Here is a 115,343-nt window from a genome sequence, read left to right as displayed (position 1 = left end):
CGCCCTCCGGCGCGTCCGCGCCTGGTACGACCGCTGGCTGTGAGCCCGTACCCGGGAGGGCATCGAGTCGTGATCGACGAGTGGCGGAACCCGAGCAGGATCAGCGGTGCTTGAACTCCTCGATGGCCTCCCGGACGGTGTTCTTCATCTCCTCGCTGCCGATGTGCCCCGAGTCCTCGGAGATGTGCAGCCGCGCGCCCGGCCACGCCTTCGCCAGCTCCCAGGCCGTCTGCACCGGGCAGCCCATGTCGTGCCGGCCGTGCACCAGCACCGCCGGGATCCCGGCCAGCCTGTGGGCGTTGCGCAGCAGTTGGTCCTCCTCAAGCCAGGCGCCGTTGCTGAAGAAATGGGCGCAGATCCGGACGAACGCGATCTGCTCGTCGACCTCCCGGGCGCTGTACATGCCGGGAGAGCCGTTGGGCTCGTTCGAGATGACCGCGTCCTCCCAGGCGAGCCAGCCGGCGGCGGCCTTCGCCCGGACCGCCCGGTCGGGGTTCTCCATCAGCCGCGCGTAGGCGGCGAGCAGGTCGCCGTCCCGCTCGTCCTCGGGCACGCCCTCGCGGAACCGGTCCCACGCCTCGGGGTAGAAGGACCCGGCGCCCCGGTAGAGCCAGTCGGTCTCGGCCCGGCGGGTCGTCGTCACCGCCTGGATGATGATCTCGCTGACCCGCTCGGGGTGCTGCTGCGCGTAGGCCAGCAGGAGGGTCGAACCCCAGGAGGCGCCGTTCAGCAACCACCGCTCGATGCCGAGGTGTTGGCGCAGCCGCTCCATGTCGTCGATCAGGTGCTGCGTGGTGTTCAGGCTCATGTCCGCCGCCGGGTCGCCGGCGTGCGGGGTGCTGCGGCCGCAGTTGCGCTGGTCGTAGCGGATCACGCGGTAGCACTCCGGATCCCACGCCCGGGTGGGCCGGTCCGGCGTCCCCGCGCCGGGGCCGCCGTGGACGTACAGGACGGGCTTGCCCTCGGGGTTGCCGAGCTGCTCGTAGTAGACCCGGTTGCCGTCTCCGGTGTCGAGGAAACCGTGGCCGTAGGGACTCGTCGGAGGATAGAGATCAACCATGACCGTCGATCCTAGGGCGCGGGCGCGCTCGGGGCCCGCGCTTTTCCGCCCAACCCGCTTCGCGGGAACGGCCGTTCGGCCGGCCTCAGGGCGTTTCAGTCCAGCGGGAGGGCCATCTCCAGGATGCGGGCCTGCGGGTCGAGCCCGTACGGGGTCTCCCCGCCGGTGTAGGTGAAGCCCCGGCGCAGGTAGAAGGCGGCGGCGCGGGCGTTCGCCTCGTGCACGCCGAGCAGCATCCGCTTGGCGCCGCCCTCGGTGCGGGCCCAGTCGGTGGCGGCGTCCAACAGGGCGTCCGTCACGCCGCGTTCGCGGCCGCGGTGTTCCGGGGCCACCCAGACGCCGATCAGGACGGCGGTCGCGGCCTGGTCCCGGTCGGGGACGGAGAGCATCGTGCCGACCCATTCGCCGTCCGGGTCGACGGCCACCAGGCCGACGCTGCCCGGCTCGTTCACCCGCGCCGTCCGGGCCCGCCAGTCGGCCTCGCCCAGGGCCTGCGCCGCGGCGTGGGTCTCGCCGAAGGCTATCGGGAAGTCGAGGAGCTGGGCCAGCCGCACCTTCCGCAGGCGCTGCCAGTCCTCGGCCCCCATCCGCTCGATCCGGTACCGCATGCTCTCCGACCCCCACTGCCGCAGCCGCCTTCGCCGGCGGTGGTCACCTCCGGCGAAGGCAGCATAGCCGCAGGTCAGGGCCTGATGCAGACCGGTCACGGCTTGACGCTCAGGGCTTGATGCGGACCGGTCAGGGCTTGACGCTCAGGGCTTGATGCGGACCACCTGCGGGTCGTGGTCGCTGGCCTGCTGGGCGAACTCGGCGTTGATGTGCACCACGTCGTACTTGGCGTAGCCGACCTCGGGGCTGACCAGGATGTGGTCCAGCACCTGCGAGTTGCCCTGGTAGACGTACGAGTACTGCTCGGTCTCCGGCAGTTCGTTCACCAGGTCGCGCAGCACGCCGTCCTTGGTGAGCGCGGCCAGCGCGGGCGAGAACTGGTAGTCGTTGAAGTCGCCGAGCGAGACGACGCGCGCCTCCTTGTCGGCGGCCAGCAGCTTGGCGACGAAGGCCTGCTCGATGGTGGCCTGCTTGACCCGCTGCACCTCGGAGCTGCGGGTGGGGGCCTGGAAGCGGCTGTCGATGCCCTGGTCGCCGCCCTTGCTGTTGAAGTGGTTGGCGATGACGAAGACCTTCTTGCCGCGGAAGGAGAACTGTCCGACCAGCGGCTTGCGGCTGTTGGTCCACGCGTCGTCGGTCGGGGCGATCCGGCCGGGCGAGGCGGTCAGCGCGGTGGTGGCGCCGCTGCCGGCGACGTCCACGGCGCTGGTGGCGGCGCCGCCGGGGATGTCGGTGAAGGAGACCTGCTGCGGGTTGAACAGGAACACCTGCCGGATGTTGCCGCCCGGCTCGCCGCCGTCCTTGCCGTCCTGCGGGTCGATCGAGCGCCAGTCGTACGCCGGGCCGCCGGCCGCCTTGATCGCGGCGATGAACTTGGCCACGGTCTGGCTCGCGTCGACCGTGCCGTCGTTCTTGGCGCCGTTGTTGTCCTGGATCTCCTCCAGGGCGACGATGTCGGGCGAGCGCAGGTTGGTGACGATGCCCTGGGCCAGCTCGGCGAACTTGGCGTCCGGGTTGCCGGGGGCCAGGTTCTCCACGTTGTACGTGGCGATGGCGAGTTCGCGGTCGGCCGCCTTGGCGGTGACCTCGCGCTGGAGGTGGTTGTCCTGGAGCGTGCCGAGGGTGCCGGCGACGAGGGTGTAGCCGCCGAACTGGTTGTAGTCCAGCGGGCCGGTGGTGGTGCCGGTCAGCACGTCGCCCACGTTGGCCGCCGGGAACGGCTGCTGCGGGGTGACCGCCGCCTGCTGCTGCACCATCAGGCGGCCCACGTTGGGCTCCGCGTACGACTCGTACAGCACGCCGCCGCGCTTGCTGCGCTGGTCCTGCCGGTCGGCGGCGACCCACAGCTCGTTGTACTTGTCCGTCGCCTGTATCACCCGGACGTCCTTGACCTGGACGAGCATGCCCTCCAGCGACTCGTAGAAGTCCAGGGCGTACTTCTCCGGGTCGAGCGGCAGCGCGTCGATGCTGCCGCCCGCGGGCGCCGGCGGGGCGTAGGTGCCGGGGATGTTGCGGGTGTCGACGACCACCGGGGCCGGCAGCGGGTTGCCGGAGGACAGCACGGTGACGGCGGGGCCGGTGAGCTCGGTGACGGACTGCGAGCCGCCCGCGAAGTTCGGGTAGTACTCGGTGACCTTGCCGCTGACCAGGACCGAGTCGCCGGCCTTCACGGTCGGGTTGCCGCCGGTGTAGACGAAGATGCCCTCGCTGGTGGCCGGGTCGGCGTCGGGGTTCGGGTCCTGCATCCAGAAGCCCTTGGCGCTGCCGTAGGCGCGCACGCCGGTGACGACGCCGGGCACGCCGGTGACGGGCTTCCCGGCCTGCGGGGAGATCCGGGTGGTGCCCTGGATGTCGTGGATGCGCAGCGGTCCGGCCTCGGTCGGCCCGGCCGGGGCGGCGGCGTTCGCGGCGGTGGGCGCGGCGTTCGCGGCCGGCAGCGGGACGAGCACCAGCGAGGCGGCCAGTCCGGCCGGGAGGATCGCGGCGCGCAGCAGGGCCCGGCGGGGGCGGGGAGCGGGGGCGGTGGTCACCGGGGCATGACTCCTAGCTCCGCCGTGCGGCACGGTCGTGGCACGGCGGTCGAGGGTGGAGCGGGGCACAGGGCGCGTCGTCCACCCGGCGGGTCTGCGGCCGCCGGGCCGTGACGCATGGTCAGGCGGCGTGCCCATGGCACGCGCTACCCGCGTAGATGAAGCGGAAGCCGGTCACCCGTCCCCCGCAGCGACCCCAAGATACGCGCGTAGAAAATGACGCGACAAGACCCCGTCAGTGAACTTCTGGTTCCGCTTCGGCGTCCGCCCCGGCCCCTGCTCCTACCCCCGCTCCTATCCCCGTCCCTTCAGCCCGTCCCTTCAGCCCGCTCCTTCAACCTGCCTCGACGGCCCCTCAGCCCGCCTCGATCCGCTCCACGATCAGCTCGCACAGCTCGTGGGTGCGCAGGGCGTCGTGCGCGTCCAGGGTCTTGCCGGCCCGGACGGCGTCCAGGAAGGACAGCACGCACTGCTCGATGCCGCGCTGGCGGGCGACGGACACCCAGTCACCACGCCGGCGGACGGTGGGCTGGCCGCGGTGGTCGATCACCTCGGCGAGGTTGTGCACCGCCCGCTTGGAGTCGGCGCCGGAGACCTCCAGGATCTCCTCCGTCGAGCCGGAGAGCCGGTTCATGATGCCGAGCGCCGTGAAGCCGTCCCCGCCGAGGGTCAGGACGACGTGCTCGACCAGCCCGTCCCGGACGCGGGCGCGGACGTCGACGTGCTCGATCTCGCCGGGGGCCAGGAAGCGCAGGGTGTCGACGACGTGGATGAAGTCGTCGAACACCAGGGAGCGGGCGGCCTCGGCGAGGCCCTCGCGGTTCTTCTGCAGGACGATCAGGTCGCGGGGGCGCTCCTTGGCCTGGGCGTAGCCGGGCGCGTGCCGGCGGTTGAAGCCGACCATCAGCGAGCGGCCCGTCCGGTCGGCGAGGTCGACGAGCCGGCGGGCACCGTCGACGGTGTAGTCGAGCGGCTTGTCGACGTAGACGTCGACACCGGCCGTCAGCAGCTGCTCCACGATCGGAACGTGCTGGCTGGTCGCGGCGTGCACGAACGCCGCCCGGATCCCGCTCCCGATCAACTCCCCGAGATCGGTGAAGCGATTCTCCGGCGCAATCCGGTGCGCGTCACCGATCCGGTCCAGCTTCGCCCCGTCCCTGGTCATCAACCGCAGGTCCAGCGCCGGCAACCCGCCCAGGACCGGCAGATACGCCTTCTGCGCAATGTCACCGAGGCCGATCACCCCGACCGGGAGCAGGCCGTCAGGAACAGAGGTCGAGCTCATACGAATCTCCATACTCATGCGCCGAAAACCATCCGCCCCACCCTATTCGCCCGCTCCCGCGCAACGGCGCCGGGCCGGCGAGCGACCGGCCCGGCGGCTCAGGGGATGAGGGCGCCGACCCCTTCGACCACCAGCATCCAGGTGGGCTGCCCGCCCGTGCCGAAGGCGGAGGCGAGGACGTACCCGATCGCGGCGTCGGCGGGGCGGGCGGGGGCGCCGTCCCGCCACTCCACGATGACGATCTGGTCGCCGTCGCAGGAGAAGTCGCCGAGGCGCTTGCCGTCGCGCATGAGCCGGCTGCTGGGGATGGAGTCCGGGACGAGGACGTAGACGGCGCCGTCGTACGTGGTCTCGACCCGGTAGGACTTCCGGCGGAGCTTGCCCCGGCCCGGCCGCAGCGGCACCGGCGCGCCGTCGACGGTCAGCGTCAGGTGGGCGGTGTCGCGGGTGCCGATGGCGATCTGCGGGTCCGGCTCGCTGCCCGGGTCGCGCTCCAGGACGGCGGTGGGGATCCGATCCCCGGAGACGGTCACCCGGTGCTGGCCTTCGATGCGGACGGTGATCTCGCCGAACAGGGTGTCCTCGGTGGTGAAGGGAGCGGGCGCCGGCAGGTCGGTCATCTGCGATTCCTTTGGTGGGTCGTAACTCCGGCCGCATGGAATGGAATTCGCGGGCCGGAATTCGCGGGCCGGGGTGATTCTCTCATTCGACGAGACGGACTCACCCGGTGGTGGGCGCCAGTTGACCTCCCGCCGGCTCGCGGTGGAAGCACGGCGGTCGAACGGTTTCCGGTGGGCACGACGGTCCCGGCAGGCCTGCGCCGCACACCCCAACAGCCACGGCCGGATCTTCCAACCCTCCTTCACCACTTAATAGTTGTCCCATTCGATGGCAATGGAATCACCTAGGCTTCGATCCATCCGGTGCCCGGCGCGGCGCACCGGCCGACAAGGGGAGGACATGATGAGGACCCCGGCAAGCGCGTTACGGCGCGGATCCCGCTGGGCCGTCTCGGCGGCGACGGCGGTGGCGCCGTCTGCGTCCGCCTCTTCGTGATGGCCGGCGGCTCCGGGCCGCCGGACTGCTTCCCGTCCGGCGGCGCCCCGGCCGGCTCCTCGCCCCCGGCCAGGGTGACCAGCGTGCCCGCGGGGACTCCGCACCCGCCCGAGCCCACCGGGCCCGCCGACCGGACGGTCATCGAGCTCGGCCAGTCGGTCACGCTCAGCTGGGGCCACGCCGCCGCGATGTCGCGCGTCTTCACCGGGCTGGGCGACGACGCCCCCGCTGCACCGCCTGGCTGAGCTCCGCCGCCTGCACGTTCACTCCCACCGCCGCCGGGCTGTACCGGTGGGAGGCGAGCACCGCGAACGCCGCCGAAGGACGGGCCGGCAGCGCGTGGTCCGAGGACCGGTTCCTGTTCGTCAGGGCGAAGGGCTCCTCGACGCCCGACCCCGGGCACGACACCCCGGCCGTCCCCCGCCTGCCGGCCCCGGCGGACCAGACCGTGGCCAAGGCCGGCCGGCCGGTCTCGCTGAGCTGGACGGCGAGCGGCTTCTCCTCCCACGCCTCGGTGCTGTCGCCCGACGGGACCCGACAGAACATGCCCTGGCAGGACGCGTCGACCTACCTGTACACCCCGCCCTCGCCCGGGATCTACGTCTGGAACGCGTTCACCGAGGCCAAGGGCGGCTGCGACGGCGGGACCTGCGCCAGCGGGGCGAGCGCGCAGCGGTACCTGATCGTGGAGTGAGGTCCCCACAGCCTTCGGCCACTACTTGAGGAACGCCGCCCCGGCGAAGAGCCGGGCGGAGTTGGTGCGGTCGATGGCGGCGCGGGTGGTGTCGGGGAGCGGGTGGTCGGCGACGTACGCGGGCACGCCGGGGACGCCGGGGCCGGGCAGTTGCGAGGGGTGGACCAGGGCGACGGCCTCCCGTCAGCTGGTTCTCCGGCACCGAGTCTGCCCGCCTCGTCTCGCGGCGCGCCAGTGATCCCGCCATCTCCGGATCATGAAGTTCTCACACTCCCGTCCGGTGGGATCCCGGGTTGTCCGGTAGGCCGCTCCTGGAGGCGAACTTGTTCGTTACGAACATGTTCGTTACTGTGAAGGAACGGGAGGCGAACCCACGCCGACCGACACGGACCGACACCGACCCGAGGAGTGGCCATGACCGTCCAGCACGTTCCCGTCGCCGTCATCGGAGCCGGGCTCGGGGGCCTCGTGCTCGCCCGGGTCCTGCACGTCCACGGCATCCGGGCCGCCGTCTTCGACCTGGAGCCCTCGCCCGAGGCCCGCGCCCAGGGCGGCCTGCTCGACATCCACCACGACTCCGGCCAGCAGGCCCTGCACGACGCCGGGCTGCACGACCGGTTCCTGGCCCTGGTCCACGCGGGCGGCGAGGCCCTGCGGGTGGTCGGACCGGACGGCGCCGTCCGGCTGGAGCAGGAGGACGACGGCACCGGCGGCCGCCCCGAGGTCGACCGGGGCCGCCTGCGCGACCTGCTGCTGGACTCCCTGCCCGCCGGCACCGTCCGCTGGGGCCGGAAGGTGGTCCGCGCCCACGCGCTGGGCGACGGCCGCCACCAGGTCGCCTTCGCCGACGGCACGGCCGTCACCACGGACCTGCTGGTCGGGGCGGACGGCGCGTGGTCCCGGATCCGGCCACTGCTGTCCGACGCCCGGCCCACCTACACCGGGATCTCCTTCGTCGAGGCCGACCTGCACGACGCGGACACCCGGCACCCCGAGGCGGCCGCCCTGGTCGGCGGCGGGTTCTTCCTCTCCGTGGCCGAGGGCCGCGGCTTCCTCGCCCACCGCGAGGGCGACGGCAGCATCCACGTCTACACCGCCGTCCGGGCCGGCGAGGACTGGCTGGACGGCATCGACACCACCGCCCCCGACACCGCCAAGGCGGCCGTGCTGGCCGGCTTCGACGGCTGGGCCGACGGCCTGCGGGCCCTGCTCGCCGACGCCGACGGCGACCTGGTCCCGCGCCGGATCCACGCCCTGCCCGTCGGCCACCGCTGGGACCGCACCCCCGGCGTCACCCTGCTCGGCGACGCCGCCCACCTGATGTCCCCGTTCGCCGGCGAGGGCGCCAACCTCGCCATGCTCGACGGCGCCGAACTCGGCAAGGCCCTCGCCCACCACCCCGGCGACCCCGAGGCCGCCCTGACCACCTACGAGCACGCCCTCTTCCCCCGCAGCGAGGCCTCGGCCGCCGCCTCCGCCGCCAGCCTGGAGCTGATGTTCGGCCCCGACGGCCTCCAGGGCCTGCTCGACCAGTTCGCTGCCCCGAACCAGCCCGCCCCGCCGCCCGGCCGGTAGCGGCGGCGCCGTTTCGGCGAACCAGTTCGTCACGAACACGGTCGCTAGGCTGGCCGGTATGACGAGCTCCCCCTCCCGACCCCGCAGCCGCCGCGAGCGGCCGGCGAAGCCCGCGCTGAGCCACGAGGCGATCGTCGCCGCCGCCGTACGGGTGCTGGAGGCGGAGGGCCTGCCACGGGTGACCATGCGGCGGCTGGCCCAGGAGCTGGACACCGGGCCGGCCTCGCTGTACGTGTACGTGGCCAACGCCGCGGAACTGCACGCCGCGATCCTGGAGGAGTACCTCGGGGAGGTGGACCTGAGCCCGGTGACGGCGGCCGGGGACTGGCGCGAGCGGTTGGCCGCCGTCCTCGACTCCTGCACCGGGGTGCTGCTCCGGCACCCGGCGCTCGCCCACGCCGCACTGGTGGCGAGGCCGTCCGGGCCGCACTACCTGGCCCTGGTGGAGGCGGTCCTGGCACTGCTGCACGAGGGCGGGGTGCCGGACGGGCAGGCGGCCTGGGGCGTGGACGTGCTGCTCCAGGTGGCCACCGCCACCGCCGCCGAGCAGTCCGCCCGGCAGGGCGAGCAGGCGGAGCGGGAACAGGCCGCGCTCACCGACGCGCTCCGCGCGGCGCCCGCCGCCACCTACCCGAGGATCGCCGCGCTCGGGGACGACCTGGTGTCCGGGGCGCCGGAGGAGCGGCTGTCCTGGATGTTCCGGGCGGTCGTCAACGGCACGCGCACGACGCCCCGACCCGCCTGACCCCAGCCGCCCGCCGCGCCCCGCCCGAGCTCGGACCCACCCGACCTCGGACCCTCAGGCGCCCGCCGCGGCCGCCTCGGCGAGGGCGTCCAGCACCGGGCGGATCAGCGGGTGCCCGTCGGCGCCGGCCCGGACGGCGGCGAAGACCCGGCGGGTGGCGAGTTCGCTGTCGACCGGCCGGACGGCGATCCGGCCGAGGTCGACGCCGCGCAGCGCCGAGCGCGGCACGAGGGCGACGCCGGCGCCCGCCGAGGCGAGGGCGACGACGGCCCGGAAGTCGTCGGAGGAGTGCACCAGGCGCGGCTGGAAGCCGGCGTGCTCGCAGGCGAGCAGGACGACGTCGTGGCAGGGGTTGCCCGGGTAGGGGCCGATCCACCGTTCGTCGGCCAGGGCCGCGACGGCGAGCGGAGCGCCGTCGGCGGCCAGCGGGTGGCCGAGCGGCAGCACCGCCTCGAACGGCTCGGCGTACAACGGGACGCGGGTGAGCCGGGCGTCGTCGGCGCGCGGGGCGCCCCGGTACTCGACGGCCACCGCGAGGTCGGCCCGGCCGTCGAGGACCATCGGCAGGCTGGCGTCGCCCTCCGCGTCCAGCACCTTGAGCCGCACCCCGGGCGCCTGCGCGGCCAGCAGCCCGATCGCCGGGGCGAGGACGAGCGCGATGCCGGTGGCGAAGGAGGCGACGGTCACCTCGCCGGAGACGCCCGCGCTGTAGGCGGCGAGGTCGGCCTCGGCGCGCTCCAGCTGGGCGAGCACGGCGTCGGCGTGGCCGAGCAGGATCTCCCCGGCGGCGGTCAGCCGCACCCCCCGGCCCTCGCGGGCGAGCAGGTCGTGGCCGGTCTCCTGTTCCAGGGCGGCCAGCTGCTGGGAGACGGCGGAAGGGGTCAGGTAGAGGGCAGCCGCCGCGGCGGTCACGGTGCGGTGGTCCGCCACGGCCCGCAGGGTCCGCAGCCGTCGGGCGTCGATCACAGGCCAATTCTGCCAGCGCGCCGGGGTCAGCCGGACCGGGCCCGGAGCCGGGGCGGGGTCCGGGCCCGCTTCCGCGTAAGGGGCGATACGACCGGTGGCGTATTTCCGGACGAGATCGCTTCGCCCGGTTGACCACCCGGCCCGGGCGACGATTGGCTCTTCCCGAGCCGGGCCGCGGGGGTGACGAGGGCCCGGTGCCGTCATCAGGGGAGGATGTCCATGACCACCGCACGAACCCGCCGTTGGCTGGCCCGCACCGCCGGCGTCCTGGTGGCCGCCGCCGTGGCCGGGGCCGCGATGCCAGCCGCCGAGGCCCGGCCGCTCAAGGGCGACACCTCCCGGGTGAGCGAGGGGCCCAAGGGCGAGCAGCTCGACGGCACCTCGTCCGCGCTCGGGCTGAGCGCCGACGGCCGCTCCGCGCTGTTCACCTCGACCGCGACCAACCTGCTGCCCGGGGCCGGCACCCCGAACTCGGACGAGGTCTACGTGCGGGACCTGCGCAACGGGCACGTCGAGCGGGTCAGCGTCGCCGCCGACGGCTCCAAGCTGGACGCCGCCACCAACCAGGCCGCGATCAGCGGCGACGGCCGGTACGTGGCGTTCAGCACCGCCGCCACCAACGTGCTGCCCGGCCAGCCGAAGCACGGCAGCGACGTCTTCGTCCGCGACCGCTGGACCGGCCGCACCGAGCTGATCACCACCGCCGGCCCGGCGAGCACCGACGACCAGAGCATCCGCACCGCCGACAGCCCCACCCTCAGCTGGGACGGCCGCTTCGTCGCCTACGCCTCCAGCCGCACCGACCTCGCCCCGGGCGTGAAGCGCGGCAAGAACAACATCTACGTCACCGACCGCTGGACGCACACCACCCGGCTGGTCACCTCCGGCACGGAGGGCGAGGGCGCCGACAACAACTCCTTCAGTCCGACGATCAGTGCGGACGGCTCGACCGTCGGCTTCGGCTCCCGGGCCGGGAACCTGCTCCCGGGCACTCCGGCCCCGGCCACCGACCCGGCCACCGACGCCGATTCCGCCCCCGGCGCCGGGTCACCCCAGCTGGCCGGGCCCAAGTTCTACCCGTACTACGTCTGGAAGGCCGGCACCGGCAAGATCGCCGGCGCCAGCCTGGACGACACCGGGGCGCTGAGCGACGGCGGCCGCGACGGCCGGGTCAGCCCGGACGGCCGCTACGCGATCTACAGCCTCCCGGTCTTCATCGGCGGGGCGCCCGCCCCGGCCCACGGCATCCGGATGGACGTGTACGTCCACGAGCTGGCCACCGGCAAGATCACCAAGGTCAACACCGACCTGCCGGGCACCACCGCCAAGTGGTCCTCGTCCGGTGGCGTCATGACGCTCGACGACCGCTGGGTCTACTTCGACTCCGCCGCCGAGAACCTCGTCCCCGACGACACCAACTCCGCCAGCGACGTCTTCCGCCGCGACCTGTGGACCGGGCGGATCGAGCGGATCAGCCTCACCCGGAGCGGCGGGCAGAGCACCGCCTCCTCCTACGGCCCGTACGTGGACGCCACCGGCGACACGGTGATCTTCGACGCCTCGGACGGTGACCTGGTGCCGGGTGACACCAACACCTTCCTGGACGTCTTCCTGCGCCGCCTGTGACGTCCTGACTCCCCTGCTGCATACGTCCGTTGACGTATTTTCGGCCGAGATCACCCGTGGGCGTTGACCACCGGCCCTCCCGACGATTGGCTCTCCCGAAAGCCCGTCGCCGGGAGGGAGCCCGGCCGGGCGACCCCCGGGGAGGCAGACGTCATGACACGCAGCACCCGTACCACCCGCAACCGGTGGCTGGCCGGCGGCGGCAGCATTCTCGCGGCCACCGCCGTACTCGCCGTGACCGCCGCACCCGCCCAGGCCGACCGGGCCGACCGGGCGCGGCGCGGCACCGTCCAGGTCAGCGTCGGGGTGAACGGCGCCGCGCCGGACAACCAGTCGTGGAGCCAGGCGATCAGCGCCGACGGCCGCTACGCCCTGTTCACCTCCTGGGCCACGAACCTGGTGTCCCAGCCCGCGAAGAGCGCCCGCGACGCCTACGTCCGCGACCTGAGGACCGGCCGCACCGAGCGGATCAACCTGGCCGCCGACGGCAGCGCGCTGAACGGCTTCACCGACAACGTCGCGATCAACGCCGACGGCCGCTACGTCGCCTTCGACAGCGACGCCGAGAACGTGGTGCCCGGCATGCAGGTCCAGGGGCGCACCGAGGTGTACGTCCGCGACCGGAAGACCGGCCGCACCGAGCTGATCAGCGGCGGGCTCACCGGCACCGACACCGACAAGTTCCACGCCTCCTACGCGCCCTCGATCAGCGCGAACGGCCGCTACGTGGTCTTCGGCTCCAGCCGGAAGGACCTCGTCCCCGACCTCCAGGGCGACGCCCCCTCGCTGGCCAGGCCCTACACCTGGGACTACAACATCTACGTCACCGACCGCTGGACGGGGAAGACCAGGCTGGTGACCCGCGGCGTGGACGGCAAGCCGGGCGACGGCATGTCCCTCCACCCGACGATCAGCGCGGACGGCCGCACCATCGGCTTCACCTCCATGGCCGACAACCTGCTGCCCGCCGACCAGACCCCCGCCCCGGCCGCCGGGGGCGCAGCGGCGCCCGCCGACCTGGAGCTGGCCCCGGGCATCGCCCCGGCCCTGCCCCACAGCGCGCAGAAGGGCCTGGCCCAGCCGAACCTGGCCCGGCCGGTGACCGCCCCCTACTACACCTACGACGTGGAGTCCGGCCGGATCTCCGCCGCCAGCCTCGACCTCGACGGCAAGCTCGGCGCCCCGAGCTTCGGCGCGACGATCAGCCCCGACGGGCGGCGCGCGATCTACGCCCTGCCCGAGCCCGGCGGGTCGACCGGCGGCCACCGGTTCCACACCGTGCTGTACGTCCGGGACCTCGGGAAGGGCACCGTGACGAAGATCAGCGGCGGCCTGCCCGGCACCACCTCGGTCGGCTCCTCCGACCACGCCCGGATCACCGCCGACAACCGCTGGGTCTACTTCGCCTCCGCCGCCGACAACCTGGTGGCGGGCCCGCAGCACCCGGGCTGGGACGTCTACCGCCACGACCTGCGCACCGGCCGCACCGAGCGGGTCGCCACCGCTGCGGACGGCTCGCTCGGCAACGGCTCCTCGACCGACCCGGTCGTGGACGCCCGCGGCCGCACGGTGGTGTTCAGCTCGACCAGCGGCAACCTGCTCGCCGGCACCGGCGGCCCGGCGAGCACCGACTCCCTGGTCTTCGCCCGCGCCACCGCGCACCACGGCCACGGCGACGACCAGGGCGACGACCAGGACCAGGACCAAGGCCAGGACCAGGACAGCGACGACTGACCGTCAACCGCCGCTCGCACCGTGAACCGCGTACGGGGGCGGGACGTCGGCCGGGCCGGCGTCCCGCCCCCGAAGCGGGAGGGTGGGGCAGATGGTTGGTGGGCCGTGCGGTGGGGGCGGATCGATGCGCCCCCACCGCACGACGGTGGTGAGCCCGCGGGCCGGTCCGGTTCCGAGCGGACCGGCCCGCGGGCAGCTCATGGGGCTGCCGGGCCACCGACCGCCGGGCTACTCGCCCAGCGCGGCGCGCGCGTCGACGAAGGCGGCGACGGCGCGCTCGACGTCCTCGGTGGAGTGCGCGGCGGACAGCTGCACCCGAATCCGGGCCTGGCCGTGCGGGACCACCGGGAACGAGAAGCCGATCACGTACACGCCGCGCTCCAGCAGCAGTTCGGCGAGCCGGCCGGCCTTGGCCGCGTCGCCGATCATCACCGGGGCGATCGGGTGGTCGCCCGGCAGGATCTCGAAGCCGGCCTCGGTCATCCTGCCGCGGAACAGCGCCGTGTTGGCCGCCAGCCGCTCGCGCAGTTCGTTGGACTGCTCGACCAGGTCGAGCACCTTCAGCGAGGCCGCCGCGATCACCGGGGCGAGCGAGTTGGAGAACAGGTACGGGCGGGAGCGCTGGCGCAGCAGGGCGACGATCTCCCGGCGGGCGGCGACGTAGCCGCCGGAGGCGCCGCCGAGCGCCTTGCCGAGGGTGCCGGTGATGATGTCCACGCGGTCCATCACGCCGTGCAGTTCGGGGGTGCCGCGGCCGCCGGGGCCGACGAAGCCGACGGCGTGCGAGTCGTCGACCATGACCATGGCGTCGTAGCGGTCGGCCAGGTCGCAGATCTCGCGCAGCGGCGCGACGTAGCCGTCCATCGAGAACACGCCGTCGGTGACGATCAGGCGGCGGCGGGCGTCCTGGGTCTCCTTGAGCTGCTGCTCCAGGTCGGCCAGGTCGCGGTTGGCGTAGCGGTGGCGGCGGGCCTTGCTGAGCCGGATGCCGTCGATGATGCTCGCGTGGTTGAGCGCGTCGGAGATGACGGCGTCGCGGTCGTCGAGCAGGGTCTCGAAGACGCCGCCGTTGGCGTCGAAGCAGGAGGAGTACAGGATGGTGTCCTCCTGGCCCAGGAAGGCCGAGAGGCGCTCCTCCAGCGCCTTGTGGACGTCCTGGGTGCCGCAGATGAAGCGCACCGAGGCCATGCCGTAGCCCCAGCGGTCCAGCGCGTCCTTGGCGGCGGCGAGCACCTCGGGGTGGTCGGCCAGGCCGAGGTAGTTGTTGGCGCAGAAGTTCAGCACCTCACCGGGGCGGCCGCCGCCGGTGACGGTGACCGCGGCGCTCTGCGGGGTGCCGATGACCCGCTCGGGCTTGAAGAGCCCGGCCTCGCGGATCTCGTCGAGGGTGGTGGCGATGTCGGCGCGCACGTTGTCGAACACTGCGGACTCCTAACGAGGACGAACGGGGGGGCTCAGGCGGTCCAGTCGAGGATGATCTTGCCGCAGCGGCCGCCGGCGGCCTCGTCGAAGGCGGCCGCGAAGTCGTCGGCGGCGTACCGGCCGGTGATCACCGGGGCGAGGTCCAGCCCGCCCTCCAGCAGCACGGACATCGCGTACCAGGTCTCGAACATCTCGCGGCCGTAGATGCCCTTGATGGTGATCATCGAGGTGACGACCGAGGCCCAGTCGACCGGGAACTGCTCGGCGGGCAGGCCGAGCACGGCGATCTTCCCGCCGTGGGTCATGTTGGCGATCATCGACTGCATCGCCTCGGGGCGGCCGGACATCTCCAGGCCGACGTCGAAGCCCTCGCGCAGGCCGAGCTTCTGCTGGCCCTCCTCGATGGTGTGCTCGGCGACGTTCAGCGCCAGCGTGACGCCGACCTTCCGGGCCAGGTCGAGGCGGTACGGGGAGACGTCGGTGATCATCACGTTGCGGGCGCCGGCGTGCTTGGCGACGGCGGCGGCCATGATGCCGATCGGGCCCGCGCCGGTGATCAGCACGTCCTCGCCGACCAGCGGGAAGGAGAGCGCGGTGTGGACGGCGTTGCCGAACGGGTCGAAGATCGCGGCCACGTCCAGGTCGACCGGCACCCGGTGCACCCAGACGTTGGAGGCGGGCAGGGCCACGTACTCGGCGAAGGCGCCGTCCCGGCCGACGCCGAGGCCGACCGTGTTGCGGCACAGGTGGCGGCGGCCGGCCTGGCAGTTGCGGCACTTGCCGCAGACCAGGTGGCCCTCGCCGCTGACCAGGTCGCCGACCGCGATGTCCGCGACGCCGGCGCCGATCTCGGCGACCTCGCCGACGAACTCGTGGCCGAGCACCAGCGGGGTCGTGATGGTCTGCTGCGCCCAGCCGTCCCAGTTGCGAATGTGCAGGTCGGTGCCGCAGATGCCGGTCCGCAGCACCTTGATCAGCACCTCGCCGGGGCCGATCTCCGGCTTCGGGACGTCCACCAGCCAGAGCCCGGGCTCGGCCTTCTGCTTGACGAGTGCCTTCACGGGCGTCGGCTCCTGACGTGCGAGTGGGGCGGCCTTCGCGGGTGGGCAGGCCGAGTGGCCCCGGTGTGGCCGTTCCTGGCGGACGCGATCCGGGCAGGCAGAAATCTGCCTGGTGAGGGTGGGTTCGGTCCATCGAGGAATTCTTAAGGGCGGCCACAGCTGGGCTAAACGATCGTGCCCGAGCCGGGGCCGGGGGCGGGTGCGGCGTGCCGGTGCTCACCTGTTCGGCCGAGCGCGAGCCCGCTTTCGCGACACCAACCCCCCAGTGGGCAGTGGTCCTTGACAGCACGGGAGGCGATGTGCGCCAGCCGGCTGGGGCAGTCGGCTGACCGCCGGTCCGTTCGGGTCAGCCCTGCGGCGGTCGACGAGCGGGGCCGCACCGGCGGTGCTTACGGTGGCGGCGCTCCCCCGTCGGCCTCGTGGAGCAGCGCTCCGGGGCCGTCCGCCGCAGAGAGGCGCCTCGACCTATGACCACGCTCCGACGGCCGCATCCGGCCGCGTCCCGTTCCACCCGCCGAGCGGCCTGCGCCGCCCTGGCGCTGACCGGCCTGCTCGCGACCGCGGCCTGCTCCGGCGGGTCACCGCCGAAGCAGGCCGGCGGCGCGGCCCTCACCGCCGAGCCCGCCGCGCTCAGCCCGTCCGCGTCGGGCTCCAGCGCCGGTTCGGGCGCCGCGAGCGGCTCGGCGAGCGGCTCGGCCGGCGCGGTGGTGCCGCTGACCCCCGACGTCGCCAACCAGCTGGACGCCGCGATCAAGCAGGTGCTGAACCAGACCTCCACCCCCGGCGTGATCGTCGGGATCACCACCCCCGACGGCAGCTACCAGCGGGCCTTCGGCCAGGCCGACAAGTCCGCCGGCACCCCGATGTCGCCCGACCTGAACATGCGGATCGGCAGCGAGACCAAGACCTTCACGGCGACCGGCGTGCTGCGGCTGGTCGACCAGGGCAAGGTGGGCCTGGACGACCCGGTCTCCAAGTACGTGGACGGCGTGCCCGGCGGCGACAAGATCACCATCCGCCAGCTCGCCGGGATGCGCAGCGGCCTGTTCCCGTACACCTCCGACCCGAACTTCGTGAACGCGCTGATCAGCGACCCGAACCGGGTGTTCACGCCCGACGAGCTGCTCGCCTACGGGTACAAGCACCCGGCGAACTTCCCGCCGGGCAGCAAGTTCCAGTACAGCAACAGCAACTACATCCTGCTCGGCAAGGTCATCGAGAAGGCCGGCGGGGAGCCCGTGGACCAGTTCCTCAAGGACCAGGTGTTCAGCCAGGCCGGACTGAACGGGACGGTCTTCCCGACCGACGCGACCTTCCCCGACCCGCACGCCCGCGGCTACACCGACCAGACGCCCAACGGCCAGACCACGGACGCCACCGACTGGAACCCGTCCTGGGCCTGGTCGGCCGGGGCGGTCATCTCCAACCTCACCGACCTGCAGAACTGGTCGAAGTCCCTGGCCACCGGCTCCCTGCTGAAGCAGGACACCCAGTCCCAGCGGTTGAAGACCCAGCCGACCGGGGACCCCGGCGTCGGCTACGGCCTCGGGCTGTTCAACAACAACGGGTGGATCGGGCACAACGGCTCGCTGCCCGGTTACGAGACCGTGGCGGTGTACCTGCCGCAGTCCCAGGCCACCCTGGTGGTGCTGCTCAACACCGATGTGCCGTACCGGGGTTCGGAGCCGTCCTCGCTGTTCGCGAAGGCGATCACGCAGATCGTCTCGCCGAAGAACGTCTACTCGATCCCGCCGGTGAACAACACGGCCTCGCCGTCGGCCTCGTCCTCGGGGTCCGCGTCGCCGTCACCCTCGCTCTCGCCCTCGGGGTCGGCCTCGTCCCCGGCCTCGCCCGGCGCCCCGGGGTCCCCCTCCGGCGCGCCGTCCACGGTCAACGCCTGAGCTCCGGACCGACCGGGCGCCCTGAACGCCAGACCGCTTGAGGCCCGGCCCGGATCACCGGGCCGGGCCTCCGAGGCGCCGTCACCTGCCCAGCACGCGGGCCAGATCGTAGGAGACCGGCTCCTCCAGCTGCGCGTAGGTGCAGCTCTCCGGCGTGCGGTCCGGCCGCCAGCGGCGGAACTGCGCGGTGTGCCGGAAGCGGGTGCCCTCCATGTGGTCGTAGGCGACCTCGACCACCCGCTCGGGGCGCAGCGCGACCCAGGAGAGGTCCTTGCCGCCGGTCCACCGGCTGACCGCGCCCGGCAGCCGGCCCTCGGCGTGCGCCGCCTCGTCCGCCCAGCCGCCCCACGGGTGGCGGGAGAGGTCGGTCATCCGCAACGGGGCCAGTTCCTCGGCGAGTTCGCGGCGGCGGGCCATCGAGAACGCGGCGCAGACGCCGACGTGCTGGAGCCGGCCCTCGGCGTCGTTGATGCCCAGCAGCAGCGAGCCGACCACCGGGCCGCTCTTGTGCTCGCGGTAGCCGGCCACCACGCAGTCGGCGGTGCGCTCGTGCTTGATCTTGAACATGGTCCGCTCGCCCGGCCGGTACGGCTGGTCCAGCGGCTTGGCGACCACGCCGTCCAGCCCGGCGCCCTCGTACTCGGCGAACCAGGTCTGCGCCACGTCCCGGTCGGTGGAGGCGGGGGCGGTGAACACCGGGTCGCGGGCGGCGCCGAGCGCCGTCTCCAGGGCCGCGCGGCGCACCGACAGCGGCTCGTCCAGCAGCGCGACGTCACCGAGCGCGAGCAGGTCGAAGGCGATGAAGGAGGCGGGCGTCCGCTCCGCCAGCAGCCGCACCCGGCTCGCCGCCGGGTGGATGCGCTCCAGCAGTTCCTCGAACCGCAGCCGGCCGTCCCGGGCGATCACCACCTCGCCGTCCAGCACGCAGCGCGGTGGCAGCTCCCGCCGCAGCGCGGCGACCAGCTCGGGGAAGTACCTGGTCAGCGGTTTGCCGGTGCGGCTGCCGAGCTCCACCTCGTCGCCGTCGCGGAACACGATCGTCCGGAAGCCGTCCCACTTGGCCTCGTACTGCATCCCCGGCGGGATCTTCGCCACCGACTTGGCGAGCATCGGCGCCACCGGCGGCATCACGGGCAGGTCCATGGCTCCGATCCTCGCGCGCACGGCCGGAAGGCGCGCGACGAGAGGGCGCAGGGCGAAGAGGGCGCACCGCGGAAAGGGCCCACGGCGAAAAGACGCGCGCGGGGCACGGCGCCCTTAGCGTGAGGGGCATGGGCTCAGCCGTGGAACTGGATGTCGCCGGGCGCAGCGTCCGGCTGTCGAACCCGGACAAGGTGTACTACCCCGAGCGCGGCTTCACCAAGCTGGACGTCGCGCGGTACTACCTGGCCGTCGCCGACGGGGTGCTGCGCGGACTGCGCGACCGGCCCACCACCCTGCAGCGCTTCCCGGACGGCGTGGACGGCGAGTTCTTCTACCAGAAACGCGCCCCCAAGGGCCTGCCGGACTGGCTGCCCACCGCCCGGATCCACTTCCCCAGCGGCCGCTCCGCCGACGAGATCTGCCCCACCGAGCCGGCCACCGTGCTGTGGGCCGCCAACCTGGGCTGCCTCACCTTCCACCCCTGGCCGGTCCGCCGCTCCGACACCGAGCACGTCGACGAGCTGCGCATCGACCTCGACCCGCAGCCCGGCACCGACTTCCACGACGCCGTCCGCGCCGCTCACGAACTGCGCGCCCTGCTGGAGGAGTACGGGCTGCGCGGTTGGCCCAAGTCCTCCGGCGGGCGCGGCCTGCACGTGTACGTGCCGCTGGTGCCCGAGTGGACCTTCACCGACGGACGGCACGCGGTGATCGCCCTCGGCCGGGTGCTGGAGCAGCGGATGCCCGGGCAGGTCACCACCGTCTGGTGGAAGGAGGAGCGCGGCGAGCGGATCTTCGTCGACTACAACCAGATGGCCCGCGACCGCACCATCGCCTCCGCCTACTCCCTGCGCGCCCGCCCGCGCGCCACCGCCTCGACCCCGCTGCGCTGGGAGGAGCTCGACGACGCCTCCCCCGAGGACTTCGACCTGCGCACCGTCCCCGCCCGCTTCGCCGAACTCGGCGACCTGAACGCCGAGATGGACGATCGGGCGTACCGCCTGGACGGCCTGCTGGAGCTGTACGACAAGCAGCTGCGCGACGAGGGCCTCGGAGAGCTCCCGTACCCGCCCGACCACCCCAAGGCGGCCGGCGAGCCGACCAGGGTGCAGCCCAGCCGGGCCCGCAAGACGTAGGCACTGTCCGGCCGATCTCGCCGGGCTCACACCCCCGTCATGGCCAGCACGAACCAGAAGACGCCGCCCAGCACCATCAGGGTGAACAGCAGGACGCCCACGACCGCGCCGGAGAGCAGCAGCCCCCGGCCGACGCGCCGCGCGCGCAGGCCGACGCCGGTCAGCAGCACGCCCGCCACAACCGGTGCCAGGGCCAGCGCCAGCAGCATCACCGTCCGCGCCACCTCGGCGTCCGACACCAGGTGGCACTCGTCGCCCTCGCACACCGCCCAGACGTCCTCGCCGACCGGCGCGCCCGCCCGCATCCTGGCGTGCTCGTGCGCCGGGCCGCCGCCGCCCGGGCGGAACACGCCCCGGCAGTCCGAAGGAGGCGGGCCGTCCTCGTTCGCCGGGATCAGACACCGCTCCGCGCGGAACGTCCCGGGCGCCCCCACCAGCCCGGCCGCCTGCCCGAACTGCCGCACCGGCCCGCCCACCAGCCATCCGGCCAGCAGCACCAACAGCACCCCGGCCGCCACCGGCCCCCACCGCCGCACCGCCACCCCCATCGACTCACCCCCGCTGGGGTGACGCCACCGACGGCCGGACGGTTGCACGGGCGGCCGGGCGGGCGGCCCTCCCGGCCCAGGTGTCAGCCGACCCGGGCGCCCTCCGGCGCCAGCTCGGCGATGATCCGGACCGCCTCCGCGAGCTGCGCGTCCGTCAGGTCCCCGCGCGCGGTGAGCCGCAGCCGGGACACCCCGTCCGGGACGGACGGCGGGCGGAAGCAGCCGACGGCGAGCCCGGCCCGCCGGCAGTCGGCGGCCCAGGCGACGGCGGCCTCCGCGCCCGGGGCGCGCACCGACACCACGGCCGCGTCCGGCTCGCAGGCCCGGAGCCCGGCGGCGGTCAGCCGGGCCGCGAGGCCGCGGGCCACCTCGCGGGTGCGGTCGGCGCGGTGCGGCTCGGCGCGCAGCAGGCGCAGGGCGGCGAGGGCGGCGGCGACGGCGGCCGGGGCGAGGCCGGTGTCGAAGATGAAGGTGCGGGCGGTCTCGGTGAGGTGGCGGATCACCCGGCGCGGCCCGAGCACGGCGCCGCCCTGCGAGCCGAGCGACTTGGAGAGCGTGACGGTGGCGACGGTGTCCGGCTGCCCGGCGAGCCCGGCCGCCGCGAGCGCCCCGGCGCCGCCGGGGCCGAGGACGCCCAGCCCGTGCGCGTCGTCGACCAGCAGCGCGGCGCCGTGCGCCCGGGCGGCGGCGGACAGCCCGGCCAGCGGGGCGGCGTCGCCGTCCACCGAGAACACCGAGTCGCTGACCACCAGCGCCCGCCGCTGCGTCCGGCGCTCCAGCGCCTCCCGGACGGCCTGCGGGTCGCTGTGCGGGGCCCGGTGGACGTCCGCGCGGGCGAGCCGGCAGCCGTCGATCAGCGAGGCGTGGTTGTAGGCGTCCGACACGATCAGCGTGTCCGGGTCGGTGAGCGCGGTCAGCGCGGCCAGGTTGGCGGTGTAGCCGGAGGAGAACACCAGCGCCGCCTCCACCCCGCAGAACGCGGCGAGCTCCTCCTCCAGTTCGGTGTGCAGCGCGGTCGTCCCGGTCACCAGCCGCGACCCGGTCGACCCCCCGCCCCACCGCAGCGCCGCCTCGGCGGCCGCCTGCGTCACCGCCGGGTGCCTGGTCAGCCCCAGGTAGTCGTTCCCGGCCAGGTCGAGCACCGGGTCCTGCGCCGCGCGGCTGCGCAGCCGGCGCGTCAGCCCGGCCTCGGCCCGCAGCTCGGCGGCCTCGTCGAGCCAGTCGAAGACGGCCGCCGGGGCGAGGTCGGTGGTGTGCGTTGCGGACGCGAGCGGTTGGACCATGCCCGGCACTCTGGCACGGCGCCGCCGCCGCGATCAATGTGCGGCCGCGCACAGCTTCGCGGCCGCCGGTGCGGCGATCCGGACAGTCCCGGGGCGGGTGCCGGCGGAGGGCGGGCTTTGCCCGGGGTGGCGGCGAGCAGGCAAGATAGCCGGGTGACCCTCCTTGATCTGATGCCGAAGCCCGCCACGCCCGATGCGCTGTACGAGACCTTCGCCGCGTGGGCGGAGGAGCGCGGGATCACGCTGTACCCGGCGCAGGAGGAGGCGCTGATCGAGCTGGTGTCGGGGAACAACGTCATCCTGGCGACGCCGACCGGGTCGGGCAAGAGCCTGGTGGCGGCCGGGGCGCACTTCGCGGCGCTGGCGGAGGGGAAGCGGACGTTCTACACGGCGCCGATCAAGGCGCTGGTGTCGGAGAAGTTCTTCGACCTGGTCAAGATGTTCGGCACCGAGCAGGTCGGCATGATGACCGGCGACGCGAGCGTGAACCCGACCGCGCCGATCATCTGCTGCACGGCCGAGGTGCTGGCGCAGATCGCGCTGCGCGACGGGCTCCGGGCGGACGTCGGCCAGGTGGTCATGGACGAGTTCCACTTCTACGCGGAGCCGGACCGCGGCTGGGCCTGGCAGATCCCGCTGCTGGAGCTGCCGCAGGCGCAGTTCCTGCTGATGTCGGCGACGCTCGGCGACGTGCGCCGCTTCGAGGAGGACCTGACCCGCCGGACGGGCCGCCCGACGACGGTGGTGCGCAACACGACCCGCCCGGTGCCGCTGTTCTACGAGTACCGCCGCACCACGATGCACGACACCCTGGAGGAGCTGCTGCAGACCGGCCAGGCGCCGGTCTACGTGGTGCACTTCACGCAGAAGGAGGCGGTGGACCGGGCGCAGTCGCTGATGAGCATCAACATGTGCTCGAAGGCGGAGAAGGACGCCATCGCCGACCTGATCGGCGGTTTCCGCTTCACCACCAAGTTCGGCCGCAACCTGTCCCGTTTCGTGCGCCACGGCATCGGCGTGCACCACGCGGGCATGCTGCCGAAGTACCGCCGGCTGGTCGAACGCCTGGCCCAGGCAGGCCTGTTGAAGGTGATCTGCGGGACGGACACGCTGGGCGTCGGGGTGAACGTGCCGATCCGTACGGTGCTGTTCACGGCGCTGTCCAAGTACGACGGCAACCGGGTGCGGATCCTGCGCGCCCGGGAGTTCCACCAGATCGCAGGCCGGGCCGGCCGGGCCGGGTTCGACACCGTCGGACAGGTGGTGGCGCAGGCGCCCGAGCACGTGATCGAGAACGACAAGGCGATCGCCAAGGCCGGGGACGACCCGAAGAAGAAGCGCAAGGTGGTGCGCAAGAAGGCGCCGGAGGGCTTCGTCGGCTGGACCGAGGAGACCTTCGACAAGCTGATCGGCGCCGACCCGGAGCCGCTGGTCTCCCGGTTCAAGGTGAGCCACGCGATGCTGCTGTCGGTCATCGGCCGCCCCGGCAACGCCTTCGAGGCGATGCGCAAGCTCCTCACCGACAACCACGAGGACCGCGCCGCGCAGCGCCGGCACATCCGCACCGCGATCGCGATCTACCGCTCCCTGCTGCAGGGCGGCGTGGTCGAGCGGCTGCCGGAGCCGGACGCCGAGGGCCGGATCGTGCGCCTCACCCTCGACCTCCAGGAGAACTTCGCGCTCAACCAGCCGCTCTCCACCTTCGCCCTGGCCTCCTTCGAGCTCCTCGACCCGACCTCGCCCTCGTACGCGCTGGACGTGATCTCGGTGGTCGAGGCGACCCTCGACGACCCGCGCCAGATCCTCGCCGCGCAGCAGAACAAGGCGCGCGGCGAGGCCGTCGGCGAGATGAAGCGCGACGGGATCGAGTACGAGGAGCGGATGGAGCGGCTCCAGGAGATCACCTACCCGAAGCCGCTGGAGGAGCTGCTCACCCACGCGTACGAGGTGTACCGCCGGGCGCACCCGTGGATCGGCGACCACGAGCTGAGGCCGAAGTCGGTGGTCCGCGACCTGTACGAGCGGGCGATGACCTTCTCGGACTACGTCGGCTTCTACGAACTGGCGCGCACCGAGGGCATCGTGCTGCGCTACCTGGCGAGCGCGTACAAGGCGCTGGAGCAGACCGTCCCCGAGGACGTGAAGACCGACGACCTGAAGGACGTCATCGCCTGGCTCGGCGAGCTGGTCCGCCAGGTCGACTCCAGCCTGCTGGACGAGTGGGAGCAGCTGGCCAACCCGACGGACCCGCAGGCCCCCGAGGTGACGCTGGACGACAAGCCGGCGCCGGTGACGGCGAACGCGCGGGCGTTCCGGGTGCTGGTGCGCAACGAGCTGTTCCGCCGGGTCGAGCTGTGCGCCCTGGAGCACTACGAGGAGCTCGCCGAGCTGGACGGCTCGTACGGCTGGGACGCGGACCGCTGGGCGGACGCCATGGACGGGTACTGGGAGGAGTACGACGACCTCGGCACCGGCCCGAACGCGCGCGGCCCCAAGATGCTGATCATCGAGGAGGAGGACTCCGCCTGGAAGGTCCGGCAGATCTTCGACGACCCGGAGGGCGACCACGACTGGGGCATCAGCGCCGAGGTCGACCTGTACGGTTCGGACGAGGAGGGCCGGGCGGTGCTGCGGGTCACCGCGGTGGACCGGCTGGGCGGCTGACGAACCGTCGACCCCCGCTTTCGGAGTCGCCGGCCCCCCGGAGCGGGGGGGCCGGCGCGGCGTCACATCCAGACGAACGGCGCGCCCGCCGCGTAGGAGAGCGCGCGGGTCGCCTCCTCCAGGGTCTGCTCGGTGGTGAGCGCCGGGCCCGACGATGTCGCGGCCGGGGTGGACGCGGTGCCGGGGCCGGGCGTGCGGGCCTCGCTGAGCCGGGAGCTCGCCACCGTCACGTAGTGCCCGACCGCCTCGACCCGCGGCTCCGCCGACTTGGGCCCGCCGGACGACGGCGCGGGGGCGGCGTTGGTGTCCGGAAGGATGAAGGCGAGCGCGCCGGGCTTGCCGCGCAGGGTGTCGGCGGCCCGGGTGGCGGCGGCCTGGTCGCCGAAGCGCAGGACGGTGACGCTGCTGAGCACCGGGCGGTCCTGGCCGGTGAAGCTGACGGTCAGGTAGGCCTGGCAGCCGGTGTCCTTGAGCAGTTCCTGGGTGCGGTCCTGCAGCACCTCGGTGCAGTTGCCGCCCTGCCGGATGCCGTTGCGCCGGGCCTTGTAGGCGCCGACCTCGACCGGGCGCTGAGGCGGGAAGAAGGTGTCCGCGTTGAGCCCCTCGGGGTCGGTGCGCGGCGGCGGGGTGCCGACCACCGGGGGCGTCCTGGCCGCATCCTTGGTGGACGGGCCGAGCCCGGGTATGTAGTCGCCGGGCATCGGGCGGGTGATGATCCATCCGCCGGCGGCCACCACTCCCACCACGACGACCCAGCCCACCGCCCGGCGGGCCGTCAACCGCCTGCCCCTGCCGCCGCCCCGACTACCGATCAGGTCCGTGCCCGCGCCGGCGGGGGCCCCGCCGGTCCGCCGCACTGCCTGGCCGTTCTGGCCCTCTCCCGGAGTCGGGGTGCGCTCCCCCTGCGTGGTCATGGCGCAGATTCTAAGCAACCGTCGGGTGGCGTGGATCACTGGGTGGGCGGTTGCCGGTCACCGCCGCGCGCGGGCGTCCGCGACCGTCCGGCACGCGTACCGGCGACCGCCCTGCGCCGGCCTCCCCGGCCCTTCGCCGCGACCACCGCCTACCGGCCGGTAACCTCCGATTCGTACCGGCGTCAAGCTCGTGACCAGCGGCGACACCGTGAGCTTCGACACTGTGGCAAGTGGCACATCCTTCCGCCGATCTTCTGGCGGGTTTCCTCTGGCGCCATTCAAGCGCCACCAGGCAGGATCGGCCCCATGGATCTGCTCGATACCCTCACCGCCAAGGGCCTGCGCGGCGAAGTCCCGACCCGCGAGGAGGCGCTGGCCGTCCTCGCCACCACCGACGACGAGCTGCTGGACGTCGTCGCCGCGGCCGGCAAGGTCCGCCGGAGGTGGTTCGGCCGGCGCGTGAAGCTCAACTACCTGGTGAACCTCAAGAGCGGGCTCTGCCCGGAGGACTGCAACTACTGCTCGCAGCGGCTGGGCTCCAAGGCCGAGATCCTCAAGTACACCTGGCTCAAGCCCGACCAGGCCGCCGAGGCGGCCCGGGCCGGGGTGGCCGGCGGCGCCAAGCGCGTGTGCCTGGTCGCCAGCGGCCGCGGCCCGACGGACCGTGACATCGACCGGGTCACCGACACCATGGCCGCCATCCAGGAGGCCGACCCCGAGGTCGAGATCTGCGTCTGCCTCGGCCTGCTCTCCGACAACCAGGCGGAGCGGCTGAAGGCGGCCGGCGCCGACGCCTACAACCACAACCTCAACACCTCCGAGAAGACCTACGGCGACATCACCACCACCCACACCTACGCGGACCGGGTGGACACCGTGAAGAAGGCGCACGGCGCGGGCCTGTCCGCCTGCTCCGGCCTGATCGCCGGCATGGGCGAGAGCGACGAGGACCTGGTCGACGTGGTGTTCGCGCTGCGCGAGCTCGGCTCGGACTCCGTCCCGGTCAACTTCCTGATCCCGTTCGAGGGCACGCCGCTCGCCAAGGAATGGAACCTCACCCCGCAGCGCTGCCTGCGCATCCTGGCGATGGTCCGCTTCGTCAACCCGGACACCGAGGTGCGGATCGCCGGCGGCCGCGAGGTGCACCTGCGCTCGATGCAGCCGCTCGGCCTGCACCTCGCCAACTCCATCTTCCTCGGTGACTACCTGACCAGCGAAGGCCAGGCCGGGCAGACCGACCTCGACATGATCAAGGACGCCGGGTTCGAGGTCGAGGGCGCCGGCGAGGCCACCCTGCCCCGCCACCGCGCGGACGTCGCGGCGGCCTCCTCCGCCGCGTCGGCCTGCGGCAGCGGCGGCGGCTGCGGCCCGTGCGGCGGGCACGCGCACGCCCCGGCCTCGGAGGACACCCCTGCGTCGGCCGCGGAGGACACCGACGCCTCGGACGGGGAGCTGCGCAGCGACCTCGTCAAGGTCCGGCTGCGCGGCGCCGGCACCGAACTCGCGCCCAATGCCTGATAGTTCTGGAGACTGACGCATCATGCCCCAGCTGTCCGCGGACACGCTGCTCGCCCTCGACCGCGCCCACGTCTGGCACCCGTACGGGCCGATGCCCGGCACCGCCACCCCGTACGTGGTCGAATCCGCCTCGGGGGTCCGGCTGCGCCTCGCCGAGCCCGTCGCGGGCGGGCGGCGCGAGCTCGTCGACGGGATGTCGTCCTGGTGGGCGGCCATCCACGGCTACCGGCACCCGGTGCTGGACGAGGCCGTGCGCGAGCAGCTGGGGCGGATGAGCCACGTCATGTTCGGCGGGCTCACCCACGAGCCCGCCGTCCGGCTGGCGGCGACGCTGGTCGAGATCACGCCCGAGCCGCTGCAACACGTCTTCCTCGCCGACTCGGGCTCGGTGGCCGTCGAGGTCGCGATGAAGATGTGCCTCCAGTACTGGCAGTCCACCGGCCGCCCGGCCAAGCGCCGGCTGCTGACCTGGCGCGGCGGGTACCACGGCGACACCTTCCACCCGATGTCCGTCTGCGATCCGGACGGCGGCATGCACCACCTGTGGGGCGGGGTGCTGCCCGGGCAACTGTTCGCCCCGCAGCCGCCGGCCGGGTTCGACGCCCCGCTCGACGCCGGGTACGCGGCCGAGTTCGAGGAGTTGATGGCCCGGCACGCCGACGAGCTGGCCGCCGTCATCGTCGAACCGGTGGTGCAGGGCGCCGGCGGGATGCAGTTCCACTCCCCCGCCTACCTGCGGATGCTGCGCGAACTCTGCGACCGGTACGGGGTGCTGCTCGTCTTCGACGAGATCGCCACCGGATTCGGCCGCAGCGGCGCGCTGTTCGCCGCCGACCACGCGGGCGTCTCGCCGGACGTGATGTGCCTGGGCAAGGCGCTCACCGGCGGCTACCTGACCCTCGCCGCCGCGCTGTGCACCGGCGAGATCGCCGACGGCATCAGCCGCGGCGAGATGCCGGTGCTCGCGCACGGGCCGACCTTCATGGGCAACCCGCTGGCCTGCGCGGCCGCCAACGCCTCGCTGGAGCTGCTGCTGGGCCAGGACTGGACGGTCGGGGTCAAGCGCATCGAGGCCGGGCTGGCCGACGGGCTCGCGGCCGCCGCCGGCCTCCCGGGCGTCCGGGACGTCCGGGTCCAGGGCGCCATCGGCGTCGTCCAGTTGGACCACCCGGTGAACGTCCCGGCGGCCACCGAGGCGGCCGCCCGGGCCGGCGTCTGGCTGCGGCCCTTCCGGGACCTGATCTACACCATGCCCCCCTACGTGACGGAGGACGAGGACGTGGCACGCATCGCCGCCGCCGTGACCGCTGCGGCGGTGGCCGGATGAGCGCCCGCATCCTGTTCGTGACGGGCACCAACACGGACGTCGGCAAGACCGTCGCCACCGCAGCCCTCGCCTCGGCGGCGCTGCGCGGCGGGCAGAAGGTCGCCGTGCTCAAGCCCGGGCAGACCGGCGTCGCGCCGGGCGAGCCCGGGGACGCGGCCGAAGTCCGGCGCTTGGCAGGCGATCTGACGATCCGTGAACTCGTCCGCTACCCGGAGCCGCTGGCGCCCGACACCGCCGCCCGGCGGGCCGGGATGCCCTTCCTCTCCCCCGCCGAGGTGGCCACCGCCGTCGCCGAACTGGCCGCCGCGCACGACCTGGTCCTGGTCGAGGGCGCGGGCGGGCTGCTCGTCCGCTACGACGACGAGGGCCGCACCCTCGCCGACCAGGCCCGGGCCGTCCTGGACGCCGGGTTGCCGGCCGAGGTCCTGCTCGTCGCCTCCGCCGGGCTGGGCACGCTGAACATCGTCGCGCTCTCGGCGGAGGCCCTGACTTTGCGTCAACTCCCCCTCGCGGGCGTGGTCGTCGGCTCCTGGCCCTCCTCCCCCGGGCTCGCCGAACGGTGCAACCTCGCCGACCTGCCGCGCTCGGCCGGCGCCCCGCTGCTCGGCGCCCTGCCGGAACGCGCCGCAGCCGCCGCGGACTTCGCCGCCCTCGCGCTCGCCTCGCTGGCCCCGGAGCTGGGCGGCAGCTGGGACGCGAAGCACTTCGCGCACACCCATCGGCCCGAACAGGCCCCGCTTCGCTCGAAGGGGTGATTCCGGCGCCCGAACCCTGGGTTCGGACGCTACGGGCTCAATACCGTTCCTCCCATGACAGACGGGATGACGGTAGACGAGTCTCTTCGGGCCCTGGCCGCCCTGGAGGCTGCGTGGAAGGACGACGACGAGGCGCTGTCCGCCCTCGCCGCGGGCGGTGCGGACGAGCGGTCGCTCCCGGCGCTGGTCGCCGCGTACGGCGAGCACGCGATGGACACCCTGATGGCCCTGGCCTTCGGCCTGCGGTCCACCATGAGCGACGAGGAGATCGCCGAACTCTCCGACGCGGTGAGCTCCAACATCGGCGCCCGGATGAGCGCCCTGCTCACCCAGGCCCTGAAGACCTGGGGCGCCCTCGCGCCCCCGGACGACCTGGCGGTGACCAAGGCCATCGCCCGCGCGGTGATCGACTCCATGCGCGCCGTGACCGAGGACCCGAGCCAGACCGAGGTCCTCCCCCTGCTGGCCACCTTCCGCACCTACGCCCTCAACGGCGCCTGACACCGGAACCTCGGCGCGGGCTTCGAGACCTCTCGAAGCCCGCGCCGTCATGTCTGCACCCTCATCCAGCCTGCGGCGAGCGCGAATCCACCCGTCGAGGAGGCGAAGAGGATAAGGACGAACACCAAGGCACTCGCCGCGGTGGGAACACGCTCAGGAATCGCGAGGAAAACCACACCCGCGAGCGCGAAACTCCCGATGGCGATGGCGCCGGAGGCGATTACGGTCGCATTCCCCTGCGGAGGACGACGACCAGCCGCTCGATGACGTCCTACCAGCCGGGTCCGGTCGGGGTGGTGTACTTGATCCAGGCCGCCGGGTGGCGTTGTCGTTGCGCAGGTGGAAGGCCTGGCCGCCAGGCAGGTCGGCCGGTTCCGCGAGGCGTCTACCCCTTCTCTTCGAACTCTGCACGATATACCGTACATAACGCTTGTTACGTACCGGGCAGGTCAGCGTAGCGAAGCACCTCGCATCCACCACCCTCACCTGGAGAGTCTGCTGTGACCGAACCCGCCGAGACCATCAAGTACCGGAAGAACGGCCTCACCCGCGGCGTCACGGACGAGCTCGCCGAGCACATGAAGCAGGGCTGGGCCGACACCGAGCGCAGCGCCCTGGAGCCGATCCCGCAGGCCGCGCACACGGCCCGCCGCCGCGCCGAGCTGTCCGCGGCCTTCCCCGGCGAGCTGCTGGTGATCCCGTCCGGCAACCCGAAGGTGCGGGCCAACGACACCGACTACCCGTTCCGCCCGTCCTCCGACTACGTCTACCTGACCGGCGACCAGTCCCAGGACGCCGTGCTGGTCCTGGAACCGACCGGCGACACCGGCCACCGGGCCACCGTCTACCTGCGCGACCGTTCCCGGACCGACAACGGCGAGTTCTGGCTGGACAACCACGGCGAGCTGTGGGACGGCCGCCGCAACAGCCTGACCGAGAACGAGCAGCTGCTCGGCCTGCCCTGCCGGGACGTCCGCACCGTCCACGCCGATCTGCGCGCGGCCACCGGCCCGGTGCGCGTGCTGCGCCGCCACGACGCGGGCGTGGAGCAGTCCCTCCAGGGCCTGGCCGTCGCCGAGCGGGACGCGGAGTTCGAGGTCTTCCTGTCCGGACTGCGCCTGGTCAAGGACGAGTTCGAGATCGCCGAGCTGCGCTTCGCCTGCGAGGCCACCGCCCGCGGCTTCGAGGACGTGGTGCGCATCCTCGGCACCGACACCGAGACCCCCGAGCGGCTGATCGAGGGCACCTTCTTCGTCCGGGCCCGGATCGAGGGCAACGACATCGGCTACGGCACCATCGCCGCTGCCGGTCCGCACGCCACCACCCTGCACTGGGTGCGCAACAACGGCCACGCCAAGCCCGGCGACCTCCTGCTGCTCGACGCCGGCGTGGAGACCAACCGCCTGTACACCGCCGACGTCACCCGCACCCTCCCGGTCAGCGGCCGCTTCACCGACCTGCAACGCAAGGTCTACGACGCGGTGTTCGCGGCACAGGAAGCCGGCATCGCCGCGGTGAAGCCCGGCGCCGACTTCCGCGACTTCCACCACGCCGCCCAGCGCGAGCTGGCCGAACACCTCACCTCCTGGGGCCTGTTCGGCGACCTCACCGCCGACAAGGTGTACGAGCTGGGCCTGCACCGCCGCTTCACCCTGGCCGGCACCGGCCACATGCTCGGCCTCGACGTCCACGACTGCGCCCACTCGCGCACCGAGGAGCACGTCGACGGCCCGCTGAAGCCGGGCATGGTGCTCACCGTCGAGCCGGGCATCTACTTCCAGCAGAACGACCTGACGGTGCCCGAGGAGTACCGCGGCACCGGCGTCCGGATCGAGGACGACATCCTGGTCACGGAGGACGGCAACGAGAACCTGTCGGCCGGCCTCCCCCGCACCTCCACCGAGGTCGAGGCCTGGCTCGCCGAACTGCGCGGCTGAGCCCCGGAACGACAGCTGCGGCACCCGGGAACGCCCGGGTGCCGCACGTCGCGGTGCCGCGTGCAGAGCGTGAGGCGTCAGAGTGTCGGCAGCGGTTCGTCGAGCCCCGGCTCGCGCCCCTCGGTCAACCAGAAGACGTAGCCCCGCAGGTAGTCCTCCAACCCGTCGTCCAGGTACGCCGCGTACCCGCGCAACGCCTCGGGGTCGTTGCGCCCGTCGGTGTCGGCCAGTTCGGCGGCGATCCACTCCCGGACGGCGTCCCGCCCGTGCCACCACGCCGGACGGTCTCCGGCGTCCAGTAGTCGTCGCCGTCGCAGTTGAAGCCGCCGATCGGCTCCATCTGGGCGACCCCGACGAGGGCCGCCAACTCCCGGAGTCCGCCCGGCTGGCGGTAGACGAACTCGCAGTGCTCCTCGCCGGAGAGGACGTGCGCGGGCAGGTAGAACGGCCCGTTGAGGCCGGTGTCCGTCATCCCGGCGTAGAACGGTCCGGGCACGCCCAGCCGGCTCCGGTCCTCCCAGCGCCCGTCACCGACCCCGCCGCCGGAGAGCCGGACGGCCGACAGCGGGTCCCAGTAGGCGACTTCGTCCCAGGGCCCGTCGGCGGGGTAGTTCAGCAGATCGCCGTGGAACCGCTCCAGCGACCGCTGGAGCCCGTCCTCGAAGGCCTCATCGTCGAAGTCCGGCCGACGGAACCACCGCCTCGGCATTCGCATACGTCCCACGGTATCGACCGTCGCGCGCCCTCCTCCCGCCGCCAGGGCAGGTCCCGGCGGGCTGCGGCTACTTCAGCTTCCCCAGCGCCGTCCCCACCCGCTGGACGGCGTCCACGGACGGGGGCGGGATCAGGCGGTCAGCGGCTTGACCCAGCGGCTCCACTGCGGCTCGGGGCGGTAACCGGCGGCCTCCCAGGTGCGGTGGCCGAGGGCGTTGTCGTCCAGCACCATGGCGTCCGCGCGTCGGCCGCCGAGCGCGGCGAAGCGCTCCTCGGCGGCGGCGAGCAGGGCGGCGCCGATGCCCCGGCGGCGGTGGTCGGGGTCGACGGCGAGCCGGTAGAGGTGGCAGCGCCAGCCGTCCCAGCCGGCGATCACGGTGCCGAGGACGGCGGCCGGGTCGCCCGCCGGGGTGGCGACGATCAGGCACTCCGGGTCCCGCGCGAGCAGCGCGGCCACACCTGGGGCGTCGTCCGTGATACTGGCGCCCTTCGCCGCCCGGGCCCAGAGGGCGAGGAGGGCGGGGATGTCGTCAGGGGTGGCGGTGCGCAGGGCGATCTCGTCGGGGGCAGCGGCGCACGGGGCGGTCTCGTCGGTCATGGCGGCCTGTCTAGCAGGCGGTTCCGCCCGGCGGCCGGGAATTCCGCAGCGTGGACGGACGGGCCGTCAGCCCAGCCGCCACACCGTGGTGGTCTTGACGGCGGTGTCCTCCAGGTCGGCGACGACCGGCACCTGGTAGGCGGCGAGCGCGGTGAACCGCTCCCGGGGCAGGTAGGCCCGGCCGGGGTCGCCGACGATGACGGTGGCGCCGCGCGCGGCGGCCCGTTCCAGGAAGGGCAGGAAGCGGGCGGCCATGGCCCGTTCGTAGAAGACGTCGCCGGCGAGCACCACGTCGGCCGGGGCGCCGTCGCCGTCCACCAGGTCCACCAGGGCGGCCTCCACGCGCACGCCGTTGGCCTCGGCGTTGAGGCCGATGGCGGCCACCGCGTAGGCGTCGATCTCGGCGGCGCGCACGGACGCGGCGCCGCTCAGCGCGGCCGCGACGGCGACCACCCCGCCCCCGGCGGCCACGTCGAGCACCGCCCGCCCGGCCACCAGCTCGGGGTGGTCCAGCACGTGGCGGGCGACGGCCACCCCGCCCGCCCAGGCGAACGCCCAGAACGGCGGCGGCAGTCCGACCTCCCCCCGCGCCCGCTCGGTGGTCTCCCACAGGGTGATCGCGTCCTCGGCCATGTGCAGGCCGACCTCGGGGACGAACGGGACGGGCTTCAGCTCGGTCTCGCGCCGGATGAAGGCGAGGTCGGCCTCCGACTGATCGGCCTCCGACTGGTGGGGATCCGGCTGATCGGTCTCCGGCTGATCGGTCTCCGGCTTGAGAGTGCGCAGCTCACTCGGCATCTCCGCAGCATAGGGCCCGCGCGGGGGTGCTCACGCCCGCCGCAGCTACTGGAGGCCGGCCGCGGAACAGGCGGCGGCGTAGTCCGGCGTGCAGATCTGGGCGACGGTGAAGAGGCCGTCGGCGACCACGGTGGCCTTGATGTTGTCCTTGGTGAGCGCGACCGGGGCGATCAGGCCGGCCGGCACCTTGTCGCTGCTGCCGCTGGTCACCGTGGTCGGCACGAGGGCGCCACCGAATTCCTGGCCGTAGGCCAGGTCGACGGCCAGTTGCGCGGCCACGTCGGCCTCCGACTTGAAGGGCTTGTAGACCGACATGGCCTGGGTGCCCGCCAGGATCCTTCGCACGCCGTCGAGTTGGAAGTCCTGGCCGGTCAGCGGGACACTCAGGCCGGACGCCTCGGAATCGGACGCGCTGGGGGCGGCAGCGTTGGGGTCGACCGCGTTGGGATCGGCAGCGCTGGGGTCGGCAGCGCTGGGGGCGGCAGCGCTGGGGTCGGCAGCGTTGGAATCGGCGGGCGAGCCGCTGGTCGTGATCGTCTCGCCGCCGTCCGCCGTGCCGTCCACCGCCGCCGCGGCCTGGCCCCGCAGTTCGACGACCTTGCGGTTGTCGAAGGACACGTAGGCGTCGACCGGCCCCTGGGCGAGGCGGTCGTAGGCGACCACCTTGACGCCCGCGTCGTGCGCCTTCTGGATCGACGCCTGGATCGACTTGGCGTCCACCGCGTCCAGGATCAGCACCTTGGCGCCCTTCTTCACGGCGGCGTCGATCTGGGTCTGCTGGACGGCGGTGTCCTGGCCGGCGTTGTAGTAGTCGATCTGCGCGTCCGGCGCCAGCTCCTTGATCTTCTTCTCGATCAGCGGCCGGTCGAACTGCTCGTAGCGGGTCGTCGTGGCCTCCGGCAGCAGCAGGGCTATCCGCCCGGCTCCCCTCCCGGCCGCAGCTGGGAGGGGCGCCGGGCCGCCGCCGGAGCCGCCGCTGGACGACTGCAACGCGCTGTCGCAGGACGCCGCGCCCAGGCCGAGGGAAATCGCTGCGGTCACCGCGAGGACGCGGCGCAGCCCGATGCTCATGAGGATGCCTTTCCGATTGGTTGGGTCCACCCCTCTTTCGTTCGAGTCTGGGAACCTTCGGCCGCGACCACGATCCCGGTGCGCCGAATGGGTCTCAAGCTTCCGTCGGCGGGTGTCCGTCAAAAGGCGTCCGTCAAAAGGCGCCCGCGAGGCGGAGGCTGGCGGGACGGCAGGCAGCGGCCGGGGGCCAGCGGGACGGCGGGACGGCAGGCAGCGGCCGGGGGCCAGCGGGACGGCGGGACGGCAGGCAGCGGCCGGGGGCCGGCGGGACGGCGGGACGGCGATAGACGCCGGAGGCGTAGGGCATCCCCCCCCCGGACAGCCCTACGCCTCCGGCAGGCCCCAGGGCTGCGGGCCCCCGTCGGCCTCACCCCCGTTCGTCGACCACCCGCCGGATCTTCCCGACCGAACGCTCCAGCGCGTACGGCTCCACCACCTCGACCGCGACCGTGACGCCCACCCCATCCTTGACCCCCCGGACGATCGCCTCCCGCGCCGCCGCCCGCTGCTCGGCCGGGGCGTCCGGCCGCGCCTCGACCCGGACGGTCATGCGGTCCAGCCGCCCCTGCCGGGTGAGCCTCAGCTGGAAGTGCGGCGCGACGCCCGGGGTCCGCAGCAGGACCTCCTCGATCTGGGTCGGGAAGACGTTCACCCCACGCAGGATGATCATGTCGTCGCTGCGCCCGGTGACCTTCTCCATCCGTCGGAAGGCCGGGCGCGCGGTGCCGGGCAGCAGCCGGCTGAGGTCGCGGGTGCGGTAGCGGATGACCGGCAGCGCTTCCTTGGTGAGCGAGGTGAAGACCAGTTCGCCGCTCGCGCCGTCGGGCAGCACCTGGTCGGTGAACGGGTCCACGATCTCCGGGTAGAAGTGGTCCTCCCAGATGTGCAGCCCGTCCTTGGTCTCCACGCACTCCTGCGCGACGCCGGGGCCGACCACCTCGGAGAGGCCGTAGATGTCGACGGCGTGCAGGTCGAGCCGGTCCTCGATCTCGCGCCGCATCTCCTCCGTCCACGGCTCGGCACCGAAGATGCCGATGCGCAGCGAGGTGCTGCGCGGGTCGACGCCCTGCTTCTCGAACTCGTCGAGCAGGGTGAGCAGGTAGGAGGGGGTGACCATGATGATCTCGGGACGGAAGTCCTGGATCAGCTGCACCTGCCGGGCCGTCATGCCGCCGGAGGCCGGGATGACGGTGCAACCGGCCCGCTCGGCGCCGTAGTGCGCGCCCAGGCCGCCGGTGAACAGCCCGTAGCCGTACGCGATGTGCACCTTGTGCCCGGGCCTGCCGCCAGCCGCGCGGATCGACCGGGCGACCACGTCGGCCCACATCGACAGGTCGTGCTCGGTGTAGCCGACGACGGTCGGGCGCCCGGTGGTGCCGCTGGAGGCGTGGAGCCGGCGGACCCGCTCCATCGGGACGGCGAACATGCCGAACGGGTAGCCCTCACGCAGGTCGGCCTTGGTGGTGAAGGGGAAGCGGGCGAGGTCGGCCAGGGTGCGACAGTCCTCGGGGCCGACGCCGGCCGCGTCGAACTTGCGGCGGTACAGCTCGACGTTGTCGTACGCGTGACGCAGGGTGGCCCGGAGGCGGGTGAGCTGGTGGGCGCGCAGCTCGTCGACGCCCATCCGCTCGCCGGCGTCCAGCAGCGCGGGCGGGATCGGCTCACCCAGGCGCCGGGCGGGTACTTCGCCGCAGGCGGGCTCTTCACCGTGGACGGGCTCTTCACCGTGGACGGGCTCTTCGCCGTAGACGGGCTCTTCGCCGTACGGGCGCGGGGCGGGTGCGCTGCCGGTCATCGTCGCTCCTCCGCAGGTCGGCCGGGACGGGTGCGCCGACCGATCGTTCGGTCAGGGCGACCTCCACGCCAAGTAACCCAGCGCCCGTACCGGCTGTCAAGGGGTCGCACACCGGATCCGGAATGCGAAGTTCCGACCACTTCGGGTGGAGATCGGACACCCACCTTGGCTGTCCGATATGAAAATCATTACAGAAGTTTGACCCGTGCACGGCATCACCCGGCCCGACCACGTGGTTCAGTAGTGCGGCTTCTCCCCCGCACCCCGGAGTGATCACCGTGCCCACGACTCCAGCCCTGGTCAGCGCGCTGCGCGAACTCGGCGACCGACCCGCCGTCGTCGCCGACGGGCGCGCAATCAGCGGCATCGGCCTGCTGCTTGGCGTCTCCCCGCCGGGCGGCCTGCCCCGGGCCCTCGCCCAGCGCGTCGCCGCCCACGCCGCGCTGCCGCCCTCCGCCGCCCGCACCGCCGAACAGCGGCTGCGGCACTGGGCGGGCGTCCTCGGCCCGCCGCCCATCCGGCACACCGTGCTCCACCCCGCCACCGACCTCGCCGTCGAACTCGCCCTCGCCACCCTGCTCGCCGGCGGCACCGTCCACTGCGGCGACCCCCGGCAGGACCCCGAGCGGCAGCTCGTCGACCTCGCCGCCAGCGCCGCCACCCACCTCAGCCTGCCCTCCACCCTGCTGTGGCGCCTCAGCCGCCACCCCGACCTGGCCGACCACGACCTCGGCGCCCTGCGGCTCGTCCTGCACGTCGGCCCCGAACCCCGACAGGACGACGTGTACGCCGCCGTCGACGCGCTCGGCGCCGTCCTCGCCCACGTCCGCGCCCCGCACAGCCACGCCGAAGCCGCCGACCGGCGACTGCGCACCGCCGCCGACGCCGCCGACGCCATCGCCTGGAAGCACGCCATAGGCGTCACCGCCGAACAGGTCCAGGCCTTCGGCACCCACCTCGACCACGCCGTACTGTCCGCGCTGCTGCTGACCCTCCAACAGAGCGGAGTCCTCACCGACCCCGGGCGCGGACACACCGAGGCCGAGATCCTCGCCGCAGCCCTCGTCACCCCCGCCCAGCGGCCCCGGGTCGGCCGCTGGCTCGACGCCCTCACCCGGCACGGCCTGATCACCCGGCACGGCGACGTCCACTACGGCCGACCCGAACTCACCGCGGCCGAGGTCCGGGAGGCCTGGCGGCCCGCCGTCGAGGCCTGGAACGACGGACTCGGCCCGGTCGCCGCCCTGGACCGGATCCGGCGCGGCGCACTACGGCTGCCCCGGCTGATCACCGGCGAGGAGGCACCCCGCCCGGCCGCCGCCCCGATCCGCTGGACGGCCGCCCGCGGCTACCTCGGCGCCGCCCTCGGCGCGCTGGTCCGCGGCATCGCCGAGACCCACGACGGGCCGCAGCCGCTGCGCATCCTCGAACTCGGCCAGGACGACGCCGACTCCACCGTCGCCCGGGCCCTCGCCACCCGGCCCCGCCCCGGCGCCGACCACCACCAGCTGCCCGACGGCGGCCGCTACGACCTCGTCGTCGCCACCGTGACCGGCCACCCGAACACCGTCGTCCCGGAGCTGGTCGACCAGCTCGCGCCCGGTGGGCAGCTGCTGCTGCTCGCGCCCACCGGCGAACAGCTCGACCTGCTGATCACGGGGGACGCCGAGGCCCGCACCGACTCCCCAACCTTCCCCGCCTCCCCTGTCCACCCTGCCGCCCCTGTCCACCCTGCCGGTCCCGCCTTCCCGGTCTCCGCCGTCCACCCTGCCGGTCCCGCCTTCCCGGTGTCCCCCGCTGCCCCCGGCTTCCCCGCCTTCCCGGCGCTCCCCGCCGAGCGCTGGCGGGCCGCCCTCACCTCCGCCGGCTGCCCGACCGTCCTCGCGCTGCCCGAGGACGGGCACCCGATGGGACTGCTCGGGCAACGGCTGTTCGCGGCGCGGATGCCCTGAGCCGCCGCTACCATCGGGCCGTGCCCGACTCCCCCGTGGCGGCCGGCTCCGTGCTCAGCGCCCTGTCGGCCGGCTCCCGGCTGAGCCTCGGCTCGCTGTTCTCCGCCCGTTCCCGCTGGTCGGTACGGTCCCGGCGGCCCGGCGGCGGGCGGCCGGTGGCCGGGCCGTGAAGCCCGGGTCGTGCACCACCACCCGATGCGTACCATTTCGATACCGAAGCCTGGATGAGCTGCAAGGATTCTCGCCCAGCGGGCCCACCCCCGGGTAGGCTCCGCTTGTCCTCCGGCCCTGGCGCAGGCGGCCCCGCGCCGCCGTGCCGCGTTCCGGGGGTGGCACACCCCCGCGGGCCATTCGGTGGGCACCGCGCACTCGACACCGCGCGCCAGGGCAGTCGCGCGAACGGCGAAGGGCATCGCATTGGCGGATCGGCTCACCGGAGGAGACTCCTCGCTGCTGCGGCGGATCAACGCGGCGGTCACGCTTCGGGCGCTGCGGACCGGCCACTCCGTGACCCTCACCCAGCTCGTCGGCGAGACCGGGCTCTCCCGCCCGACCGTCGAGGGCGTCATCGAGGGTCTGGTCGAAACCGGGCTGGTCGCCGAGGTCGACCAGCCCAAGGAGGACGGCCAGCCCGGCACCGGCCGGCGCGGCCGACCGGCCCGCTGGTTCCGCTTCCGCGCCGAGGCCGGACACATCCTCGGCATCGAGGTCGGCGTGCACGACATCCACGTCATCCTCGCCGACCTCACCGGCGAGGTGGTGGGCAGTCACTTCAAGCCGGTCGACGAGACCCTGGACGCCGAGGACCGGCTCGCCGCCGTCCGCACCGCCGTCGCCGAGGTCCTGCGCAAGGCCGGCATCTCCCGCGACAACCTCTGGGCCGTCGGCATCGGCACCCCCGGCATCGTCGACCGCGACGGCACCATCCAACTCGGCACCGCCATGCCCGGCTGGACCGGCCTCGACCTCGGCGCCCGGCTTCGGCGCTCCTTCCGCTGCCCCGTCCTGATCGAGAACGACGCCAACCTCGCCGCCATCGCCGAACACTGGCAGGGCGCGGCGGTCGGCGCCGGTGACGTCGTCTTCGTCATGGCAGGCCTCAGCCCCGGCGCCGGCTCCCTCATCAACGGCAGGCTGCACCGCGGCTACGGCGGGGCGGCCGGCGAGATCGGCGCCCTCCACCTGCTCGGCCAGGAGGTCACCCCCGAGCGGCTCCTCTCCACCACCGGCAAGCCGCTCAACCCGCTCGACGAGGCCGCCGTCGCCCGCGTCCTGCGGCTCGCCAGGGAGGGCGACGAGGTCGCGAAGGTCGCCATGGACCGCTTCCTCACCCGCCTGGTCCAGGGCGTCGCCGCGCTCGTCCTCGCCATCGACCCGCAGCTCGTCGTGATCGGCGGCTGGGCGGCCGGCCTCGACGGCGTCCTGGAACCGCTGCGCGAGCGCCTCGCCCAGTTCACCCTCCGCGCGCCCGAGGTGGCGCTCGCCGCGCTCGGCTCCGAGGTCGTGGCGATGGGCGCGCTCCGCGTCGCCCTCGACCACGTCGAGGACCAGCTGTTCGCCGTCGACCCGCCGACCACCGGCAACGGCCGCGCCTGACGGGCCCGGACCGCCCCGCCCTGGGTTGAACCCGGGGCGGCGGTCCGGACCCAGCTCCGCCCGGGCAGCGATCCGGACCCAGCTCCGCCCGGACCACTCCGCCCACAGAACTCAACCCACACAACGGCCGAGGCCCGGAGGCCAGTTGGGCGTCCGGGCCTCGGTCTGAGGGTGTCGGAAAAGTGGTTCAGGAGGCGGTGCGGACCTCGGCCGCAGCGCCGACCGGGGTGACCTCGACCAGCCCGGTCGAGCCGAAGGTCAGCTTGCAGGTGTCGGCCCGGTAGGTGGCGACGGCGAGCGCCACCAGGCGGCCGGCCGACGCGTACTGGGTGGTCATCACCAGCACCGGCGAACCGGGCGGGCGCTCCAGCAGGGCGGCCTCGTCGGCCTCGGCGACACCCAGCTCGACCGCGCGGGACTCGCCGTCCACCTCCAGCCGCTCCAGCTGGCGCAGCACCGAGCGGGCCCGGTCGCTCTCTGCCCGGAAGCCGGGCAGGTGCGGCAGCGCGGCGGCCGGCACGTGCAGCGACTCGGTGGCCACCGCCCGGCCCTCCACCAGGCGTACCCGGCGGACGGTGTGCACGGTGGCGCCCTCGGCGATGCCGAGGCCCTTGGCCAGCTGCGCCGGGGCGGGGGCGGTGGTGCAGTCGACCGTCCGCCAGGCGTGGCTGCGGCCGACGCCGGGCCAGCCCTCCTCCTGCCGGTTGACCGGGACGCCGACCCGCGGGGCGGCGATCAGGGTGCCGATCCCCCGGCGACGCACCAGGCGACCCTCCAGCTCCAGCTGGTCGAGGGCCTGCCGCAGGGTCGCCCGGGCGACCCCGAAGCGGGCGGAGAGCTCGCGCTCGTTGGGCAGGACCTGGCCGGTGGAGAACTCCGAGTCGATGGCCCGCAGCAGCACCGTGCGCAGGTGCCAGTACTTCGGTTCCGGCACCGCCGAAAGCTGTCCAGTCGTCCCCACCGTGTCCTCCACCCTGCTTCGTCCACCCTGCGGTAAGGAGGGCGGATCCCGGGCCCGCTGTCCGCGGATGCGGCAGGTGGGAGAGCGGGCTTTTATCCGTCCTTCTTTATTAAAGGTCTTTGCAGTAAGCGACCCTAGGGGCATCGTCCGGAGATGGTCAAGACCAATGGCGCGGCTTGGTGCGACTGTCGCACACATTCATGCCGCGTTCACGTCATCCCGCGGCGGCGCGCGTCACGCTTCGGCGCAGGCCCCGGCACTCGGTAGGCTGCCCGGGTGATCGTGGTGACGAGTGTGAACGTGAACGGAATCCGGGCGGCGGCCAAGAAGGGCTTCGTCGAGTGGCTGGCCGGCACCGAGGCGGACGTGGTCTGCCTCCAGGAGGTGCGCTCCGAGCCGGAGCAACTGCCCGTCGAACTGCGCGACCTCGACGGCTGGCACGCGGTCTGGGCCCCCTCCGTCGCCAAGGGCCGGGCCGGCGTCGCCGTCCTGTCCCGCCAGGAGCCGCAGCGGACCGTCATCGGATTCGGGTCCGAGGAGTTCGACAACACGGGCAGGTACGTCGAGATCGACCTGCCGGGGCTGACCGTCGCCAGCCTCTACCTCCCCTCCGGCGAGGTCGGCACCGAACGCCAGGACGAGAAGGAACGCTTCATGGCGGAATTCCTCGTCCACCTCACCGCCCTCCGCACCCGCGCCGCCGCCGACGGCCGCGAGGTCGTCGTCTGCGGCGACTGGAACATCGCCCACCGCCCCGAAGACCTCAAGAACTGGAAGGCCAACCAGAAGTCCGCCGGCTTCCTCCCCGAAGAACGCGCCTGGCTCTCCCGCGTCTACGACGAAGCCGGCTACGTCGACGTCGTCCGCACCCTCCACCCCGACCGCACCGGCCCCTACTCCTGGTGGTCCTACCGCGGCCGCGCCTTCGACAACGACTCCGGCTGGCGCATCGACCTCCAGGTCGCCACCCCGGGCCTCGCCGCCCGCGCCACCGACGCCCGCGTCGAACGCGCCGCCACCCACACCGAGCGCTGGTCCGACCACGCCCCCGTCACCGCGGCCTACGACCTGGGCGACAACTGACCGGCAGGCAGCCACAGTTGAGCAGAGCCCAGGGGTGGCCCCGGCTGACGGCGCCTCCCTGGGTTCAAGGCCGCTCGGATCACCTGACGAGGCCTGCCAGCTCGCCCGGGCCGGTTTGACAAGTCGGTTCGTTTCACCGCTTCTCGACGATGGCAGCTTCAGACCGCCAGTCGTCCGACAAATCTCCCGCGCTCCGGACGGCGCCGCCGAACGGTCTACCCGGGTGCATCCGCCTGTTCGGGGCCGTCGCGGGGCCAGGTGCCGAGGGCGTGAATGGTGGCAGGCGGGGAGTTCGGCGGCGAGGACACCGACGTGGGGCGCACGGTCGCCGATGGCGTAAAGGCGGCGTTTGACGCGGCTGGCGGCGACGTCGAGGAGGTCGGTGGTCCAGGCGGTGAGGCTGCGGCAGGTTCCGCGGGCTTCGCGGTCGAGGGCGCGGAAGGGGCGGTGACGCGCAGGCGTTCGGGGGTGACGCCGTGGCAGTCGAGTTGCCGAAGGCCGGACGGCGTCGGCGTCCTCGTCGTCTCCACGCTCGGGGCGACCCACAGGGCGGATTCGTAGCGCAGGTCGGAGATCAGCTCGTCCAGTCCCCTGTGGGGCAGGCCGGCGGCGCGTTCGACCGCGATGTGCAGGGCCAGGGACAGGGGCAGTTTGGCCCAGACCCGGGCGAGTTCGGCAAGCTGGGCGGGGTCGCCCCGCGGCCGGTGGCCCGCGGTGACGGTGCGCAGCAGGGCGACGGCTTCAGGCTCCGGCAGGGTGCCGGGGATGAGGCGGCGGGCGCCGTCGCACACGGCGAGGCCGGAGAGCCGGCTGCGGCTGACAACGACTATCCGGCTGCTGGCGCTGCCGGGTAGCAGGGGGCGAACCTGGCTGACCGTGGCGACGTTGTCGAGGACGACCAGGACACGGAGTTCGGCGAGCAGGGAGCGGCAGAGGGCGGCGGCTGCATCAAGGCCCTGCGGGGGGGAGACTGGGTGCGGCCCCCGAGGGAGGTGAGGAGGCGGTGGCGGCCCGGACAGATCCTTTCACCACGCCTGGCGCACAGCCGGCCCACCTGCCGAAGGCGCCAGCCGCAACAACCACTTCCGAAACCGCCACGGGAAACACGAACTGTTCCCGATCGGACCCACGCCAACCCTGGTTCCGCGCACCTCACGTCACCTCCTCCACGGCCTCGCGCACCCGCTGCGCCCGGATCCCACCCGGCCCAGCAGGCGCAGTCCACACCTCCCAGCGCTTACGAAACTGGGCGGTCCACAGGCCCGGCGGCAGCGAACCGTACGTATAGGGCGATCGGCCCCGCACGTCACCGACACGTGGGATGATTCGCAAGCCCTTTGACACCTCAACACCTCGCCAGCGACGTTGAGACGTCCCCACGACAACGCGCCAAGCCATGCAAGGAAATGGCAAAGCCGCCGCAACGTCCCAGGTCGCGAAGGGTTCTCCCCGCACCCGCGGGGGTCAGCCGGCGGGCGGTGGTGCAGGCCTTGGCTCCGCTCAGTTCTCCCCGCACCTGCGGGGGTCAGCCGGTCGTCGCCGACCAGGCCGGGGTGGTGAGGGACTCCTCCCCGCACCCGCGGGGATGGCCCGACCGGTGTGACGGAGGCCAGGCATGCGGCCGTTCCCGGGGCGGGGCGCGGTGCCGTAGGCGGGCGGGGTGGTAGGGGCGGGTGTGGGGCCGCTTCGGCGTGTGGGTGTCGGGGCGGGGCGGCGAGGGTTCATCCTTCGGGGGGTGTGCTGGAGCGTCGTGGCGCGTGATCGTGCGGGGGCGAACGATGGGCGAGGGCGATTCGGGCTTCGGGGTGGTGTAGTTCGTTCACCCGGCGAGTCGAAACGGACGGGTGCCGGGGCCGCATCTGCTGTTCATTACTTGTTTATTGCCAGGAGCCAGAGTCATTCCTGATCTTCCTGACTCGGGCGGCCGGACGGTGCCCGGCAGGCAACTCTGGAGAACGTACATCATGCCGCGCACGCTACCTGGAGCCCCGGTCGCCGCCGCTCCGGCGACCGCCGGGCTCTCGCTCGTCACACCGGCCCGAGCCTCCGCCGCCGCCATGGGGTGGGACGTGTCGACGGAATCAGCGCGCCGATCGTGCGTACACCGACCCGGGTTCGGCGGCCGGCGGCGCCTTCTCGGAATCGACTTCGTGAAGCCGCCGATCGACGAGGCCGGAAAGAGCGCCGAAGTTCGCGGAAAACCGGCCGAATCGCGTGAGGGCGTGTCCGAATCGCCGCAGCACCTCACCATGAGCGAGTACACCATCAGCGCCTTCCGGTGAGACGAGGGCTTCCCGTCACGTCGCAGCCGAGGCGGAGCACCGACGCCAGGCCGATCGGGCCGACCCGCGCGCGTGAAGGGCCGTGAACCGGCCCCGGAAGCCGTCCGCCGATTCCCCGAGCCGAACCGGAGACTCCGCTTCCCGCCGTCCGTCTGACCGGCATTCTCCGAACGGCCACGACGTTCCCGTACGTCAACACAGATAAGGCGACCGGCCCTCACCCCGGTCGTAGCCACCGGTCGACCGGGTTGCCTCCCCCACAGGCCTGGCCCGACCGACCGCGCCAGTGCGTTCGCATCCTGTTACCCCCACGAAGAAGGAGGGTTTCCAACATGACCGAGATTTCCACGCTTGCCGTCGTACGCTGCCTCGGCGGCTTTTCACTGGACTTGGGGGGACTCCCGGTCAGACGCTGGCGGGCCGGCAAAGCGCGCACACTGTTCCTTTACCTCCTCATCAACCGGGGCCGCACGGTCGACCGCGACGAACTGCACGCCGCGCTGTGGCCCGACCGCACCCGGTCGGCGGGCTCCAGTTCCCTCAAGGTCGCCAAGCACGCGGTGCACCAGATACTCAGCGGGCAGCAGGCCGCGGAGGAGCAGCCGGCCGCGGAGATCGTCTGCAGCGAGTACGGGTACTCCCTCAAACTCCACGACGCCTGGCTGGACTTCGAGGAGCTGGAGCGGCTGTGCAACGAAGGGCACCGGGCGGCGGCCCGAAGTGATCCGCGCGCGGCCGCGGAGTACTACCGCAGCGCGCTGGATCTCCACACCGGGGACTTCCTGCCCGGTGAGACCGCCGACTGGGCCAGGGAGCAGCGGGACTGGGTGCGGTCCCTCGCGCTGGGAGCGGCGGACTTCCTCCTCCAGGAGGCACTGGACCGGGGCGAGCTGCCGAAGGTCATCGACATGTGTCGCCGCACGCTGGACATCGACCCGTACCAGGAGGACGTCTACCGGACCCTGATCCAAGTGCACGGCGATCTGGGCCAGTTAGCGCAGGCCAGGTCCTGGTACAAGCTGTGCCGGGCCCGGATGTCGGACGGTCTGGACATCGATGTCAGCCCTGACACCCAGCGGCTTCTGGACCGGGTTCTGCGCACCCAGGACGCGCCCGCCCGCACTGCGGACCAGACCTCCGGCCCACGCGTAACCAATGCATAACCCACGCATAACCAGCTCATAACCAGCGCATAACCACCCTGTCTAGACTCCGAAAACCGCGACCGGTCAAGGAGATTGGTGTAACCGTGCTGGAGACGAACCAGGGTTCCGTTCTTTCGGTGGAGAATCCCGGTGTTGGTGCCCCAGCCGATGCCGGGCCCCTGATCGTCGGCATCGGGGGCACCGTGCGCTCCGGTTCTTCGACGGAACGGGCGGTCCGGGCGGTACTCGCGGCCTCCGCGGCGGCGGGGGCCCGGACCCTGCTGCTGGGTGCCGAGGAACTTCAACTGCCGCTCTACGCCCCGGGGGAGTCATTGCGCACCCCGGCGGCCCGGCGGCTGGTCGAGGCCGTCGCCCTCGCCGACGGCCTGGTGATCGGCACGCCCGCGTACCACGGGGGCGTTTCCGGTCTGGTGAAGAACGCCCTCGACTACCTGGAGGACCTGCGTGAGGACGCGCGTCCCTATCTGCACGGCCGCGCCGTCGGCTGTGTCGTCACCGCACGCGGGACGCAGGCCGCTTCGACGCTGGCGGGGCTGCGCTCCGTCGTGCACGCCCTGAGGGGCTGGCCCACTCCCCTGGGCGTGGCCATCAACACGGAGAGCGTCACCCTGGCGTCCGGCGACAGCACCGGCGACAGCACCGGCGACCCGCATCTCACCGCGCAACTGGCCACCGTCGGACGGCAAGTGGTCGAGTTCGCCCGGATGCGCACGCCGGTCGGCTGAGCGTCCGGGGGCTTGCCTCCGACCGCTACCGCCCCCGTACGTCCGCCGTCACGATCCCCGCCCACCCCTTTGGTTCCGGCTGCCCTGACACCGGATCCCTCGCATCCGCATTCCCACGTCCGACCGTGATTCCGAATGGAGCGCGCCATGGAAGACACCGCGAAGTCCACCGCGAAGTCCACAGAGCCGGAGGAGACCGCCGAGGCTCTCGCCCTCGAAGCGGAAGCCCCCGAAGCGCAAGCCCCCGAGGTGGAAACCGCCGGGACGGAAACCCCCCAGGCGGAGACCGCCGGGACGGAAACCGCCGAGGACACCGAACTGGACGCGCTGGACGAGCTGGACGACGTCGACTTCGACCTCGACGAGGTCGAGAACAAGATCGCGCCGCTCGCCCTCGCCACCACCGAGCCCTCGCGATGGTGACGCGGGCGGCCGAGGTGAGCCGCGCATCCACCGACTCCGTCCTGGTCGACGTGAACACCGGCCCGGCCGCCTCGTACACGGGGCTGCGGGCGGGCATCGACGCCCTGCGCGCCGAGGGCGCCGACTTCACCGCCCTCGCGGCCGGGCACCCGTCCGAATGGGCGGAGCTCTTTCCCGCCGAGACCGCGCCCGGCACCGCGCCACTGGAGGAGATCGCGCTCGCGCCCTCCGAACGGCGGCTGCACCGGGAGAGCGAGCAGGTCTACCGCGTGCTGACGGTGGCCGCGACCGCCCTGTGCACGGGCACCGCGCAGTTGGGCAGGCCCCTGCTGCTCAGCGGGATGGGCGGCACCGACCTGTCCTCGCTGCGCGGTTTCATGCGGGCCTTCGAGCACGCGCAGCTCGTCGAGGGCGCCGAACTGCTGCTGGACGCGCCGACGTCCGTGCGCGTGCCGGTGGGCCGGTACGCCGACTACCGCGGGGAGCGGGTGCGCTGTCTGCGCCGCATGGGGCTGCCGGTCACCGAGGGCGACCTGGCCGTGGACCTGGGCACGGCTCCCGACGCCGGATTCGAGCCGGTGTCCGAGGAGGGCGAACTCTTCCTGCGGGCAAGGGACTCCGAGGGCTCCGCCGTGGACCGGGTGGCCGCCGCACTGGCCTACTGCCGCCGGGCGTTCTTCTCCACGAACTGGGAGGGCATGGCGGTCGTCGCCGACGAGGCGATCGGGCTGCTCGCCGGCATCCCCGAGTCGGGCATACCCGGGCTGCTCGCCGAGGCGGAGCGCGAGGAGGAACTCGTCCACGCCATCGAGTTCGAGACGGCGATCCTGCGCGGCACCGCCGACGTACGCGGTTTCCTGCTCAAGGTGCTCGGCATCCAGGCGGGCTTCCGCGGGGACCAGGACACGGCCCTCGCCTGCTTCCGGGCCATCCGGGAGGACGCCGCCGGCCTCTCCCCGGAGCTGCGTGCCCAGTCGCACCTGTACTCCGCGCTCACCCTGTCCAAGCGCAAGAACCGGCTGGCGGAGGCCGTCGCCGAGGTGGAGCAGGGCTTCGAGGTCGTCGGGGAACGTCCGGGCGAGGCCGAGAGCGTACGCCGCGAGCGCGGCTGGCTGCACAACCTGCGCGGGCTGACCCTGTTCGCGGAGCGGCGCCTCGGGGCGGCCTTCGAGCACGAGAAGCAGGCGCTGGCCTGCATGGCGGGTCTGACCGACGCCAGTGCCGCGCATCTGCGGATCAACCTGTACTCGAACATCAGCGTGCTCCAGGAGAAGGCGGGCAAGCACGCCTCGGCCCTGGCGACCTGGGAGAAGTTCAAGCAGGCCGCCGGCTCGTCGAACGCGGGCTTCCGCAAGCACCACGCGTACCGCAGCGCCGGGCTGCGGCTGCTCGTCGGCGAGCGGGACGCCGCCCTGGCGGACCTGGACACCACGCTGGAGAACGCGGCCGAGCTCGGTGACCGCTTCCACGAGACCGAGGTGCGTCTCGAACTGGGCATGCTGCACGCCTCCGGCGGTGACGCGAGGACGGGCGCCGAGCAGTACGAGCGCGCCGAGTCCGCGGCGCGGCTGCTGGGCGACCCGTACCGCATCGCGCTGGCCCAGGCGGGTCGGGTGATGACGACCGGCTCCGTGGCCGCGGCCGGGTCGGTGGCGGCCATGGCGCCGCTGAGCCTCACCCGTCCCGGTGCGGCGGACGCCCTCGCCAAGGCCGTCGCCGACGGCGGTGACCTGCAAGGGCTGCTGCCCAAGCCGCGGACCAAGCTCAACCGCCCGTTCGACCTGATCAACTTTCAGGACTGAGGCCATGACCGACCATGCGACCCAGGGGGAGACGGGACAGCGGGCCAGGTGGCAGCTCTACGATCGGCTGCTGCTGCGGAGGGCGGGCTTCGGCATCGGCCTGCTGACCGCTCTCGGTGACGGGCCGGCGGGTGCCGCGGCCGCGGAGTACCGGGAGGCGGTGGCGCGGTTCGAGCGGAGCCGCGCCCGGCTCCAGGAGGCGATCGCCAAGTCCGTCACCGGCGCCGACCGCGAGCGGGACCGGGCCGGACTGCGCGAACTGTCGAAGCTGCGCGGCCGGGTGGGCCGTCGGCTGCCGGTGGAGCCCGACCCGCGCGGCGGCGACGTGGCATCGGCAGTGGCGTCGGCGGTGGCGTCGGCGGTGACATCGGCGGTCGACGGCTACCGCGCGGCACACTCCGCTCAGCAGCAGGCGGGCGAGCGGCTGACCGCCGCGCTGGGTGAGGAGGTGCTGCGGCGGCCGGAGCGGGTCCGCGACCTGCTCCGCGACGAGCGGGTGTGCGACGCCCTGCTCCAGCTGTCGCCGTCCTTCCACACCGAGGCGGTGCGCTGGGTCGACGGCTGGCAGCAGCAGGACAGCGCGACGGGCCGCAACCGCGCCAAGGACCGGTCCTTCTACCGCCGGGTCTACCTGTACGGCCAGCGGCTCGGCGCGAAGAACGAGACGACCAGCTTCTTCGGTCCGCTGGTGCACGGCCGGGTCGACCGTGGGGCCCAGGGCACCGTCCTCGGCCCCGAGACGGCCTGCGGCTACCACGTCCTGGAGGCGCAGACCGCGTTCTGGGCGGTGTGCGAGCTGGCCAAGCTCATCGGTACGGACCCGCAGGTGCGGGACCGCCCGCCCGTGGCCTGGATGCCGTCCTGCCGCAGGACACCGAGCGGGACACCGGGCGGGACACCGGGCGGGACACCGGGGCCGGGCGAGGTGCCGGGGACGGCGTCGGGGACGATCCAGTCCGCCGACGGCCGCCGGATCACTCTGTCCGGGGTGCGGTGGCAGCTCGCCGAGGCCGTCGACGGGCGGCGTTCCCCCGTCGAACTGGCGGCGCTGGCGGGACTCGACCTCGCGCAGACGCGCCGGGTCCTGGACCGGCTGCGGCAGGCGGGGGCCGTCCGGCTCTGGCCCGAGCCGCCGTCCACGGCGGCGCGGCCGCTGGACTGGCTGGTCTCCTGGGCCGACCGCTACGCGGAGGGCACCGCCTGGCCGGTACGGCTGCGGGAACTGCGCGACCTGGGCGACGCCTACGCGGCGGCCGACGGCCACCGCGCCCGGGCGGCCGCGCTGGAGCGCGTCGAGGAGTGCTTCACCCGACTCACCGAAGTCGACGCACGTCGCGCCGGCGGCCGGATGTACGCGGACCGGCTGGTGGTGTCCCTGGACGCCAAGGGCGACCAGAGCCCGGTGGTGGTCGGTGGCGACGTGGCCGGGCGCTGGGAGTCCGAGCTCAGCCCGGTACTGGACGTGGCCGCCCGCTACGGCGAGCTCCAGCAGCACGCGGCGGCCGAGCTGTGCGCGGGGATCCTGCGCGAGGCGGGCGGCGGCGCCATGCCGTACGACGAGCTGATCCGCCGAATGCGCGCCTCGGTCGAGGCGGGCGGTCCGGACCGGCTCGCCGGGCCACTGATCGGGTTCAAGCGGGACTACGCGGCACTGGTGGAATCCGCCGTGCGGGGCCAGGAGGCCCGGCTCTCCCCCGCCGAGCTCGCGGGGTTCGCGCCCGAGCCCGGCCGGCCCCGTTTCGTCAGCCCTGACCTGATGCTGGAGAGCCGGGAGGACGGCGGCGGACTGCTGGTGCTGGGCGAGCTGCACCCGTACGTCTTCGCCTGGGGTTCGCAGGGGCTGTTCAGCGACGAACAGGACCGGATGCTGGACGACTTCGCGGCGGGTCTCGAACCGTGGGGCGGCCCCGAGCGGCTGGCCACGGTGATCCGCCGCAGGCGCCACAAGGGCCTGGTGGCCGACTGGTTCCCGGGCCGCTTCATCGAGATCACCTCGGTGGCCACCGACGACCGGGAGCGGACGGTGCCGCTGACCGATCTGACCGTCGTCCTGGTGGACGGCACACCCCGGCTGCGCACCCCGGACGGGGAACTGACCCTGTACGCCGGCGAGGACGACCACGTGCACCTGCGGGCGTTCGCCGCACCCGGAGTGGGGCTGCCGCTGGTGCGGATCGGGGACTTCGCGCCCAGGATCGTGGTCGGGGACCTGCTCGTGCAGCGGGCGCGCTGGTGGTTCGACCGGGCCGACCTCGGGGTCGACGCGGCGCGCGACCCCGCCGCCGCCTTCCTCGCCGTCCAGTCGCTGCGGGCCCGGCACGGAGTGCCCCGGTTCTGCTTCGCCTCCCTCGCGCACGAGCCGAAACCGGTCGGAATCGACCTGGACAGTCCGCTGGCCGTCGACGCACTGGTGGCGATGGTGCTGGCCGGTGACAGCGCGACGGTGTCGCTGGCCGAGATGAGGCCGGCGCCGGACGCGCTGTGGCTGCGCCACGGCGGGGCCCCCGTGACCTCGGAGTTCCGGATCGCCATGAAGAGGGCATCGTCATGACCCACCGATCCCACCGATCCGACCGGCCCGACCGGCCCGACCGATCCGACCTGTCGCCGCAGGAGTCGGCGCCGGCGCCGCGGCGGCACGGCTGGGAGCTGCTGCCCACGGTCGTCCTGCGCAGCGCCGGGTTCCCCTGGCAGATGGTCGAGCGACTGGCCTGCGAACGGACCCGTCTGCTCGTCGAGGAGCTGTTCGCCCTGGAGGCCCGGTCGGCCGACGTGGCGTCACGGCTGCACCCGGCGGGGCGGCTGTCCCGGGGCCAGCAGGCGAAGTTGCGCGGTCTGCGGCCGCTGCCCGCGTCGGACAACCTGCCCGCCGACTGGCTGGCCGAGTGGAACGCCGCGGCGGAGCGGGTGAGCGCGGTGCGGGAGCGGCTCGCCGCCACCGTCGAGGCCGACACGGCGGCGGTCGACGAGGCGCTCGCCGCCGTCCGCACCGATCCGCGGGTCAACGACGCCATCGTCTGCTCGTCGCCCGCCGTCCACCGCGATCTCGCACGGGGTGCGACCGGCGGCCGGATCCGGCGCCAACTCGCCTCCTACGCACAGCGGCTGGCGTCCAAGAGCGAGACGATGAGCTTCTTCGGGCCCATCAACTACGGCAGGCTCAGCCCCGGCTCCGACGCCGCCACGGCGCTGGACTGGGAGGGCCACACGGCGATCCGGGTCCGCCAGGCGCACACCGCGGCCCGGGTCAACGACGCCGTGCAGGACCTGCTGCTGGGCGACCCGGCGCTGGCCGAGCGGCTGGCGCCGGTGCGCAAGACGATGACGGGGCCGCCCCGCGGCACGGGCGTCGGCGCGGCGCTGCTGCGGGAGGCCGACGGCGTACGGACGGTGGCCGGGATCGCGTCCGGGTGCGGCGCCGGCGCCCTGGAGGCGGTGGAGGCGTTCGCGGCCGCCGTGGCGAAGGGGACGCTGACGCACACCCTGTGCCCGCCGGCGACCGTGGTCGACCCGCTGCGCTGGACCCTGGAGCGCATCGACGCCTCGGACACCGGGACGGCCGCCCGCGCGGCCGGGGTGCGGGCCCTGCTGGTGAAGGTGCTCGAACTGCTCGACGGCTACCCGTCGGCACCGCCCGAGCGGAAACTGACCGTCCAGGCCGAACTGGAGTCGCTGCTGCCCGTCACCGACCGCTCGGCGGAACGCGGCCGCTTCTACAACGACCGGGTCATCATCCACGAGGCCGCCGTCGGCACGGCCGGGCTGGAGGTCCGTGGACCGCTGGCCCGCGACATGTGCGACGCCGTCGCGCCGGTGCTCGACCTGCTGGCCCACGAGGCCGAGGCGACCCGCGTACGCACCAACCGGGCGGTCGCGGCCCGGCTGGGAGCGGGAAGGATCCCGCTGCTGCGGGCGCTGCGGGAGTGCGCGGACCTCGCCATCGAGCCGGGCGGAGAGCTCGGCGCCGAGCTGAGCCGGGTGATCGAGGCCGAAGGCGCGGACCGGGCCGAACTCGACGTGGCGGGACTGCTCGCCACACCGCCACCGCCGGCCGCCCCCGTGCTGTGCTCCATCGACGTCCTGATCGCGGCGCCCGACCTGGCCGGGTACGAGCCCGGGGTGACCCCGCTCGTGCTCGGCGACATCCACGACGCGGCGCTGCTCACCCCGTGGGCGCTGCAGTTCCATCCGGACGCCGCGGCGCTGCTCGCCGAGCGGGACGCCGGGGTGCGCCGGGCCCTGGGCGACCAGGTGGCCGTCAACGTGATCTCGCGCCGTACGACCGGGCTGCCGCCGCTGGAGTTCCCCGGTGTGGTGCTCGAACTGGGCGGCAGGGCCGGCGCGGACCGGGAGCGGATCGGCCTGGACCAGCTGTGGCTGGAGAGCGACGGCGAACGGGTCGTCCTGCGCGGCGACACCCACCCCGGCCGGAGCCTGCTGTTCCACAACGGCGAGCTCGACACCGCCGTGCACACCGCGCTGGCACTGCCCCGGATCCGCCGCCCGGTGCTGCCGGACCTGCCGCACGTGCCGCGGCTGCGCTGGGGCAACGTGGTGTTCTCGCGGCGCCGCTGGGCGCTGCCGAGCGCGGCGCTGCTGGAGGCGCACGGCAGCCGGCGGGAGGCCGAGCGGCTGCTCGCCACGGCCCGGCTGCTCCGGGAACGGGGCCTGCCCGACCGCTTCTTCGCGAAGTCACCGGCCGAACGCAAACCGGTGTACGTGGACACCGCGAGCCCCGAACTCCTCAAGGGCATGGCCCGGCTGGCGGGCACGGCGGAACAGCTCCTGCTGTCCGAGACGCTGCCCGCACCCGAGGACGCCTGGCTGCGGGACGGGGAGTTGCGCTTCGCCTCCGAGCTGCGCTGTGTGTATCTGCGGGGCGGTGGTGAGCGGTGACGCGCCGGGTGGTGCTCCCTCCCCTGTTCGATCCGAGTCTGGAACCGGAACTCGGGCCGGACGACGAACTGATCGACGTGAACGCGCACTTCGTCGCACGCCTCGCGGGCACCGGGGCACTCGCCGCGCTGGCCGACGACTACGCCCTCGGCAGGCGCGGCGGGAGCGACCCCGCGGAGGACCGGACCAGGGCGCTGTTCGCGCGGGCCGCCGCACGGGTCACCGCGCTGGTCACCGCGCGGGGCGGCCATGGCGCGGGCCGGCTGCGCGCCATGGGCATGGCGCTGCGGCTGGCGGGCGAGGCCGATCCGGCCCTGCGGCTGGCCGCGGACGACGTGGAACTCGTCGACGGCACCACCGAGTGCGGCGCCGATGTGGTGCTGGCCGCGCAGCGGACCGAGTTGCTGGGGCCCGAGGCGCGGTGGACGCGCGCGGCGGCCCCGGACGGGCGGGTGCACCTGGTGATCGAGACCGACCAGCAACTCCCTGCGGCCGCGGTGCTCCTGGAGGCGCTCGGCCCCGGAAGGGTCGTGCTGTGCGGGCGTTTCGCCACCGCGCACCGGGAGGCGCTGCGCGCGCTCGCCCCGTTCTCGGCGGCGGCGGGCTTCGACGACTGGGCTCCGGCCTGGCGGCTGGGCAAGGAGTGGTCGGGGGACGACACGCCGGTCCGCTGGGTCCGCCGCGCGGCCGACTGGCAGGCCGGCGCCCCCTGGGCGGGCTGGCTGGCCCCGGACGAGGCGGCGGCGCTGCCCGCCGGGGCGTGGCGCGAGTGCCGGGGCGCGGCGCTGACCGTGGCACGGCTGGCGTCCTGGGCCGAGGTGACGGGGGAGGACGGCCGCCGTACCGATCTGCGGGCCGTCCTGGACGCGGCGGACGCGGCGGACGGGGCGGACGGGGCCTTGCTCCGGGTCGAACTGCTCGTCGGGGCGCCCGGGGTGAGTGCCGAGGAGACGACCGGCACGGCGCGGAGCCTGCTGTCCGGGCCCGGCCCCCGGCTCGCGGGGCTCAGCCCGTTCCGACTGCCGACGGCCGGTGGCGGTGCGGCACCGCAGGCCTGGAACGGCGTGCCGCTGATCCGGCACCCGGCCCCGGGGCACGATCTGCCCCGCTGGGACCGGTTCAGCGGGCCCGGGACGCTCGACGAAGCGGCGCGCACCGCGGCGATCGGCGCACTCAACGCCGAACTCGGTGCCGTGGCCGACCTGTTCCCCGGCCGGTTCGCCTGCTGCGTGCTCGCCGCACCGGACGGGACCTCGGTGTGGGAGCCGTCGGCCGCCGTCGTGGCCGGGGAGGGGCCCGGCCCGGACGGCCAGGGCCCGGGTTCGTTCGTGGTGAACCTGCGGACGGGCAGCGCGTTCCGGCTGCATCCGAAGCTGACGCCGGTCGTGGAACGGCTCTCGTCCGGCGACACCGCCGTCCTGGACCGGATCAGCGACGGTGCCCGAAGGAAACTGACCGACCGGCTGGTCCAGGCCGGTGTGATGCGGAGGAGCCAGTGAGCCGACAGTGGCGCATCGGGCGGGAGTTCATCCTGCGCCATGCGGGAATGCCGTTCGACTGGCTGGAGGAGCTGGGCGCGCCCCACTCCCTGCTGGAACTCGCGGACGAGCTGCTCGACCGCGAGCGGACCGTACTGGAGCTGGTGGAGGCGCAGTTCAGCGGGCCCCGCGCCGAGTCGCTGCGCTCCGACGTGCTGCGCGGACGGGCGCGGCAGCTGCCGGCGTCCGGCGGGGCGCAGTGGAGCCGGGCGGTGAGCGCCTGGGCCGACGCCTGGGAACGCTACGCGCTCGCCTGCCGGCAGGCCGACGACGAGGCCGGCAAGCGGCTGCGGGACCTGCTGGCGGATCCGGGGGTCTCCGAGGCCGTGTTCCTGTCCAACCCGGACGCGTACCGCAACATGCTGCTCCCGCTGCTGGCGTACGAAGGTCCGCTGACCTCGCGCTGGCGCCGGGTGCGCCGGCAGATGTTCACGTACGTGCAGCGGTTCTGCGCGAAGAACGAGACGGTGAGCTTCTTCGGGCCCATGGCGTACGGCACGGTGGGCGAGGGTGAGGGCGCCGTACTGCGCGACGACGTGCCCCGCGTCCGCCGGGTGTTCTTCTCGCACTGGGCGGCGCGTGCGCTGGCCACGGCGATCGCCCGGGACCCCAAGATCCTTCCGCATCTCGCGTTCCACTCCACCGGACGTGGTGACCCGGCGCGGGAGCCGCTGCTGCCGCTCGTGGCCCCGGACGGAACGGTGTTCCGCGACGTGGTGCGCGCCGCCGGGCAACCGGCCCGCGACGTGGCCAGGACGCTGATGCGGCTGGTGGCCGAGGAGGCCGTCACCATCGGCCTCGGCGGCGGCGACTACGACCTGGAGCCCCTCGCGACCCTGCGGGACCAGCTCTCCGCGCTGCCCGCCTCACCGGCCCGCGAGCTGTGGCTCGGCCGGACAGCCGAACTCTCCTCCCTCATCGGCGAGTTGGCGGAGGTTCCGCTGGAGCGCAAGGCGGCCGCCGTCGCCGCCCTGGAGGAGCGGTTCACCGAGTTCACCGGCAGGCCGGCCAGGCGGGGCGCCGGTGCGGCGTACGCCGACCGCGCGGTGTTCTTCGAGGAGTGCGCGTCGCCCTTCGCACTGACCCTCGGAGCCGGGCTGGTCGGCGACTGGGAGCGGCAGCTCGCCCCCGTGATGGAGGTGTGCGCCGCGCACGGGCAGGCCGCCCAGCGCGCGGCGGCGGCCGCGGTGCGCGACGCCTTCACGGACGGCACCGCGGGAGCGGTGGTCCCGGTCGGGGCGCCGGCCACGGAGTTGGACCTCCTCACGTACGCGACCCGAGCGGCCGCGAGCCGGTCCGACTCGACCAGCACCTTCCAGGCGGCCCACGCACCCGTCTACCCCGGCGCCGACTGGCGGTCCGAGGTCGAGCGGCTGACCGAGGAGGCCGGGGCGCTGGACGGCGACCGGTACGCGGTCATCGACCTGTGCCCCGCGGCGCCGGACGCCTCCGGGCTCGGCGCCGCCGCCCCGCTCGTCCTCTCCCGCGCCCACCACCACCTGCTGGTGCGCAGCTGGCTGAGCACGATGCACCCGGATCCGGACCGGCTCGGCGCGGACGCCGCCGCCTGGACGGCGGCGCAGGACGGCGCGGTCGTCGGCCTCGACTTCGGGCGCCGCAACAAGGGCTACTACCGCTTCCCCGGCCGTGAGGTCGCGATGCGCCCGCTGACCTGGACCGACCACGATCAGCCGGAGCTGCTGAAGCCGGAGGACCTCACCGTCCGCATCGGGCCGCACGACGTCACCCTGCACGATCCGGACGGCAAGGCGGTCAGCGCGTACGTCCCGCTGAGCGACTTCGTCAAGTACGCCCCGATCGCCGCCCTCTCGCATCCGCAGGTGCTCCACCCCACCTTCACCACCGAGGACGCGCAGCCCGAAGTGGCCCTGGGGTCGGTCGTCCTGCAGCGGTCCCGGTGGCAGGTGCCCACCGCGGCGCTCGCGGCACCGGAACCCGAAGCGCGGTTCCTCGCGCTGCGCAGGCTGGCCCGGGAGACCGGAACGCGGTTCGTCTTCTGCCGCAGCGCCCATGAGCGCAAGCCGTACCTGATCGACCTGGCCTCACCGCTCGCGGCCGACCTGGTCAGCCATGTGGCGCGCGGCGCCGAGCAGTTGGGCGTGGAGCGGATGGCGCCGGGGCCGGACGAGCTGTGGCTGCGCGACGGCGAGGGCCGGCGCTACACCAGCGAGCTGCGGATGCAGATCATCGGCAGCAGCGGCAGCAGGAACAGCGACGGTGGCACCAGCAGCGACGGGAGCAGCACGCGATGACGCACACCACGCTCTTCGCCGAGCACTCGCTGCGGATGCGGGCCGACGTGCTCCCGGACGGCGCCGTCTCCACCGAGCGGACCTCGGTGCGCGGAATGAGCGTCGAACGGCACCTCGACCGGGGCTTCACCGAGCACCGCTTCGCCGACGGCGACGACCTGCTGGCCTCGGGCGCCGCCGGAGCGGGCCCGGAGGCCGCCGACGCGCTGCGCGAGGTGCAGGAACGGCCGCTGTTCGAGCTGACCCCCGAGCTGCGCGCCGAGCTCGCCGGGATCGCCGCCGAGACCGGCGCGGAGCTGACCCTGGGCGTGGCCCAGCAGCACGTCGCCGCCGGCAGCGCGGACCGCGTCGCCACCACGGAGCGGATCGTCACGACCCTGGAGACCAGGCTGACCGGCGACGACGGCACCGTCCACTCCCGGTCGCTGTTGTGCGCCCCCGCGGGCTCCGCCCCGGACGGGCTGAGGGACGCGGCCATACGGACGGCCGACGCGGTGCGCGAACGCCTCGCACTGCCGCTCGCCACCGAACTCCCGGACGGCGCCGACCTCGTGCTGCTGCCCGGTCTCGCCGGGGCGTTCTTCCACGAGATCGTCGGGCACCCGATGGAAGCCGACGTGGTCGCGTCCGGAACGAGCTACCTCGGGGCGCGCGCCGGGCGGCCGGTCGCACCCTCGTGGCTGTCGGTGGTCGACGGCGGTGCGCACGACGGGCCGGGCTACCGCAGTCCGTTCGACGACGAGGGCACCGCGTGCCGCACCCTGCGGCTGATCGACCGGGGCACGGTGGGGCGGCCGATGACCGACCGGACGCTCGCCGCCCTGCTCGGCGGCGGCCCCGGCACGGGCCACGGGCGCAAACAGAGCTACCGGCATCCGGCGATCCCCCGGATGACCCACACCGTGGCCCTGATCGAGCCCGCGGCCGAGCCGGAGCCGCCCTCGGGCGACTGGATCGCCCCGTACGGCCTGCGGCTGGACATGATGAACATCGCCTCGGGCGCCTTCGTCTTCCACGCCCCGTTCTCCCTGCTGCACCGCGCCGACGGCAGCACCGCCCGGCTGGGCCCGCTGACGGTGACCGGTGACGGAGCGCGGGTGCTCGCGGGCCTGCGGCCCTACGAGCACCGGGTCGCCGCCTACCTGCGGGCCACCGGAGGCTGCGGGAAGCTGGGGCAGTACCCGGTGCCGGTGTCGTTCGCCAACGCCGGATTCCGGCTGCCGGCCGGACTCGTCGGGCTGCGGGCGGTGGCCCGTGGCTGAGACCAGGACACGTGCCTCCGGAATCGTCACGCCCACCCGCGGCGCGGCACGGCTGACCGTCTCGCTCGACACCCTGCGCCTCGAACGGGACGCGAAGGGCCGGGTCACCGGCTCCCGCCGGGTCGCCGGGTCGCCGGACCAGGACGCGGGCAAGGAGACCGGGCTGCTGCTCACCGAGGCGGCCGAACGGACGGCGTCGGCCGTCGCCGGACTCCAGAGCGCGGTGGCGCAGGTCCACGAGTGGCGTGACGGCGACGGCCTGCCGGTGTCGAGGCGGGCCGAGCTGCTGGCCCGCGTCGAGACCCCCGGCGGTCCGGTGCTGCTCGGCACCAGCGGCCAGGGGGATCCGGCCGGGCTCGTGGAGGCGCTGCCCTGGGACGAACTCGGGGCGCTCTCGGAGCCGTTCGTGCCGGCCGACCCGCCGGACGACTGGCGCGAGCGGCCACTGCTGCTGCGGCCCTCCGCGGCGGCGGTGCTGGTGGCCGGTGCGGCCTTCTCGCTGACCTCGCGCGGGGGTCGCGCGACCGCTGCCCGGCTGGCGGGGCGGCGCATACTGCCGCAGCTGACCCTGACCGATCTGCCGTCGGCGCCGCCCGAGTCGGGGCTGGACGACCGGGGCGACCCGGCGGCGGCCACCGTCCTGGTCGACGGCGGCCGGATCTGCCCGCCGCCCCCGCTCGCCGAGGGCATCGCGCTCGGCCGGGCCGTGTGGGACCACGACACCGGCGGGTTCGGCCCGCCGCCGCTGGCCCGGCTCGAACTCGGCGGGCCCCGGGCCGAGGTGCCCCCGGACGCGGTGGAACTCGTCTGGTGCGTGGAGGGCCTCCAGCGCTACCACGGCGACGGCACCGTCCGGCTCCAGTGCCTGGCCAGGGTCGCGGACCGGCCCGGCGGCTGGTTCCGCCTCGCCCTGCGGGGCAAGCCCGTCCACCTGCTGCGCCAGGCCCGCGGCCTGGCCGGCCCACCCATGGCTGTCCACAGCGACAGCGACGTGACCACCCGCTCGCTGGTACTCGCCGGCGCGGCCGAAATGGAAGGTGCAGGACATGCCGTCGTCACCGTCATCACCCCCTGACTTCACGCTCATCGGCGGAGGGATCGTCGGCGCCTGCCTCGCCGAGGAGTTGAGCGACAGCGGGGCGTCGGTCCGGGTGCTCGACTCCGGTGCCGAACCCGGGCACGCGACCAACCGCGCGGCGGGGGTGGCGGTTCCCTCGCTGCGCTACCTCACCGACCGGGAGTTCTACGACTGGCTGCGGACCGCCAAGCGGGACCTGGACGCCGACGTCGCCCGGCTGGAACCGGAGTACGGCGCGTTCAGCGTGGCCAGGCCCATCCTGCGCGCCCTGCGCGAGACGGACGTGGAGGCCCACGGCGACGTGCTGAGCGGGCTCGGCGTCGGCGGCTGGGTGGAGGGCGGCGCCCTCGCGCAGGCCGCGCCCGGGCTCAAGCTGCCGACCAGCAGGCGCTACCTCCTCGACCCGGACGGGCTGATGGTCGACGGCCGCCGCTACCTGGACGCCGTACGGCGCCGGTGCCTGGCCCGGGGCGTCGACTGGCGACAGGGCGTCACGGTCCGGGAGGTGCGCGAGGAGGGCGCGGCCGTCTCGGTGGTGACCTCCGACGGGACGCTCCGCGCGGACCGGGTGGTGATCACGGCCGGCGCCTGGAGCTCGGGCAAGGGCCTGGCCGAGGCGACCGGAGTCCGGCCGCAGCGCGGGCAGATGGCGGTCCTGCGGACCGACGAGGAGCTGAACTGCATCCTGTCCTCCGCCTACTACCTCGCGCCCGGGGTCGGTGACGACGTGATCGTCGGTGCGACGGAGGAGGACACGGGGTTCGCCGAGCACGTGACCACCCAGGGCGTCGCGCACCTGCTGCGGTTCGCCACGACCGTCATGCCGGGGCTCGCGGACTCGGTGCCCGTGGAGCTCCGTGCCGGACTGCGCCCGGTGTCCGGCACCGGACGGCCGCTGGCGGGCGCGCTGCCCGGCCACGAGCGGATCTTCCTGTCGGCCGGCCACGCCGGGCACGGGCTGCTCTCGGCGCGCGCCACCGGCAAGGGCATGGCCGCCGGCCTGGTCGGCGACGACTGGGAGGCCCTGCCGTACAGCATGTGCCCCTCGCACGCCCTGGGCGGTGCCTCCTGATGCGCATCGACCACGTGATCCTCGGCGCGCGGACCATCGAGCCGCTGCGCGAACTGCTGTGGGACCGGTACGGGTTCGGCATCACCGACGGCAGCCCCAACCCGGACGGCACGGCGAGCTGGGTGGTGCCCTTCGACACGCCCGACGTGCAGTACCTGGAACTGCTCGTCACCCACGACGAACGGCGGCTGGCGGGCGAGGACTTCGGCCGGCTGTTCCTGGAACGGACCGCGGACGGGCCGGACTTCCTCAACTGGGCGGCGCTGACCGACGACATCGAGTCCACCGCGCGCGAGGTGGAGACGGTCACCGGAGCGGATCCGGACCTCTTCCGCGGCGAGTCGGTCCGGGCCGACGGCCTGAGCGTGCCGTGGGCGGAGGCGGCGTTCGACCTGTCGTGGCGCAGCCGGGTGCTGCCGTTCTTCCTGAGCTACGGCGACCCGCAGGCGCGCGCGGCACGGGTGCCGGGCGATCTCGAGGCGGCCGGGCACCGGGTGTGCCCGACGTCGCTGCGGCGCCTGGAGACGGGCCCGGCGCCGGAGCCGGAGCGGGACTGGGCGGACCGGTGGCCCGGACTCGCCGCGCTCGACGTCCTCGTCGACCCCGCGGCGGGCCCCCGCATCTCGGCGGTGCACATCGACACCGCCGAGGGCGAGACGGTGGTGCGGCTTCCGTGACCCCCGCACGCCCCGCACCCGCGGGGGCACCGGGCGGCCTCCGCCGCAGCACCGCCGCGGCCGGGGCGTCCGGACCCGCCCGGCCGGGCGGGTCCGGACGGCGGCGGTCAGCCGGCCGTGCGGCCCGCGTCACGACGAGCCGCGTGGGCCGTGAGCAGCCGCTCCCGGGCCTGGTCGTCCTCGGCGGCCCGCGCCGCCGTCCAGGCCAGTGCGACGGACGCCTGGAGCAGCGCCCGGTCGGCGGCCGGGGTCACGCAGGCCCGGGCGAACTCCGGCTGGTGGTTGACCGCGCCGCCGCTGCCGATGCCGATGCTGGGGTGCACGCTGGGCAGGACCCGGCTGACGTTGCCCATGTCGGTGCTGCCGGTGGGCATCGCGCGCTCCTCCTCCGGGGACACCAGGGGGCGGCCCAGTTCGGTCGCCGCCGCCCGGTAGGCCGCCACCAGGAACGGGTCGTGCGCCAGTTCGGCGTACGCGGGTGTCGAGCGGACCTCGTGGGTGCAGCCGGTGGCGACGGCGCCGCCCTCGAAGCAGGCCCTGACGCGCGCTTCCAGGCGTCCCAGGGAGTCCATGTCGGCGGCCCGCAGGTTGTACAGCGCGCTGGTGTGCGCGGGGACCACGTTGGGCACCTCGCCGCCCCTGGTCACGATGCCGTGCACCTGCTGCCGCGGCTCGAAGTGCTGGCGGCCCACGCCGACGGCGACCTCCGCCACGGTCAGGGCGTCGGCGGCGTTGACGCCCAGGTGCGGGGCGAGGGCGGAGTGCGACTCGCGGCCGGTGTAACGGACTTCGAGCTCGACCAGGGCGAGGGGGCGGGGAGCGCAGTTGTCCTCGGGGGCCGGGTGGACGAGCATCGCCATCGACACCTCGTCGAAGACCCCGGCCTCCAGCATGGCGATCTTGCCGCCGCCCTCCTCCTCGGCCGGGGTGCCCAGCACCATGACGGTGATGCCGAGGTCGTCGGCCACGTCCCTCAGCGCCAGGGCCGCGCCCACCGACGAGGCGGCGATGATGTTGTGGCCGCAGGCGTGGCCGAGGCCCGGCAGCGCGTCGTACTCCGCGCACAGCCCGACCGTGAGCGGGCCGCTGCCGTAGCGGGCGGTGAACGCGGTGTCCAGGCCGCCGGCGCCGGGCACCACCTCGAACCCCTCGTCCCGCAGCAGGCCGCTCACCTTGGCGGCGCTGCGGTGCTCCTCGAACGCGGTCTCCGGCTCGGCGTGAATACTCCTCGACAGCGCGATCAGTTCGTGTTCGGCGCGTTCGACGCTTTCGCGACAACCACGCATGATCCGAGACGAGATTCGCATCTTCTCTTTCCCCTCCGAATGGCCTGGATCGCCGCCGGCCGGATGGCCGGACAATTCCCTGGCCTTTTCCTTCCTACCGGAGTCTCCGACGAAAAGCGAGACCAGTCTGGAGAATTGACATGGCGTCACTGAAAACGTCACTGGCAACATCACTGACGGCGTCACTGACATGGAAGGTGCGGGCGGGCGACGGGGAACTCTCGGTCGAGATGATGCCCTGGTCGCTGCTGCGCGCGACCGGCTTCCCCGCCGGGCTCCTGGACGGGCTCGCGTCCGAGGAACTGCTCGGCACCGCCGCCGGGGTGCTCGCGGCCGAGCAGGCGGTCGCCGCCGAGCGTGCGCACTTCCTGGACCAGCTGTGGCCGGGGCTGCGCAAGGCCGTACGGACGGTCGAACCGCGCCAGCGGTCGCTGCGCGCCCTCCAGAGCTGCCGCCGGCTGGTGGACGGGGGCGCGCCCCTGGACGAGCGGTGCGCAGCGGTCCTCGCGGCGACCGGCGAGCCGGACTGGGCGCCCCGCTGGAACGCCCTGGTCGCCGCGCTCGACGAGCGGCTGGCGGCGGCCGGGACCGAGCTGGCGGCGGCCCTGCTGCGGGCCCGGCTGCACACCGCACGGGCCGCCGGCCGCGACGACTTCGGGCACGCCGTGTTCGTGTCGAACCCCTCGTTCCACCACACGGCCCTGGAGGCCCCGCCGCTGACGCACCCGGGCTGGGCGCAGGCGCGGGACGGGGGCGGCGCCCTGCCGCAGACCCTGCGCCGCCGGGTCGACACCCTGCACCGCTATCTGCGCCGGTTCGCCACCAAGTGCGAGACCGTCTCGTTCTTCGGCCCGGTGCTGTTCGGCCGTCTGGTGCCGGAGCAGGAGGAGACCCTGCTGGTCGGCGCACCCGGCCGCGAGAAGGTCGTGGTGGAGGCGAGTGCCTGGCTGGTGGAGGAGCTGCGGGAGCAGGCCGCCCGCGAGGTGCCGCTGACGCGGCAGCGCGTGTGGCCCAGCCCGCTGTTCCGCCGGCCGGACTCGTCCCCGGTGCTGGAACGGGCCGTGGACGGGCGCAGGTTCAGGGTCGCGGCGCCCGCGCTGGCCCTGTGGAGTGCCGCCGCCGCGGCGCCGGGGAGCCGGCTCGACTCGCTCGTCGGCGCCGCCGGCCCCGTGCCGCCCCCGCATCGGGCGGGGGCGGACGGCGCGTACGCCGCCGGGCTGGTGAAGGCACTCGGACCGGCGCTGGTCGTCTCCCCCTGGCGGCTGCCGGCGACCGAGCTGCACGCGCTGACCAGGCTGGCGGCCGAGCACCCCGCGGACACGGTGGTGGACCTGGCGGAGGTCCGCGACACGTACGCGCAGGCGCCCTGGCCCGAGCGGGCGGCGCACCTCCTCGCCGTGCGGGCGGCCCGCGCGGCGGACGGCGGGCGGGTCTCGCAGGACAGCGGACGGCACTACGCCGACCGCGAGCTGTTCCACGAGGACAGGTCGAGTCCGCTGAGCGAGCGGGTCGGCTTCGGGGCGCCGGTCGTGGAGCGCATCCGGGAGGTCACCGAGGCGGTGTTCCCGCTGGTGTTCCTCGCGGCGCTGCTGGCCAGGGAGGACGCCCGCGACGCCCTGCGCGCCGAGCTGGCGGGCGCCCCGGCGCCGCTCGCCGCACTGGCCGCACGGGAGATACCCGCTCGTTCACCGCGCCGGGACCGGCTGGACGCGGTGCTGCGCCGGCTGGTCGGGCGGGCCGTGGAGGCCGCGGGAACGCCCGACGGCCGCCCCCCGGTCGTGGAGCTGAGCCGTAGCGAACTGGCCGAGGCGCTGGCGCCGCTGTGGGACACCGTGACGTACGGCCCCGACGACGCGTGCCTGCCGAGCCCCGACCTGATGGTGGCGGGCCCCGACCCGGCCACCGCCGACTGGGTGCTCTCGGAGCTGCACGACGACTGCAGCTCGATCTTCGGGGGGCTGGAGCGTCCGCTGCACAGCGACCCGGACAGGCTGTGGGCCGGCTTCACCGAGCGGGTGGCGCGAGCCGTGCCGTCCGGGACCGCCGCGACCATCGTCTCGCGCCGGCGCAGCGCCCACGTGACCCCCGAACTCCCCGGTGCCGCCATCGAACTGAGCGGCCTCTCCGGCAAGGACCGGGCCGACGTGGTGCCGATCGCGGATGCCGTCGTGCCCGCTTCGGCCGACGCGGTGGTGGTGGACGGCCGGCGGCGGCTGCTCTACCCCGGTGACCTGTCGTCGACGCTGCACCGCGCGGTGTCCCGGCCCGCGCTGGTCCCGGTGCCGGTCGACCTCGGGGCGTACACCCCCAGGATCGTGGTGGACGGTGTCGTGGTCCAGCGGGCCCGCTGGCGGCTGAGCATTCCGGAAAGGGCTCCGGAGAAGAGCGCGGACACCGTCACCCAGTGGTTGTCCGTACAGCGGCTGCGGGCCGCCCGGGGAATGCCGCGCCACGTCTACGTGAAGCATCCGGCCGAGCCCAAGCCGCTGTACGTCGATTTCGCCGATCCGCTGTCGGTGATCGATATCGCGCGACTTCCCGGAGGGGAAGTCGTCGTGTCCGAAATGCTGCCCACCCCGGACCAGTTGTGGTGGCGCGTGGCGGACGAAACGCATTGTGCCGAATTCCGTCTCGGCTGCATCGTGCGGCCGGTGACGTCCGACAATCCGCCGACCCCGGAACAACAGGAAGAGAGCGCGTCATGACCGAGGACCTCCGCATCACCTCACTGGTGAGGGACGCTTACGACAAGGCCGCCGAGCAGTACGAGTCCGCCGGTCAGATGATCTTCCACCCGCTGGGGAAGATGGTCGCCGACACCCTGGAGCTCTCGCCGGGCGAGCGGGTGCTCGACATCGGTTGCGGGCGCGGCGCCTGCCTGTTCCCGATCGCCCACGCGGTGGGCCCGGAGGGCTTCGTGCTCGGCATCGACCAGGCCCAGGGCATGGTCGACGCCTGCACGGCCGACATCACGGCCCGCGGGGTGTCCGGCTGGGCCCGCGCGGAGCTGGGCAACGCCCAGGACTTCGCCTTCGCCGAGCCGTTCGACGCGGCGAGCGCCGGGATGGTCCTGTTCCTGCTGCCGGAGGCGGAGAAGGCCCTGTCCTGCGCCGTCGCGGCGCTGCGCCCCGGGGGCAGGTTCGCCGCGACCACCTTCCCCACCGAGAACGGCAGGCTGGCCGCCGGCTGGGAGTCCGCCGAGATCCTCGCCGGAGTGCTCGCCAAGCACCTCCCCGAAGGTGTGGACGACCCGTGGCAGGTGGTCCTGGGCCTCGGCGGCCCGCTGGCCGGTGAGGAGTCCACGGCCGCCGCCTTCCTCACCGCCGGCTTCAGCGATGTGCGGATCCGCCACGTCCCGGCGGACTCCCGCTTCGAGACCATCGACGACTACCTGGCGTGGACCAAGACCGTGACCACCCGCGTGCAGTGGGACCTGGTGCCCGCGGAGCGGGTGGCCGAAGCGACCGACGAGGCGCGCGAGGCGCTGCGGGTGCTCGCGGGGCCGGACGGCTCCCTGGAGTTCTCCTGCCCGACCAGGACCGTGCTGGCCGTTCGCTGACGGCACGACCGCAACCGTCTACCAAGCGCTGAACACAGAGCCGAGAGGTGCGATGACATGGCTCCTGACACGACCCCTTCGCTGATCCGTCCGCTGTCCGAACTGCTCGGCGGACACGCCGCCCGGATCGGGGACAAGGTGGCCTTCACCGACGCCCGGCGGGGCGTCGGCTACCGGGAACTGGATCTGCGGACCTCTCGGCTCGCCGGCCGGCTTGCCGCGCTGGGACTGGGGAACGGCGGCCGCGCCGCCGTCCTCATGGGCAACAGCGTGGAGATGGTGGAGAGCTGCCTCGCCGTCATCCGGGCGGGCGGCATCACCGTGCCGCTGAATCCGCAGGCGTCCGAGGCCGAACTGGTCCACTTCCTGCGGGACTCCGGGGCGTCGGTGGTGCTGTGCGACCCGGCACGGCTCGACGTGCTGCTGCGCGCGGTGGCCGCGTCCGGCCTGCCCCGGCCCTCGATCGTGCTCACCGGCGACTCCCCCGGCGCCGCCGCGCACGACACCGCGGACACCGCCGGGTACGACGTCACCGCGTACGAGACGCTCGCGGCCACCCCGTACGACGGGCCGGTGCCCGAGGAGAACCCGCTCGACGCTCCGGCCTGGATGCTCTACACCTCGGGCACCACCGGCCGTCCCAAGGGGGTGCTCTACTCCCTGCGCAGCTCGCTGTGGCTGGTGGAGGCCTGCCACGTGGGTGTGCTCGGGATGACGCAGGACGACCGGCTGCTGTGGCCGATGCCGCTGTTCCACGGCCTGGGCCAGAACCTGTGCGTCATGGCGGTCGTGGCCGTGGGCGCCGGCGCCCGGCTGATGAGCGGCTTCGCCCCTTCCGAGGTGCTGGACGCCCTGCGCGACGACGGGGTGACCTTCCTCGCCGGGGTACCGACGACGTACCACTACCTGCTGGACCGCGCCCGCCAGGAGCACACCCGGCTGCCTTCGCTGCGGCTGGGGTTCGTCGCCGGTTCGGCCGGCGGCGCCTCCCTCGGCAGCCGTTTCGAGGAGGCGTTCGGGGTCCCGCTGGTGGACCAGTACGGATCGACCGAGACCGGCGCGATCACCTCGAACCGGCCGACGGGCGACCGGGTCGCCGGGGCGGCCGGGCCGCCCGTTCCGGGGGTGGACATCCGCCTGGTGGACGGCGGTTCCGGTGCCGAGGTGCCCGACGGCGAGCAGGGCGAGGTCTGGGTCAGCGGCCCCAACCTGATGCTGGGCTACCACGGGCAGCCCGACGCCACGGCGGAGGTGCTGCGGGACGGCTGGTACCGCACGGGCGATCTGGCCCGCCGGGACGCCCTCGGGCAGGTGACCCTGACCGGCCGTCTCAAGGAGCTGATCATCCGGGGCGGCGAGAACATCCACCCCGTGGAGATCGAGGACGTGGTGCGCACGGCGCCGGGCGTGGCCGACGCGGCGGTGGGCGGGGAGCCCCACGAGGTGCTCGGCGAGGTGCCCGTCGCGTACGTGGTGCCCGGTCCCGAAGGCGTCGACGTCCAGGCGCTGTTCGAGCACTGCCGGACGCGGCTGTCCTTCTTCAAGGTGCCGGAGAAGGTGTACGCCGTCGAGCGCGTTCCGCGCACCGCGTCCGGGAAGGTCACCCGGCATCTGCTGGCGGACGCGGATGCCCGGTTGCTCGGTACGGCGTCCACCGGCGCGCCCGGGGAGCACGGGGAGCGCGGGGCCGAACCCGACCGGGGCGAGTGGGCGGGCCGTCTCGCGGCGCTCACGGCGGCCGAGCGGGCCCGGACGGTGCTGGACCTGGTCCGCGCCGAGGTGGCGCTCGCGCTCGGCGTCGAAGCCGAACGGGTCACGCCCACAAGGCCGTTCGTGGACCTCGGCCTCGGCTCCCTCGCCGTCGTGGCGGTCGGGCGGCAACTGTGCGCGCTGGTCGGGCTGCGGCTCCCGGCGACCGCCGTGTTCGACCACCCGACGCCCGCCGCCTTCGCGGACCGGCTGCTCTCCGAGCTGACGGAGCCGTCGGAGCCGACAGAACCGTCGGAGCTGACGGCGCCGACGGGCACCCGCACGGCCGCCGAAGCGTTCCCGGCCGAGCGCACGGCCCCCGCGGGGCCCGACCCGGACGGCGCCGAGCCGATCGCCATCATCGGCATGGCCTGCCGCTTCCCGGGCGGGGTGGAGTCGCCCGAGCAGCTGTGGGACCTCGTCGCCGCAGGCCGGGACGCCACCTCGGACTTCCCCGCCGACCGGGGCTGGGCGCTGGACACCCTGTTCGACCCCGACCCCGACCACCACGGCACCAGCTACGTCGCGCGCGGCGGCTTCCTGGCCGACCCGTCCGCGTTCGACGCCGGATTCTTCGGCATAGCCCCGCGCGAGGCGACCGCGATGGATCCGCAGCAGCGGCTGATGCTGGAGGTCGCGTGGGAGGTCTTCGAACGGGCGGGCGTCGATCCGACCGGCCTGGCCGGCTCGGAGACCGGCGTCTTCGTCGGCACCAAGGGACAGACGTACAGCACGCTCGCCGCGCCCGGGTCCGAGTACGAGGGCCATCTCGGCTTCGCCACCTCGGGCAGCGTGATGTCCGGCCGGGTGGCCTACACCCTCGGTCTGCACGGCCCCGCCGTCACCGTCGACACGGCCTGCTCCGCGTCCCTGGTGGCCCTCCACCTGGCCTGCGGCTCCCTGCGCTCCGGTGAGTCGCGGCTCGCGCTCGCGGGCGGGGTCACGGTGATGTCCACCCCGGACGACATGATCACCTTCAGCAGGCACCGGGGCCTCGCCCCGGACGGCCGGGTGAAGGCCTTCGCCGGCGCGGCGGACGGCACCGCCTTCGGCGAGGGCGCGGGGGTGCTGCTGCTCGAACGGCTCTCGGACGCGCAGCGGGCGGGCCACCGGGTGCTCGCCGTGATCCGGGGCAGCGCCGTGAACCAGGACGGCGCGTCCAACGGGCTCACCGCGCCCAACGGCCGGGCGCAGCAGCGGGTGATCCGCCGGGCGCTCGCCAACGCCCGGGTGGCCGCGCACGAGGTCGACCTGGTCGAGGCCCACGGCACGGGGACCACGCTCGGCGACCCGATCGAGGCCGAGGCGATCCTCGCCGCGTACGGGCGCGGCCGGGACCCTCAACGGCCGCTGTGGATCGGCTCGGTGAAGTCCAACATCGCCCACACCCAGGCCGCCGCGGGCATGGCCGGTGTCATCAAGCTGGTGGAGGCGATGCGGCACGCCGTACTCCCGGCGACCCTGCACGTGGACCGGCCGTCACCGCACGTCGACTGGTCGTCGGGGAACGTACGGCTGCTCGACGAGGCGCGGCCGTGGACGGCGGCCGACGGACGGCCCCGGCGCGCCGGGGTGTCCTCCTTCGCCATCAGCGGCACCAACGCCCATGTCGTCCTGGAGGAGGCGCCGCACTCCCCCTCGGCCGAGGAGAGCCCGGCCCCGGTCCGGGCGCTCACCGCCGTACCGTGGCTGCTGTCCGCGAAGTCCCCGGCCGCGCTGCGCGACCAGGCCCGCCGGCTGGAGTCGTTCCTGCGCGCGGCGCCCGGGCGGGATGCCGTGGACGTGGGGCGCACCCTGGCACTGTCCCGGGCCGGGCTCGAACACCGGGCCGCCGTCGTCGCGGACCTCGGCCGCGGCGCGGATGGGGCGGGCAGCGCGGAGGGCCTGCTGCGCGCCCTCCGCGCGCTCGCGGAGGGCGAGCCCGCGGCCGGGCTGACCACGGATCACGCCGGTGCCGCCCGGACCACGGCGTTCCTCTTCACGGGCCAGGGCTCCCAGTGGGCCGGCATGGCCCGTGAACTGTACGAGGCGTTCCCGGTGTTCGCCGAAGCGCTGGACGCGGTGTGCGACCATCTGGCGCCGCAGGTACGACAGTTGCTCCTCACCGCCGGCGACGCGGCGGACGACGGGCGCATCCATCGCACCGGTATCGCCCAACCCGCCCTGTTCGCACTGGAGGTCGCGCAGTTCGCGCTGCTGCGGTCCTGGGGGGTGCGTCCCGACGCGCTCGCCGGCCACTCCCTCGGCGAGCTGGCCGCCGCGCACGTCGCCGGGGTGTTCTCGCCGGCGGACGCGGCCAGGCTGGTCACCGCCCGGGGCGAGCTGATGCAGGCGCTACCCGAAGGCGGTGCCATGATCGCGCTGGAGGCCACGGAGGACGAGGTCCTGCCGCTGCTCGTCGGCCGGGAGTCCCGGCTGGCGATCGCCGCCGTGAACGCGCCCCGGTCCGTCGTGGTCTCGGGCGACGAGGACGCCGTGGCGGAGGTCGCCCGGGCGGTGTCCGAACGGGGCGGCAGGACCAAGCGTCTGACGGTGAGTCACGCTTTCCATTCGCCCCGGATGGACGCGGTGCTGGAGGAGTTCGAGGCCGTGGCCCGGACCGTCACCTACCGTGCGCCGGACGTGCCGATCGTCTCGACGGTCACCGGCGCCGTCGCCGGTGCGGAACTGCTGACACCCGCGTACTGGACCGGGCAGCTGCGCTCGGCCGTCCGGTTCGCCGCCGCGGTGGGGACCCTGCGGGAGCGGGGCACCGACACCTTCGTCGAACTGGGCCCGGACGCGTCCCTGACGGCCCTGGTGCGTCAGATCGCCGACGACGCCGACAGGGGTGACGGGGGTGACGGGGGTGGCCGCACGGGCGGCCACCGTGCGCTGCCGGTTTCCCGGCGTGACCGGCCCGGTGCCGCGACCGCCGTCGGTGTTGCCGCCGCGCTCCACACCGCCGGCGTCCCGGTCGACTGGGCGGCGTTCTTCGACGGCACCGCCGCCCGCCACGTCACGCTGCCGACCTACGCCTTCCAGCGCAAGCGTTACTGGCTGCCCGCACTCGCCGCCCCCGCCGCGTCACCGGTACCGACCGTGGCCGTGGAGTCGGCGGCCGGGGAGGCGGCCGGGGAGACCGCCGGGGAGACCGCCGAGAAGACGGCCCCGTCCGGGCGGGTGCTCAAGCCGGGTGAGCGCCCGGAGGTCGCCGCCCGCCTGGCCGGCGTGCTCGCCGGACTGGACGAGGAGAAGCAGCTGCTCCACATGATCGACCGGATCGCCACCCGGATCGCGGCGGTGCTCGGCCATGACAGCGCGGACGCCATCGACCCCGACGTGCCGTTCCTCGAACTCGGCGTCGACTCCCTCATGGCCGTGGAGATGCGCAACCAGTTCAGCGACTTCTGCGGGGTGAGCCTGCGCCCGACGCTCGTCTTCGAGCACCCGACCCCGGCGGTGCTCGCCGACCACCTGCTCGCGAAGGTGCTGGCCGCGGTGTCCGCCACGCCGGGCGTCGACGAGGACGCGGTGGACTTCGCCGCCGAGGTCGTCCTGGCGGCGGACGTCTCCCCCGCCGACGAGGTGATCCGGGTCGCGGACGACCCGCGGGAGGTGCTCCTCACCGGTGCGACCGGGTTCCTGGGCGCGTACCTGCTGCGCGACCTGCTGCGGACGACCCGTGCGACCGTGCACTGCCTGGTCCGCGGGGCCGACGAGGCGGACGCGTGGGCGCGGCTGCGCGAGAACCTGGAGTGGTACGAGTTCTGGGACGGCATCGACCCGGACCGGTTGTCCGTGGTCGTCGGCGATCTCGCCCGGCCGCTGCTGGGGCTGGCCCCCGAACGCTTCGACGCCCTCGCCCGCAGCGTGGACAGCGTCTACCACGCCGCCGCGACCGTCAACGGCCTCTACCCGTACTCGGCGTTGAAGGACGCGAACGTCACGGGCACCGCGGAGATCCTGCGCCTGGCCGCACGGCACCGCACCGTGCCCGTCCACCACGTCTCGTCCACCGGCGTGTTCGCCGCGGAGGCGGTCCCCGGGCAGGCCCTCCAGGTGACCGATCCGCCGGGCCCCGCCGAGGCGCTGTCGTCCGGCTACCGGCAGACGAAACTGGTGGCGGAGCAGATCATCGAACTCGCCAGGGGGCGGGGCCTGCCGGTCTCGGTCTACCGGGTGGACGAGATCTCCGGCGACTCGGAGCGCGGCTTCTGCCAGACCCACGACTTCGTCTGGCTGAGCATGAAGGGCATCGTGCAGGCCGGCGCCGTACCGCAGGATCCCGCCGGCATCTTCCACCTGGTGCCGGTCGACCACGTCAGCGCGGCGATCCTGCGGCTGTCCCGCGACGACCGGGCGGCGGGCCGCAACCACCACCTCGCCAACGGGACGCACCTCCCGTTCTCCGCGATGACGGAATCCCTCCGCTCCCTCGGCTACCACCTGGACGAACTCCGCTGGGACGCCTGGGTGCGGCGCATCCGCGCCGACCGCGACAACGCGATGGTCCCGATGATCGACGCCTTCGAATCGACCATCTACAGCGGACGCAACCACTACCTGTCCGTCGACACCTCGCAGACCCGGGAGCTGCTGGCCGGTACCGGCGTCGACTGCCCGCCGATGACGCGTGAACTCTTCGAGAAGTACGTCGGGTTCTTCGTCCGCGTCGGCTACTTCCCCGAACCGGGCGCCGGCCGCTGCCCCGAACCGGGCGTCGGCTACTTCCCCGAACCGGGCGTCGGCGACCTTCCCGGCGGCGACGCCGTGGACGGCGGTGCACAGGCCTTCCGGGTCCGGAAGGCGGCGTGGGAGGACCTTCCGGCGATGGCGGGCATCTGCTTCGAGGCCTTCAACACCCTGAACGCCTCGCTCGGTCTCGCTCCGGAGTGGTCGTCGGTGGACGAGGTGACGGAGATGTTCCGGGACCGGCTCGCGGCCCCGGGCTGCCTCGCCTACGTGGCGGTCGACGGCGCGGGCTCCGTGACGGGCTCCAACTTCCTGGTCCTGGGCGAGTCCGTCGCCGCCTTCGGCCCGCTCAGCGTCGCGCCCGGCGCGCAGGGCGGCGGTGTGGGCCGGCTGCTGATGGACGAGGTGATCGGCGCGGCCGCCCGGCACGACCGGGACTCGGTCCGGGCCGTCCAGGTGACCAACAACCTGGGCGCGTACCGGCTCTACTCCTCGCTCGGCTTCGTCCCGTACGAGCAGCTGTCCCTGGTCGCCGGGTACGCACCGCCCACCCCGGCGAACATGGCAGGCTTCACGGTGCGCGCGATGACCGAGGACGACGTGCCCGCGTGCCAGGAGCTGTACCGCTCGGTCAACGGCCATGCGCGGGACGGAGAGATCCACATGGCGGCCAAGCGGGCCTTCGGCTGGTCGCAGCCGTACGTGGTCGTGGACCGGTCGAGCGGCACGCTCGCCGGCTACACCACGGGCCTGTCCGACCTGGGCCATCTGACGGCGGCCTCGGAGGCCGCGGCACGGGCGCTGTACACGGGCGCCGGCGAGCTGATGCGCCGGGCCGTCCCCGACGGCGCACCGCCCCGGCTGCGGATCCCGGGCCGGCTGCTGCCCGAGACCCTGAGCTGGGCGTTCCGCACCCGGGGCATCGCCCTGGAGCGGCTGGAGACGCTGGTGGTGCGCGGCTCGTACACGGCGCCGCAGGAGGGGGTGTACTGCCCGGGGCTGTCCTACTGAGGCACCGTCCCTACCGAGGCACCGCCGTACACCGCCACGCACCGCCACGCACCGTCGTACAGGGAGCACGCGAGGGCGCTCACCCCGTAGCCGTCGAGGGCAGGGTGAGCGCCTTCGCGCGTCCGGAAGCCGCCGTTCGGTCGCCGCCGTCCGGAGGCCGCCGTTCGGTCGCCGTTGTTCGGTCGCCGTTGTTCGGTCGCGCGTCCGGAAGCCGCCGTTCGTCAGACCGGAGTGACCGGCACGTCGTCGCGCACGGAGCGCTCGCCCCTCGGTACGGCCAGCAGGGTGATGAGCACGCCGAGCAGGGCGAAGCCCGCCCCGACGGCGAACGCGAGCCGGAAGCCCTCCGTCATCGCGTCGGCCGTGGCCGGGCCACCGGCCTGCTTGCCCTCAAGGAGCTCCCTGATACGGGCGTTGGCCACCGAGGAGAGCACGGCGAGGCCGAGCGCGCCGCCGATCTGCTGGGTGGTGTTGATGAGGCCGGAGGCGAGACCCGACTCCTGCGGTGTCACACCGGAGACGGCGACGATGGTCACGGGCACGAACGAGAACCCGAGTCCGAGTGCCGCGACCACCGAGGGCAGGAGCACGTCCCCGGCGAACGTGCCGTCGGCGGGGATGCGGGTGAACAGCAGGAGCCCCACCGCGGTGAGCGCCAGACCGCAGGCGAGGACGGGCCTGGGTCCGACCTTGGTCACCAGCTGCGAGGCCGCACCGGCGGCGACGATGCTCGCCACCGAGAAGGGCAGATAGGACAGTCCGGCCTCCAGCGCGGAGAAGCCGAGCACCTGCTGGAGGTAGAGGGAGATGAAGAAGAACATCGACAGCAGCGCGGCGCCCACCAGCAGGGACACCGCGTTGGCGCTGGAGAGGTTGCGGTTGCGGAAGATCCGCAACGGCATCACCGGGTGCTTGACGAGGCGCAGTTCGACCAGGGCGAAGACCAGCAGCAGGACGGCCGCGAGGCCCAGCAGCCCGATGGTCCTGGCCGAGCCCCAGCCCGCCCGCTCGGCGTCCACGAGCGCGTAGACCAGCACGCTGAGACCGCCGGTGACCAGTGCGGCACCGGCGAAGTCGATGCCCGTGCGCTCGTGGCCGCGGCTCTCGCGGACGAACCCCGGCGTGAGGATGGCGGCGACGACGCAGATCGGCACGTTGACGAACATCACCCACTCCCAGCCCGCCCACTGGGTGAGCACACCGCCGAGCAGCACGCCGATGGCACCGCCCGCTCCGGCGAGCGCGCCCCAGATGCCGAGGGCCTTGTTGCGTTCGGCGCCTTCGGTGAAGGTCGTGGTGACGATCGACAGGGCGGCCGGCGCGATGATCGCGGCGCCGAGGCCCTGCCCCACCCGCGCGGCGATCAGCAGGCCCGCGGTCGGTGCGAGACCGCCGAGCAGCGACGTGGCGGCGAACAGACCGAGTCCGGTCATGAACACCCGCCGCCGTCCGAGCAGATCGGCGGTCCGGCCGCCGAGCAGCAGGAAGCCGCCGAAGGCGAGTGCGTAGGCGTTGACGATCCACTGGACGTCGGAGTCGGCGAAGTGCAGGTCCCGCTGGATCGAGGGCAGCGCGACGTTCACGATCGAGGCGTCGAGCACCACCGTCAACTGGGCGACGGCCAGGACGACGAGCGCCTTCCAGCGGAGAGGATCCGGGGAGGAGGTCGAGGTCGAGGTCGATAAGGAGGAAGTGGGAGGCACGGCCATGGGAGGGATACGCTCCTGCGGGTTAAAGTGGTAACCGGAATCGGACTCACGGTTCCGGATGGCGACGATACGGAGGCGCGGTTCCCCTTGTCAAACACCCCTTCCCCTCCCCCTTCCCGTTCCAGCACACCCACCGGCGGCAAGCTGCGCTCCGACGCCGCCCGCAACCGGCTCAAGGTGCTCGACGCCGCCCGAGCCGCCTTCTCCGAGTCCGGGCGGGACGCGCAGATGGGCGACATCGCCCGCCGGGCCGGGGTGGGCGTCGGGACGGTGTACCGCCACTTCCCGACCAAGGAATCGCTGGCGGAAGCGATCGTGGAGCACCGGTTCCAGCAGACCCTGGACTTCCTCAGGAACGAGGTGCTCCCCGACCCCGACCCCTGGCACGGCCTCGCCCGCTCCCTGGAGTTCTGCGGAACCATGCAGGAACAGGACCGGGGCTACGCGGAGACGGTCACCGCGATGGTCGGCGGCAGCACGTTCGACGCAGCGGCGATCGCCGAACTCAACGAACTCACCGACAAGGTGCTCAAGCGCGCCCAGGCCGAGGGTTCGGTGCGAGAGGACCTGACCGTCGCGGACGTGTCACCGCTCTACATCGGCCTCTGCCACGTCGTGCAGGCCGGGGTCACCGACTGGCGCCGCTACCTGGGCATCATCCTCGACGGGCTGCGCCCGCGACGGTGCGCGGACTGCTCCGGCGACTGACACCGTCAGCCGCCGGGGGGGCGAACCAGGAAAGCCGGGGGGGGCGAATCAGGAAATCCGCTGGCAAATCCCCCCACCTCCCCGAGCCTCTCGACAAGAACCTCCCCCGACAGTGAACCTGATGGGGAGCCGGCTGCGTGTCTACGTCTGTAGGGCGACTGCAGAGTCGGCTTACGTTCGCTCAGCCACCTGGTAACGAAAGGGAGACCCAAAGATGAAGATCCTGTTCGCCATCCGTGACGCGTCCTTCGCCAAGAAGAGCCTGAAGGCCAGCGCTTGGTACATCTGGTACTAAGCCGGCTGATCGGTACCTCCGGTACCTGAACAGCTGATCCGCCCCCGCCCCTGCCCCCCTCGCGGCCTCCGCCGGGAGATCGGGCCCGGGGCGGGGGCGGAGACCGGTCCCGGCAAAGTCTCGGAGACATCACATGGCACTCTCCCCCGCCTCCGCCCGTTCGCGAACCACCGTGCTCTCCCCCCGACTTGAGGCCCTACTCAGGGACCATCTGGGCAAGGACGCCGTCCGGCTCGAACCCGACACGATCGGGGTCGCCGGGCCCGAACTCACCGACCGGATCCTCGCCGCCCGGCGCGCCACCGAGATCGAACGGCCCACCTTCAAACCGCTGCACGGACGTTCGATCACCCGCACCGAGGCGTCCTCGGTGACGCGGACGATCGGCAGCGACGTGCGCGAGGCACTGAAGGCCCCGCTGCCGCCGAACATCGACCTGTCCGGCCCGTGGCCGCTCACCGGACACCTCTTCCTGCGCGACCTCATCCTCGGCCGGGACCCGCGCCGGCTGCGGATCCTGATGAGCCGCAACCTCGAACTGACGCCCCTGCTCACCTGGTTGGTGATCTCGGCCGGCGCCGCACTGCCCGGCAGGCCCAAGCCCGGCGACGACCTCACCGAACTCGGCAAGCTCACCGCGAAGGCCGCCAACTACCAGGACCGACGGTACGCGCTCGGCATGTACCGCCGAGCCGCCGCACCGGTCTGCTTCACCATCTCCACCCTGGTCGCGAACGCGCTCTGGCTCGGCGCGCCGTTCGACGACAGCACGCCGAACCGGAACATCATCTTCGAGTCGCTGCGCCTGCTGCCGCCGTCCTGGAACATCCTGCGCCGCGCCTCGCCCGAGTACCCCGCGATCGACCCGCGGATCGGCGCGGGCGACGACGTCCTCGTCCTGCCGCTGCTCTCGCACCGCGACCCGGCCCTGTGGGAGGACCCGCACGAGTTCCGCCCGGAGCGCTGGGACCACCTCGACCCGGACAGCACTCCCGGCTACCTGCCGTTCGGGCACTCCTCCGAACGCTGCTGGGGCCGGCACATGGTGATGCCGCTCGCCGAGCTGCTGCTGGACCGGATCCGTACGGCCGGCCTGGTCGTCGACCCCGAGCAGCGGACCGCCAAGGTGCCGCTGCTCGGCCTGCTCGGCGTCAGCGAGGTCCGCGTCCTGAAGCCACGCGATACACACTGATCACATGCACGCCGATCACATACGCACCGAACACAGCGCCACCGAACACAGCGCCGCCGAACCGGAGCTCGCCGACGGCCAGTTCTACGCCGACCCGCACGCCGCGTACCGCCGCTGGCGCACCGAGGGCGGCGCCCGCAAGGTCCGGTTCGGCGGCGCGGCCGGACTCGAAGGCTGGGTCGTCACCGGCCACGCCGAGTGCCGGGCCGCCCTCACCGACCCCCGGCTGAGCAAGAAGGCCGTCACCGAGGCGTTCGCCCGACACGTCGGGAACTCCGAGGGCGGCCCGGGCCGCGACCTGATGTCGCACATGCTCAACTCCGACCCCCCGGAGCACACCCGACTGCGCAAGCTGGTCCAACAGGCTTACACCGGGCGGCAGGTGTCGACCCTGCGACCGATGGTCGAGCGCCACGTCGGCGCACTGCTGGACCAGCTGGACGGCCTCGACTCGATCGAGCTGATCAGCGAGTTCGCGCTGCCGCTGCCACTCGCGGTGGTCTTCGAGCTGTTCGGCGCGCCGCAGGCCGAACGGGAGAACCTCCAAGTGCGGGGCAACGCGGTCGATGTCGCCCCGAAGGACGGCGGCGAGGCGGACGGCGGAGCGGACGGCGAAGTCTCGGTGGAGACCGCCGAAGGCATGGCGGACTACCTGCGCGCCCTGGTCGACCACAAGCGCACCCACCCGGGCGACGACCTGATCTCCGAACTGCTCGCCGCCCAGGCGGACGGCGACCGGCTGACCGAGGCCGAGATCACCTCGATGGCGTTCCTGCTCGCCATCGCCGGCCACCAGACCACCGTCAACCTGATCGCGAACGGCATCCACGCGCTGCTCAGCCACCCCGAGCAACTCGCGGCGCTGCGCGCGGATCCGGCACTGCTTCCCGGCGCGATCGAGGAAGTCCTGCGCTACGAGAGCCCGTTCAGCATCGCCTCGCTGCGCCGCACGACCGAGCCGGTGACCATCGCAGGCACCACGATCCCGGCCGGCGAGTTCGTCCAGATCGCCCTGCTCGCCGCCAACCGCGACCCGGCCGTCTTCACCGACCCCGACCGCTTCGACATCACCCGCCCGGACGCCACCCGACACCTCGCGTTCGGCCACGGCATCCACCACTGCCTCGGCGCACAACTCGGCCGCCTCCAGGCCGAGGTAGCGTTCACCGAACTGCTGCGCCGCTTCCCCGCCCTGCGCCTGGCCGAACCGGCCGAGACCGCGCAGTGGCAGGACAACCCGAGGCACCGCGGGCTGCTCAGCCTGCGGCTACTGCTGCACTGACGCCGGCAGGCCCCCACCCGCCCAGCGCCGGTGGGGGCCGAGCACATCACCTGCTCGGTCCGGGCCCGCCCATCCGACGCACCCCGTCGAGGACCAACTCCACACACCAGAACGGTCTCCACCGCGGTAAGTGGCAACTCCCCCTGATAGCCGTGCTCCCGCGCGCCGACTTCCAGGCCTCACTGCGGCGGCGCTGAAGCTCTACGACCTTCCCCATGCCCGGGGCCAACTACCCCAAGGCCAGCAACACTCACCGTGGCAACCGGCGACCTGCCCCGCCCCACTTCGCTTCGCCCAGCAGCACCCGCCGCGCACCTGTCCCACATGAACACCACCCGGCGGACAACCTCCTCAGCCACGCATCCCGCACAACCAGGCGAACAGACCTGGCCCCGCAAGACCATTCGGGCGCCGCCTCGTCACCATCGGCAGGCAGCGGCCCCGAATAATCTCGGCCACTGCCCCAGCGTCCAGCATCTACGACAGCAACAGGCTGCCCCTGACCTCGGACGGGTATCACTGCCGACGGTCCTCAACCTCCACGTGCGAGTACGCTTCGAGAACTCAGGCCACGACACCGACAACCACCCCTGAGGCAATGAAAGATGGCAACAACACATCGGCCGTTCGACGGATCCTCCACCAATCGAACTGAACCAATCAGGCCCCTCGACCGATAATCACCCCAGGTCAAAAAGCATCGGCCCCGCGCCCGCGGGGATTGCTCCTTGAAGGGGGAGGTGGTGGCCTGCTGCTGGGGATCGGCCCCGCGCCCGCGGGGATTGCTCCTCGCCTACCAGTGTGGCGAGTTGGGTCAACAGATCGGCCCCGCGCCCGCGGGGATTGCTCCGACCTGCTGAAGATGCCCGAGGCCGAGGTCAAATCGGCCCCGCGCCCGCGGGGATTGCTCCCGGGGCAGCGTGCGGGCAGATCCAGGCGGGGCATCGGCCCCGCGCCCGCGGGGATTGCTCCTCGGGGTTCATGATCGAGTTCCGTTCTGCCGCATCGGCCCCGCGCCCGCGGGGATTGCTCCCTCCGCACCGAGCTGTCCGCCATCATCGGACCATCGGCCCCGCGCCCGCGGGGATTGCTCTGCCCGAGCCCCCACCCGCCGAGCAGGTCCGTGATCGGCCCCGCGCCCGCGGGGATTGCTCCTGCCCGTGCAAGGGCGAAGGCCACGGCACCGAATCGGCCCCGCGCCCGCGGGGATTGCTCCTCCCGCTGCATCTCGCGCTGCATCCACGCAAAATCGGCCCCGCGCCCGCGGGGATTGCTCCCGCTCGGATATCGCGTGGGCGGACTTCCACGCATCGGCCCCGCGCTCGCGGGGATCGCTCCCATCGGTCGCGATGGTGGGTGGCTCCAACTCCATCGGCCCCGCACACGCGGGGATTGCTCCCGCCGCTCGATGTCCTGTTTCACCTTGTACGGGTTGGCCCCGCACATGCGGGGATTGCTCCAGCACCGGCTCGCCGGGGAACAGCACGGCCCAGTCGGCCCCGCGCTCGCGGGGATTGCTCCTCCGCCGGCCGGTATCGGGCCTTGCGCTCCTTATCGGCCCCGCGCTCGCGGGGATCGCTCCGCCCCCGCTCGGCTTCGGCCGGGCGGGGGCGCTTCGTCGTTACGGGGTGTCGTGCGTCCACTGCCACACGCCGTCCGCGTCCGGCTCATACCAGGACCGTCCGTCGGCGTACCGGCCATGCCGCCACCACACGACTGGCATCGGACCATGCAGGTCAGGAACGTGGGGCGCGCCCGTACTCAGCAACCCAGCGCGAGGTGAGCACGATGTCTGCGGTCTCAACTGGGCGCCCGGTGGCCTGGTCGTAGTAGGTCCGTTCAATTGCCATCACCGGGACAGCGGGTGCAACGCCGAGGGTCTGAGCCTCAGGTCGCGTGGCAGCCCTGGCACTCACGCGCTCAACGGGCACGCCCACGTCGATGCCGATGATCGCCATGCGGTCGGCGACGCCGATACCAGCGTGTGGACCGGCCTCGGGCAGGACAACCAAGCTGCCGCCAGTGGTGGCCATCGGTTCCCAGCTCTCTGCGAGCTGCACCGGGTCTCCGTCGGCCAGGTACACGTAGGTCGTGTGCATCACCGGATCGCCGGGCTGGATTTCCAGCCGGGCCGCGATGCGGGCCTCGGCGGCACGAGGCTGAGATTCGTGCCGCCAAGTACCGGCGACACCCTGTCTGGCGAGGGTGGCCTCCGTCGGGCTGCCGTCGCCGCGGGGTACGCGTTGACGGCGCACCAGGACGGTGGGCGGTTCCTGGCTGCGGACGTAGTAGCCGCGGCCATGGCGGGCGACGACCAGGCCCTCGGATTCGAGTAGCCGGTAGGCGTTCTGGCCGACGCCGTGGGAGTAGCCGAATTCCTCACGCAGTGCAGCGAGAGACGGCAACTGGGCTCCGGCTGCGAGCTGGCCGGTAAGGATCCGTTCGCGGATGTGGTCTGCGATGCGGAGGTAGGGGGATTCTGCGTCGCCTGCCATGCGTGTCCTCCTACGTTCCGTGCTCGGTGGGTGACAGAGTATGCGGCCAGGCCCTACTGTATGTGTAGACCTAATCCTTACATGTACTGAGGGATCGGTGCAGATCGGCATGTGCGCAGGAGCCGTGAAGGCTGCGCTCGGTCAGGCCACAGGCGCCCACGTACGCGTTACGCGCCCCAACGCTGGAGTAGTGCGCCTGAGCGTCCCGGCGCCTGTCGACGAATCAGTCGAACGCTGGGCTGATGTCCTGGCCATCGTGCAGTCCTGCACCTCATGGGGATCCACGGACGCAACTGGCGCGGTGGTCGTTTGGGTCGAACTGGAGGAGCCGCAATGATCGCCAGACCGGACGTCCCGTCCGACATCGTCATCACTCTGGACACAGCCCGGGCCGGGCACTACGTCAGCGCAGAGTGCCAACTCGGCGTCCACCACGGGTGTCCCGGCGGCCTGTGGGACGAGCGCGGTGCTCGGGTGCTGGTATGCCTCTGCGGCCGATCGGGGTGCCCCTGCGTTCGCAACCTGCCGAGCGGATCTCCCACCCGTGGCCCGAACCAGCCCCTCGCGATCAGGTCGAAACGCCCCGATCAACCCTCCGTCCCCTCCCGAGCCTGACGACGACGTCGGCCCAGGAGGTTGCACCACTCGACACACCGAGAGGAGCACTACCATGATCACTCCCGAACCCACCCCGGCGCTGGCGCCGCCCCCGACCGCTCCGGACCAGTTCGTGAGCGCGGCGACGTTCGACTCCGTCATCTCCACCGTGCTCTCCAACAACGAGGGCATGGACGTCGCGATGGCCACCCGGATCACCCGGGAAGCCATCACGTTCGTGGTCGTGGGAGCCCGCCGCCCACACCTGGCCATGGCGCCGTCCAGGATCGTGGACGAGGGCTGGCACGCGTTCCTCGTCCACACCGAGGCGTACGCCGAGTTGTGCGAGCGCGAGGGCCGGTTCGTGCACCACAGCCCGGGATTCGACCCGGGCAACTTCGACCAGGACATCATGGAGCAGACCCAGGCTGCCATCCGGGAGGCGGGCTTCGAGGTCGACCAGGAACTGTGGCGGCCGCCGACGGACGACAGCCTGGTGACCGTAGCGGCGAGCTGTCAGCACTCGCCCAGCTGTTCAATCAGGCCGATGAAGAAACCGGAGAAGCCCTGCACCAAGCCCGCTGAATAGCGGACTCGGAACGCGTAGGCTGCCGGCACACGAGTAGGAGGCATCCGATGGAGTGGATCGATCCGCGGTACGCAGACCTGGTCGCGTGCTACCGGCAGCAGGACTTCGAAGCTTTCGGGCCATTGCTCGAACGTCCCGACGGCGAGCCTGTACCCCCGCGGCTCGGGTTCGTCATGGAGCCGCTTCGAGGCGAGTAGCAGCAGGTCAAGGCCCTGACCGGCCCGATGGCCGGCCAGGGCTACTCGTCGCGGACCAGGCGCCAGAGTGTCACGCCGATTGCCCGCGCGATGGCGCCGAGTTGGTCGAGCGTCGCAGGTGCGAGGCCGTTCTCGATCCGCCCAATCGTGCGCCGGTCATGTCCGGCGCGCTCCCCAAGCCGCTCCTGCATGGGGCCCGCCTGTCGCCTGAGCGAGAGAATCCGGGCCCCGACGTCTCGCCGGTCGCGGATCTGCTGTTCGTCGGGTTGGTACGGGGCAGGTACCCCTTGATGCTGACCGGATCATGATCAAAAGTCTGTACCGATATGCCGCCACTTATAGAGCATCAGTTCGACAGGATTGACCCACCGCAGCCCGAAGGGACCAACCGGGAGCACACTCTGAGCGCCACCTACGCCATACCGGCCCCGCGCCCGCGGGGATTGCTCCGACCTGACCCGGACCCAGCTGCTCACAGTCTCGTCGGCCCAGCGCTCGCAGGGATTGTTCCGCACATTGCCATCGCCGAACTCACGCTGCTGGCAACACACTTGCGTTGGCTGCTCCGCGGCAGATCCCCAACCCGCCCGGCGGACTTACCCCACAGCGCACCCAGCCAGCCCCTGACCTCGGGCAGGTACCGCTGCCAGCGGTCCTCAATCATCGTCTCAATCTCCACGTGCGGGTACGCTTCGGGGAGTCAGGCCACGACACTGACAATCAGCCCTGGGGCAAGGAAAGATGGCAACAACGCATCGGCCGTTCGACGGGACTTCTACCGATCGAACTGAGCCAATCAAGCCCCTCAGCCGCTAATCACCGCAGGTCAGGAAGTATCGGCCCCGCGCTCGCGGGGATCGCTCCAACTCGCGCAGGATCCCGCCCGCGCGGACCGTATCGGCCCCGCGCTCGCGGGGATCGCTCCATCTCCTTGAACGTCCGGTACTTGCCGATGCGATCGGCCCCGCGCTCGCGGGGATCGCTCCTCGTCGGCGGCCCACTTGATGGCCTCTTCTTGATCGGCCCCGCGCTCGCGGGGATTACTCCATCCCGGATGAAGCTCTGTGGGAGCGCATTCCGTCGGCCCCGCGCTCGCGGGGATTGCTCTGCGGGGCACATCGCCATCGCCGAACTCACGCTGTTGGCGCCACATTTGTGGGGACTGATCCGTGGCAGATCCCCAACCCACCCGGCGGACTTACCCCACAGCGCACCCAGCCAGCCCCTGACCTCGGACAGGTACCGATGCCAGCAGTCCTCAATCATCGTCTCAATCTCCACGCGCGGGTACGCTTCGCGGAGTCAGGCCACGACACTGACAACCAGCCCTGGGACAAGAAGAAATGACAACAGCACATCGGCTGTTCGACGGGACCTCTACCAATCGAACTGAATCAATCAAGCCCCTCAGCCGCTAATCACCGCAGGTCAGAAAGTATCGGCCCCGCACACGCGGGGATTGCTCCTCGGCCATCCCTGTGGTGAACCCCGGCGACGTATCGGCCCCGCACACGCGGGGATTGCTCCGGCCAGTTGGGTCCCGCCGCCCGCCGCACCGCATCGGCCCCGCACACGCGGGGATTGCTCCCGGTCCGGGCCGATCCGTGTCGGGGCTTCGCGATCGGCCCCGCACACGCGGGGATTGCTCCGTGATGCTTCGCGACCTGCCCGCGCTCGGACAATCGGCCCCGCACACGCGGGGATTGCTCCGCGTTGGCCCTGCGCTACGCAGTCCGGTTTACATCGGCCCCGCACACGCGGGGATTGCTCCGACGTCGTCTCGGCGGGCATGATCGCAACCTGGTCGGCCCCGCGCGCGGGGATTGCTCCTTGGCATCCCCCGGCCGGTGATCTCGGCGGCCCAACCGGCCCCGCACCTGCGAGGGCTTCAAGAAGCCACTGTCGTGCGATCCGATCGGGGTGTTCGGCGTGGCGACGCCGGACACCGCTGCGCCCCACCCCGGAGACTCGAGGTGGGGCGCAGCGGCGTGTTCAGCGCATCAGATCGTCTGCGGTGGCGGGCAGCCGTATGGACTGACCGTTCGTCACCATTCGCTGGAGAAGGGCGAACCCCTCCTGCTTCGAGACGATGAACCCGACGCACGCCGCCGCCATCACGTCCTTGGTGCGCATCGTCGGGATCCCTCTGTGTCGCGCGAGGTCCAGCGACGCCTTGTCGTCGCTGATCCACGTGGCCTCTTTGAACTCCACCCGGGTGCTGATGACGTGCAGGGTCTCGGACTCCCCGAGATGCTTGAGCGGATCCGACGGGCTGCCGAAGAACACACCCTGTCGAATCCGCTCCACGGCCTCGGGGTCGTCGACTTCGATCGGATCCCCCAGCCAGCGGGAGACGTCAGGTGGGTCCAGGGCCGGCAGAAATCGAGATGATCGCTTGGCTTCGTACGCCACTGCTTCCGTCCATCGACCCCGGCCGCTCAGTACGTTTTCCAGGATGTCGAGCCTGGAGACGGACGCGAAGTTGCACAGGACCGTGTTGTCGGGAAAGCAGATGATCATGGGCTGAACGCGAGCTCCGTTCCGGGATCGGACGGTGCCGCCTGCTGCTGCTCAGGCTCGAGCTGGGCGGGCTCCAGGAGGTCCAGGAGCACGTCCGGGTCGAGGTCCAGGAGGGCTGCCAGCGGCCGGACTGTCGTATCACCCGAAGCATAAGCCTTGATTGCCAGCTCTGTTAGTCGTCGAGGATGCCAACCACGTTGGCTGCGATCGGTGTTGACCATGTGTTGCTCCAGGGCCCCCGCGGCGCCGGCGATCCTGGCGCCGTCGGCTGTCAACATCGCTCCCCACTGCCTGCGCTGATCGGCAGTCAGGACTCCCAACACCTTCAACCGGGTTGCCATCGCGCTCGGCGACACGCGGTACTTCCAGGCCAGCTCCGCCACCAGGTCACCGCCGGCCGTTCGGTCCCGGGCGTCGGCCAGAACAGTGGTACGCGGCATGAGGAACTCTGCGGCGAACGCGTTCGCCTGCACTTCCATCGCGGTGGTCGACCGGCCCGGTTGCACCTTCTCGACGACTGCCTCGTCATGCGCGTCGCCGGCGAGGATATGGCCGAGTTCGTGGGCAAGGGTGAACCGCTGGCGTGTCCACACATTGGTTTTGGCAACGAGGATGAGGTCGAAGCTGTCGGTCGACCAGGACAGGCCGTCCAACTTGTCGGGAAGATCGACGCCCGCGATCTCCACATCGAAGGCCTGCTCGAAGCTTGAGGCGAGGTTCTGGGTCGAGAGGGTCCAGGGGTCGGTTCCCACTGCTTCCAGGGCGGCCTGGGCGAGCTGTGTGCCGTCGATTCCCTCTGGGCGGTCGTGGGCGCGCCTCGACAGGTCGCTCCCGATCCGCGCCAAAGCGTCGATCACCTGCTCGTACCGGCCCAGGAGTGTGCGCACTTCGTCGGTGGTGTGCTCGCAGGCGCCCGCCTTCCGAGCGGCGGCGCCGAGCGCCGAGCGCGGCTCGACGCCGCGCAGCAGCCAGTCAACGGTTCTGCCGCCGAAATCGGCGATCAGCGCTAGTTCGAGGGAGGTGAAGCGGCGTTTCCCGCCAAGCGACTTCGACAGCTTGTCTGGGGAGATTCCAATGCGCTCCGCCATGACGGCCTGGGTCTCACCCGTTGAGCCGATGACCTGACGCACGCGTTCAATCAGTCCGGCATCCATGCTGCGACCGTACAGTCGCGTTGCGATTCTCGCAATCAACATGACCAGGTTGTGACCTGGGGTTCACCCGCCTGAGTGAGTGCGCGGCGCGCACTGACGGCGACGCCTCGACAGGCACCCTGACCTGTGGAGATGCAATCGCGGCCACACGGCGATTGGGCGCCGCCAGGCGCAGCGGCGAGCCAGATCGGCAATGGCCGCTGCAATCATTGGTACAGACCACGCCGCACGTCATTGCTTCGGGGACGCGTCCACCCAAGCCCTCCCTGCGTAGGCCAGGACACGGCTGCGCAGCCGGTCAGGAGAGGCTGATGATCTGCAGAACTGTGACGCGGCGCGCCTCCTCGTTCAGCAGCAGTCGGCCTCGCGCTCGCGGGAGTTGCTCTCCGCTAGCATCAGTGCCGGTTCAGTGGCACGGGTCGGCCCCACTGTCGCGGGGATTACTCCATCTTCGGCACCATCAAGGCGAAGGCCGCGGTGTCGGCCCCGCACACGCGGGGATTGTTCCCCGAACAAGGCCAAGGGGACGGCTTGGGAGAGCTCGGCCCCGCGCTCGCGGGGATGGTTCGGGAGACCAGCCCATCACACCGGTGACCACCGGAAGCTGGTCTCGTCGAGAGGAAGAGGCATGAAGTCCGTCACGCGCCGCCTGCCTAATCGAACTGAATCAACTGACGGTCCCTGACACGAATCGCCGCAGGTCAGGAAGTGTCGGCCCCGCGCTCGCGGGGATCGCTCGACGAGGATCGCGACGGCGAGGGCCAGGCCGCCGTCGGCCCCGCGCTCGCGGGGATCGCTCTTTCCTTGCCTTCTCACACCCCCTCTGACCTGCGTCGGCCCCGCGCTCGCGGGGATCGCTCCAGGGCAAGTTCTCGGCCCAGTTGTTTCAGTCCGTCGGCCCCGCGCTCGCGGGGATCGCTCCGGGTCGCCACGTCCGGCCTGCTCGGCTGGACGGTCGGCCCCGCGCTCGCGGGGATCGCTCTCTCCCGCTGCTCCTGGCCCTCGTGCACAAGCGGTCGGCCCCGCGCTCGCGGGGATCGCTCCTGCCGCTTCGGCATCGGCTGCGCCCACATCGAGTCGGCCCCGCGCTCGCGGGGATCGCTCCAGGCCCGGCTCCCCGGCCCGCAGGCCGTTTCCGCCTCGCGCCTCCGGGTGGGGGTTGTCGGCATCAGGGGGATCTTGGTCGGCTCGCTACCTGGGCGACGGCTCCCGGCCCTCCCGGCAGTTGGGGGGATGCCGTCGTCGGTGGAGGCCAGGACTTTCTGGTGCTGCTCCTTCGTCCCGTGTGCCACGTTCGCGTGGTCCTTGGTCGACGGGAACGCCCGGTTGACCTTGGGGCATGCCGTCGTATCCCGCTAGTGCCGCATCAAGCAACGTTCGCCCTGTTGTGACGAGCCGTCCGGATGGTGATCCGGACGGCTCGTTGTACGTCATGCGGGGCGGGTGGCTGAGCGTGTGCGGGTTCGCGAGATCGATGACGATGAGGGGCAGCGGCTGCTGCGGATCGTCCGCCGGGGCACCGGCTCGGTGGTGACGTGGCGGCGGGCCCAGATGGTGTTGTTATCGGCGCAGGGCATGCCGATCGCGAAGATCGCCGAGGTGACGTTCACCAGCCCGAACCGGGTCCGGGACGTGGTCCACAACTTCAACGCCGACGGCTTCGCCTCGCTCTACCCGAAGTACAAGGGCGGCCGGCCCAGGACATTCACACTGCTTGAGCGGCGCGAGATCAAGAAGATCGCCAAGCCCAGGCCGGCCGAGCACGGCCTGCCGTTCTCGACCTGGAGCCTGGTCAAGCTGGCCGACTTCCTGGTCGCCGAGGGGGTGGTCGACGACATCAGCCACGAGGGCCTGCGCATCCTGCTCCGCGAGGAAGGCGTCTCCTTTCAACGCCTGAAGACCTGGAAGACCTCGAAGGATCCCGACTTCGCGGTCAAGAAGGCCCGCGTCGAGCACCTCTACGCCATCGCCGACGGAGAGGTCCTGCCCGAGCCCGGCGAACCCGAGGTCGTGTTCTGCCTGGACGAGTTCGGGCCGCTCAACCTCCAGCCCCACCCCGGCCGCCAGTGGGCCGAACGCGGCGGAAAGCACAAGGACCCCGACCGCGAGCCAAGGCCGCGCCGCCGGGCGACCTACACCCGCCCGCATGGCGTCCGGCACCTGTTCGCCGCCTACGACCTGGGAAAAGACCAGCTCTACGGCCACATCAAGAAGACCAAGAACCGCTCCAAGTTCCTGGAGTTCTGCCGCTACCTGCGCTCCCTCCACCCCGCCGGCACGCGCATCGCGATCATCTGCGACAACTACTCACCGCACCTGACCACCAAACGCTGCCAGCGGGTCGGAACCTGGGCCGAGGCGAACAACGTCGAGATCGCCTACACCCCGACCAACAACTCCTGGCTCAACCGCATCGAGGCCCAGTTCACCGCCCTGCGCTACTTCGCCCTCGACGGCACCGACCACCCCACCCACAAGGCCCAGGGCAGCATGATCCGCCGATACATCATCTGGCGAAACAAGCACGCCGCCGACAAGCACCTCAAAGCCCTCGTGAGCAGGGCCAACGCGGCATGACCGTCAACTCCTCGAAGCCCTGAACCCTTCCAGCCAGAGCACTGTGTGTCACCGAATCGCGATCGTGAACGGCCGCGGCTGACGGTCTCCTCCAGAGCCTTCGTTCAACCAAGCCGCGGTTGATCGCAGCGTCCGTTCAGCCACCGTGGACTGCTCTGGCATGATGCGCCCGGTGATCAACTACAGCACCGATCTCTCAGATCTTGCGGAGCAGGACCTGTCCGGTTTCTTCGTAGGCTGGCCGGCGCCGCCGACGGCCGCGCAGCACCTCGCCGTGCTCAAGGGCAGCTACCGCGCCGTGGTTGCCCAGGACGTTGGGACTGGGCGCATCGTGGGCTTCGTCAACATGATCAGCGACGGGGTACTAACGGGCTTCATTCCGTGGTTGGAGGTCTTGCCCGAATATCACGGGCAGGGCATCGGCCGGGAACTGGTCCGGCGGGTCCTCGCGGAAGCGGAGCATCTGTACTCCGTGGACCTGACCTGCGACGAGCCGCTGCGCGCGTATTACGAGAAGCTCGGGATGCTGCCACTGAGGGGCATGGCCGTCCGGCGGTGGCAGGTACTGGCCCCGGAGCACTGAGCCCTGCAAGGTCCTGGAATCCATGATTGATCGCTAATGGCAAGGCGTTGGCCCCGCCGAACAGGGCCAACGTTGCTTGATGCGGCACTAGTTCTGGTGCTCGGTCAGTCATGGGCCCGGATTCGGGCCCATGGCGTGATCTCTGGGGAGACATCCGGGTCTTCGGAAGCCGCCATGGTGCCCACACGGGCTCAATCGAACGCGTGCTTCTTTCTCCTTCGGAAAGGTGTCGACCTCCAGGTCGGGGTATGACACCCCCGCCGCCAGCATGGGCAACTGGCTTATAGGCGAGACTATTTGTGGCCGACAAGAGGTGGTCCCGTTGTGCGGTATGCCGCACAACGGGACCACCGGCCACCAGCAGCCGAGCTGTCAGCGGGAATCCAGCTTCCGGACCCCGTGGCTCCGGAGGTGGGATTCGAGGGGCCACCTCGGGCCGGCCGTGGGGGGCGCTCACGGCCGGCCCGGTCATGCGGGGTGGGGGATCAGTGCGGGAGGTTCCACTTCTGGTTGTCGGCGCCGTTGCAGTCCCAGATGCCGAGCTGGTTGCCGTTGTTGGTGGCGAAGCCCAGGTCGTCCAGGCAGCGGCCGGACTGCGGGTTGAGCAGCGAGCCGTCGGACTGGGCCTTCCACTGCTGGGCGCCGCTGCCGTTGCAGTCGTAGAGCTGGATCATGGTGTGGTTGGCGGTGCCGCCGCCCTGCACGTCCATGCACTTGCCGAGGGCGCGCAGCGTCCCGTCCACCCCGACGGTCCACTTCTGGGCGTTCGTGCCGTTGCAGTCGTAGATCTGGACCGCGGTGCCGTTCTTGTTCTCGCCGCCCTGGACGTCGATGCACTTGCTCGCGTAGCCGCTGATCTGGCCCTGCGGCCCGGAGACCGGCGGCGGCACCGTCCCGAGGAAGACGACCTGCGGGAACATGACGGTGTCGCCGAAGTTGCACATGGCGGTGCTCATCCCGCTGCCGACGACGGCTCCGCCGATCGCCATGCGCATGTACGGGCCGGTGTGGTTGACGTAGTACTGGCACTGCGCCTGCACGCGCCAGATCTGCAGGGGGCTGATGTCCGTACAGGTTCCGATGACCTGGCCGCCGCCGGTGGCGATGGCGCTACACCCGCCGGCCAGCGACGCACCCGAACTCGACTGCTCCGCCTGGGCGGTGGCGGGCGCGGCCTGGCGCGCGGCGGCGGATGCGGCCTGGGCGGCGGCGGGGACGGTGAGTGCCGCGGCGGAGGCCAGCAGCGTGGTCATCATGACAACAGCGGTACGGCGCATGAGGGTTGGGCCCTTTCCGTGATGACAGGGTGATGGCACTGCTCAGATGTTGCGCAGGTTTGGTCATGAGCATTGCAGTGCCGCCTGGGGCCGTCAACGGATGTGGGCCGACAAGATGTCGCCATTCACCTCAGCTCATCCGCGACCTGCTCGTTCCCGCCGAACGGAAACCGGACGGGAGCCGGACAGGAGCCGGACAGGAGCAGAAAGGGAGCCGAACAGGGTCTGGATTCAGCCGAATTGACGCAATCTCAGCCCAGTGCGCGGTCGAGGTTGAAGGCCGCGCTGATCAGCGACAGGTGGGTGAAGGCCTGCGGGAAGTTGCCGAGTTGCTCGCCGGTCGGGCCGATCTCCTCGGCGAACAGCCCGAGGTGGTTGGCGTAGGTGAGCATCTTCTCGAAGGCGAGCCGGGCCTCCTCCAGGCGACCGGCGCGGGCCAGTGCCTCCACGTACCAGAAGGAGCAGATCGAGAAGGTGCCCTCCGAGCCGCTCAGGCCGTCCGGACTGGTGGCCGGGTTGTAGCGGTAGACCAGGGAGTCGGAGACCAGGCCCTTGGTGAGCGCGTCCAGGGTGGAGAGCCACTTGGGGTCGGTGGGCGAGATGAACTTGGCCATCGGCATCATCAGCAGCGAGGCGTCCAGTTCGCCGTCGTCCAGGGACTGGACGAACGCGCCCAGCTCGCTCGACCAGCCGCGCCGCATGATCTGGTGGTAGATCGCGTCCCGGGTCTGCCGCCAGCGGGGCAGGTCGGCCGGCAGGCCGCGGCGGTTCGCCATCCGGATCGCCCGCTCCAGCGCCACCCAGCACATCAGCCGCGAGTACACGTAGTTCCTGCGGCCCCCGCGGGTCTCCCAGATGCCCTCGTCGGGCTGGTCCCAGTGCTCGCAGAGCCAGTCCGCCACCATGCCGACGTCCTCCCAGCCGTCGCTGCTGATCGGCTGACCCCACTTGTCGTACAGGTAGATGGAGTCGATCATGGCTCCGTAGATGTCCAGCTGGAGCTGGCCGGTGGCGGCGTTGCCGACCCGCACGGGTGCGGAGCCCAAGTGGCCCTCCAGGTGCGGCAGCGCGTACTCGGGCAGTTCGGTGCGCCCGTCGATGCCGTACATGATCTGCAACGGGCCGTTCGCGGCGGTGTCGCGCATGCGCTCGAAGAGGAAGCCCATGAACGCCTCGGCCTCCGAGGTGAACCCGAGGCGCAGCATCGCGTAGACGCAGAAGGCGGCGTCGCGGACCCACATGTACCGGTAGTCCCAGTTGCGCTCGCCGCCGACCTGCTCGGGCAGGCTGGTGGTGGGTGCGGCGACGATCGCGCCGGTCGGCGCGTAGGTGAGCAGCTTGAGCAGCAGGGCGGAGCGGTGGACCATCTCCCGCCACCGCCCCTGGTAGCGCGACCCGGCCAGCCAGTGGCGCCAGAACCGGACGGTCGCCTCGAACTGCTCCTCCGCCTCGGCGCGCGGACACGACCGGGCCGGGACGTCGTCGCCGATCTGGTCGAGGGCGAACACGACGGAGTCGCCCTCCAGGAGCTTGAAGTGCGACCACACGTCCAGTCCGTCGGTCTCCAGCGGCGCGGTGGCGGTCAGCGCGAGCGTGAGCGACGGGGAGCGGAAGACCGCGACGTGGCCTTCGAGGGACACGGTGTGCGCCTCGGCGCCGTAGCCGAAGCGCGGGGCGATCCGCGCCCGGAACGGGAGGATTCCCCGGACACAGACCAGCCGGCGGATCAGCCGGTGCCGGGCGGCCTCGGGCGACTCGTCGGCCACGGGCATGAAGTCCTGGATCTCCGCCACGCCGTCCGCGGCGAAGAAGCGCGTGATCAGCACGTTCGTGTCGGGGAAGTAGAACTGCCGGGTGCGGGTCGGGACGTCCGCGGCCAGCTCGAACGATCCGCCCCGGTCCGCGTCGAGGATGGCCCCGAACACGCTGGGCGCGTCGAAGCGCGGACAGCAGTACCAGTCGATGGTGCCGTTCGTGCCGACCAGGGCGGTCGTCCGGAGGTCGCCGATCAGGCCGTGCTCGGAGATCGGCAGGTACCGGCCGCTGTCCGCCTGCTCGAACCCCGTCGTGTCGAACGCCATGCCGACCTCCCCGCCGCTGTGGCGCGGGCTTGGAGACGAAGCCTTCCCAGCCATGGTAGATCGCCGTCGGCATGAAGGCCGGGCCGAGCACCGGCCGGGCCTCGCGGGCCCCTGCCGGTGCGGGCCCGGCCGGGGCGACCTCCGGCCGGTGCGGCTTCCGCCGTGGGCGCGGCCCCTCCCGTCCCGGCCGGGCACGAGGGGCCGGACACGACGGGCCGGGCACGAGGGGCCGGACACGACGGGCCGGGCACGAGGGGCCACGCCCCGTGGTCAGCGGGTGACGCTCCAGACCAGGCTGCGGGTCAGCGCCGGGGTCAGGGCCGGGTCGATGACGGCCGAGGTGGGGTCGTTCGCGACGGCCTTGAGTTCGTGGGCGGCGGGCTTGGGGCCGGTGGGGCCGAGGTCGGAGACGGCGATCGTCTTGCGGTCGCGCAGGGCCGTCACCTCCTTGCCGTCGAGGTACCACCGCAGCTTGGTGCCGGAGACCGGGAGGTCGACGGTGAGGCGGTCGGTCGCGGTCAGCCGGGTGGTGACGGGCGTGGCGCTGGAGAGGGTGGAGGCGCGCCGGTAGAAGCCGGCGATCATCGCCTCGCGGCCGGGGAGGTTGAACTCGCGGCCGAGCGAGCGCATCACCGAGTTGTCGGTCGGCCGGTTGAGGCCGGACGGGTAGTTGCTGGCGCCCTGGTAGGCACCGACCTTGCCGCCGTCGGGCGAGGTCTTGCCGAGCCAGCGGTACCACTTGGTCTTGTCCTGGCGCATCCGGTCGGCGCTCAGGGTGGTGATGTTGGGCTGCCCGGGCTCCGCGCCCTGGTAGGGCCCGGCCCCATCGGCCCAGTACTCGTCCGCGAGCTTGCCCAGCGAGTGGCCGGTCTCGTGCACCGCTATCTGGCCGGACGCGCCGTTGCCGCCCGCCACGGTGGCGATGCCCTCGTACCCGAGCGGCGACTGGGTGCTGCCGTAGCCGGCGCCGCCGTACTTGGCGGTGTTGGCGACGACGATCACGAGGTCGGCCTGCGGGGCCTTCGCGGCGTAGGCGTCGACGGCCTTGACGTCCACGCACAGCAGCCGCTCGATGGAGTTGCACCAGAAGTGCGAGCCGAGTGCGGTCTTGCGGACGGTGTTCTGCTTCGGGTCCCCGGAGACCCCCGACTGTGCGGAGACCGCGCCCACGGCCCACACGTTGAACAGCTTGCGGTAGGTGGCGTAGGGCTCGACGGCGCTGATGTCCTTCCACTTCGCCGCGGCGTCCTTGCGGAACTTGTCCTGCTCCGAGGCCGTGTAGCCGTCGCCGATCATGACCACGTCCAGCTTGCTGTCCGTGCTCCCGTTGTTGACGACCTTCGTGACGGCGCCGTCCCCGGCAGCGGCCCCGGCGGCGTCCACGCTCATGGACTGCTCGGCGACGAAGGGGGACGCCGAAGGGACCTTGGTCCGGCTGATGGCGCCGTCCTCGGCGAAGACCTCGACGTCCTGGTCGCCCGGGAAGGCGCCCGGGAAGGCGTCCGGGAAGGCGGTGACGGCGGCCGGGTCGGACGGGACGTCGACCGGCTCGGACGGGGCGGCGACCGCCGGGCCGACGCCGACGGCGAGGGCCGCCAGCGTCGTGACGCCGGCCAGGAGGACCGAGGTGAACCTGCTGTTGCGCAAAGGAGTTTCTCCGAAATCGATGGGCAGCGAGGGCCGGTGACGAGCTTTCCGGGACATGACGCGCGGTGCCGCACGGTCCCGCGCCGTGACACCGCCACCCCTCGCCAACACGGCGGCACCAGGCCCGAGCTGACTGGGCGACATCGCCCGGTCGCCACCTCACCGGTGGATACGGCCGGTCCCCCACGAACGGTTCACACCGGCTGCCGCCATGGTGGTGACGGCGTCCTCGAAGTGGTCGACGACGGCCAGGCGGCCGGAGATGTCCACTCGTACGACGCCGCCTGCGCGCAGCCGGCCGAACGAGGGAAGCCCGGGCCCAGTCATGAGTAATCCCCGGGTGTGGCACGGGACTTGAGCACACTCTCGGCCCGGGCTGTCGCGAGTACGGCCGGCGACAGCCGAGTGGCCAGGTTCCTGGCCAGGATGCCGCCGCGGCCGGCCGGGACGAGCAGCGCGAAGGCCGCTCGTACGGACTGCCGGGCCTGGTCCACCAGCCCCCGGTGCGCGGCCTCGTAGCGGGCCAGGGCCGCGCGGTGGTCGGCGGGATCGGCGGCCAGGGCATCGGCCAGGCCGTAGGCGCCCGCCATGGCCAGGCTGGAGCCGCCGCCGAAGAGCGACACGCAGGACGCGGCGTCGCCGAGCAGCGCGACCCGGCCCCGCGACCACCGCGGCAGCCGGACCTGGCTCACCGCGTCGACGTACAGTTCCTCGCTCTCGCGCACCTGCGCCAGCACCTCGGGCGCGCGCCAGCCCATCCGGGCGAACGCGGCGGTCAGCAGTCGCCGGTGCTGCTCGGTGTCGCGGTGGTCGAAGTCCGGCACGGCGGCGGACCGGATCATGAACGCGGCCAGCGGCCTGCCGCATCCGGGATGCACGCAGAGGGCGCGGCCCGGCGCGTTGTGGATCGCCACTTCCCGCAGGTCGCCCGCCGCCCCGGCCAACGGCATGGTGGCCACGTACATCCCCAGGTGGCGGACGAACCCGGGTTCCGGGCCGAAGGCCAGCCGGCGGACGGCCGAGTGCAGGCCGTCGGCGCCGACCACCAGGGCGAAGCGGCGGGGGCGGCCGTACTCGAAGGTGACGTCGACACCCGCCTCGTCCTGGCTCAGGCTCGCGATCGAGTCGCCGAACACGAACTCGGCGTCGTCCCGGCTCGCTTCGTGGACGATCGCGGCGAGATCGCCGCGCGGCAGCTCGACCGTGTCGGCCCGGGCCGCGCCCGACAGGCCCCGCAGGTCGATCCTGCCCACCCGGCGGCCCGCGCCGTTGTAGAAGCCCACACCGGTCACCTGGGTGGCGGCCGCACGGAGGCGGTCCCTGATCCCCATCCGCTCGGCGACCTCCATCGCGCGACCGGCGACATCGACCGGGCTGCCGCTGGAGCGTACGGCCGCGGCCCGCTCGACCACGGTCGGCTGGAAGCCGTGGCGGGCCAACCAGTGGGCGAGCGTCGGTCCGGCGATGCCGGCCCCGGAGATCAGCACGGTGCGATCGGCCGTCTTGGTCGAGGCGTTCATGGACGCTCCTTCTGTCATCGCCTGATCGCGTGTCATCGCCTGATCGCGGTCAGGCCGACTCGCGGCAGCCGTCGCCGGTCAGCGGTCGCGCCGGCGCTCCCGGACTGACCATCGGTCAGTAATTCGACGCTACGCCCTGACCGCCGGTCAGGCAAGGGACAGAGACTAGGCTCCCCCCATGACTGCCGAGAACCCCGACACCCGGGCACGGATCCTCGCGGTGGCCCTGGAGGAGTTCGCCGCGCACGGCTACCACGCCACCTCGGTACGCGGGATCGCCGAACGGGTGGACGTGACGAAGGCCGCGGTGCTGTACCACTTTCCCAGCAAGGCGGACATCCTCGGCGCGCTGATCGAACCGATGCTGGACGACCTGGACGCCGCGCTGGCACCCACCGACCCGCCGGATCCGGCCGCAGCCCGCTGGGCGACGATCGAGGGGCTGCTCGACGTCTGGCTGCGCCACCGCGACCTGCTGCGGATGAGCCTGTACGACGCGGCGCCGGGCCTCTCGGGCCCGGGCTTCACGCGGTTCCGCGACGGGATGATGCGTGCGAACGTCCTGGTGGCGGGGCCCCGCCCGGACTTCGTCGCCCGGGTGCGCGCCGCCCAGACGATCGCCATGCTCTCCGACCCGGTGATCCTGCTCGCCGACGCCCCGCCCGAGGACCTGCGCGCCTGCGTCCTGGCCGGGGTGCACCGGCTGCTGGACGGCCCCGAACCGCCCGCCGCCGGCCCCGGCCGCGTCGGCGGTGAGCGGCGCGGCCGACCGAGCGCGATGAGCCCGGCGATGGTCGACACCGCCCGGCGCCTGCACGCGGCCGGCCGCACCGCCGAGCAGATCGCGGCGGCACTCGGAGTCTCCCGGGCGACGGTCTACCGCCACCTGCCGACGTAGCCGGAGACACGAGAACGGCCGCCAGACAACGGCTAATAATGAGACTTCATTGAGACACCGGAGGTCATCTCAGCGGTGATGCCGGTCAGACAGGCGCAGGAAGTCTCCACCCCGCCGGCGCCCCGGGTCTCACGGTGCGTCACGCGCCGCTGGCCTCCTCGATGCCCGATCTCGTGGCGGCGTCCTGCTGTTGACGGGGCAGAGCGACGGCGCCGACCGGGGAAGCGGCATCAGGAGCACGGATGAGGCGCCGCACGAGCGGGTTGACGGGCAGGGTCGCGGCGAAGGCGGTGACGAGGAGAACGGTGAACAGCCGGTCGCCGATGATGCCGAGGTCACGGCCCAGGGTCAGGATGAGGACCTCGCCGAGGCCCTTGGTGTTGAGCAGGACCGCCACCGTCGTGGCCTCACCGCGCGGCACGCCGATCAGCCGGGCACCCAGTCTGGCGCCGGCGAACTTGCCGCCCCACGTGACGACCAGGAACACCACCACCGCGACCAGGCTTCCGGAACCCAGCCCGCCGATGTCCACGGACAGCCCGGTGAGCGCGAAGAAGACCGGCACCAGCAGCGCCCCCGCGTGGCGCATCGGCGCCTCGACGGCGTGCCGCAGTTCCTCGGCGGCGTCGCGCGGCATGGCCAGCCCGAAGGCGAAGGCGCCGATCACGGCGTGCATGCCGAGCCACGAGGTGGTCCACGCGGACAGCAGGATCCCGCTGCCGAGGGTCAGCAGGACGAGCAGGGGATGTCCGTCGGCGCGGGCCGGCCGGCGCAGCAGGCGTCGCAGCAGCGGGCGGATCACGAAGGCCATCGCCGCCGCGTAGCAGGCGAGTTCGGCGAGCGAGAGGAGGACGTGGTCCGAGCCGCTGCTTCGGGCCACGGAGGCGATGCAGGCGACGCCGCACCAGGCGGTGATCTCGGTGAGCGCCCCGCAGGCCGTGGCCATGGCCCCGGTGCGGGTCGCCTGCAGCTGGTTCTCCCCCACGATGCGCGCGAGCACCGACAGCGCGCTGGCGGACAGCGCGATGCCCAGGAACACGGCCAGCAGCACGGGGGACGTCTCCGTACCGATGAGGCGGGGCCACCTGGCCACGAGGACGACCGCCAGGGCGACCGCGAGGGCGAAGGGCACGGCGACGGAGGCCGCGGTGACCGCCACCACGGTGCGGACCCGCCCGTTCAGCTGCTTCAGGTCGAGCTCCCACCCGACGGCGAACATGAAGAGCGCGATGCCCAGTTGGGCGATCACCGAGAGGTGCTCACGGACCTGGGGCGGGAAGAGGACGTGCGGGAGGTCGCCCGGCAGCAGCCCGAGGACGCTCGGCCCCAGGATCACCCCGACCGCGATCTCGCCGACCACCACCGGTTGGCGCAGGCGGGTGCGCAGCGGCGACAGGGCGAGCCCGATCAGCAGGATGGTCGCGATGTCGGCGAGCACGGTCGAGGAGGAGCCTTCCATGGTCGTGCGCCTTCCTGGGAACGGGGACGTGCGCGGCCCGGGGGCGCGGCCCCTGCATTATCGGGAAGGGCCCGTTCGTCGACGTAGCGTTCCCTGCGTGTCGCGGGCGCGCGGCTCCTCCCCCGCGCCCCGACCCGGACCTTCACGCCCTAGTTGGTGCCGGCGGTCAGCTCGCTGAACAGTTTGTTTGCCGACTCGGAGGCGAACTGGCGCTGGAGCTCGGCGCGGGCGATCTGCTTCTTGAACTCGCCCTCGTAGCCGGTGAAGCCCGCGTTGTGCATGGTGTCGGTGATCCACGTGGCGAACGCCTGGTAGTTCCAGATGTGTGGCAGGCAGGTCTGCGAGTAGCTGTCGAGGAGGCCGGAGTCGCCCTCCTTGGCGTGGCGGATCACTGCGCGGGCGAAGACCTCGGTGTCGTGCAGAGCGAGGTGGATGCCCTTGGCGCTCATCGGCGGCACGATGTGCGCGGCGTCGCCCAGGAGGTAGAGGCTGCCGTAGCTCATCGGGTCGAACACCACACTGCGCAGCGGAACGATCTGCTTGGACAGGATCTGCCCGCGCGAGGGCGGCGTGCCGAAGCGGGCCTCCAGCTCGCTCCAGATCCGCTCGTCCGGCCACTGCTCGGGGGTGTCGTCGACCGCGCACTGCAAGTAGATCCGGCTGGCTTCGGGGCCGCGGGGGATCATCCCGGCCAGTCCCAGTTCGTGGATCGCCATGCCCGAGGGCTTGGTCTCGGTGGCGGCCAGGACGCTGAGCCAGGAGTAGCCGTACTCGTGGGAGTACTCGGTCAGCGCGGAGGCGGGGATGGAGCGGCGGGAGACGCCGTGGAAGCCGTCGCAGCCGGCGATGAAGTCGCAGTCGACGGCTCGCGCCGCACCGTCGGCGTCCCGGTAGCGCACCACGGGGTGGCCCTGGGTGAGGTTTTCCAGGGTGACGTCTGCGGCTTCGTAGCGCAGGTCACCGCCCTCGCGGAGGAAGACCTCGGTGAGGTTGCGCACCAGGACCTGCTGCGGGCAGTACAGGCTCTCGTTGTTGTCCTCGTCCACGTCGATCGGCATCGCGTGGCCGTCGATGTAGAAGCCGCCCTCGCTGTACGGGATGGGGTCGCCTGCGAGGACCTCCTCCAGGCCCCATTCGCGGAGGAGGCGCACGCCGAAGGTGTCGATCGTTCCGGCGCGCTGGCGCTTCTCGACGTAGGCGCGAGGGTGCTTCTCCAGCACGACGCAGTCGACGCCGTTGCGCAGCAGGAAGTTGCCGAGAGTCAGACCGGCGACGCCGGCCCCGATGATGACGACGGCCGTGTCGTCGTGTGTCTCAGTCATGCGTGCGAGCCCTTCATGATCCGTGCAGTGGTCGGTACGCGCCGAGCGCGTACGTCGCGGCGGCGGCCGTGAGGTCGGAGGGCCGGCGCTCGCTCGCTGTCCACTATGGAAGACCCGGCGGGCCGCGAACCACTGGTAAGTCGACACCCGATACCGGAAACCCGCCAAGCTGGCTCTGGCGTCGCGCGCTGTGCACCTGACCAGCGCGAACCGCCCGGGTGGGGGCTAGCGCGCGTGGAAGCGCAGGCCGGCCTGATAGCGGCCGGGGGTCTGGCCGACGACTTCGGTGAAGGCGTCGATGAAGGTGGACGGATTGGACCATCCGCACGCGACCGTGGTCTCCGTCACCGTCATCCCGTCGGTCAGGTGCGCCAAGGCGTGGTGGATGCGCAGCGTGGTCCGCCAGCGGTGGAAGCTCATGCTCAGCTCGGCGTGGAACAGGCGGCTGAGCGTGCGCTCGCTGGCTCCCACCGCCTGGCCGAGCTCGGCCAGGGTGCAAGGCCGGGCGGGGTCCGCGCGCAGCAGGTCGGTGGCGGCGCGCAGCCGGTCGTCGCTCGCTTCGGGAAGGTGGAGGGAGGTCTCGGCGGCGTCGGCCAACTCGTCCACGATCACGGCGAGCAGGCGCCGGTGGGCGCCAGGCCGCCGTTCTGGCTCGTCGGTGAGCGCCAGAAGGGCCTCGCGCAGCAACGGGCTTACCGCGAAGACGCTGGGGTGATCGATGAGCACGGCGCACAAGTCGAGTGGGACGGACACCAGCCGTACGTCGGTCTGCCCGTAGAAGCGGTGCGAGTGGGCAAAGCGCGGAGGCGTCCAGGTGATCCGGTCCGCCGGGGCGACCCACGTGCCGCGCTCCGTCGCCGTGACCAAGGCGCCGGCGGCGGCGTAGACCAGCTGACCGTGGACGTGGCTGTGTGGATCGAGCTGAAAGCCGTGCGGCAGCCAGGCACCGCCTTTCAGGATCTCCTCGTCTGCATCGGCGGGCAGCGGTGAAGTATGGCGGGTTGTCGGCATCGGGCGTCAGTTTACCGGTGGTCTCGCGCAGAGCGTCGCGCCGACAGTGGTCGCATGACCACGGTGACGCTCAAGTCCCGTCCCCGGTGGAGGTAGCGGCGGCCTCCCGGATCCAGCGCCCGCGCAAGCGGCGGATGCTGTCGTTGACCGTGCAGGGAAGCGAGCAGCCCAGTCCGCATTTCATGACCGTCACGCTCGGCGGCGAGGACGTCCAGCACCTGGAGCGGGCAGGCTTTGTCGCCTTCCCCGCCGCCGTATGGGGCGCCTTTGTCGCGGCCGTTCGCGAGGGCGAGTTCCCGGCTTGGCGCACCCGGCCGGGCCGGTCACTCGTGGGGGCGGGCCAGCAGGGCTGCCGAGTTCGGGTCGCCGACGAAGGTCGCGGCCACTCCCTTGACCACGGCCAGCGCGGCCGGCAGTGCCGCCACGGCCGCCGCCTTGAACGCGCCGATCGACGTCAGGTCGAATCCGTCCGCCAGCAGCAGGCCGAGGAACGCCACGGCGTAGGTGGCGACGGTGCGTTCGGCCAGGTCGATGATGAACTTCCGCATGGTCGGGACTCCTTCGCGGTGAAGGTGCAGAGGTACGCGGGGGGCGCTCGGAATCGCCGTCCCTGGTGTACACGTTCACGCTGTCGAGTTCCGACGACGGGCTCGGCGGCCAGTCCGGTGCCGGGTTCACCCACCGGCCCGGTGCCCCGCACACGTGTGGTGTGCGGGGCACCGGTTCCAGAGGCCACTTGGCCGTCACCCTTCGTGCAGGGCCCACTTGCTGCTGTCGACCTGCACCGTTCCGGGCAGCGCGATGAGTTCGGGCTTGAACAGCGGTGGCGCGCCCATCGCGGGCTCCCAGGTGGCCAGCTTCTCGTCCTGCGGAACCTCGATCCGCCGGTCCGCGGTGAGGTCGGTGACCACCTTCAGGAGCAGTCGCACGCCGAGCGGCGCCAGGTGGTCGCGCCAGAGGCTCTGCGCGGTCGAGCCCGGGGGCACGAACAGGTGCTCCTGGGCGGCGAGCGGGCCCGCGTCGGTGCGCTCGGTGAGGTGGTAGACGCTTCCGCCCGTCACCTTGTCGCCGTCGCGGATCGTCCACCGGATGGCGTCCCGGCCGCGGTGCAGCGGCAGCAGGCTGGGGTGGTAACCGATGGTGGCGACGGCGGCCCGGGCGCGGGTCTGGCGGCCGAGGAAGGCGTGCGAGTGCGCGGCGACGATGATGTCCACCCCGTCCGGGATGTGCCGCGCGCGCAGTTCGGCCGAGTCCGTCCACGGGACGTCCTTGTGGTACGCCCAGGAGCGCAGGCGGTCCCAGCACATCGCGTCGCCCTCGTCGGACTTCCCCTTGCGCAGCCGGGGGGCGGCCGCGCCGACGATCTTGTGCCCGTCGTCCGACAGGGCTTCCGCGACCGCGACCGCGAATCCCCCTTGTCCTGACATGTAGATGTTCATCCGGATCAGTCGACCTCTTTCAGTCCGCGGTGGTCGGGCTCGAACCGCACCGGCATCGTGGAGAACCCGGTCAGGAAGTTGGACCGGATCCGCAGCGCCTCCTCGGTCTGCTCGAACCCGGTGGTGAAGTCCCGCAGGGCCGTGAGCAGTTCGGCGATCTCCACCTTGGCCAGGTACGAGCCGACGCAGAAGTGCGGACCGTAGCCGAAGGCCAGGTGCTTGTTGGGGGTGCGGCCGAGGTCGAACACCCCGGGCCGCGCGAAGACCCGTTCGTCCCGGTTGCCGGAGGCGTGCCAGAGCGTGACGATGTCGCCCGGGCGCAGCCGTACGCCGTGCAGTTCGGTCTCCCGTACGGCGCTGCGCCCGAAGTGCATCGTGGGCGAGGCCCAGCGCAGCACCTCGTCCACGGCGGTCTCGACCGCGACCTCGCCGTGCTTGAACCGCCGCCACTGCTCGGGCCGGGCGGCGAGCGTGTGGACGCAGTCGATCATCGTCAGCCGGCTGGTCTCGTCGCCGCCGATGATCAGGCTGTAGCAGTTGAGCACGACGTCCTCGTCGGACAGCGGCACACCGTCGATGGAGCTGCCGATCAGCATGCTGATCACGTCGTCGCCCGGGGACTCGCGCCGCTCCTCGACGACGTCCAGGAAGTACATCAGGATCTCGTTGCGGGCCATCTCGGAGTCGACCTCGTCGACGTCCTCGTCCTCGGCCGACAGCGCGGTCTTGGTCAGGCTGAGCAGGTAGTCCCGGTCCTGCTCGGGCACGCCGAGCAGGTTCGAGATCGTGGTCATCGGGATCCGGCCGGCGATCTCCTCGGCGAACTCGCAGCCGCCGGACTCGACCGCCTCGCGGATCCACTGCCGGGTGTTGACCCGGACCGTCCGCGCGACCTCGTCGAGCACCCTCGGCGAGAGCACCCGCTGGAGGATCTTGCGCAGTTCGTGGTGCCGGGGCCCGTCGGTGACGGCCAGCATCCGGCCGGCCCCGGCGTCGCCGCCCTCCAGGAGCGTGACGAGCACGTTGCCGCGCTCGGACGTGAAGTTCGCGTTGTCCCGGTAGGTGGCCATGATGTCGTCGTGGCGGGAGAGCACCCAGAACCCCCGGCGGCCGTCGACGGGCGGGTTCCAGTGCATCGGGGCGGTGTCCCGCAGGGTGCGCCAGAACCCGTCGAGGTCGTGGTCCGCGAAGGTGGCCGGGTCGCCCAGGTCCACGGTGTCCGGTGCCGGCGTGCTCATGGTCACCAGTCCGTGCGCCAGAACCGGCGCGGCTGGAACGGGTAGGTGGGCAGCGGCACGCGGCGGCTGGCCTCCCCCAGGTGCAGGGCCTCGAAGTCCACCTGCTGGCCGGTCACCCAGGCGGCGGCCAGCTCGGACAGCGCCCGCGCGTCCTGGCCGGACGGCACGATCCCGTTGTCGTTGCGGGAGAAGCGGGAGAAGGAGCCCGGGTCGGTCTGCGGGGCGGCGGCGGTCGTGGTGGCGGGGCCGCGGGCGGCGTCGTCGGACAGCGCCGCGATCAGCTCCGCGCGGCTGCGGACCACGGCCGCCCAGCGGCGGGCCATCACCTTGCGGCCGAGGTTGAGGCTGAAGCAGACGTCGTCCAGGCGCAGGTCGGGGTCGGCCTCCAGCCGGTCCTTGAGCCGCGCGCGCTGGCGGGCCAGCGCGTCGTCGTCCAGGGCGGACAGGGTGGCCAGCCTCGGCCGGCCCTCGTCCTCGGGGGCGCGCCCGGCGGCCGCCGGGGCCTCCTCCAGCAGCAGGTGCGCGTTGTAGCCGCCGCCACCGATCGAGGTGATGCCCGCGCGGCGGATGCCGGCCTCCGGCTCCCAGTGCGCCCCTTCGACCTGCGGCACGAAGGGGGTGCTGGGGAAGTCGAGGTCCTGGTTGACCTCGGTCAGGTTGATCGTCGCCGGGAGCGTCTTGTGGTGCAGCGCCAGCGCGGCCTTGATCGCGCCGAAGCCGCCCGAGACCACGCCGCCGTGGCCGACGTTGCCCTTGACCCCGCCGATCGAGGTGGTCGCGGTCTGCTTCCCGAACGCCATGGTCGCCGCGTGCACTTCGAGCTCGTCGGTCATCGGCAGGCCGAGGCCGTTGGCCTCGTACATGGACACCGTGTCCGGGGTGACGCCGCCGACCTCCATGGCGTTGGCGATGCAGGCGCTCAGCCGCTCGGGCTGGGCCAGGCCGTACGCCATCGCGCTGACGCCGTTGTTGTTGACGGCCGAACCCTTGACCACGGCGTAGATGTGGTCGCGGTCGGCGACGGCGTGGCCCAGCGGCTTCAGCAGCACGGTGACGACCCCGCTGGACAGCGCGGTGCCGGTGCCGTTGGCGTCGAACGGGCGGCAGTGGCCGTCCTTCGACAGGATGCGGTTCTCCTCCCACAGGTGGCCGCGCGGGTGCGGCAGGCGGACCATCGCGCCGCCGGCGATCGCCAGGTCGGTCTGGCCGAGCAGCAGCGACTGACAGGCCAGGTGCACCGCGTAGTGGAAGCCCGCGCAGACGGCGGCGACGGTGACGGCCTCACCGATGAGCCCCATGTAGTACAGCGCGTTGGAGGTCATGGTGTCCGGCGACCACGCCAGGCTGGCCTCGATCGCCTCGGGGCCGACCGACACCCGGTCCGGCGGGGAGCTGTAGAGCGCGGCGGTCTGCGGGTTGTTGGCGCCGTACATGCCGATCTCGGCCCTGAGCCGGTCCGGGTCGTAGCCGCCGTCCTCCAGCGTCTCCCAGGCGCTCTCCAGGAACAGCCGGTTCTCCGGGGTCATCGCGGCCGCCATCCGGTCGCTGATGCCGAACACCGACGGGTCGAACTTGTCGTACGTGTCGAGCACGCCGCAGGCCCGCACGTAGAACGGGCTGTGGATCAGGGTCTCGTCGACGTGGATGTCGTCCTTGGCCAGGAACGACACGGACTCCCGGCCGTGGACGAGGTTGTCCCAGAACTGCTCCTTGGTGCGGGCTCCGGGCGCCCGCAGGGACATGCCGATGACGGCCACGTCGCCCGGGTCGTACTCCTGCTCGGGGTTGTCGGTCATGGGGAGGCTCCTGCTTCGTTTCGAGTGAGGGTGACTCAGCGGCCGCTGTACGCAGACGCCGGCGGCTCAGCGGCCGGTGGCGCCGCCGCGGCCGCGCAGCGCGGCCCGGCGGGTGTTGGCACGCGCACGGGCGGACTGGACCGCCTCGGGGGTGGCGCCGCTCTCGTCGTCGAGCCAGCGGGCGAGGGAGGAGATGTCGCGGAAGCTGAAGAGGTCGGGCACCCGGACGCGGCGGTCGAAGCGCCGGGTCATCAGCCGGGCGAGGCGGATGAGCAGCAGGGAGTCCCCGCCGAGGTCGTAGAAGGCGGACTGCACGTCGATGCTCGACGGTTCGAGGTCGAGCAGCTGGCCCCAGATCTCCGACAGGGCCACCTCGGTCGGCGTGCCGGCGGCCGTCAGGGGCCCGCCGCTGTCGGCGGCCGGCGGCTCGGGCAGCGCGTTGCGGTCGAGCTTGCCGCCCGGCCCCAGCGGCAGGGCGGCGAGGACCACGAGCGTCGCGGGCACCATGTAGTCGGGCAGTTCGACGGCGAGCCTGCCGGTGACGGCGCTCTGGAGCGCGGCGTCCAGCCGGGGGCCGCCTTGCGGCGCGTCGTCGCCCGCGGGCACGACGTAGCCGACGAGCCGGTTGCCCCGGACGACGGCGGCGGCCTCCCGGACTTCGGGGCAGCCGGTCAGCCGGGCCTCGACCTCCTCCAGCTCGATGCGGTAGCCACGCAGCTTGACCTGGTGGTCGGTGCGGCCGAGGAAGCGGAGTTCTCCGCCGTCGGTGAACTTGACGACGTCCCCGGTGCGGTACATCCGCTCGCCGTTGCGGAACGGGTCCGGCACGAAGCGTTCGGCCGTGGTGCGCGGCCGGTTGACGTAGCCGTGCGCGAGGCCGGCGCCGCCGAGGTAGAGCTCGCCGGACTCACCGGCCGGGAGCGGCTTCAGCTGCTCGTCGAGCACGTAGACCCGGTCGCTGGTCGTCGGCGGGCCGATCGTCGGTTCGTCGGTCCCGTCCTCGGGCACCGGCCCGAACGAGCAGAAGACCGTCCCCTCGGTGGGGCCGTAGGCGTTGAACACCCGGTCGGCGCCGGTCTCCCGGTAGGTGCGGTCCACCAGCTTGCGGCGCAGGGCCTCGCCGCCGAACACGACCGTGCGCACGTTCGGCGGCAGGGCTCCGGCGTCGAGCAGGCTGTTCATGACCGAGGGGACGACGTTCAGGTGGGTGATCCGGTCGGCGTACCGGCTCTCCGGCAGGTGCACGGCGCTCTCGACGAGCACGACGGCGCCGCCGCGGCACAGCGCGTTGAAGATCTCCATCACGGACAGGTCGAAGCAGACCGAGCTCGCCGCCGAGACTCCGCTCAGGTCGCAGCCGTCGAGGACCCGGTCCATCTCGGCGAGCATCGCCACGCAGCCGCCGTGCCGGACGGCCACGCCCTTGGGCCTGCCGGTGGAGCCCGAGGTGTAGATGACGTACGCGGTGTCGCCGGGCACGACCGCGACGGGCTTCGCGCCGGGCTCGGTCGTCACGCTCTCCCCCAGCACGACGACGGTCGGTCCGGGCGGGCAACTGGCCCGGGACGCGGGGGTGGTGAGCAGCAGGCGGGTCCCGCTGTCCTGGACCATGAAGGTCAGCCGGTCGGCGGGGTAGTTCGGGTCCAGCGGCAGGTAGCAGGATCCGGCGCGCAGGGCCGCCAGGATGCCGACGAGCAGGTCGGGGGTGCGCTCGACGCAGATGCCGACCGGGACGCCGGGGCCCGCGCCGTCGGCGACCAGCCGTTCGGCCAACTCCCGGGAGCGCTCGTTCAGTTCGCCGTAGGTCAGGACGCCGGCGTCGGAGTAGACGGCGGTCGCGTCGGGGTTCTTGAGGGCCTGCTCGACGAACGCGGAGTGCAGGGTTTCGGTCACCGGTCCGTCTCCTCGGGGAGGCCGGTCGGCGCGAAGTCGCCGATGGCCCGGTCGGGTTGGGCGATCGCGTCGAAGAGCACGGTGCGGTACAGCGCGAGCAGTGCCGTCACGGTCTGCCTTTCCAGGTAGCTCGGTTTGAACTGGACGTGGCCGGCCACCTCGCCGTCGATGTCGGCCATCGAGATCTCAAGGTCGAACTTGGCGAGGTGCCTGCGCACCTGAAGCGGTTCGAGCGGCAGCGCGCCGTCGGGCGTGATGGTGTCGCCGATGCCGTGGAAGAGCTTGACGGACCGGGGGAACGCGTCCGAGGACAGCCAGTTGACGACCACGTCGAACCACGGGGAGCGGCCCTCGGCCCTCGGCGGCCGCAGCTGGGAGGCCAGCAGGTCGAGGGGGTAGTTCATGTGCTCCAGGAGGCCGAGCGAGAAGGCGTGGACCTCGCGCAGCAGCTCGCGGAAGCTGCGGTCACCGGCGGGGTTCGCCCGCACCAGCACGGTGTTGAGGTAGTAGCCGATGGCGGATTCCCAGCCGGGTTCGGCGCGTTGGGCGATGGCGGTGGCCAGTACGGCGTCCTCGGTGCCGACCGCGCGGTTGAGCGTGGCGAAGAACCCGGCCAGCACGACGGTGCTGATCGACACGCCTTCGCGCACCGCGAACTCCCGCAGCAGGCGGGTCTCTTCGGCGCTCCAGCGGAAGGCGAGGTCGCGGCCCTCGTAGGTGACGCCCGGCGGCCGCTCCTTGGTGGACAGGTCGAGGTGGGCGGGCGGGTCGGCCAGCTTCCGCGACCACCAGTCCAGGGCCGCGCCGGCCGCCGGGCCGGCCAGCCACTGCCGTTCCCACGCGACGAACTCCGTGTACGGGGCGACCGGCGCGCTGTCGGCGGGGTCGGCGCCCTCGTAGTACTCCTGGAGTTCGCGGATCATGACGTCGGCCGACGCCGCGTCCGACGCGATGTGGTGGACGAGCACCAGCAGGTAGTGGTCCGCCGGTCCGCGCGTCATGAGGACGATCCGCACCAGCGGCCCGTTGTCCAGGTCGAGCGGCTCGTGCCCGTAGCGGGCCAGTTCCTCGCGGGCCTGTTCGTCGTCCAGGTCGGTGCCGTCCGCCACGACGAACTCGTACACCGGTTCGTCCAGGATGACCTGGTACGGGCTGCCGCCCGCCTCCACGAAGAGGGTGCGCAGGGCGGGGTGGCGCTCCATCACGGCCCGTACGGCGCGGTCCAGGGCCTTCTCGTCGACGGCGGCCCGGATCCGGGCGGTCACCATGAAGTTGTAGGGCACGGCGTCCGGCGCGACCATCTGCATGAACCACAGCGAGGCCTGGCCGTGCGAGGCCGGTGCCAGTGCGAGGCCGAGGCCGTCGGCGCGCAGCTGGTCCAGGGCCGGTGCGTCGGTGGCCTCCAGCAGTCCGCGCGCGTCCAGTTCGTCCACCAGCTCCTCGGCGTCCAGTTCGGACAGCTCGTCGAGGTACGTCCGGTCCGGCTCGGCCTCGGGGGCCGAGACGGGGGCGGGGGCGGGGGCCGAGGCGGGGGCGGCCGGCGGTACGGGCGGTGCCGTCGCGGGCGCGGCCGGTCCGGCGGTGAGCTCGACGAAGTGGCCGACGACCTCGGAGATGGACCGGCCGTCCAGGAACACCACCGGCGACACCCGGTGCCCGAACAGCGACTGCAGCCTGTTGACGAGGCGGATCGCCAGCATCGAGTCGAGGCCGAAGTCGAGCATGCTGGCGTTCACGTCGAACCTGCTCACCGGCACGCCCAGCGCGTCGGCGAGCTCGGCGAGGACGACCTCCGCCACCGGCCGGATCTCCGTCGGCTGCTCCTCCTCCACCACACGGGCCACGGGCGCGGCCGCGGCTTCGACGGCCGGGGCCGGCGCCCGGACGGGGCGGGGCTCGGTGTCGATCCAGTAGCGGTCCTTCTGCCACTGGACGAGCGGCGTCTCCACGACCTCGACGTCGTCGGCGAACAGCGGGTCGAAGGTCAGCGGCAGGCCCCTGACGTACAACGACGCGGCGGCGCCCAGCAGGCAGCGGACGTCGCTCTCGTCGCGCCGCAGGGAGTTGATCGCGTGCACCTGGGCGCCACGGGTCAGCGCGATCTCCTCGACCGCGCCGCGCAGCGTCTCGTGCGGGCCGATCTCGATGAAGGTGCCGACGCCCTGGTCGACCAGCGCGCCGATCGTCTCGGCGAACCGGACCTGGTTGCGCAGGTTGTGCACCCAGTAGTCGACGTCGGCGACCGGGTTCACCGTGTCGGCCAGTGCCGTGGAGTGGAAGTCGATGCCGGGCGTCAGCGGGGTGATGCCGTCGATGCCCGCGCGCAGCGGCTGGAGCAGCGGGTCCATGCCGGGGCTGTGCACCGGCCGTTCGACCCGGATCCGCCGGGTCGAGATCCCGTCCCGCTTGAGGTCGGCCTCCAGGGCGTCGACGGCTTCGGGCGAGCCGGAGACCGCCGCGCTGGTGGGGCTGTTGACCACGGCGACGGCCGCGTGCGCGGCGTAGGGGGCGAGCCGCGGCAGCAGCTCCGCCTCCGGCAGGTCGACCGAGATCATGGCGCCCGCGGCGGCCTTGCGCTCCAGCAGGTGCGACCGGGCGACCACCACGCGGGCGGCGTCCTCCAGCGACAGCGCGCCGGCCACGCAGGCGGCCGCGACCTCGCCCAGGCTGTGCCCGACGACGGCGGTCGGCTGGATGCCGAGTCCGAGCCAGACCTTCGCCAGCGAGACCTGGAGGGCGAACAGCACCGGCTGCTGGAAGTCCATCTCCTCGTACCCGGCCTCGTCGGCCGGGGCGGCGAGCCGGTCGAGCACCGAGCAGCCGCCGGCCGCGCGCACGGCGGCGTCGCAGGCGTTCATCCAGGTGCGGAAGCCGGCGTGCGAGCGCAGGAGTTCGCGGCCCATGCCGACCCACTGGGTGCCGCCGCCGGAGAACACCAGCGCGACCCGCCGGTCGACGGTGCCGGAGACCGTGCCCGTGACGACGTCGGGGTGCGGCTGGCCGGCGGCGACCCTGGCGAGGCCGTCCAGGACGTCCTGCCGGTTGCGGGCGAACAGGGCGATCCGGTGGTTGTGGTGGGTGCGCCTGGCGGCGAGCGTGTAGGCGAGGTCGGAGACCCGCAGGCCCGCGTCGCGTTCGACGTGGTTGGACAGCTCGCGGCAGGTGTCGGCCAGCGCGCCGGCCGTACGGGCGGTGACGGGGACGAGGTGCACCTGCTCGTCGGCGGCGGCGTCGCTCCGGCCGGGCGTGACGTGCCGCCCGCGGTCGCCCGCGAGGAAGGGGTGGGCCGGGACGGGGAGGCCGGCGGTGTACAGGGCGCCGAGCGAGCCGAGCAGGGTCGAGGCCTCGTCGGCGCCGCGGCGCAGCGAGGGCAGGGTGGTCGCCGTCAGGATCTCCGACACCGACTTGAGCAGGACGGGGTGCGGGCTGATCTCGATCACCGCGTCGACGTCGTGGTCGCGCAGCTTCGTCAGGGCGTCGACCACCCGGATCTCCCGGCGCAGGTTGTCCGCCCAGTAGTCCGGCCCGAGTTCGGCACCGTCGACGCGTTCGCCGGTGACCGTCGAGATCATCGGGATGCGGGTGGTCCGGGGCCTGATGCCGTCGAGTTCGACCTTCAGCGGGGCGAGGACGTGGTCGACCAGCGGGGAGTGCGGGGCGTGGCCCATCCGGACCCGGTGGTTGGTGACGCCCGCCGCGGTCAGCCGCCGGACGAGGTCGTCGATCTCCTGCGGTGTGCCGGTGACCAGGGTGGAGTTCAGGCCGTTGTGGCCGGAGACGGTGAGCCGGCCGGTCAGGTACGGCCCGACCTCGTCGGCGGCGGTCATCACCACGATGCCCTCGCCGCGCCCCACGGCGAGCTGCTGGAGGAGCCGGCCGTGGTGGGCGGCCAGGCGGGAGGCGTCGTCGAAGTCGAGCGCGCCGGCGATGTGGGAGGCGGCGAACTCGCCGACGCTCTGCCCCACGACGACGTCCGGCTCCACCCCCAGCGAGCGCCAGGCTTCGGCCAGCGCGACCTGGAGGGAGAACAGCAGCGGCTGGAAGACGTCCATGTCGTCGATGCGGCCGTCCGGGGACATCAGCTGCTCGACGAGCGAGAAGCCCAGCAGTTCCCGCATCCGCCGGTCGGACTTCATCATGGACCGGCGGAACACGGGCATTCCGGCGAGCAGTTGCCGGCCCATGCCCACCCACTGCGAGCCGTTGCCCGAGAACAGGAAGGCCACCCGCGGCCTGCGTCCGGTCCGCTCCCCGACGCTCAGCCCGGCGGCCGTCGCCCCGCTGCCGAAGGCGTCCAGCTGGGAGCGGAGTTCGGGCATGTCGCGGGCGGTGGCCGCGAGCCGGAACGGGCCGTCGCCGGGCGTCCGGCGGCAGAGCGCGCGCAGGTCGCTCTCGTCGCGCAGCGCCCGGGCCCGCTCGGCCAGCGCCTCCCGGGAGTCCGCGGCCAGCAGGAGCAGCGAGCTCTCGGGGCGCGGCAGTTCCTCGACGGCGACGTGACAGATCGCGCCGCCGAACCCGAACGAGCTGACGCCGCCCCGGCGGGCGTCGGAGCGTCGCGGCCACGGCGCCAGCCGGTCCTGGACGGTGAGGTTGTACTCGTCGAACATGATCTGCGGGTTCGGCGCGCTGTAGTGCAGGCTCGGCGGCAGCACGCCGTTGCGCATCGACATCGCGAGTTTGACCAGGCCGACGATGCCGGCGGCCGCCTCCAGGTGCCCGACGTTGGACTTGACGGACCCGAGCCGCAGCGGCTCCGTACGGCCGCCGCCCAGCACCGCGCCGATGGCGTTGGCCTCGATCGGGTCGCCGAGGGGTGTCGCGGAGCCGTGGCACTCGACGTAGTCCACGAGGTGCGGGGCGATGCCCGCCCGCTGGTACGCGGTGCGGAGCATCTTCTCCTGCGCCTGGGGGTTCGGCGCCGTCATGCCGTTGCTCAGACCGTCGTTGTTGGAGGAACTGCCCTTGATCAGGCAGTACACCGGCAGGTCGCGTTCCAGTGCCACGCTCAGCGGGGCGAGCACGACGACGCCGGCGCCCTCGCCGCGGACGTAGCCGTTGGCGCGGGCGTCGAAGGACTTGCAGCGGCCGTCCGGGGCGAGCGCGCCCATCGCGTCCATGGCGGTGTAGTAGTCGGAGACGAAGCTCAGGTTCACGCCGCCGGCCAGCACCAGGTCGCTCTCGCCCAGCCAGATCGACTGGCAGCCCACGTGCACCGAGACCAGCGATCCGGCGCAGGCGGCGTCGATGGCCATGCTCGGGCCCTGGAGGCCGAGGACGTAGGAGACCCGGTTGGCGATGATGCCGTCGTGCATGCCGGTCGCGGTGTGCGGGGTGATCTGGGTGTCGGGGCCGCGGTAGTGCGCCAGGGCGGCGTAGTCGCCCCAACAGGAGGCCATGAACACGCCGGTGTCGCTGTCGACCAGGCTGTGGGGCGCGATGCCCGCGTCCTCCAGCGCCTCCCAGGACAGCTCCAGGATCAGGCGCTGCTGGGGGTCCATCTGGACGGCTTCGCGGGGCGAGATGCCGAAGAACAGCGGATCGAACCGGTCGATGCCGTCGATGAAGCCGCCCCAGCGCACCCTGTCGTTCAGCAGCTCGCGTCGCGCGGCCGGTACCGGCCCGACGGCGTCGCCGCCCTCGACCAGCAGCTGCCAGAACGACGACGGGTCCGGCCCGCCGGGGAACCGGCAGCCGATGCCCACGATCGCGACGGGCTCGTGCGAGGGCGGTCGGCGGCGCTCGGCACTCGGGGCGGGCTCCGCGGCACGCGGACCGTCGACGAGCGCACGCGCCAGCCCGTCGACGGTCGGGTACTGCCACATCCAGGTGGCCGGGACCTGCCAGCCGAGGAACTCGGACAGCGAGGCCGCGAGCGTCACCGATCTCAGCGAGTCCAGTCCGTACCGGTGCAGCGGCGCCGAGCGGTCCACCGCGCTCGCGGACACGTCCAACAGCTCGACGACACGGGAAAGCAGGAAATCCGTTACGGCGGAAATGTCTCGCGCTGCGCGCTCTCGGGGCACGGCGACTCCCTCAACAGGGCGGATGGAATGGACGGGTGGAGCTTCACGGCCGACCGGTCGGGGGGGTTCGGTCCGCACCCGGGCAGCCGGACACGGGGGCGGCTCATGACGCGGAGGGTCCCCTTCGCCGCATCAAGTACCTGGGTGGAGCCGACGGTCGGCATGCGGATGGGATCGGCGTTTCCGATCTCCGCGTTCACAGCGAGTGAGAACTCCCGTTCGTGTACCGCTGTTTCGGCTGGCGGCGCAGCTCGCTCACCGCGGGAGAAATCACGGGCATCTCTGGGTCACATCGGTCCGCGGGTGCATCGACGACAGGATCGCGTACGCGGATTCTTCACCTGCGCGGCTACTGTCGATGGGCTCCAAGGTCCATTTGGTCAAGCGCGACGAGTATGCTGATTGAGGCAAAATGGATCGTCAGTGCTAATCCGACCGGCGGACAGCAGAGTGCCAGTTTGTTAATGGTGAGACAAGCGCCATTCGAGGGCCGGTTGAGGCAGTGGCGAGATTTGATCTCCAAGTGTCCGGTTCGAGTTGGAGCTGTCGGCGGTCCGAAATGGCGCCTCGACTCAGCAGCGCCCCCGCGTCACCCCGCCCCGGCCGGGATAGGCGCACGACCCCGCGAAAGGCGCGCTCCACCGGCACGCGATTGGGGTAGACAGCGACTGAGCGCCCCATGCAAGCTGACCCCCATGGCAGTTGAGAATCTTGATTCGGCGTCAGTCGATGCCGACCGTTCCTTAGCCGGTCCCACCGGCCGCGACGTCGACGGCAGGCCCGCATGACCGACGCCACCGATACCACCGACAGCACCGGCACCGCGGTCAAGCCGGCGCTCCGGCCGGGACTGGCACTCGGCGTCCTGGCCGGGGCGCTCGCCCTGGACGTGAGCGGTCTCGGAGTCCTCAACGCCGCCCTGCCGTCGGTCGGAGCGCGCTTCGACCTGGACGAGACCACGCTCCAGTGGGTCATGACCGCCTACGCCGTCACGTTCGCCGGCTTCCTGCTGGTGGGCGGCCGACTGGCCGACGTCCTCGGCCGGCGGCGGGTGTTCGAGGTCGGGGTCGCCCTGTTCACCGTGTCCGCGCTGGTCGGGGCGCTGGCCCCGGACACCGCGGTGCTGCTGGGTGCGCGCGCCGCCCAGGGCATCGGCGCCGCCCTGTCCGGGCCGGCCGCGCTGGCCCTGCTCACCCAGACGTTTCCGGCCGGTCCGGCGCGCAACCGGGCCTTCAGCGTGTACGCGGCGGTCGGCGCCGCGAGCTTCAGCGGCGGGGTGCTGCTGGGCGGCGTACTGACCCAGTTCTTCGGCTGGCGTTCGGTGCTGTGGTTCTCGGTGCTGCTGGGGCTCGCCGTGCTGGCCGCGACCCGCGCCGGACTGCCCGGTGGCGCCGGGCACAGCGGCCGGCTGGACCTGCCCGGCGCGATCACGGGCACGCTCGGACTCACCCTGCTCGTCGTCGGCGTGAGCAGCGACGGCGCGACGGCGTGGATCGTCCTCGGCGCCGCGGTGGCCTTCCTGGTGCTGTTCCTCGTGCGCGAGCACCGCACCGCCGACCCGGTGCTTCCGCTCGGCCTCTTCCGGATCAGGTCGGTCCGGGCCGCGAGCCTGGCCGCCTTCCTCCAGTACATGGGATCGGTCGGGCTGCTGTTCTTCGCGCCGCTGTACCTCCAGGGGATGCTGGACTACTCCCCCTTCGAGTCCGGTCTCGCGCTGGTGCCGATGTCCCTGGCCGTGTTCCTCACCGCCAACTTCGCCACCGGACGCCTGCTGGCCCGGTTCACCCCGCGCACGCTGATGGCGGTCGGCCTCGTCCTGATCGGCGGGGGTGCCGCACTGTGGCTGGGCACACCGCACGACGGCGGCTACGTGCAGTACGTGCTGCCCGGCCTGGTGCTCAGCGGCATCGGCCAGGGGCTGAACTTCCCCTCGATGACGTCCGCCGGGCTCACCGGAGTCCCGGCGCGGCAGCACGCCGTCGCCGGGGCGGTGAACGTCGTGGCGCAGCAGATCGGCGCCAGTGCGGGCGTCGCGGTGATGGTCCTGGTCGCCGCGACCGGCACGGACCAGCTCGCCGGCTACCACCTCGCCTACCTCACCGCCGCCGGCGCGTGCGTCCTCGGTGCGGCGGTCATCGCCGTACGACGGCAGGCCTGAGGGGCCCGGCCTGCCGGCTCCCGGGGTTCGGGGTTCGGGGTTCGGGGTTCGGGCGAGATCATGCGGAAGGGCGGCGGCCTGCACCACGTGGTGCAGCCTGGTGCTGGTCCCCACCCGCGAGCTCGCGCAGCAGGTCACCGAGGCGCTCACCC

At 72.7% G+C, this 115,343-nt stretch carries 83 protein-coding genes and 4 CRISPR repeat arrays (1 of these 87 running past the window's edge); of the genes, 44 read left to right on the top strand and 39 right to left on the bottom strand.

Annotated features, from left to right (window positions below; genetic code table 11):
- Positions 1-43 carry the 3' end of a S9 family peptidase gene (locus AB0O19_RS22120; protein WP_363621633.1) on the top strand. It extends 1,976 nt beyond the left edge of the window, so only the last 43 of its 2,019 coding nucleotides appear in the window; its start codon lies off the left edge, out of view; it ends in the stop codon at positions 41-43.
- A gap of 57 nt (positions 44-100) precedes the next feature.
- On the opposite strand, the gene pip is transcribed toward AB0O19_RS22120, so the two are convergent.
- From pip to AB0O19_RS22095, 5 genes are all read right to left on the bottom strand, one after another.
- Positions 101-1,060, bottom strand: a complete 960-nt coding sequence (gene pip, locus AB0O19_RS22115; protein ID WP_363621631.1) for a prolyl aminopeptidase — start codon at positions 1,058-1,060, stop codon at positions 101-103.
- 95 nt (positions 1,061-1,155) lie between these two features.
- On the bottom strand, positions 1,156-1,767 hold the full coding sequence (locus AB0O19_RS22110; protein WP_363621629.1) for a GNAT family N-acetyltransferase: 612 nt from the start codon (positions 1,765-1,767) through the stop codon (positions 1,156-1,158).
- Between the two features lie 45 nt (positions 1,768-1,812).
- Entirely contained in the window at positions 1,813-3,699 is a 1,887-nt protein-coding gene (locus tag AB0O19_RS22105) for an endonuclease/exonuclease/phosphatase family protein (RefSeq protein ID WP_363621628.1), read from the bottom strand.
- Between the two features lie 355 nt (positions 3,700-4,054).
- Positions 4,055-4,984, bottom strand: a complete 930-nt coding sequence (locus AB0O19_RS22100; protein ID WP_363588877.1) for a Gfo/Idh/MocA family oxidoreductase — start codon at positions 4,982-4,984, stop codon at positions 4,055-4,057.
- Positions 4,985-5,082: 98 nt separating this feature from the next.
- On the bottom strand, positions 5,083-5,604 hold the full coding sequence (locus tag AB0O19_RS22095; RefSeq protein WP_363621626.1) for a hypothetical protein: 522 nt from the start codon (positions 5,602-5,604) through the stop codon (positions 5,083-5,085).
- A 303-nt stretch (positions 5,605-5,907) separates the two neighbouring features.
- On the opposite strand from AB0O19_RS22095, the gene AB0O19_RS22090 reads away from it, so the two are divergent.
- The 4 genes from AB0O19_RS22090 to AB0O19_RS22075 all read left to right on the top strand — a co-directional run bounded on the left by AB0O19_RS22090 (position 5,908) and on the right by AB0O19_RS22075 (position 9,054).
- A complete protein-coding gene (locus tag AB0O19_RS22090) occupies positions 5,908-6,285 on the top strand; it encodes a hypothetical protein (protein WP_363621624.1) in 378 nt (125 codons plus the stop codon).
- A gap of 203 nt (positions 6,286-6,488) precedes the next feature.
- A complete protein-coding gene (locus tag AB0O19_RS22085; protein ID WP_363621622.1) occupies positions 6,489-6,734 on the top strand; it encodes a hypothetical protein in 246 nt (81 codons plus the stop codon).
- 414 nt (positions 6,735-7,148) lie between these two features.
- Entirely contained in the window at positions 7,149-8,309 is a 1,161-nt protein-coding gene (locus AB0O19_RS22080; RefSeq protein ID WP_363621620.1) for an NAD(P)/FAD-dependent oxidoreductase, read from the top strand.
- Between the two features lie 58 nt (positions 8,310-8,367).
- A complete protein-coding gene (locus tag AB0O19_RS22075) occupies positions 8,368-9,054 on the top strand; it encodes a TetR/AcrR family transcriptional regulator C-terminal domain-containing protein (protein WP_363621619.1) in 687 nt (228 codons plus the stop codon).
- A gap of 54 nt (positions 9,055-9,108) precedes the next feature.
- Here the strand turns inward: AB0O19_RS22075 and AB0O19_RS22070 are convergent, their stop codons facing one another.
- Complete coding sequence (locus tag AB0O19_RS22070) at positions 9,109-10,020, bottom strand: LysR family transcriptional regulator (protein ID WP_363621618.1); 912 nt, start codon at positions 10,018-10,020, stop codon at positions 9,109-9,111.
- A 219-nt stretch (positions 10,021-10,239) separates the two neighbouring features.
- Here AB0O19_RS22070 and AB0O19_RS22065 point away from each other — a divergent pair, with 219 nt between their 5' ends.
- Positions 10,240-11,646 carry a hypothetical protein gene (locus AB0O19_RS22065; RefSeq protein ID WP_363621617.1) on the top strand — a complete coding sequence of 469 codons (1,407 nt, stop codon included), beginning with the start codon at positions 10,240-10,242 and terminating at the stop codon, positions 11,644-11,646.
- 153 nt (positions 11,647-11,799) lie between these two features.
- A complete protein-coding gene (locus AB0O19_RS22060; RefSeq protein ID WP_363621616.1) occupies positions 11,800-13,380 on the top strand; it encodes a hypothetical protein in 1,581 nt (526 codons plus the stop codon).
- A 228-nt stretch (positions 13,381-13,608) separates the two neighbouring features.
- Here the strand turns inward: AB0O19_RS22060 and AB0O19_RS22055 are convergent, their stop codons facing one another.
- Positions 13,609-14,802 (bottom strand): glycine C-acetyltransferase, encoded by a 1,194-nt coding sequence (locus AB0O19_RS22055; RefSeq protein ID WP_363621614.1) that lies wholly within the window; start codon positions 14,800-14,802, stop codon positions 13,609-13,611.
- 32 nt (positions 14,803-14,834) lie between these two features.
- Positions 14,835-15,863 carry an L-threonine 3-dehydrogenase gene (gene tdh, locus AB0O19_RS22050; protein ID WP_363586714.1) on the bottom strand — a complete coding sequence of 343 codons (1,029 nt, stop codon included), beginning with the start codon at positions 15,861-15,863 and terminating at the stop codon, positions 14,835-14,837.
- A gap of 467 nt (positions 15,864-16,330) precedes the next feature.
- On the opposite strand from tdh, the gene AB0O19_RS22045 reads away from it, so the two are divergent.
- Positions 16,331-17,764, top strand: a complete 1,434-nt coding sequence (locus tag AB0O19_RS22045) for a serine hydrolase domain-containing protein (protein WP_363621612.1) — start codon at positions 16,331-16,333, stop codon at positions 17,762-17,764.
- A gap of 81 nt (positions 17,765-17,845) precedes the next feature.
- Here the strand turns inward: AB0O19_RS22045 and AB0O19_RS22040 are convergent, their stop codons facing one another.
- Complete coding sequence (locus AB0O19_RS22040) at positions 17,846-18,907, bottom strand: ATP-dependent DNA ligase (protein ID WP_363621610.1); 1,062 nt, start codon at positions 18,905-18,907, stop codon at positions 17,846-17,848.
- Positions 18,908-19,035: 128 nt separating this feature from the next.
- Here AB0O19_RS22040 and ligD point away from each other — a divergent pair, with 128 nt between their 5' ends.
- Positions 19,036-20,043, top strand: coding sequence for a non-homologous end-joining DNA ligase (gene ligD / locus AB0O19_RS22035; protein ID WP_363621608.1), 1,008 nt, complete (start codon positions 19,036-19,038; stop codon positions 20,041-20,043).
- 26 nt (positions 20,044-20,069) lie between these two features.
- Here the strand turns inward: ligD and AB0O19_RS22030 are convergent, their stop codons facing one another.
- Positions 20,070-20,591: a hypothetical protein gene (locus tag AB0O19_RS22030; RefSeq protein ID WP_363621606.1), complete on the bottom strand. Its 522-nt coding sequence runs from the start codon at positions 20,589-20,591 to the stop codon at positions 20,070-20,072.
- An 83-nt stretch (positions 20,592-20,674) separates the two neighbouring features.
- Positions 20,675-21,874 (bottom strand): 8-amino-7-oxononanoate synthase, encoded by a 1,200-nt coding sequence (locus AB0O19_RS22025; protein WP_363586709.1) that lies wholly within the window; start codon positions 21,872-21,874, stop codon positions 20,675-20,677.
- A 153-nt stretch (positions 21,875-22,027) separates the two neighbouring features.
- On the opposite strand from AB0O19_RS22025, the gene AB0O19_RS22020 reads away from it, so the two are divergent.
- Positions 22,028-24,538 carry a DUF3516 domain-containing protein gene (locus AB0O19_RS22020; protein ID WP_350882347.1) on the top strand — a complete coding sequence of 837 codons (2,511 nt, stop codon included), beginning with the start codon at positions 22,028-22,030 and terminating at the stop codon, positions 24,536-24,538.
- A 62-nt stretch (positions 24,539-24,600) separates the two neighbouring features.
- Here the strand turns inward: AB0O19_RS22020 and AB0O19_RS22015 are convergent, their stop codons facing one another.
- The gene (locus AB0O19_RS22015) at positions 24,601-25,452 is read right to left on the bottom strand and encodes a hypothetical protein (RefSeq protein ID WP_363621604.1); all 852 of its coding nucleotides are present in this window, start codon (positions 25,450-25,452) and stop codon (positions 24,601-24,603) included.
- Between the two features lie 306 nt (positions 25,453-25,758).
- Between AB0O19_RS22015 and bioB the strand changes: the two genes are divergently transcribed.
- The 5 genes from bioB to AB0O19_RS21990 all read left to right on the top strand — a co-directional run bounded on the left by bioB (position 25,759) and on the right by AB0O19_RS21990 (position 31,490).
- Positions 25,759-26,970, top strand: a complete 1,212-nt coding sequence (gene bioB / locus AB0O19_RS22010) for a biotin synthase BioB (protein ID WP_363621602.1) — start codon at positions 25,759-25,761, stop codon at positions 26,968-26,970.
- 22 nt (positions 26,971-26,992) lie between these two features.
- A complete protein-coding gene (locus AB0O19_RS22005) occupies positions 26,993-28,297 on the top strand; it encodes an adenosylmethionine--8-amino-7-oxononanoate transaminase (RefSeq protein ID WP_363621600.1) in 1,305 nt (434 codons plus the stop codon).
- A complete protein-coding gene (bioD, locus tag AB0O19_RS22000) occupies positions 28,294-29,052 on the top strand; it encodes a dethiobiotin synthase (protein ID WP_363621598.1) in 759 nt (252 codons plus the stop codon). The genes AB0O19_RS22005 and bioD overlap by 4 nt, the downstream gene beginning before the upstream one ends.
- A gap of 54 nt (positions 29,053-29,106) precedes the next feature.
- A complete protein-coding gene (locus AB0O19_RS21995; RefSeq protein ID WP_363586703.1) occupies positions 29,107-29,553 on the top strand; it encodes a hypothetical protein in 447 nt (148 codons plus the stop codon).
- 500 nt (positions 29,554-30,053) lie between these two features.
- Positions 30,054-31,490 carry an aminopeptidase P family protein gene (locus tag AB0O19_RS21990; RefSeq protein ID WP_363621596.1) on the top strand — a complete coding sequence of 479 codons (1,437 nt, stop codon included), beginning with the start codon at positions 30,054-30,056 and terminating at the stop codon, positions 31,488-31,490.
- A 124-nt stretch (positions 31,491-31,614) separates the two neighbouring features.
- Here AB0O19_RS21990 and AB0O19_RS21985 read toward each other — a convergent pair whose 3' ends face one another.
- From AB0O19_RS21985 to paaK, 5 genes are all read right to left on the bottom strand, one after another.
- The gene (locus tag AB0O19_RS21985; protein WP_363621594.1) at positions 31,615-32,205 is read right to left on the bottom strand and encodes a hypothetical protein; all 591 of its coding nucleotides are present in this window, start codon (positions 32,203-32,205) and stop codon (positions 31,615-31,617) included.
- Between the two features lie 129 nt (positions 32,206-32,334).
- The gene (locus AB0O19_RS21980) at positions 32,335-32,802 is read right to left on the bottom strand and encodes a GNAT family N-acetyltransferase (protein WP_363621592.1); all 468 of its coding nucleotides are present in this window, start codon (positions 32,800-32,802) and stop codon (positions 32,335-32,337) included.
- Positions 32,803-32,868: 66 nt separating this feature from the next.
- Entirely contained in the window at positions 32,869-33,600 is a 732-nt protein-coding gene (locus AB0O19_RS21975; protein WP_363621590.1) for a 50S ribosomal protein L11 methyltransferase, read from the bottom strand.
- Positions 33,601-33,645: 45 nt separating this feature from the next.
- Positions 33,646-34,671, bottom strand: a complete 1,026-nt coding sequence (locus AB0O19_RS21970) for a substrate-binding domain-containing protein (protein ID WP_363621588.1) — start codon at positions 34,669-34,671, stop codon at positions 33,646-33,648.
- 367 nt (positions 34,672-35,038) lie between these two features.
- Positions 35,039-36,295, bottom strand: a complete 1,257-nt coding sequence (gene paaK, locus AB0O19_RS21965) for a phenylacetate--CoA ligase PaaK (RefSeq protein ID WP_363586719.1) — start codon at positions 36,293-36,295, stop codon at positions 35,039-35,041.
- 449 nt (positions 36,296-36,744) lie between these two features.
- Between paaK and AB0O19_RS21960 the strand changes: the two genes are divergently transcribed.
- The 3 genes from AB0O19_RS21960 (at position 36,745) to AB0O19_RS21950 (ending at position 40,014) form a co-directional block, all read left to right on the top strand.
- Positions 36,745-38,418, top strand: a complete 1,674-nt coding sequence (locus AB0O19_RS21960; RefSeq protein WP_363621587.1) for a hypothetical protein — start codon at positions 36,745-36,747, stop codon at positions 38,416-38,418.
- 20 nt (positions 38,419-38,438) lie between these two features.
- A complete protein-coding gene (locus AB0O19_RS21955; RefSeq protein ID WP_363586695.1) occupies positions 38,439-38,588 on the top strand; it encodes a hypothetical protein in 150 nt (49 codons plus the stop codon).
- A gap of 247 nt (positions 38,589-38,835) precedes the next feature.
- A complete protein-coding gene (locus AB0O19_RS21950) occupies positions 38,836-40,014 on the top strand; it encodes an ROK family protein (RefSeq protein ID WP_363586694.1) in 1,179 nt (392 codons plus the stop codon).
- A gap of 187 nt (positions 40,015-40,201) precedes the next feature.
- Here the strand turns inward: AB0O19_RS21950 and AB0O19_RS21945 are convergent, their stop codons facing one another.
- Positions 40,202-40,975 carry a GntR family transcriptional regulator gene (locus AB0O19_RS21945; protein WP_363586693.1) on the bottom strand — a complete coding sequence of 258 codons (774 nt, stop codon included), beginning with the start codon at positions 40,973-40,975 and terminating at the stop codon, positions 40,202-40,204.
- A gap of 276 nt (positions 40,976-41,251) precedes the next feature.
- Here AB0O19_RS21945 and AB0O19_RS21940 point away from each other — a divergent pair, with 276 nt between their 5' ends.
- On the top strand, positions 41,252-42,058 hold the full coding sequence (locus tag AB0O19_RS21940; RefSeq protein WP_363586692.1) for an exodeoxyribonuclease III: 807 nt from the start codon (positions 41,252-41,254) through the stop codon (positions 42,056-42,058).
- A gap of 215 nt (positions 42,059-42,273) precedes the next feature.
- Here AB0O19_RS21940 and AB0O19_RS21935 read toward each other — a convergent pair whose 3' ends face one another.
- Positions 42,274-42,849 (bottom strand): hypothetical protein, encoded by a 576-nt coding sequence (locus AB0O19_RS21935; RefSeq protein ID WP_363621585.1) that lies wholly within the window; start codon positions 42,847-42,849, stop codon positions 42,274-42,276.
- A gap of 1,359 nt (positions 42,850-44,208) precedes the next feature.
- Here AB0O19_RS21935 and AB0O19_RS21930 point away from each other — a divergent pair.
- The 13 genes from AB0O19_RS21930 (at position 44,209) to AB0O19_RS21870 (ending at position 61,252) form a co-directional block, all read left to right on the top strand.
- Positions 44,209-44,340 carry a hypothetical protein gene (locus AB0O19_RS21930; protein ID WP_363621583.1) on the top strand — a complete coding sequence of 44 codons (132 nt, stop codon included), beginning with the start codon at positions 44,209-44,211 and terminating at the stop codon, positions 44,338-44,340.
- Between the two features lie 332 nt (positions 44,341-44,672).
- A complete protein-coding gene (locus AB0O19_RS21925) occupies positions 44,673-45,503 on the top strand; it encodes a BTAD domain-containing putative transcriptional regulator (protein WP_363621582.1) in 831 nt (276 codons plus the stop codon).
- Positions 45,504-45,589: 86 nt separating this feature from the next.
- Positions 45,590-46,231, top strand: coding sequence for an NADPH-dependent FMN reductase (locus AB0O19_RS21920; RefSeq protein WP_363621580.1), 642 nt, complete (start codon positions 45,590-45,592; stop codon positions 46,229-46,231).
- Positions 46,232-46,378: 147 nt separating this feature from the next.
- On the top strand, positions 46,379-46,654 hold the full coding sequence (locus AB0O19_RS21915) for an ammosamide/lymphostin RiPP family protein (RefSeq protein ID WP_363621578.1): 276 nt from the start codon (positions 46,379-46,381) through the stop codon (positions 46,652-46,654).
- A gap of 14 nt (positions 46,655-46,668) precedes the next feature.
- Positions 46,669-48,456, top strand: coding sequence for a hypothetical protein (locus tag AB0O19_RS21910; RefSeq protein ID WP_363621576.1), 1,788 nt, complete (start codon positions 46,669-46,671; stop codon positions 48,454-48,456).
- 4 nt (positions 48,457-48,460) lie between these two features.
- A complete protein-coding gene (locus tag AB0O19_RS21905) occupies positions 48,461-51,007 on the top strand; it encodes a hypothetical protein (RefSeq protein ID WP_363621574.1) in 2,547 nt (848 codons plus the stop codon).
- The gene (locus tag AB0O19_RS21900; RefSeq protein ID WP_363621572.1) at positions 51,004-53,352 is read left to right on the top strand and encodes a lantibiotic dehydratase; all 2,349 of its coding nucleotides are present in this window, start codon (positions 51,004-51,006) and stop codon (positions 53,350-53,352) included. Before AB0O19_RS21905 ends, AB0O19_RS21900 begins: the two co-directional genes overlap by 4 nt.
- An 8-nt stretch (positions 53,353-53,360) precedes the next feature.
- Positions 53,361-54,851 carry a hypothetical protein gene (locus AB0O19_RS21895; RefSeq protein ID WP_363621570.1) on the top strand — a complete coding sequence of 497 codons (1,491 nt, stop codon included), beginning with the start codon at positions 53,361-53,363 and terminating at the stop codon, positions 54,849-54,851.
- Positions 54,848-57,163, top strand: a complete 2,316-nt coding sequence (locus AB0O19_RS21890; protein WP_363621568.1) for a lantibiotic dehydratase — start codon at positions 54,848-54,850, stop codon at positions 57,161-57,163. Before AB0O19_RS21895 ends, AB0O19_RS21890 begins: the two co-directional genes overlap by 4 nt.
- Positions 57,160-58,425 carry a metallopeptidase TldD-related protein gene (locus AB0O19_RS21885; RefSeq protein WP_363621566.1) on the top strand — a complete coding sequence of 422 codons (1,266 nt, stop codon included), beginning with the start codon at positions 57,160-57,162 and terminating at the stop codon, positions 58,423-58,425. Before AB0O19_RS21890 ends, AB0O19_RS21885 begins: the two co-directional genes overlap by 4 nt.
- Positions 58,418-59,500: a hypothetical protein gene (locus AB0O19_RS21880; protein WP_363621564.1), complete on the top strand. Its 1,083-nt coding sequence runs from the start codon at positions 58,418-58,420 to the stop codon at positions 59,498-59,500. The genes AB0O19_RS21885 and AB0O19_RS21880 overlap by 8 nt, the downstream gene beginning before the upstream one ends.
- The gene (locus AB0O19_RS21875) at positions 59,472-60,575 is read left to right on the top strand and encodes an FAD-dependent oxidoreductase (RefSeq protein WP_363621562.1); all 1,104 of its coding nucleotides are present in this window, start codon (positions 59,472-59,474) and stop codon (positions 60,573-60,575) included. The genes AB0O19_RS21880 and AB0O19_RS21875 overlap by 29 nt, the downstream gene beginning before the upstream one ends.
- Positions 60,575-61,252, top strand: coding sequence for a VOC family protein (locus tag AB0O19_RS21870; protein WP_363621560.1), 678 nt, complete (start codon positions 60,575-60,577; stop codon positions 61,250-61,252). The genes AB0O19_RS21875 and AB0O19_RS21870 overlap by 1 nt, the downstream gene beginning before the upstream one ends.
- Before the next feature lie 107 nt (positions 61,253-61,359).
- Here AB0O19_RS21870 and AB0O19_RS21865 read toward each other — a convergent pair whose 3' ends face one another.
- Positions 61,360-62,559: a M20 family metallopeptidase gene (locus AB0O19_RS21865; RefSeq protein WP_363621558.1), complete on the bottom strand. Its 1,200-nt coding sequence runs from the start codon at positions 62,557-62,559 to the stop codon at positions 61,360-61,362.
- Between the two features lie 119 nt (positions 62,560-62,678).
- Here AB0O19_RS21865 and AB0O19_RS21860 point away from each other — a divergent pair, with 119 nt between their 5' ends.
- Genes AB0O19_RS21860 through AB0O19_RS21850 form a run of 3 tightly spaced genes read left to right on the top strand, consistent with a single transcriptional unit; the run spans position 62,679 to position 73,531 of the window.
- The gene (locus AB0O19_RS21860; protein ID WP_363621556.1) at positions 62,679-65,243 is read left to right on the top strand and encodes a lantibiotic dehydratase; all 2,565 of its coding nucleotides are present in this window, start codon (positions 62,679-62,681) and stop codon (positions 65,241-65,243) included.
- Entirely contained in the window at positions 65,240-66,097 is an 858-nt protein-coding gene (locus AB0O19_RS21855; RefSeq protein WP_363621554.1) for a methyltransferase domain-containing protein, read from the top strand. Before AB0O19_RS21860 ends, AB0O19_RS21855 begins: the two co-directional genes overlap by 4 nt.
- A gap of 57 nt (positions 66,098-66,154) precedes the next feature.
- Positions 66,155-73,531: a thioester reductase domain-containing protein gene (locus AB0O19_RS21850; RefSeq protein ID WP_363621552.1), complete on the top strand. Its 7,377-nt coding sequence runs from the start codon at positions 66,155-66,157 to the stop codon at positions 73,529-73,531.
- A gap of 221 nt (positions 73,532-73,752) precedes the next feature.
- On the opposite strand, the gene AB0O19_RS21845 is transcribed toward AB0O19_RS21850, so the two are convergent.
- Positions 73,753-75,240 carry an MFS transporter gene (locus tag AB0O19_RS21845; RefSeq protein ID WP_363621550.1) on the bottom strand — a complete coding sequence of 496 codons (1,488 nt, stop codon included), beginning with the start codon at positions 75,238-75,240 and terminating at the stop codon, positions 73,753-73,755.
- An 87-nt stretch (positions 75,241-75,327) separates the two neighbouring features.
- Between AB0O19_RS21845 and AB0O19_RS21840 the strand changes: the two genes are divergently transcribed.
- The 4 genes from AB0O19_RS21840 (at position 75,328) to AB0O19_RS21825 (ending at position 78,717) form a co-directional block, all read left to right on the top strand.
- On the top strand, positions 75,328-75,948 hold the full coding sequence (locus AB0O19_RS21840) for a TetR/AcrR family transcriptional regulator (protein WP_363588660.1): 621 nt from the start codon (positions 75,328-75,330) through the stop codon (positions 75,946-75,948).
- A 214-nt stretch (positions 75,949-76,162) separates the two neighbouring features.
- Positions 76,163-76,243, top strand: coding sequence for a tryptorubin family RiPP precursor (locus AB0O19_RS21835; protein WP_224285092.1), 81 nt, complete (start codon positions 76,163-76,165; stop codon positions 76,241-76,243).
- A 133-nt stretch (positions 76,244-76,376) separates the two neighbouring features.
- Positions 76,377-77,435, top strand: a complete 1,059-nt coding sequence (locus tag AB0O19_RS21830) for a cytochrome P450 (RefSeq protein ID WP_363621549.1) — start codon at positions 76,377-76,379, stop codon at positions 77,433-77,435.
- Between the two features lie 4 nt (positions 77,436-77,439).
- Complete coding sequence (locus AB0O19_RS21825; RefSeq protein WP_363621548.1) at positions 77,440-78,717, top strand: cytochrome P450; 1,278 nt, start codon at positions 77,440-77,442, stop codon at positions 78,715-78,717.
- 699 nt (positions 78,718-79,416) lie between these two features.
- A CRISPR array of direct repeats spans positions 79,417-80,299; the repeat unit is 29 nt; unit sequence ATCGGCCCCGCGCCCGCGGGGATTGCTCC.
- Between the two features lie 154 nt (positions 80,300-80,453).
- On the opposite strand, the gene AB0O19_RS21820 is transcribed toward AB0O19_RS21825, so the two are convergent.
- On the bottom strand, positions 80,454-81,212 hold the full coding sequence (locus AB0O19_RS21820; protein WP_363621546.1) for a GntR family transcriptional regulator: 759 nt from the start codon (positions 81,210-81,212) through the stop codon (positions 80,454-80,456).
- 670 nt (positions 81,213-81,882) lie between these two features.
- Here AB0O19_RS21820 and AB0O19_RS21815 point away from each other — a divergent pair.
- A complete protein-coding gene (locus AB0O19_RS21815) occupies positions 81,883-82,398 on the top strand; it encodes a hypothetical protein (RefSeq protein WP_363621545.1) in 516 nt (171 codons plus the stop codon).
- Positions 82,399-82,636: 238 nt separating this feature from the next.
- On the opposite strand, the gene AB0O19_RS21810 is transcribed toward AB0O19_RS21815, so the two are convergent.
- From AB0O19_RS21810 to AB0O19_RS21800, 3 genes are all read right to left on the bottom strand, one after another.
- Positions 82,637-82,816 carry a helix-turn-helix transcriptional regulator gene (locus AB0O19_RS21810; RefSeq protein WP_363621724.1) on the bottom strand — a complete coding sequence of 60 codons (180 nt, stop codon included), beginning with the start codon at positions 82,814-82,816 and terminating at the stop codon, positions 82,637-82,639.
- A gap of 614 nt (positions 82,817-83,430) precedes the next feature.
- A CRISPR array of direct repeats spans positions 83,431-83,697; the repeat unit is 23 nt; unit sequence ATCGGCCCCGCGCTCGCGGGGAT.
- A 335-nt stretch (positions 83,698-84,032) separates the two neighbouring features.
- A CRISPR array of direct repeats spans positions 84,033-84,425; the repeat unit is 29 nt; unit sequence ATCGGCCCCGCACACGCGGGGATTGCTCC.
- Positions 84,426-84,587: 162 nt separating this feature from the next.
- The gene (locus AB0O19_RS21805) at positions 84,588-85,115 is read right to left on the bottom strand and encodes a hypothetical protein (protein WP_363621543.1); all 528 of its coding nucleotides are present in this window, start codon (positions 85,113-85,115) and stop codon (positions 84,588-84,590) included.
- Positions 85,112-86,269, bottom strand: a complete 1,158-nt coding sequence (locus AB0O19_RS21800) for an XRE family transcriptional regulator (RefSeq protein ID WP_363621541.1) — start codon at positions 86,267-86,269, stop codon at positions 85,112-85,114. Before AB0O19_RS21800 ends, AB0O19_RS21805 begins: the two co-directional genes overlap by 4 nt.
- Before the next feature lie 710 nt (positions 86,270-86,979).
- Positions 86,980-87,373: direct repeats of the CRISPR family, unit length 28 nt; unit sequence GTCGGCCCCGCGCTCGCGGGGATCGCTC.
- A gap of 339 nt (positions 87,374-87,712) precedes the next feature.
- On the opposite strand from AB0O19_RS21800, the gene AB0O19_RS21795 reads away from it, so the two are divergent.
- Together AB0O19_RS21795 and AB0O19_RS21790 are read left to right on the top strand one after the other, a co-directional pair.
- A complete protein-coding gene (locus AB0O19_RS21795; RefSeq protein WP_363621539.1) occupies positions 87,713-88,846 on the top strand; it encodes an IS630 family transposase in 1,134 nt (377 codons plus the stop codon).
- 172 nt (positions 88,847-89,018) lie between these two features.
- Positions 89,019-89,429 (top strand): GNAT family N-acetyltransferase, encoded by a 411-nt coding sequence (locus AB0O19_RS21790; RefSeq protein WP_363621537.1) that lies wholly within the window; start codon positions 89,019-89,021, stop codon positions 89,427-89,429.
- Positions 89,430-89,914: 485 nt separating this feature from the next.
- Here the strand turns inward: AB0O19_RS21790 and AB0O19_RS21785 are convergent, their stop codons facing one another.
- From AB0O19_RS21785 to AB0O19_RS21765, 5 genes are all read right to left on the bottom strand, one after another.
- A complete protein-coding gene (locus AB0O19_RS21785; RefSeq protein ID WP_363621535.1) occupies positions 89,915-90,685 on the bottom strand; it encodes a ricin-type beta-trefoil lectin domain protein in 771 nt (256 codons plus the stop codon).
- A 272-nt stretch (positions 90,686-90,957) separates the two neighbouring features.
- Positions 90,958-92,787 (bottom strand): glycoside hydrolase family 15 protein, encoded by a 1,830-nt coding sequence (locus AB0O19_RS21780; protein ID WP_363621533.1) that lies wholly within the window; start codon positions 92,785-92,787, stop codon positions 90,958-90,960.
- A gap of 270 nt (positions 92,788-93,057) precedes the next feature.
- On the bottom strand, positions 93,058-94,434 hold the full coding sequence (locus AB0O19_RS21775) for a M64 family metallopeptidase (RefSeq protein WP_363621531.1): 1,377 nt from the start codon (positions 94,432-94,434) through the stop codon (positions 93,058-93,060).
- A 159-nt stretch (positions 94,435-94,593) separates the two neighbouring features.
- Entirely contained in the window at positions 94,594-94,761 is a 168-nt protein-coding gene (locus AB0O19_RS21770) for a hypothetical protein (RefSeq protein ID WP_363621529.1), read from the bottom strand.
- A complete protein-coding gene (locus tag AB0O19_RS21765; RefSeq protein ID WP_363621526.1) occupies positions 94,758-95,954 on the bottom strand; it encodes an FAD-dependent monooxygenase in 1,197 nt (398 codons plus the stop codon). The genes AB0O19_RS21770 and AB0O19_RS21765 overlap by 4 nt, the downstream gene beginning before the upstream one ends.
- A 178-nt stretch (positions 95,955-96,132) precedes the next feature.
- Here AB0O19_RS21765 and AB0O19_RS21760 point away from each other — a divergent pair, with 178 nt between their 5' ends.
- Entirely contained in the window at positions 96,133-96,852 is a 720-nt protein-coding gene (locus tag AB0O19_RS21760; protein WP_363621524.1) for a TetR family transcriptional regulator, read from the top strand.
- 139 nt (positions 96,853-96,991) lie between these two features.
- Here AB0O19_RS21760 and AB0O19_RS21755 read toward each other — a convergent pair whose 3' ends face one another.
- From AB0O19_RS21755 to AB0O19_RS21715, 9 genes are all read right to left on the bottom strand, one after another.
- Positions 96,992-98,311 (bottom strand): cation:proton antiporter, encoded by a 1,320-nt coding sequence (locus tag AB0O19_RS21755; protein ID WP_363621522.1) that lies wholly within the window; start codon positions 98,309-98,311, stop codon positions 96,992-96,994.
- A gap of 149 nt (positions 98,312-98,460) precedes the next feature.
- Positions 98,461-99,633 (bottom strand): 4-hydroxybenzoate 3-monooxygenase, encoded by a 1,173-nt coding sequence (locus AB0O19_RS21750; protein WP_363588783.1) that lies wholly within the window; start codon positions 99,631-99,633, stop codon positions 98,461-98,463.
- 225 nt (positions 99,634-99,858) lie between these two features.
- Positions 99,859-100,644, bottom strand: a complete 786-nt coding sequence (locus tag AB0O19_RS21745) for a helix-turn-helix transcriptional regulator (RefSeq protein ID WP_363588785.1) — start codon at positions 100,642-100,644, stop codon at positions 99,859-99,861.
- A gap of 323 nt (positions 100,645-100,967) precedes the next feature.
- Positions 100,968-101,192, bottom strand: a complete 225-nt coding sequence (locus AB0O19_RS21740) for a holin (RefSeq protein ID WP_063346317.1) — start codon at positions 101,190-101,192, stop codon at positions 100,968-100,970.
- A gap of 195 nt (positions 101,193-101,387) precedes the next feature.
- A complete protein-coding gene (locus AB0O19_RS21735) occupies positions 101,388-102,083 on the bottom strand; it encodes a formyltransferase family protein (protein WP_363588788.1) in 696 nt (231 codons plus the stop codon).
- Between the two features lie 5 nt (positions 102,084-102,088).
- Positions 102,089-103,327 carry a cytochrome P450 gene (locus AB0O19_RS21730; RefSeq protein ID WP_363621520.1) on the bottom strand — a complete coding sequence of 413 codons (1,239 nt, stop codon included), beginning with the start codon at positions 103,325-103,327 and terminating at the stop codon, positions 102,089-102,091.
- Positions 103,324-105,117 carry a type I polyketide synthase gene (locus tag AB0O19_RS21725; RefSeq protein WP_363621518.1) on the bottom strand — a complete coding sequence of 598 codons (1,794 nt, stop codon included), beginning with the start codon at positions 105,115-105,117 and terminating at the stop codon, positions 103,324-103,326. The genes AB0O19_RS21730 and AB0O19_RS21725 overlap by 4 nt, the downstream gene beginning before the upstream one ends.
- Positions 105,118-105,183: 66 nt before the next feature.
- On the bottom strand, positions 105,184-107,010 hold the full coding sequence (locus tag AB0O19_RS21720; RefSeq protein ID WP_363621515.1) for a non-ribosomal peptide synthetase: 1,827 nt from the start codon (positions 107,008-107,010) through the stop codon (positions 105,184-105,186).
- Entirely contained in the window at positions 107,007-113,033 is a 6,027-nt protein-coding gene (locus AB0O19_RS21715) for an acyltransferase domain-containing protein (protein WP_363621513.1), read from the bottom strand. Before AB0O19_RS21715 ends, AB0O19_RS21720 begins: the two co-directional genes overlap by 4 nt.
- A 784-nt stretch (positions 113,034-113,817) precedes the next feature.
- On the opposite strand from AB0O19_RS21715, the gene AB0O19_RS21710 reads away from it, so the two are divergent.
- Positions 113,818-115,191: an MFS transporter gene (locus AB0O19_RS21710; protein ID WP_363621511.1), complete on the top strand. Its 1,374-nt coding sequence runs from the start codon at positions 113,818-113,820 to the stop codon at positions 115,189-115,191.
- Positions 115,192-115,343: the final 152 nt, after the last annotated feature.

The organism is Kitasatospora sp. NPDC091276, assembly GCF_040684355.1.
Taxonomy (GTDB): Bacteria; Actinomycetota; Actinomycetes; order Streptomycetales; family Streptomycetaceae; genus Kitasatospora.
This window is presented reverse-complemented; position numbering and strand designations above follow the sequence as displayed.

Bases quoted from the DNA above. Each gene is read 5' to 3' on its own strand.
- pip (WP_363621631.1), bottom strand. From the start codon at position 1,060: ATGGTTGATCTCTATCCTCCGACGAGTCCCTACGGCCACGGTTTCCTC.
- AB0O19_RS22100 (WP_363588877.1), bottom strand. From the start codon at position 4,984: ATGAGCTCGACCTCTGTTCCTGACGGCCTGCTCCCGGTCGGGGTGATC.
- AB0O19_RS22095 (WP_363621626.1), bottom strand. From the start codon at position 5,604: ATGACCGACCTGCCGGCGCCCGCTCCCTTCACCACCGAGGACACCCTG.
- AB0O19_RS22080 (WP_363621620.1), top strand. From the start codon at position 7,149: ATGACCGTCCAGCACGTTCCCGTCGCCGTCATCGGAGCCGGGCTCGGG.
- AB0O19_RS22075 (WP_363621619.1), top strand. From the start codon at position 8,368: ATGACGAGCTCCCCCTCCCGACCCCGCAGCCGCCGCGAGCGGCCGGCG.
- AB0O19_RS22065 (WP_363621617.1), top strand. From the start codon at position 10,240: ATGACCACCGCACGAACCCGCCGTTGGCTGGCCCGCACCGCCGGCGTC.
- AB0O19_RS22060 (WP_363621616.1), top strand. From the start codon at position 11,800: ATGACACGCAGCACCCGTACCACCCGCAACCGGTGGCTGGCCGGCGGC.
- AB0O19_RS22045 (WP_363621612.1), top strand. From the start codon at position 16,331: ATGACCACGCTCCGACGGCCGCATCCGGCCGCGTCCCGTTCCACCCGC.
- AB0O19_RS22040 (WP_363621610.1), bottom strand. From the start codon at position 18,907: ATGGACCTGCCCGTGATGCCGCCGGTGGCGCCGATGCTCGCCAAGTCG.
- ligD (WP_363621608.1), top strand. From the start codon at position 19,036: ATGGGCTCAGCCGTGGAACTGGATGTCGCCGGGCGCAGCGTCCGGCTG.
- AB0O19_RS22030 (WP_363621606.1), bottom strand. From the start codon at position 20,591: ATGGGGGTGGCGGTGCGGCGGTGGGGGCCGGTGGCGGCCGGGGTGCTG.
- AB0O19_RS22025 (WP_363586709.1), bottom strand. From the start codon at position 21,874: ATGGTCCAACCGCTCGCGTCCGCAACGCACACCACCGACCTCGCCCCG.
- AB0O19_RS22015 (WP_363621604.1), bottom strand. From the start codon at position 25,452: ATGACCACGCAGGGGGAGCGCACCCCGACTCCGGGAGAGGGCCAGAAC.
- bioB (WP_363621602.1), top strand. From the start codon at position 25,759: ATGGATCTGCTCGATACCCTCACCGCCAAGGGCCTGCGCGGCGAAGTC.
- AB0O19_RS22005 (WP_363621600.1), top strand. From the start codon at position 26,993: ATGCCCCAGCTGTCCGCGGACACGCTGCTCGCCCTCGACCGCGCCCAC.
- bioD (WP_363621598.1), top strand. From the start codon at position 28,294: ATGAGCGCCCGCATCCTGTTCGTGACGGGCACCAACACGGACGTCGGC.
- AB0O19_RS21995 (WP_363586703.1), top strand. From the start codon at position 29,107: ATGACAGACGGGATGACGGTAGACGAGTCTCTTCGGGCCCTGGCCGCC.
- AB0O19_RS21985 (WP_363621594.1), bottom strand. From the start codon at position 32,205: ATGCGAATGCCGAGGCGGTGGTTCCGTCGGCCGGACTTCGACGATGAG.
- AB0O19_RS21980 (WP_363621592.1), bottom strand. From the start codon at position 32,802: ATGACCGACGAGACCGCCCCGTGCGCCGCTGCCCCCGACGAGATCGCC.
- AB0O19_RS21975 (WP_363621590.1), bottom strand. From the start codon at position 33,600: ATGCCGAGTGAGCTGCGCACTCTCAAGCCGGAGACCGATCAGCCGGAG.
- AB0O19_RS21970 (WP_363621588.1), bottom strand. From the start codon at position 34,671: ATGAGCATCGGGCTGCGCCGCGTCCTCGCGGTGACCGCAGCGATTTCC.
- paaK (WP_363586719.1), bottom strand. From the start codon at position 36,295: ATGGGCGTCGACGAGCTGCGCGCCCACCAGCTCACCCGCCTCCGGGCC.
- AB0O19_RS21925 (WP_363621582.1), top strand. From the start codon at position 44,673: ATGACCGAGATTTCCACGCTTGCCGTCGTACGCTGCCTCGGCGGCTTT.
- AB0O19_RS21915 (WP_363621578.1), top strand. From the start codon at position 46,379: ATGGAAGACACCGCGAAGTCCACCGCGAAGTCCACAGAGCCGGAGGAG.
- AB0O19_RS21905 (WP_363621574.1), top strand. From the start codon at position 48,461: ATGACCGACCATGCGACCCAGGGGGAGACGGGACAGCGGGCCAGGTGG.
- AB0O19_RS21900 (WP_363621572.1), top strand. From the start codon at position 51,004: ATGACCCACCGATCCCACCGATCCGACCGGCCCGACCGGCCCGACCGA.
- AB0O19_RS21885 (WP_363621566.1), top strand. From the start codon at position 57,160: ATGACGCACACCACGCTCTTCGCCGAGCACTCGCTGCGGATGCGGGCC.
- AB0O19_RS21875 (WP_363621562.1), top strand. From the start codon at position 59,472: ATGCCGTCGTCACCGTCATCACCCCCTGACTTCACGCTCATCGGCGGA.
- AB0O19_RS21870 (WP_363621560.1), top strand. From the start codon at position 60,575: ATGCGCATCGACCACGTGATCCTCGGCGCGCGGACCATCGAGCCGCTG.
- AB0O19_RS21865 (WP_363621558.1), bottom strand. From the start codon at position 62,559: ATGCGAATCTCGTCTCGGATCATGCGTGGTTGTCGCGAAAGCGTCGAA.
- AB0O19_RS21860 (WP_363621556.1), top strand. From the start codon at position 62,679: ATGGCGTCACTGAAAACGTCACTGGCAACATCACTGACGGCGTCACTG.
- AB0O19_RS21855 (WP_363621554.1), top strand. From the start codon at position 65,240: ATGACCGAGGACCTCCGCATCACCTCACTGGTGAGGGACGCTTACGAC.
- AB0O19_RS21850 (WP_363621552.1), top strand. From the start codon at position 66,155: ATGGCTCCTGACACGACCCCTTCGCTGATCCGTCCGCTGTCCGAACTG.
- AB0O19_RS21845 (WP_363621550.1), bottom strand. From the start codon at position 75,240: ATGGCCGTGCCTCCCACTTCCTCCTTATCGACCTCGACCTCGACCTCC.
- AB0O19_RS21835 (WP_224285092.1), top strand. From the start codon at position 76,163: ATGAAGATCCTGTTCGCCATCCGTGACGCGTCCTTCGCCAAGAAGAGC.
- AB0O19_RS21830 (WP_363621549.1), top strand. From the start codon at position 76,377: ATGGCACTCTCCCCCGCCTCCGCCCGTTCGCGAACCACCGTGCTCTCC.
- AB0O19_RS21825 (WP_363621548.1), top strand. From the start codon at position 77,440: ATGCACGCCGATCACATACGCACCGAACACAGCGCCACCGAACACAGC.
- AB0O19_RS21820 (WP_363621546.1), bottom strand. From the start codon at position 81,212: ATGGCAGGCGACGCAGAATCCCCCTACCTCCGCATCGCAGACCACATC.
- AB0O19_RS21815 (WP_363621545.1), top strand. From the start codon at position 81,883: ATGATCACTCCCGAACCCACCCCGGCGCTGGCGCCGCCCCCGACCGCT.
- AB0O19_RS21805 (WP_363621543.1), bottom strand. From the start codon at position 85,115: ATGATCATCTGCTTTCCCGACAACACGGTCCTGTGCAACTTCGCGTCC.
- AB0O19_RS21800 (WP_363621541.1), bottom strand. From the start codon at position 86,269: ATGGATGCCGGACTGATTGAACGCGTGCGTCAGGTCATCGGCTCAACG.
- AB0O19_RS21785 (WP_363621535.1), bottom strand. From the start codon at position 90,685: ATGATGACCACGCTGCTGGCCTCCGCCGCGGCACTCACCGTCCCCGCC.
- AB0O19_RS21780 (WP_363621533.1), bottom strand. From the start codon at position 92,787: ATGGCGTTCGACACGACGGGGTTCGAGCAGGCGGACAGCGGCCGGTAC.
- AB0O19_RS21770 (WP_363621529.1), bottom strand. From the start codon at position 94,761: ATGACTGGGCCCGGGCTTCCCTCGTTCGGCCGGCTGCGCGCAGGCGGC.
- AB0O19_RS21765 (WP_363621526.1), bottom strand. From the start codon at position 95,954: ATGAACGCCTCGACCAAGACGGCCGATCGCACCGTGCTGATCTCCGGG.
- AB0O19_RS21760 (WP_363621524.1), top strand. From the start codon at position 96,133: ATGACTGCCGAGAACCCCGACACCCGGGCACGGATCCTCGCGGTGGCC.
- AB0O19_RS21755 (WP_363621522.1), bottom strand. From the start codon at position 98,311: ATGGAAGGCTCCTCCTCGACCGTGCTCGCCGACATCGCGACCATCCTG.
- AB0O19_RS21750 (WP_363588783.1), bottom strand. From the start codon at position 99,633: ATGACTGAGACACACGACGACACGGCCGTCGTCATCATCGGGGCCGGC.
- AB0O19_RS21745 (WP_363588785.1), bottom strand. From the start codon at position 100,644: ATGCCGACAACCCGCCATACTTCACCGCTGCCCGCCGATGCAGACGAG.
- AB0O19_RS21740 (WP_063346317.1), bottom strand. From the start codon at position 101,192: ATGCGGAAGTTCATCATCGACCTGGCCGAACGCACCGTCGCCACCTAC.
- AB0O19_RS21735 (WP_363588788.1), bottom strand. From the start codon at position 102,083: ATGAACATCTACATGTCAGGACAAGGGGGATTCGCGGTCGCGGTCGCG.
- AB0O19_RS21725 (WP_363621518.1), bottom strand. From the start codon at position 105,117: ATGACCGACAACCCCGAGCAGGAGTACGACCCGGGCGACGTGGCCGTC.
- AB0O19_RS21710 (WP_363621511.1), top strand. From the start codon at position 113,818: ATGACCGACGCCACCGATACCACCGACAGCACCGGCACCGCGGTCAAG.